An 83685-nucleotide genomic window follows, 5' to 3' on the forward strand; every position below is an offset into this window, starting at 1 on the left:
TCGCTGGGGGGGGGGGGGCGCGCGGGGGGGCGGGTTGTTGTGTTGGGGGGTCGGGCGCCGGGCGGGGGGGGGCTTCCTCAAGGCTCCCGGGGCTCCCGGGCAACCTTGAGGAAGCCGCCCTCCTCGCGTGTCACATCCCCCGGCGCGGGCCGGGCGGCAGAGCGGCCGGGATGTGGTGCATGCCGGTGTGACCGGTGGGCATGCGTCCGACCGGCTGCCACACCGAGGGCACCGGGGCCGAGGCGCCCGCTTGTGTCTCCTGTCGGGTGCCGTGCGGCGGAGCGAAGTGGCCGGTCGCGTGGGCGGCCGCGCTGTGCCGGCCGGTGTACGTGCCCGACTGGTACGCACCGTACGAGCCGGCGCTGTGCGGGGAACTGGCGAAGAAGGCCTGGAAACCCAGGTCCTCCTCGCCGTGACGGTCGCCGGGCAGCGCCCGGTAGGACTTGACCCACTCCGCGTAGAGCGCGTCGTAGATCGGCGTGGCCGAGGGGTCCTGGGCCGGCCGCAAGGACGGACTCGGCTGGTAGGCGTGGCGGCGGGGAACGTCGTATGCGTGCACGTCTGTGCCAACGACCCCGCCGCCCATGAGATGCGGTCGATACGGCCGAAAGGGGCGCTGTGCGCCGCCCCGTCAGGGGCGCCGGAAACGGCGCGGGCAACCAAGGACGACCCGCACTGTTCCGACGAGCGGGGCGCCCCGAAAGGGGCGCGGGGAACGGCGCGAGCAACCACAACAGACCCGCACCCACTCCACGACCGAACCGGTCACGGCGCCCGGACAGGGGTGCGGGGAACTGCGCGAGCAACCCAGGACAACCCGCACCCACCCACTTGGCGCACCCCTTCGCGGCGCCCAAAGCGGAGCGCTCAGGTTCCAGCGAGCGGCAGCGTCGCCGCCACCAGCTTCCCGCTCGCCGCGGCCTTGTCGAGTGCCTCGCGCAGCAGGTCCTCGCGGGGCTGGCGGCCGATCGAGCCGACGGGAGCCGCGAACAGCAGCACCTGCTGGTGCTTGTTGGCGGCCGCGCGCCAGCTGTCGGCGACCTGCAGCGCCTGGTGGGCCTGCCACCAGGCGACCGGCTGGCCGCCCGCGGTACCCGGCTGGAGGATGGCGTGCAGCTGGCCCATGGCGAGCAGCACGGACCAGCCGTGCAGCACCGACGGCACGGAGTCGATCTCGGTCAGCGGCATGAAGCCCTGCTCGATGAGGAGCGGCAGGAAGTCGTCGCCCGCGGTGGTCGTGCCCGGGCGGGCGATGGGCGCGGTCGGCTCGACGACGAGCGCCGGGTGCAACTCGCCGTTGATCAGGATGAGTCCGCTGGTGACGCCGAGCACCGCCTGCTCCGGCACGGCCTGCTCGGGCACGGCCCTGGCGGGCCCGCCGTCGGCCGCGATGGACCGGACGGCGCCCTGCAACTGCTCCTCGGTGACCTGGACGACCTGCGAGGGCAGGCAGGTGGCGTGGGCGAAGGCGAGCACGGCGGTCTCGTCACCGATGAACAGGACGGTGCTGGTGCGCTCCTGCTCGGAGTCGCCCGGGGTGCGGCAGGACGTGCAGTCGTAACTGCCGGGGGCGTTCTCTCCGGCGAGCAGCCGGTCTGCTTCTTCGTCGCCGATCTCGGCGCGTACGTCGTCGCTGACGTCGAGCATGCGCGGCACGGGTGGCTCCTCGGGATGTGATGCGGGGCGACAGCCGGGTGGCTCCCGGCCCATGAGCCCGGGTGGTTCCCGGCCCATGAAGAAGACAACGGGCGATCTGTGGCCGGAGTCACGCCCGGGAGCGAACGGAATCGAACCATCCGAAGCGCAGCGTGAATCCGTGGGCGGAACCGGTTACTCCACGGCAAGTTCCTTGATTTCCAAGGAAGTTACGGCGGTGAAGTGGGTCACAGATCACTCGTGTCCCTGGTCGACAAATCCTGAAATCGCGCAATGAAGTGGGTGGCCGAAAATGGATGATACCTGCGGTAACGTCGAACTGGCCTCGTATGACAAGGAGTTGGTTGATTGCGGGCCGCTCGGCTCTCTACATTCCTCCGCCGAGTGCATCGAGCACCGCTCGGGTCGTCCGCCGACCGCAGCACAGCCAGCTCCACAGCACCACCGTCGGCGGACGGGGCGGAGTACGACGACCGCGCCCGTGCGCCGGAAGTCGTGGGCCGCCTTGGGGGACCCCGGGTCCTGCGAGAGGGAAATACATGTCCGCATGTGCCGACAACACCCACGACACCACCCGTAAGACGCGTACGACATGTACAGCGCGTACGACGGCGGTCCTCGCCGGGGCGGCCCTGCTCGCCCCGCTGGGCCTCCTGGCCGCAGGCGGCAACGCCGCCGCGGCGGACAGCGGAGTGTGGGACCGCATCGCCCAGTGCGAGAGCGGCGGGAACTGGCACATCAACACCGGCAACGGCTACTACGGCGGACTGCAGTTCTCCGCCTCCACCTGGCGCGCGTACGGCGGCACGGCCTACGCGGCCACCGCCGACCAGGCGTCCAAGGGTCAGCAGATCGCCGTCGCCACGAAGGTCCAGCGCGCCCAGGGGTGGGGCGCCTGGCCCACCTGTTCGGCCCGCGCCGGGGCGTCCGGCGGCGCGCCCGCCGCGCCGTCCACCGGTTCGGCGCCCGCCGAGCGGTCCACCAGGTCGGCCCCGGCCGCGAAGAAGGCGTCGAAGACTCCGGCCCGCTCGTCCGGCCACACCGGCCGCGGCACGTCCCGCGGCGGCGACTACACGGTGCGCGGCGGTGACACGCTGAGCGGTATCGCCGCCCGGCACGGGACCACCTGGGAGCGGATCTACGCCGCCAACAAGGCCGTCATCGGCGGTGATCCCGACGTGATCGTGCCCGGGCAGCGGCTCGACGTCTGAGCCGGCTCCCCCGTTCCGGGGCACGGGGTCCCGCCCGGCACGCCGACCGGGCGGGACCCTCGGTCCAGGTGGAGTCCGTCAGGCCGGTTCGGCCGCCTCGCCGCCGAACACGAGGGAACCGCGCCGCAGTTCGTGCACCAGCGCCGTCGCCCCGCGCAGTCCCGGCGGCAGACGCTGTTCTGCCACCACCACGCAGGCGTCCAGACCGCCGAGCACCTCGTACGTGCGGGGCCGTCGGTTCGAGGTTCTCGCGGACCGTGAGCGAGCCGAAGACGGCCCGCCGCTCCGGGACCAGGCACAGCCCTCGCCGGGCGCGTTCCTGGGCGGGCACCCTCGTCACGCCGGCCCCGTCCCGGACGACGGCGCCCCCGGACAGCGGGACCGTTCCGGCGAGGGCCCGCAACACGGTCGTACGGCCTGAGCCGTTGCGGCCGAGCAGCACCGTCGGTCCGGGGCCGGGCGCGGCGAGGGCCACTCCGCGCAGGGCCTCCGCGTGGCGCAGGGAGATGACGGTCACCGGCCCACCCCCGCGTGGTCCAGCACGTCGCGCTCCCGGGCGGCGGGGCCGGAGGCGACGATCCGCCCGGCCGCCATGACGTGCACCACGTCGGCGGGGTCCGCGACGAGATCCAGGTCGTGCTCGACGACGAGCAGGGCCGTGCCGTCCGCGGCGAGAGCGCGCAACACTCGTGCCGGGGCGGCCACCTCGCCGGTGCCGAGCCCGGTCCGCGGCGGGCAGCGCGCCCACCGGCCCGTCGAGCCCCAGCAGCCGCGAGACGCGCGCGACGGCCCCCGGATCGGCGACACGGCCCTGTTCAGGCCCGCGACCGCGGTGACACGGCCGGGTGGACGTCGAGGTCGACACCGTCCAGGGCGGTGAACCCGCCGTAGCCGACGTGGCGCCCACGGGCGCGCAGGAGGGGCACGGAGCCGCGCGGGGACGCCCGTCCCGTGGCGGGCCCCCTGGAGAACCGGCGCCCCGCTCCGCCCGCCCCGCACGACGGCCCCGGCCCTGGCCCCGGTCCCAGTTCTGGCCCTGGTCCCGGTCTCGGTCCCGGTCCCGGTCCTGGCCCCCGTCCCGGCCGTACGGGCTCGGCGGCTGCCGGTCGCGTTCGTGTGGGCTTGCGGGCCGGTCGTTCGGGTCGTGCGGGTCTGTCCGCCGGTGGTGCGGAGCGCGACGGCTTCTCCGTCGTCCGGCCGGTTCCCCGCGTTGACCGTTCCGCCGTTGAGCCGGGCATCGAGGCTTCCGCCGCTGCGATGTCTTGCACTATGCCCCCTGGAAGCTGACCCTGAAAGCACCGGGCGCGACCGGCCCGGACCGACACCCGGTGGTGAGCCAGATGGTTCTCGGGAGCGATCTCAGGCGGGGGAGCGGACGGCTGGGGGCACTGATCGCGGCGGCGGTTCTCGCCCTCGCCCTCTCGGCGTGCGGCAATGACAGCGGGGGCGGGGGCACCGCGCCCACCAGCACGAGTGCCGAGGCCACGCCCAGCGAGACCCCCAGCGCGACCGAGCCGTCCGACCCGGCGGCGGCCGAGAAGGAGATCAGGGAGAACTGGGCGACGTTCTTCGACCCGGGCACGTCCAAGCAGGACCGGCAGGCCGTCCTGGAGAACGGCAGCCTGCTGGGCCCGCTCCTCGACGCCTTCAGCGGTGACCAGCGCGGACAGGACGTCGAGGCGAAGGTCACGAAGGTGGAGTTCACCTCGGCGACCGAGGCGGACGTGACGTACTCGCTGCTGTTGAAGGGGGTCACCGTCCTGCCGGACTCGAAGGGCACGTCGGTCGAGCAGGACGGCACCTGGAAGGTGTCCGTCAAGACGCTGTGCGGGCTCGTCGGGCTGAGCGGCAACGCGTCGGCCCCGGGCTGCTGAGTGCCGGGCTTCATGAACCGCGACGAGCCGTACACCGCCGGCGGACTGGTGAGCCAGGGCGACATGAACGACAACTGCTTCGCCGTACCGCAGTTGGCCTACGCACCGTGAGCCACCTGTCCTACGCACCGTGAACCCGCACGTGCCGCACGGAAACCTCTTACAGGCCCCGATGCACGACACGACCGAAAGGTTCCCCATATCGGCTACCAATCGGGCAACTGTTGCGGAACAAGTCGGTGATGACGCCCAACCAAATCCGGGGAACCGCAGTCCAACCCATCAGGTAGGCGGACGAGACCGGGGATACAGGGGGTTCGGGGGACGTATGCACATCTCTTTCCTGATACACAACGCGTACGGCATCGGGGGGACGATCCGCACCACGTACAACCTCGCCGGCGCGCTCGCCGAGCAGCACGACGTCGAGATCGTCTCGGTCTTCCGCCACCGTGACGAGCCGGTCTTCACACCCGACCCCCGGGTCCGCGTGCGCCATCTCGTCGACGTCCGCCCGGACGGAGCCGACGCCGGGGATCCGGATCTGGGGCGCCCGGCGCGGGTCTTCCCGCGCGGCGAGGTCCGGTACGAGCAGTACAGCGCCCTGACCGACCGGCGCATCGCCGAGCATCTCGCCGCGGTCGAGGCGGACGTGGTCGTCGGCACGCGGCCGGGCCTGAACGTGCACCTGGCCCGGGAGACCCGCCGCGGCCCGGCCCTGGTCGGCCAGGAGCACCTCACGCTCGACACGCATTCCGGGGCCCTGCGCGCGACGTTGCGCCGCCTCTACCCGCGTCTCGACGCCCTCACCACGACCACGGAGGCCGACGCGCGCGCGTACCGCGACAAGATGCGGCTGCCCGGCGTCCAGGTGCGGTCGGTGCCCAACCCCGTGCCCCAGCCGGGCATCGATCCCGCGGACGGCTCCGGCAAGTGGGTCGTCGCGGCCGGACGGCTGGCGCCCGTCAAACGGTACGACCTGCTCATCAAGGCCTTCGAGACGGTGCGCGCGCAGCGGCCCGACTGGCGTCTGCGGATCTACGGCGGCGGCAAGCAGAAGGACAAACTCCGTCAGCTGATCGACGACCGGGGCCTCTACAACCACGTCTACCTCATGGGTCCGGCCAACCCCATCGAGCCCGAGTGGGCCAAGGGCTCCGTCGCCGCCGTCACCTCCAGCATGGAGTCGTTCGGCATGACGATCGTCGAGGCCATGCGCTGCGGCCTGCCCGTCGTCTCCACCGACTGCCCGCACGGACCCGGCGAGATCATCGACGACGGCGTCGACGGGCGGCTCGTCGAGGTCGGCAACGTCGAGGCCATCGCCGGGGGCCTGCTCGAACTGATCAACAACGACGCGCTGCGGCAGGAGATGGCGCACGCGGCGCTCAAGGACTCCGAGCGCTTCGACCCGTCCCGTATCGCCGAGCGCCACGAGACGCTCTTCTCCGGGCTGCTGGCCCGTGGCGGGGCCTCGCTCGGCGGGCGGATGCGCGGCTCGCTGCACCGCACCCGGGGAGCGCTGCTCGGTGGCGCGTACGCCGTCCGGGACGCCGGACGCACCGCTTTCAGAAAGGGACACACCGCATGATGACGCTGGCCCCGCCCGTGGCGAACCAGCAAGCCGACGAGGAACCCGTCGCGGGTCCGCGCGCCGACTGTGTCGCCGACTCCGCGGGCGGCCTCACCTTCGACGTCGTCGACCGGGGCGAGCCCGGGCCCGCCCATCTCCTGCTGAGGCTGCGCGACAGCGAGCAGGAGATGGGCCTGCCGCTCACCCCGGCCGCCGACGGCCGCCTCAGGGCCGCCCTGCCCAGCAGCGTCGAGCTCCCCGAGGGCCGCTGGGACGTGTACGTCCAGGTCGCCGACGACGAGCCGCACCGTCTGGTGCCCGGCGTCAACGACCTGCGTGCCCTCGTCGACCGCGTCCCCGGCGGCTCCCTCGGCCATGTCGCCGCCCGCATCCCGTACGCGACCAGGCTCGGCAACCTCACCGTCCGCAGCTGGCTGCGCGCCCCGCACGCCGAGGCGGGTGAGCTCCACGTCGGCAAGGGCGACGTGAGCGTCCGGGCGCAGGTGTACGGCACCGGGCTGGCTCCGGACGCGTACGTCGAACTGGTGGCCCGCAAGGCGCAGGCTCCCGTGGTCCGTGCCGACCTCACCACCGGCCGTTCCGAGTTCCGCTTCACGGTGCCGTACGAGGCCCTCCGCCCCGGTCTGTGGGACCTGTGGCTCCGGCCGGAAGGGGAGAAGGGGTCCCGGGTGCGGATCGCTCGCCTCCTCGACGACATCGCCGACAAGAAGCAGATCTTCACCTACCCGAAGGTGACCCTGGAGACCGAGTACGGCCCGGTCACGGCCAAGCCGTACTACACGAAGGACAACGACCTCGCGGTGAAGGTGGCCGCGGTCGAGTGAGGTCCACCGGGAGCGGTTCGGTGCAGGTCGAACGGGGGGCGCCCGTCCCTTCGCCGTCGTGGTCCGGGCCCGTCGCGAACCGTGTATTGCCTGTGCGCCACCGTTTTCCCGGAAACGCGGGTCATCGGAATGAAATGCGACATCCGCGCGACAGGTGCCCCGCTTTCCCGGGGGGTATTCGGGACGATGTCGAGCCCGTCGGGAATTCCGTACGAGAGCGGGCATCACACGTACGGAACCGCTCGTACGTGTGACGGCGTTCGGCCGAAACGCGTGTCGTGATCTTGTGACACAAGCGTGACCGCCGCAGGACAGTGACCCTCTGCCACACGCCGCCCGGCGAGAAGCGCGGGCCCCCTCGTCGGGCCCGGGCTTCCGCGGGCGCGGGGCGCCGCCTAACGTGGCCGTCATGGCACCCATTCCCACTCCGCCACCGGAGCCCCAGGACAGTCCGGACACCTACGTCGGCCTCGAGGCGAGCAGCGCCGAGCGCCGCGCCCGGGAGCACGGCTGGTCCGCGGTCCGGTCGCTGCCGCCGGGCGCGATCATCACCATGGAGTACCGCGTGGGCCGGCTGAACTTCGAGGTCAGGGACGGCCGTGTGACGCGCTGCTGGAAGGGCTGAGGCGGCGACGGACCACAGGCGGACCATGAACGGGCGAAGGCCCGGCTCCCGAGGGGAGCCGGGCCTTCGCCCGTGCGGGGTGTGGTGGTGCGTACCGGCCCCGCTGTCTCGTGTCAGCCGCCGGCGACCGGGCGTGCCGTCGTGCCCCGTGGCATCCGGTCGGAGTGCGGTGGCCGGCGGCTGCCGACCGGGGTGACCGGGATGCGTTCGGCACGTGTGGTGTGCGGGCCCGACGCCAGGTGCAGCGGCGGCCGGGCGGACCGGGCCGCGATGGACCTGTCGCGGGCCGTGGTGGGCTCCTGGGCGGGTGCCCGCAGCGAGGTGGCGCCCACCGGTGCCGCGGTCCGTGCGCCGGCCGGAGCGCCACGTGTCCGCCAGGCGTCCCGCGCCGCGAAGATCCAGGCCTCCGCACGGGCGATGAGCGGCTCGAACCAGGGCAGCGCCAGCAGGATCAGCAGACCGGCGGCCCAGCCCAGCACGACGTCGCTCAGCCAGTGCGTGCCCAGGTAGACGGTGGTCAGGCCCACGCCGAGCGAGGTCACGGCGGACAGGGCGGACAGCCAGCGCCGGGCTCTCGGCGTGGAGGCCAGATAGGCGAGGATGCCCCAGGTCACGACGGCGTTGGCGGTGTGGCCCGAAGGAAATATGTCGCCGCCGAGACCCATCTCGTTCGAGCCGATCGTGGTCGCGTAGTGCGGCCCGAGGCGGCCCATGCCGATCTTGGCGGCGCCGACGGTGATGTTCAGCAGCAGCAGCGACACGCCCAGCGCGAGCAGCGGGCGCAGGGTGTGCTGCCGCCAGGAGCGCCAGCCCAGCCAGGCCGCCACCATCACCGCGGTGGGGCCGCGCTGCCCGAGGACCACGTAGTAGTCCAGGAACGCGTGGATCTCCGGCCACTGCTGGTACGGGCGGAAGAACATGACCTGCCAGTCGAGGCGGACCAGCCACGAGGTGATGACCACGGCCCACACGATGGCCGCGTAGAAGGCCAGGGTGGCGGAGAAGAGCACCACCCTGTGCCGGCTCATCACCGGCACATCGATGTGGGCCGGTCGTTCCGGCTCACGGTCCAGCCGCTCGAAGACCCGCTCCAGACGGGTCAGCAATCGTTCGGTACGCACTCAATCGACGTTACAGCGAGTGAGCTCTCATCCGGTGCGAATCCCTCGCTTTGTGATGACGATGTGATGTGGGATTGCTCTCAGGAGAGGTTTATTTTCATGGAATCCGTAATCGGCGAGGCGTGCTGCCTTCAATTCCACTGATCATTCCCTGTCCTGGTTTTATGGTCCTTTTGGGATTCGTTCACCGACTGCTGGCGTGGACTTCTCCGCCCGCTCACGGACCGTTGGCCACGGTGACCCGGGTCGTCAGGGCGGACCGGAGCCATTGAGCCAGAACGCACCGTAGAGCGCGGACGCCACCGCGACCGCCCCGAGGATCGGGGCCGACCTGGCCGTACGCAGCGCGGCCAGGGCCCTGGCCAGTGGCAGCAGCAGGGAGAAGGCGGGCATCAGCAGGCGCGGTTTCGAGCCGAAGTAGCTGGACGCGCACAGGGCGAGCGCGACCACGACCCCCGTGTACACCAGCAGCGGCAGCGGCTGCCCCTGCCGGACACCCACCACGTACAGCCAGAGCACCAGCCCGACCCCGACGACCAGGCCCACCCCGGCGAGAGCCGACGGGAACGACGTGAACTTGTCGGCGACGAACCGGGCGAAGGCGTACCCCCCGTCGAAACCGTTGCGCCAGCCCGCCTGCACGTCCAGGTAGCCGAGCGGGCCCCCGCCCGTGCGGTGGCCCACCCACAGCACGTACCCGGCGGCGCCGGCCGGCGCGAGCAGCATGCCGAGGGCGCGCCGCCACACGGGGGCGCCGCTCGGTCGCGGCACACTCCTCGGCTCCGGCGCGCTCCGGTCCCGTACGGGCGCGCTCCGGTTCCCTGCGAACGAGGGGGCGAGCGCCGCCACCCACACCGCCGCGACCACCGCGAGACCCACCGGGCGCGTCAGCCCGGCGAGCGCGGCGAACGTTCCCGCGGTGACCCATCGGCCGGTCAGGACCGCGTACAGCGCCCACGCGGCGAGCGCGGTGAACAGCGACTCGGTGTACGCCATCGACTGGACGACCCCGACCGGCAGCACGGCCCACACCAGCACCGCGCACACTCCCACCCGAGGGCCGTACACGTGGTCCGCCACGGCGAAGATCCCCCAGGCCGCGGCCAGCGAGGCCAGCGTGCTCACGACGAGGCCCGCGTCCGCGTACGACAGCGGGGTCACCGCCGACACGGCGCGCTCCAGCCAGGGCAGCAGCGGGAAGAAGGCCAGGTTCGAGTGGACGTCGCCGTTCGGCAGGCGGACCTCGTAGCCGTAGCCCAGGTCGGCGACCCTGACGTACCAGAGCGAGTCCCAGCGGGCCGTCAGCAGGGTGTGCGCGCTCTTGTCGCGCGCCGCGCTCCACACGGCGAGGGCGACGAGGCCCAGGGCGCGCACGGCGGCGTACCCGAGGAGCGCGGGGGCGGCCCTTGCGAGGAGGAGCGGCGCCGGGCGCGTAGCAAGATCGGTCACGCGCTCGATTATCGAGGTCGCCCGGAACCGGGGGGTCTTTTCGCACGTGGTGGACCGTGACGGGGGAGGGGAAGGTGGCGCATACCACACGCCGCTGAACGCTCCATGAGAGGTCCACCACGCGCCACTGGCGAGATCTCACGTACGCTAGCGGCTCACTCGCCTTCGTTGCGTGGACTCGGGACACCGCTCCTCCCGGGTCGTAGCCGCCGGGGAGTCCCCACCCCGCGGTCCCGCCGAAGGCGAGGGATCATCTGGGAGGTACGTACATGTCCGGGACGACCACGGCCGCTGCGCGGTGCCGTCGGGCGGCCGGGGACGGTGCCAACCGCTGGGTCGTCCTCGTCGTCCTCTGCACCAGCCTGCTGCTCGTCGCTGTCGACGCCACCGTGCTGCACGTCGCGGTGCCGGCCGTCACGGAGGACCTCAAGCCCAGCGGTGTCGAGCTGCTCTGGATCGTCGACGTCTACCCGCTGGTCTGTGCCTCGCTGCTGATCCTCTTCGGCACGCTGGGCGACCGGATCGGCCGCAGACGGGTCCTGCTCCTCGGTTACGGCCTCTTCGGTGTCGCCTCGGGCGTGGCGGCCCTCGCCGAGAACGCCCCGATGCTGATCGCGGCCCGCGCGCTGCTCGGTGTCGGCGGCGCCATGATCATGCCAGCGACCCTGTCGATCCTCAGGCAGGTGTTCCCCGACCGGCGCGAGCGGGCGCTGGCGATCGGCATCTGGACCGGGGTGGCGGCGGTCGGCGCCGCCGTCGGACCCCTGCTCGGCGGCTTCCTGCTGGAGCACTTCTGGTGGGGCGCGGTCTTCCTCGTCAACATCCCGCTGATGCTCGTCAGCCTGCCGGTCGGGCGTCTCCTGCTGCCCGAGTCGACCGGCGACCGCGACGGACCCTGGGACGTGGTGGGCGCGCTGATGGCCGCCGCCGGTCTCTTCGGCGTCGTCCTCGGCGTGAAGCGGCTCGGCAGCGGGGACAGCCCGTTCGACCTGGCCACGCTGCTTCCCCTGGTGCTCGGCGCCGGGCTGCTGCCCGCGTTCGTACGGCGGCAGCGGCGGCGCGCGCACCCCCTGGTGGACCTGGGGATGTTCGCGCGCCCCGCGTTCAGCACGTCCGTCGGCTGCATCGTGCTCGCCATGCTGGCGCTGGTGGGCCTGGAGCTGATCGCGGCGCAGTACCTGCAACTCGTGCTGGGACTGTCCCCGCTGGAGACGGGCCTCAGACTGCTGCCGCTCACGATCGCGGCCATGGCGGCCGGGCTGGTCGGGTCGCACATGCTGCGCCGCTTCGGGCCCCGGCGCATGGTCTCCGCGGGCTTCGGCCTCACGGCGGGCTCGGTCGTCCTGCTGACCGTGATGGGCGACCATGACAACCCCGTGCTGCTGCTCGTCGGCTTCATCCTGCTCGGGTTCGGCCTGGAGACGACGCTCTTCGGGGCGTACGAGTCGATGCTCAGCGAGGCGCCCCAGGCCCAGGCGGGTGGGGCCGCGGCCATCGGTGAGACGTCGTACCAGCTCGGCGCGGGCATCGGGATCGCCCTGCTCGGCAGCGTGATGAACGCGGCGTACACGCCCGGACTCTCCGGCGTGCCCGGGGTCCCGGAGTCGGCCTCGGCGGCCGCCGGGCACTCGCTGGGCGAGGCGTACGAGGTCGCCGGACGGCTTGGCGGTTCGTCGGGCGAGGCGCTGCGGGCCGCCGCGCGGGACTCCTTCGTGCACGGGCTGCATGTGACGTTGCTGGTCAGCGCGGTGCTGTTGCTGCTGGGAGCGGTCATGGCGCTGCGCCTGCCCCGGACCATGGAGTGCGGTGAGCCCGCGGCGGGCTCGGCGGATGTCGCTCCGGTGCCCTCTCCTCGGACGGCGAACGAGAAGGTGCGGGCCGAGTCGTCCGTGAGTTGAGGCGGGCGGCGCGTCAGCCCGGGGCCGGGTCGTCGGCCGAGGAGGATTCGGCACCGCCGAACTGCGTCGTCGTGGCTGATCGCCGTTGCGGCGGACACACGATGTGGGCAGCCTGAACAGCGCTCGCCGGTCGATGTGTACGGGTGCGCCGGGCCTGCCGGACGAGCCACTGCGAATCCCGAAACGATCACCGTGACCGGCAGGTGCCTGGACTCGCGGGACACCGCGTCGTAACGTCGGTCCCGACCTTGACTAGCACCGCTAGTTTTACCGAGCCGGAGGCCGCCCGTCATGTCCGCTTCCTCTTCCCCGAAGCCGCCGCCCTTCGACCCCGCCGATCCGCTGGGCATCGACGATTTTCTGGACGCGGAGGACCTCGCCATCCGTGACACCGTGCGCGGCTGGGCCGCGCGGCGGGTGCTGCCCGAGGTCGCCGAGTGGTACGAGAAGGGCGAGCTGCCCGCGATCCGCGAGCTGGCACGGGAACTGGGGGAGATCGGCGCCCTGGGGATGTCCCTCAGCGGGTACGGGTGCGCCGGGGCCAGCGCCGTGCAGTACGGGCTCGCGTGTCTGGAGCTGGAGGCGGCCGACTCGGGGATCCGGTCCCTGGTCTCCGTGCAGGGCTCCCTCGCCATGTACGCGATCCACCGGTTCGGCAGCGAGGAGCAGAAGCGGACGTGGCTGCCGCGCATGGCCTCCGGTGAGGTGATCGGGTGCTTCGGGCTGACCGAGCCCGATCACGGGTCCGACCCCGCGTCGATGCGGACGTACGCGAAGCGCGACGGCGGGGACTGGGTGCTGAGCGGCCGGAAGATGTGGATCACCAACGGGTCCGTCGCCGGGGTGGCCGTCGTCTGGGCGCAGACCGAGGAGGGGATCCGCGGGTTCGTCGTGCCGACGGACCGTCCCGGGTTCTCGGCGCCCGAGATCAAGCACAAGTGGTCCCTGCGGGCGTCCGTCACCAGTGAGCTGGTCATGGACGACGTGCGGCTGCCCGCCGATGCCGTACTGCCGGAGGTCGTCGGACTCAAGGGGCCGCTCAGCTGTCTGTCCCACGCCCGGTACGGGATCGTGTGGGGTGCGATGGGGGCGGCGCGGGCCTGTTTCGAGGCCGCGGTGGAGTACGCGAGGACGCGGGAGCAGTTCGGGAAGCCGATCGGTGGGTTCCAGCTCACCCAGGCGAAGCTCGCCGACATGGCGGTCGAGCTGCACAAGGGGATCCTGCTCGCCCATCATCTGGGGCGGCGGATGGACGCGGGACGGCTCCGTCCCGAGCAGGTCAGCTTCGGCAAGCTGAACAACGTGCGCGAGGCGATCGAGATCTGCCGTACCGCCCGCACGATCCTCGGCGCCAACGGGATCTCCCTCGAGTATCCCGTCATGCGGCACGCCACCAACCTGGAGTCCGTGCTCACCTACGAGGGCACCGTCGAGATGCACCAGCTGGTGCTGGGCAAGGCGCTCACCGGCCTGGACGCGTTCCGGTGATCCCCTCACCGGGCTGCGGGTCAGGGGCAGGTGAGCCGCCTTGCCTCAGCTCTGGTTGAAGAAGCCGCCCGCCTGACGGCCCACGGGCTCGCCGCTGACGATCTCCGTGTCGGCCGGGGTCAGCAGGAACACCCGGTTCGAGACCCGCTCGATCGAACCGCGCAGACCGAAGATCAGGCCGGCCGCGAAGTCGACGACACGCTTGGCGTCGGTGGACTCCATGTTCGTGAGGTTCATGATGACCGGGACCCCGTCCCGGAAGAGCTCGCCGATGTTGCGGGCGTCCCGGAAGCTGTCCGGGGTGACCGTGCCGATCCGGCGGCCCTTCTCCTGGGCGGACTCGGACGCGACCTTCACGCGCGGGTCGGTGACCCAGGCATCGCCGGTCTCCTGCCCCTCGGCGTAGTCGTCGTCGTAGTAACGCTCGTCATCGTTGTCGTCGACGAGGCCAAGCCAGGCACTCGCCTTGCGCACCGATCCCATGGACGCCTCCTCTCACAGCGGTCATTCTTGCTTTCCGCACCCCTATCGTCGTCCATGATGCGGATGGCGCGCCAAGTGGTTAGACGCCTCTCGGGGGTTTCGTGACGGTACTGGCACAGAACCCGTTCGTCGAGAGCCCGTGTGCCCCAAGGGCTTCGCTGTACACGGCTGCTGACTGTGAGTGAAATAATATTTGTTTCGGCGCATGGGTGACGAGCAGCGCGTACGGGTGAACGCCGTGGTCGGTACCATGCGGCGACTGAACGGCACACAAGACACGGGGGAGTGTCGTGTTCGGAATCGTCAGGCCCTGCCGCCATCGGCTCAGCGAGGGGCTACGGACCCAGTGGATGGCACATCTGTGCGGGCTCTGTCTCGCGCTGCGCAAGGACCACGGGCAGTTCGCCCGGGTCGTCACCAACTACGACGGGCTCCTCATCTCCGTTCTGACGGAGGCTCAGGCGCTCAGCGACCGGTCGGCCGGCGGGCGGCGGACCGCCGGGCCCTGTCCGCTGCGCGGGATGCGCACCGCCTCGGTCGCCCAGGGTGAGGGGGCACGGCTCGCCGCCGCCGTCTCGCTGGTGCTCGCCTCGGCCAAGGTCCGCGACCACATGGCCGACGGGGACGGCCTGTTGGCGCGCAGGCCGGTGGCGCTCGCCGCGCGCCGGGTGGCCGACGGCTGGGGCCGGGCGGGCGCGCGGACGGGATCCGACGTCGGGTTCGACACGGCGGTGCTCGTCGACGCCGTGGACCGGCAGGTCGGGATCGAGACGCTCGCCGGGCCGGGGACACCGCTCCTGACGGTCACAGAACCCACCGAGACCGCGACCGCGGCGGCCTTCGCGCACACCGCCGTCCTGGCCGGGCGGCCCGGCAACGCCGAACCCCTCGCGGAGGCCGGCCGGCTCTTCGGGCGGCTCGCGCATCTGCTGGACGCCGTGGAGGACAGGGAAGCCGACGCGGCCTCGGGTGCGTGGAACCCGCTCACGGCGACCGGCACGCCCCTCGCCGAGGCCCGGCGGCTCGCCGACGACGCGCTGCACGGGATACGGCTCGCGCTGCGCGAGGCCGAGTTCACGGACGCCCGGCTGGCGCACGTGCTGCTCGTGCACGAACTGCGGAACTCGGTGGACCGGGCGTTCGGCACGGCCTCGTGCGGACACGGCGCGCGGGCCGCGGCCCAGCCGGCCGGCGCGGAGCCCGAGGCGTCCATGCCTCCACCGGGCAACCCGTTCGCACCGTCCGGTCCCGGCGGCCCGCCGCTGCCGCCGGAGCCGCCGCGCGGCAACCGTCGCGGGCTCGTGGCCGGCTGCCTGGTGTGGGCGGGACTCGCCTGCACCTGCCAGATGTGCTGCGGCGAGTACGACAGCCCGTGGACGGGGGAACGCAAGGAAGGCCTCTGTCACCGGTGCGACTGCGACAACTGTTCCGACTGCTGCGATTGCTGTGACTGTTGCGGCAATTGCTGCGACGGCTGCGATTGCTGCGACTGCGGGTGCGACTGCTGAGAGGCGAGGGCGCCCGAAGGAAGAGTGAAAGGGAGAGCGAGGGGAGGGGCGTGCGTGTGTGAAGGCGTGCGTCCGGGCGTCGGGAAGAACTGAGGGACGCTGGGAGGTCCCGCCGAGAGCGGGACCGCAGGGGGTCGGCTCAACAGGACGAGGACCACACTCGACCGAAGTCGATGTGGGAGCGCGTGACCAGCCACTGCTGCGGATGCATGGGCACAAGTGGAACAGGCATCCGATTCCGCGTCAACCGGCCCGAGATGGACCGCTCACATCATGGACAGCCTTGACAGTGAGCGGAAAGCCCCCCGTACTCTCCAGGGACGGCTTTGCTGAGGGGCTGGGCCGTGCGGCGTCACGACATTCACGTGACGCCTCCGCGTGAAGGCACACCGTGTTCGGCTCGACGCCACTCGGAGCCCTCGCATGCCCTCCTCCCGCACCGTCATTCCCTCCGTGCCCGGACCGCGGAAACCGGCGCCCTCGCTCGTCATCGTCGGCGCCGGGCCGCGGGGGACCGGCGTCCTGGAGCGGATCGCCGCCAACGCCCCCGAGCTCTACGCCGGTTCCGAACTCGACGTGCACCTCGTGGACCCGTATCCGCCGGGCGGCGGCCGCATCTGGCGGCTGGCCCAGCCGCCGCTGCTGTGGATGAACTCCGAGGCCCAGGACGTCACCATGTTCACCGACGACACGGTGGACATGGCCGGACCGGTACGCCCGGGACCCACCCTGCACGAGTGGGCGGCCGTGGACGGGCGCACCTTCGCCGACCGGCAGCTCCAGGGCGCGTACCTGGCCTGGGTGTACGAACAGACGGTCGCCGCCCTGCCGCCGGGCATCCGCGTCCACCGCCACACCCGGCGCGCCCTGCGGGTGACCGGACCGCGCGAGGGGCACCAGCAGGTGTGGCTGGAGGGCCGGCCCAGGCCGCTGTCCGCCGACCTCGTGGTGCTCACGCTGGGCCACCTCGACGCCGAACTCGACGACGAGCAGCGCGCGCTGGCCGCGTACGCCCGGGAGCACGGCCTGGTCCACCTGCCGCCCGACTTCACCGCCGACAGCGACCTGTCGGCGCTGTCGCCCGGTGAACCCGTCCTGGTGCGCGGTTTCGGGCTCGCCTTCGTCGACCTGATGGTGCTGCTGACCGAGGGCCGGGGCGGGCGCTACGAGGACGACGGCCGGGGGGACCTGACGTACGTGCCGTCGGGGCGGGAGCCGGTCCTGTACGTGGGCTCCCGGCGCGGCGTGCCGTACCACTCCAAGATCGGCTACGACTGGGAGGGCGAACGGCCCCCGCTGCCACGGTTCTTCGGGCCCGCCGAGGTGGACGCGCTGCTCTCGCGCCCCGCCGGGTTCGACTTCCGGCGGGACGTGTGGCCGCTGGTGGAGAAAGAACTGGGGTTCGCGCACTACCACCGGCTGTTCACCGCGCATCCCGAGCGGACGACCGTGGCGTGGTCCGACTTCGAGGAGAAGTACGCGGCCGCCGCGAGCGGTGCCGAGGTGGGGGCGCTCGTCGCGTCCGCCGTGCCCGACCCGGCCGACCGGCTCGACCTCACCGCGCTCGACCGTCCTCTGGAGGGGCTGCGCTGCGGATCGTACGACGAGCTCCAGGACGAGCTGAGGACGTACATCCGTGACGACCTGACCCGCCGCCACAACCCGCTGCGCAGCCAGGACCAGGCCGTCTTCCTGGCGCTGCTGTCCGTCTACGGGCAGCTGGTGCGGCTCGGGGACATCGGCTCCTGGTGGCACGGGTTCTTCAGCTACCTCGCCTCCGGTCCGCCCGGGCCCCGGCTGCGGCAGATGCTCGCGCTGTCCCGGGCCGGAGTGCTGCGCTTCCTCGGCGCGGAGATGACCGTCACCGCCGAGGACGGGGTGTTCCGGGCGCGCGGTGCCACCGTGCGCGGGGCCGCCGTCCAGGCCCGGGCCCTCGTCGAGGCGCGGTTGCCGCATCCCACGGTCGAGCGCACCCGGGACACGCTGCTGCGCGAGTTGTACGCCGACGGGGCCGCCGCCACCGCCGAGGGACTGCTCGCCGTGGACCCCGCCGACGGACGGGTGCTCGACCGCTCCGGCACCCCACACCCACGGCGCTTCGCGCTCGGCCCGCACACCGACGCCCGGGGCTCGGGCGCGTTCACCCGGCCGCGCACGGGCGGGCCCGCGTTCCGCCAGAACGACGCGACGGCACGGGCCGCGCTCGCCTTCCTGAGCGCACTGCCCTGCCGCGCCGCCGCGTGATTCCCGCGAAGGGTTCCGCTCTCCGAACGGATCGACACGGATCGGCACGGGTCGACACGGGGCGACCCGGATCGGCGTGGATCGGCGTGGATCGGTGCGGATCGACTCCGGGGCGCGGTGTACGCCACCGGCGCGTGCGGGGAGCCCGCACGACTCGCTGAGCGCGGCGCGCCGGACTTCGCGACGCTCGACGACTCGTGAGTGCGCCCGGCCGGACGGGTGGCCGGCTCGGGGTGCCGCCGTAACGCCCGGTGCGAGAAGGAGACGTACCCGCCGATGCGCAGGTGGAACTGATGCACGGCCAAGCATCTCCACAGAATCCTCACATGAAGGTTGAGAGATCGAGTACCGCTGGTAACAGGCGGAGTTGAGTGCCCGTGCGACCGAAAGGCCCTCTTGCGTCGCTCGGTCGCGCAGCCGAATACTCCCCCCAGCGCCTTGTCAGGGGCACAACGTGTTCGGAAACCGGACGCTCCCTCTGGCCCGCGCCTCACGGGCCCCAACCCCACAGCGGGCCCCCGACTTCCCCCAGGAGGGAACGAACAGTGAGGATCACGCGCACCACCCCCCGCAGCAGCATCGCGAGACGCACCCGGCTGATCGCCGTCACCACCGGGCTCGTCGCCGCGGCTGCCGTCACTGTCCCCACCGCGCAAGCGAGCGACGCGCAGACCTTCAGCACCGCCCAGCTCAAGAGCGCCAGCTCCTCCATCCTCGACGCCGACGTACCGGGCACGGCCTGGGCGATAGACCCGAAGACCGACAAGATCCTCCTCACGGTCGACAGCACCGTCTCCCAGGCGGAGCTCGCGAAGATCCAGGAGGCGGCGGGCAGCAACGCCGGCGCCCTGACGGTCAAGCGCACCCCGGGCAAGATGAACAAGCTGATCAAGGGCGGCGACGCCATCTATGCGAGTAGCTGGCGCTGCTCCCTCGGCTTCAACGTGAAGAACAGCAGCGGAGCCGACTACTTCGTGACCGCCGGTCACTGCACCGACGGCGCCGGCACCTGGTGGTCGAACTCGGGGCACACCACGACGCTCGGGACCACCTCGGGTTCCAGCTTCCCGACGAACGACTACGGCATCGTCCGGTACACCAACACGTCCGTCACCAAGTCCGGCACCGCGGGCAGTGTGGACATCACCCGTGCGGCCACCCCGGCCGTGAACACCAGCGTCATCCGCACCGGCTCCACCACCGGTACCCACACCGGGCGGGTCACCGCGCTCAACGCGACCGTCAACTACGGCGGCGGTGACATCGTCTACGGCATGATCCAGACCACGGTCTGCGCCGAGCCCGGCGACTCCGGCGGTCCGCTCTACGGCAGCAACGGCACCGCCTACGGTCTGACCTCCGGCGGCAGCGGCGACTGCACCTCCGGCGGCACCACGTTCTTCCAGCCGGTCACCGAGGCCCTGAGCGCCTACGGGGTCAGCGTCTTCTGACCGGTGTGCGGGCCGGAGTCGCTCCGGCGTCCGTACGACCGAACCTGCGTCCGGCAGCAGGCAGGCCCCCGCACGGCAAGTGCCGTGCGGGGGCTCCCCCTTGTCCGCTCGGCGGAGTTACCGTCAAAGGGCATGCGAGGTGCGCGCACGTACTCCGAAGCGCTCCTGGGCACAGGCACTCCGGCGCGCGCGTACTCCGCTCACACTCCGACTGCGGACCTTGGGGGCCGACATGGTCGAGGAGCTGGTTCTCGCGGGGGCGTCCCTCGCGTCCGTCGGCGCGGTGTACGTGATGTCGGCCGCCCGGGTGGTGAAGCAGTACGAACGAGGGGTGGTGTTCCGGCTCGGGCGGCTGCGCGAGCAGGTACGGGGCCCCGGATTCACGATGGTCGTCCCCTTCGTCGACCGGCTGTAGAAGGTCAACATGCAGATCGTGACGATGCCGGTGCCCGCCCAGGAGGGGATCACGCGGGACAACGTGACCGTGCGGGTGGACGCCGTCGTCTACTTCAGGGTGACCTCGCCGGCCGAGGCGGTCGTCCGCGTCGAGGACTACCGGTTCGCGGTCTCACAGATGGCGCAGACCTCGCTCAGGTCCATCATCGGCAAGAGCGAGCTGGACGATCTGCTCTCCAACCGCGAGAAGCTCAACCAGGGGCTGGAGCTGATGATCGACAGCCCGGCCGTGGAGTGGGGCGTCACCATCGACCGCGTCGAGATCAAGGACGTCTCGCTGCCCGAGACCATGAAGCGGTCCATGGCCCGGCAGGCCGAGGCCGACCGTGAGCGAAGGGCCCGGGTCATCAACGCCGACGCCGAGTTGCAGGCGTCCAAGAAGCTCGCGGAGGCGGCCCAGCAGATGGAGGACACCCCCTCCGCGCTCCAACTGAGGCTGCTCCAGACCGTGGTGGCGGTCGCGGCGGAGAAGAACTCCACGCTCGTCCTGCCCTTCCCGGTGGAGCTGCTGCGGTTCCTGGAGCGGGCCCAGGGGCCGGACCCGGCGCAGCAGCGGCCCGTGCGGCGGGCGCCGCGGGAGGCGCCTCAGGGGGTGCCGCAGGAGGATCCTCGGACGGGCCCGGCGGACGGTCTGGCCGAGGGGTCGGTTGGCGGAATGCCAGACGGTCTGGCAGAGGGACCGGCACGCAGGCTGGCAGACGGGCTGGCAGACGGGCTGGCGGGAGGGTCGGCAAAGGGTTCTGAGGTCCGCGAGCAACCGGTGCGGAAGCAACCGCCGCCCCTTGAGCTCCGACTGGATCGGGAGTCCGACGGGTTGAAATCCGGACAGGAGTAGACCTTGCCGACCGCACAGGGATAACCCTCGATTTCCGCGTTTGCAGTGGGGACCTACCTGGCGTGGCCATGGCAGGTTTACGCGCGTCAAGCTGCGAGGAGCGCGGGTGAGTTGAACCGCGCTCGTCCTGAAGTCGACCTTGTGTGCCCCCTGGGGGCCTGGGAATAGTGGTCGTCGTCCGTTGGCATGGACGCGCCTTTTTCGGGCAGCAGACCCGTGCCCACCTTCCGGTTCCGGGGTCCCCACAACTTCCGGAAACCGAACCCCCCACAGGAGGACGTGAGTTGAAGCACCGACGCATACCCAAGCGGCGTGCCGCTGTGGCAGGTGCGGGTATCGCCGCACTGGTCGCCGCGGGAGTCACCTTCCAGACTGCGAACGCGAGCGAGACCGCGAACACCCCCGACCTCAAGACCCTCTCGGTCGGCGCGGCCGGAAACCTCGCCACGACGCTGGTCAAGGACCTCGGCGGTGACGCGGCGGGAACGTATTACGACGCGAAGGCCAAGAACCTCGTGGTGAACGTGCTCGACAAGACGGCGGCCCAGGCCGTCGAGTCGGCCGGAGCCAAGGCGCGCGTCGTCGAGAACTCCCTCGCCGAGCTGAAGGGCGCCCGTACGACGCTCAAGAAGGACGCCACCATCCCCGGCACGTCGTGGGCGACCGACCCGAAGACCAACAGAGTCGTCGTCACCGCGGACCGCACGGTGTCCAAGGCCGAGTGGGCCAAGCTCACCAAGGTGGTGGACAGTCTCGGCGCGAAGGCCGAACTGCAGCGCACCAAGGGGGAGTTCAAGCCCTTCATCGCCGGCGGTGACGCCATCACCGGCGGCGGCAGCCGCTGCTCCCTCGGCTTCAACGTGGTCAAGGGCGGGGAGCCGTTCTTCCTGACCGCGGGCCACTGCACCGAGGCGATCTCCACCTGGTCGGACTCCAGCGGCAAGGAGATCGGCACCAACGCCGACTCCAGCTTCCCCGACAACGACTACGGCCTGGTCAAGTACTCGGCCGACGTCGACCACCCGAGCGAGGTGAACCTCTACAACGGCTCCGCCCAGGAGATCACGGGTGCGGCCGAGGCCACCGTCGGTATGAAGGTCACGCGCAGCGGGTCGACGACCCAGGTGCACGACGGTTCGGTCACCGGGCTGGACGCCACCGTCAACTACGGCAGCGGTGACATCGTCAACGGCCTCATCCAGACCGACGTCTGCGCCGAGCCCGGGGACAGTGGTGGCTCGCTCTTCTCGGGCGACAAGGCCGTCGGTCTGACCTCCGGCGGCAGTGGTGACTGCACGTCCGGTGGTGAGACGTTCTTCCAGCCGGTCACGGAGGCGCTCTCCGCGACCGGTACCGAGATCGGCTGACGCCTTTCGCGTCGCTTCTGCGTCGCTTCCGCGTCGCTTCGGACCCGCAGGCTGTTTGGTGCCTGCGGGTCCGAGTGCGTTTGGGGGGTGCGGGGTTGTTTTCGCCCCCGCCGCCCCTAAGGGGCTCCGCCCCTTCGACCCCGTTCGGGGGCCAGCCCCCGGACCCCCGCTCCTCAAACTCCCCCAGCTACCGCTGGGAGGTGCCCCCAAGGGGCTGAATCGTGCGGGTAGGGCCAGGCCGGCTGAAGGGCAGGGGCTGGGAGGGAGGTGGTGTCCGGTATCGGGCGGCGGTCGTCGGTGTGGACGTGGGGCCGGTGTAATTCGCTTGCCCTGGCCGCGGGGCAGCAGCGCTGCACTGTGGCCAGAGACCACGAGTCGTGGTGCCGGTATTCCGAGGAGGCAGCAGCAGCGATGGAGATCCGTCCCGCGACCGACGAGGAACTCGACGTCTTCGTCGATACAATGCATGCCGCGTTCGGGCTCTTCCCGGAAACCCCGGTCGAGGGTGGCGGGCTCTGGTGGTCGGCGCTCGAGACGGACCGCTGCCTGCTCGCCCTGACGGTGGACGGGCGACCCGTCGGTACCGCGGCCACGTACCCCTTCGAACTGACCCTGCCCGGTGAGACCCTCGTCCCGGCCGCCGGGGTGACCGGCGTCGGCGTCCTGCCCTCGCACCGGCGCCAGGGCGTGCTCAGCGCGATGATGCGGCATCAGCTCGCCGAGTCACGGGCCCGCGGCGAGTTCCTCTCCGTGCTGCTGGCCTCCGAGGCCTTGATCTACGGCAGGTTCGGCTACGGACCGGCGACCTACACGGCGCGGCTGACGGTGCAGCGCCACCGGGCTGCCCTCGCCGTTCCCCGGGCGCGCGGAGTGGCCGACGCACCAGCGACCGGCTCGGACAACGGCTCGGAGAGCGGCTCGGTCGAGGTGCTGCGGCGTAGCGAGTGCGGCGAGATTCTCGAAGAGGTCTACGACCGGTATCGCCGCGCCCAGCCCGGCGCGCTGTCCAGGCCGCACCGCTGGTGGGCCTTGCGCGCGGGGCAGCCCCCGATCTCGCCTGCGCCGCGCTACGTCGCTGTCCACCGGGACGCCGACGGCGCCCCGGACGGGTACGCCAGCTACTCGATCGAGTCCGGCACCCTGACGGTCGACGAGACCATCGCCACCGACAAAGACAGCGCCACCATCAGCGACAGCAAGGGAGACCACTCACCGTGACAGATGTCAGAGTCACCTACGACAAGACCGTCAACGCAGCGTACGTATACCTCACCGAACCGCAGGCCCGCGTGAAGTCCGCGCGCATGTATCCCTGCGATCCAGTGGACGTCGACGGCATGATCAACCTCGACTTCGACGAGCAGGGCCGCCTCATCGGCCTCGAGGTGTTGGCGGCCAGTTCGAAACTGCCCGAGTACCTGCTCCAGTCCGCGGAGCGACTTGACACCGAAGGTGCATGACCAGCCGAGCACCACGCTCGCGGCGAACAGGTTGGAAAAGGCTCAATCAGACCACCGGACTCCACGAGTTCAACCTGAGTACCTGCTCCAGTCCGCGGAGCGACTTGACACCGAAGGTGCATGACCAGCCGAGCACCACGCTCGCGGCGAACAGGTTGGAAAAGGCTCACGGACTCCACGCTCCGAGGGGAGGGACAGGGGTGGGGGCGCAGAGGTCGCAGCTCAGGTGCGTTGTCCACCAGCATGACCACGTCATGTCTAGCTGGCGAGACAGGAGCCGGCCCTGTCCCGCGGTGGAATAGATAACTCTCCTTTGATGTCTGCGGCCAAATGGCTAGGCTTTCCCGGGTCGGGATGGGATGTCGCCTGGTGGGTGCGGTTGATGGGGCCGCACAGGGTATGCACGTGCAAGCAGGAGAGCAAGTCCCTGTTTCCCCTTGAAGCTACGATCGATTGGTTGGCGGACTTCTATGTCTCAGATGCATCACGCGAAGGGGCAGGACGACCATCATTCGCGTGTGGTTCGCGCCTCATCCGCACAGCGGAGAATGTATTTCTCCTCAATTGTGCGGCCAGCCAGTTCGGCTGATACCTGGGGAACCGCCCTCACAGTCGACGGGGATCTCGACATAAGCAGGCTTGAGCGCGCCCTACAAGTGCTGCGCGGCAGACACGAAACACTGCGCACCACATTCCTGGAACGCGACGGTGAAGTTCTCCAGGTGGTGCACGATGCGAACGGGGACGTTACCCAGTCTTCGTTGCTCGACATCGTAGAGGCCGAGGGGGACTCGCCCAGCAAGCGCTGCGACTGGGCGGAGGATGAGGCCGGAAGGCTGCTTGACATTTCCTTCGATATTTCATCAGGGCCACTCTGGAAAGCAAGCGCGATACGGGTGTCATCCCGACTACATCTGATAATCTTCGTGTTCCATCACATCATTATCGACGAGATTTCCGCACAGGTATTCGCCGAAGAACTACGCCTCGCTTACGCTGACGCAAACGCGCTTGCCGTCGCGACGCTGGCCGTTCAGTACGCGGATTTCTCCCTGGCGGAGAATGCCTCCGGGGTGGATCCTGCCGGCCTGGACTACTGGCGTGGCCAACTGGAGGGTATCCAGTCGCCCCAGCTGCCCGAGGACAGCAGGGAAGACTCGGGCGTGATCGTCGGGTCCCGGATCCCGGTCACTGTTCCAGGGAATATGGTAGCGGAATTCGAAGAATTCTGCAAGGATCGCTCGATCACTCCGTTCGTGGGCATGCTCGCAGCGTATTTCATTCTGTTGCACCGCTGGGCGGGATCGAGCGATATAGCAGTTGGCACGCCGGTACTCAGCCGACCGGACTCGGACTTCTTCAGAACGATCGGATTCTTCGCCAATACAGTGGTGCTGCGCTGCCCGATAGCACCGACACTGACCTTCGATCAGTTTCTCGACCACGTGAGTGAAACGGTTCTGGACGCGCTCGACTACCAAGACGTGCCGTTCGAAGCGGTCGTAGAGGACATTGCCCCCCACCGGGACGCCGATCGCAATCCCCTCTTCCAGGCCGCTATCGGCTATGGCACTCTAGACCCGAGCGATACCTGGGCACTTGACGGCCTCCAGGTGACGCCCATGCCAGACCCCATGGAGTTGTCGCGCATCGAGTTCGACCTGCGTCTGGACATACAACGGCTGGCACACGAAACCTCACTCACTATCGAATACAATCGTCAGCGGTTTTCCGAGGCGGCCATGCAGAGGTTTGCCGATACCTACGGAAAGCTGCTGCAGTCACTCAGTCGGGCACCCGATGTCCCGCTCGGGAACATCCCACTCCTCGACCAAGTCGCCCTGGACGAAACGCTGGTGCTCGGCGCGAGTGGTGATACGCAGGACGTCCGTGCCCCCGCGGAATGCACATCCGCATGGGACCTCTTCGAATTGACGGCCGCGACTGTTCCTGAACGGGAAGCAGTCGTTGCGGCTGGGGAGCGGCTCACCTTCGCCGAACTGGCCGGTCGGGCCCGGACGATGGCCACGGCATTGCGCGCACGCGGCGTACGGTCCGGCATCATGGTGGGGATCTGCCTGGCCAGGCGCAGCGATCTGATCGTCGCGATGCTCGCCACCTGGGGTGCGGGCGGTGCCTTTCTCCTGCTGGATCCGCAGCAGGACGAGGCCCGCCGCCAGCTCCTTGAGGAGGCCGGCATCGCCCTGGTCGTCTCGGACGAACGCTTCGCCGAGGTGGAGACGGTCTCAGCGGCCGCGCTCCTGGCGGACTCGGCGACGGCGGTTGGGGGCGATTCCACGCACGGGGTCGATGCCGCTCGTCGCCCGGCAACTGCTCCGGCCTGCATGCCTTTCACAGGAGGTTCCACGGGACAGCCTAAGGGCGTGGTCATCGATCAGGCGAGCCTCGTCGCTCTCGCCACCACCCAACTGGCGCCTATGTACGCACGGCTGCCCGAAGGGCGCCAAGTGAATGTCGGCGCGCTGAGTTCCGTGACGTTCGACGTGTTCATCAACCAGTGCCTCGGCATGATCGCCTTCGGGCACCGGCTGCTGTTGATCGACGAAGAGGAGAGGACGGATCCGGTCCGGCTCCTTGCCCGAGGGGCGGATCCTGAATCATCGATTGACGTGTTCAACTGCAACAGCAGCCAGATGGAGAGCTTGGTCGACGCTGGTCTCCTGACCCTTCCGTACCCGCCGAAGATGGTCATCATCGGTGGCGAGAGCGTGTCGCACCGGCTGTGGCGGCGTCTGCACGACCAGCCTGGACTCCTCTCGTTCAACACGTACGGCCTGACCGAGTGCACTGCCGATTCGGCCAGGGCAGAGATCGGCGAACACGCACACCAGGTGGCCGGGCGCGCGGTGGGCGCGGCTCAGATCTACATCGTCAACGACGAACTGCAGTTGCTGCCGCCCACGTTCGTCGGCGAAATCTGCATCGGTGGGCTCGGTGTGGCCCAGGGCTACGCTGGAGAGCCCGCGTACACGAGTGAACGGTTCATAGCCGACCCGTTCAGCCGTGTCCCCGGACAGCGAATGTACCTCACCGGCGACAAGGGCCGGCTGCGTCCTGATGGGCAGTTGGAGTTCTGGGGCCGTCTCGCCGACCAGGTGACGGTCCGAGGTTTGCGCGTCGAGCCGAGTGAGCTGGAGGCTCTGCTCGACAGCCATCCCGCCATCGCCCGCGCCGCCGTCATCGCGACCGACCCAGGCACGGACATGGCTCAACTGGTGGCGTATGTCGTGCCGGGCGACGGAGGCCGGGACTGGCTGACGTACTCCGCCGTACGGGAGTTCCTTCGTGGCAAGCTCCCCTCCGCACTGTTGCCCGACCGGGTAGAGGTCCTTGAAGAGTTCCCGGTCGCCTTCAACGGCAAGCTGGATCGCAGGGCACTGTCGGGAATCGAGTCGTCGGGCACCCTGCTGGAGGCCGGCCAGGGCACGACGTTGCTCGACATCTTCCGGGAACAGCGTCTGTGCGAGATCGTGGCTGAGGTGGTCGAAGCACCGCAGGCCGGCCCTGACGACAACTTCTGGGTACTCGGCGGAAATTCGCTGCTCGCCATGCAGGTCATCGGTCGAGTGCGCACCGCCATGGGCTGCGAGCTGAGCGTCCGAGCGATTTTTGAAGCCGATTCGCTCGGGGAGATGGCGTTTCAGCTGGTTGCCGTCGACGACAGCACAGAGAAAGGTGACGGCCGATGACCGCCACCGTGGAGAACTTGCTGCGCTGCCGTTCCCCTCATCCGGACCCTGACATGCGGCTGTTCTGTCTTCCGTGGGCCGGGGCCGGGGCGCTCGGATATAGCTCCTGGAAGTTGCCCACTGACATGGCTGCCGAAGTGTGGGCCGTCCAGCTCCCCGGACGCGAGGACCGGGCCGGGGAGCCTCCGCTGCCGTCCATCACCTCGATGGTCGACGCCCTGCGGGGTGTTGTGGAACCGCTGCTGGACCGACCGTTCGCGTTCTTCGGCCACAGCATGGGGGCTCTGCTGGCCTTCGAACTGGCCCGCGCGCTTCGAGACACGGGCGGACCGGCCCCTGCCCAGCTGTTCCTTTCCGGGATGCGTTCACCCGACCTCACACCCTGGCGCCCGGCCGCGAGCGTTCTGGGCGACGAGGCCCTGCTGCACCGGCTGAACGAGATCGCCGGTCCCTCGGTCTCAGCTGTGCGCGACCGCGATGTGCTGCTGTGGCTGGCTCCCGCGATGCGTGCCGACTTCGCGGCGTGCGAGAACTACCAGTACCGCGACGAACTGCCGTTGGACATACCGACCTGCCTGCTCGCCGCCGTCGACGACGCCGAGGTCCGGGTGGACGAGGTGTCCGCATGGCGGCGGCACTGCGGTGCCGCCGGCCCTGTACGCGTCTTCGAGGGAGGCCATCTCTACCTGCTCGACCAGGGGGCGGATGTGCTCTCCCTCATCGCCGAAGTACTCCAGGACTCCTCGGCTTCCCGGCCGACAACCTGAAGGCCCGAACGCCACCGTCGCACCTGTCCGAGCCGCCACCGAAGCCGTCGTTGCGGGCGTACCCAGGATCAGCCGCCGGTGCCCCCACCAGCTTGGACTACGAAAAGTCGCGCGTCGAAGTAGTGGTCATTCGGTGATGGCACCTCGGGTCCGTAGGGCACCCACGCCTCTCGGCCTTCGACGGTGGGAACAAGCGCCCGCCCGACCAGACAGACAATGGCCGCTCGTGGGACACGGCTGATGGAGCGCTCGATGTTTTCCAGGACCCGCTCCGCCACAGCTGGACTGAAGGGCTCGTAGAAGTAGAAAACTCCCACACCGTCCGGGATCTCGAACTCAGCGGCGTCCTGGTGACATACCTCGATGGCACTGCACTTCTTGGACTTGGAGTCGTACCGCTGCACATTTTGCGCGGCAATCTCGCAGAGATGCCCGGAGTACTCGACTCCGATGATCCTCTTGAATGGAAACTCCGAAGCGACCAGCAGTGCGCGACCTTTTCCGGAGCCGAAATCGATGAACGTCGCCTCCTCGTACTTGACTGGAAAGCGCGATATCACCTCCCTTATGGTCCCGGCAGGTGACGGGGAGTACCGGTAGTTGTGAAGCAGGTCGACCTCGTCGGCCTCGTCGATGTCCCAGGTCTCGGAGGGAGCGCTCGTTTCGACTCCGAATGCGGTGTCGAATTTTTCGGCCTGATCGACCTCGGCAACCTTGGCGTCGAAGGTTTCCTTTTCGTCCAGATAATCGAGGAAGTTCTGCCGCTTGTCGTAGGCCACTATACCCTCCTGAAAAGTCCAGATATTCACGTACTGCTGCTGCCGACGACATCGCGCAGGCGCTGGAGGTGCGTCAAGCCCGACATCACCTCGTCCGTCGAAAGCCCGAAGTCAACGAGACAGGCGATCTCGTCCACGCCGATCTCCGCGAGTCGCGCGACGACTTCCTTTGCTTTTTCGACCGCGCCGAGAAGGCCGATGTTGTCGAAGTAGTGCTCGAACGATCGCTCGACCAGAAAATCGACCTCGTCCTCTTCGAGGTTTTCGGGATCCTCCGAGCTGGAGCCGGGGTCCGAGGCCAGGATGAGATTGAGCGCGCTGCGCATGTAGGCCGACAGTGCCGGCCTGACCATCTCACGGACCGCCTCGTTGTCCTCACCCAGGAAGGTGTGCACCATGACCACGACGTGGCCCGTAAACGCACCCTGACTCGCCTCGGCCGCGGCCTTCCGGTACTCGGAGATCTTCTCCGCCAACAGCTCGGGGCTTTGGCCGAGCAGGTGAGTCAGCAGCCCAGCGCCTATACGGCCCGCGCTCCGGAAGGTCTCGGCGTCGCCGACGCTGGTGATCCAGACGGGCAATTCCTCCTGCACCGGCGGGGGAAAGGACCGCACCTTCGCCGGGTTTCCCATCCCGTCAGGGAGATCGACAGTCTCGCCGCGCCACAGGGCCCGTACTTGCTCGACCCGCTCGTACATCTCGGTCCGGCGGTCCGCGTAGGCCGACGGGTTCAGCACAAAGTCAGTGGCGTGCCACCCCGAGGCAAAGGACACACCGACGCGGCCGTGCGAGATGTTGTCCACCACCGACCATTCCTCGGCGACCCGCAACGGGTGATGGAGGGGTGCGACAACGCTACCTGCCCGAATTTTGATGCGTCTGGTGATCGCGGCAATCGCCGCACTGGTCACCGACGGATTCGGATAAGTTCCTCCGTAGTGATGGAAATGACGTTCCGGCGTCCATACGGCTTGGAAGCCGTGCTCGTCCGCGAAACGAGCGCCCTCGATCAGTAGCTGGTACCGATCGCCCTCGGCGTTTCCACTGTCATTGGCGAAGTAGAAAAGGCTGAAATCCATCACACTCACACCCCTCAGCTGCCGGCATGGAATCGGGGTCAGAATGTGCCGACATCATTGCCACGCACAGGCGCCACGCTATGCAGCGGCATCGAAGACGAGTCCAGCGTTGACTTAATCGGTGGCACGACCATGCGCCACCGCTTGTCTCGCCGGCGGGACAGGCTCGGCACACTGCTTCACGGCAGGCCCGCGCGTATATCGGCCGGCAATGACTGGGCGAGTGAAGATCGCCGTATCGCCGGACCGGACGAAACGCAGGTAGTCTCCGTGATCAGTCCGCACGTAGGCAGTAGATATGCGATATGTCCGATCAGCCGGAGGGTTTCTTCTCGTTGGCTCCAGCTTCTTCGAGTTCGCTGGGAATTGCCCGCCGACTATAAGGGTCGTCGGTCGAGTGCGCGCTGTCCCGGGGCACGGTTTCCCTGGCCCGCCCGCGGTACTGAGTCGAGCCGCGATGTCACCGACCCGCCGCGGTGTCACCGGTCTGCCGTGACGCGGAGATCGCCCGAACGCCCGGCTCACCACACGATCGTGCTCCGGAGGTTGGAAGCAAGCACATGACGATTAGGGGAGGCGCGATGGATTGGCTGTTGTCGCACATTCGGGGTCGAGCCGACGCCGAAGCCATGGTCGGACACGGCGGCAGGGTCACGTACGCCGACCTCGCGGAGCGGGCCACCGGCTGGCTGGCCGAGCTGGATCGGCTCGACGTGACGGCCGGCGAGATCGTGGCGGTGGTCGGGAACATCTCACCGAACACGGTCGCGCTCTTCACGGCGCTCGCCGTCAGAGGCGCCGTCGTGGTGCCCTTCGCTCCCGCCGATCCGCCGAGGGACCAGCGGGAGCGCCGGATCGCGACGGCACACGCGACCCGCGTCGTCGAGTTCAGCGGTCCTGACGAGTGGACGGTCCGGACCATCGCGGCACCGGACACGCCACGGCCACACCTCCTGACCGAACTCGCCACCCGCGGAGAGGCCGGGCTGCTGCTGTTCTCCTCGGGCTCGACGGGCGAGAGCAAGGCCGCGCTGCTCTCGCTCCCCCGGCTGCTCGGCGGCTTCGGTGCGTCGTCGCGCCCCCGGCGAACGCTGCAGTTCATGGCCCTCGACCACATCGGTGGAGTCAACACGCTGTTCCGTACGCTCATCAGCGGCGGCACGGTGGTCACCGAGCCGCAACGCACCCCCAAGCACGCGTGCGAGGCCATCGAGCGTCACCGCGTCCAGGTGCTACCGACCACGCCGACCTTCCTCAACATGCTGCTGGTCTCCGGCGCCTACCGGGACTACGACCTGTCCTCACTCGAACTGATCACCTACGGCACGGAGCCCATGCGCGAGGTCACCCTCGCGCACGCGGCCACCGAGTTTCCCCGTGTGCGGTTCAAGCAGACCTACGGCCTCACCGAGACCGGCATCCTGCCCACGCGATCGATCTCGTCGGACTCGTTGCGGATGGACGTCGGAGGGCGGGGATTCGGGACGAAGGTGCGCGACGGGGTGCTCTGGATCAAGTCACCGAGCGCCATGCTCGGGTATCTCAACGCGCCCAGCCCGTTCGACGAGGACGGCTGGCTCAACACCGGAGACGCGGTCGAGGTGGCCGAGGACGGCACCCTCCGCGTACTCGGGCGGCTCTCGACGCTGATCAACGTAGGCGGAGAGAAGGTGTCACCGGCCGAGGTCGAGAACGTGCTGCTCCGGGCCGGCAACGTCTGCGACGTCGTCGTGACCGGACGCCCGAACGCCGTCACCGGTCACATCGTCACTGCCACGGTCGAACTGGTCGAGCCGGAGGAGCAGCGGGCACTGAACAGGCGGCTGCGCCAGTTCTGTACGGACCACCTGCCGCCCCACAAGGTTCCGGCCGTCGTCACCGTCTCGGACGTGCCGTTGCACGGCGAGCGTTTCAAGCGCATGGGGGGTGCGGTGTGAACGGCACCGTGGATCAGCGTCCGGTGGCGGTCGTCAGCGGAGGCAGCCGAGGTCTGGGACTGGCGCTGGTGACCGACTTCCTGGAGCGCGGTTACCGAGTGGAGACCTTCAGCCGGTCCGAGTCCACCGAGCTCATCGCGCTGCGCAAGTCGACCGCTGCGGACACCCTGTTCTGGTCCTCGATCGACGGAACGAACGCCGAAGCCGTCGAGGAGTTCGCCCGAGCGGCCATGCGTCGCCATCGCCGTATCGACGCGCTCGTGAACAACGCGGCGATCGGGCTGGAGGGCCTGCTGACGCTGACCGCCCCGACGGCCATCGACACCGCGCTGCGGACCAACGTGACACTGCCGGTTCTGCTCACCCGGGCCTGTCTGAAGCCCATGCTGGCCCGTCGGGCGGGTGTGGTGATCAACCTGTCCTCCATCAACGCGCTGCGCGGGCAGACCGGCGTCGCCGTGTACGGCGCGGCGAAAGCGGCGCTCGACGGGCTGACGCGAGGTCTCGCCCGTGAGGTCGGCCCTGCCGGGGTCCGCGTGGTCAGTGTCGCTCCCGGCTACTTCGACAGCGACATGACCGCGGGTATCGATGAGGCCCAGCGCCGCCGCATCGTGCGCCGGACGCCGTTGGGCCGGCTCGGCTCGATCGAGGACGTGCTCGGCGTCATCCGGTTCCTCACCTCGCCCGCGGCGAGCTTCATCACCGGCCAGACCATCACCGTCGACGGTGGCTACACCTGCTGAACCCCTACCGCGGGGCCGGGTGCATATGAACGGAGTGTGATTCCAATGAACAAGCGGGACACGGTCAAAGCCGCACTGCTCGAGATCGTGAACGAGGTGGCCGGACCGGTCGAGCAGGTGGACGAGGACCAGCTGCTCGTCGATCAGCTCGGCCTTGAGTCGCTGCACCTGGCGCGGCTCGTCGCCGTACTGGAGATGGAACTGGACACCGACCCGTTCTCCGACGACGTTCCCTTCACCAGTGTGCGCACGGTCGGTGACCTGCTGCAGGCGTACGACCCGGTCGTGCTGCCCCGACTCGGTGCCGGCGAGCCCTCATGACGCTGCGCGAACCGGGCGGGGAACCGATCGCGATCGTCGGCATGGCCGCCCGTTTCCCCGGAGCCGCGGACCTGGACCGGTTCTGGGACGCGATCCTGGCCGGACGCGAGGCGATACGCGACCTCGGTGACGAGGAGTTGCTGCGCGCTGGTGTGAACCCGGAGTGGCTGACGAACCCTGATTACGTGAAGGCGACCGCGTCGATGGACGACGTCGACCTGTTCGACGCGGCCTTCTTCGACATCTCCGGCCGCGAGGCCGCCGTGATGGACCCTCAGCAGCGGATCTTCCTGGAGACGTGCTGGCACGCTCTCGAGAACGCGGGCCTGCGCACCGAGGCCGGGACGGGGACCTCGGTCGGTGTGTTCGCCGGCAGCGGCGGTGTTCTCACCAGCTACCTTCCCGAGGTGTTGAACAGCGGCGGGACGCTGGAAGATCCCACGGCCTCACTCGAACAGCTCGGGACCGACAAGGACTTTCTCGCCACGCGGGTGTCGTACAAGCTCAATCTGACCGGGCCCGGTCTGACGGTGCAGACGGCGTGCTCCACTTCGCTGGTCGCGGTGCACCTCGCCGTCCAGAGCCTGTTGCGCGGCGAGTGTGACGCGGCACTGGCCGGAGGCGTGAACATCCGGCTCCCCCAGGCCACCGGGTACTGGCACCGCCGGGGCGGCATCCTGTCGCCGGACGGCCGGTGCCGCCCCTTCGATGTCGGCTCGCAGGGAACGATCTTCGGCAGCGGCGTGGGCGCCGTCGTGCTCAAGCCCCTCGCCGACGCGCTGCGCGACGGTGACACCGTCTACGCCACCATCCTCGGAACCGCGATCAACAACGACGGAGGCGGCAAGTCGAGCTACGGCGCCGCGAGCCTGCCGGGCCAGCTGGCCGCGATGCGTCAGGCGCTCCACGTCTCCGGCGTCGATCCCGCCACGATCGGCTACATCGAGGCGCACGGCACCGGGGTACCGCTCGGCGACCCCACCGAGATCGGCGCGCTGAAGCAGCTCTTCGGACAGGACGCTCCCTGCGCCATCGGCTCGGTGAAGGCGTTGATCGGGCACATGGAGGCGGCATCGGGCATAGCGGGCCTGATCAAGGCCGCACTGTCCCTGTACCGGGGGCAGATCCCGCCCAGCCCGTACTTCACGGAGCCGAACCCCAGGCTGAAACTGGACGACACAAGCCTGTTCGTCAACCCGGCGCCGCTGCCCCTGCCCGGAACTCCCCGCCGGGCAGCGGTCAACTCCCTTGGCATCGGCGGCACCAACGCCTTCGCCGTGCTCGAACAGGCGCCGGCACGCACGCGGGCGGGCCGACGTCCGGGGCACGACCTCATCACGATCAGCGCCAGGAGCGCGGACGCGCTGCGGGAACTCGCGGACCGGTGGGCGAACCGCCTGCGCGAGCCGGACGCGGCCCTGACAGACCTGGCCCATACGAGTCATGTCGGTCGCCGCGCGCTGCGCCACCGGCTCAGCGTCGTCGCGGACACCGAGCACGCGGCAGCCGAGCGCATCGAGTCGTGGCTGCGCGACGGAACCGGGCCGGCGGACACGGGTGAATCCGGCCGCGCCAATCCGAGGGTCGGGTTCCTCTTCCCCGGTCAGAGCTCCGAGTACGCCGGCATGGCGGTCGAACTCTACCGAGAGCATCCGGCCTTCCGCGTGGCACTGGACCGGTACGCGGACACCTTCCGCCGCCTCACCGGGGTCGGCCCTCTCGACGTGTTCGCCGACCCCGCGGCCCAGACGCGGGCCGAGCTGCTCCAGCCGGCGGTCTTCCTCCTACAGGTCACGCTGGCGGAGTTCTGGGCCGCGTGCGGAGTGCGGCCGGACGCGGTGGTCGGTCACAGCCTCGGCGAGTACGCGGCCGCCTGCGTGGCCGGCGTGTTCGACGTCGAGGAAGGGCTCGAACTGGTCTGCGCGCGCGGCCGCGCCTTCGCGGCTGTTCCCGGCAGCGGCCGGATGGTCGCCGTCGGCTGTACCGACGTGGCCGAGCTGGAAAGGCTGGTCGAGGCCAAGGGCGGTTCGGCGGCGGTCGCCGCGTACAACGCGCCGGAACGGATCACGGTCTCCGGCTCGGACACCGAGATGAGCGAACTGGAAGCGGAGTTCCGACAGCGGGGCTGGGCCACGATCCCTCTGGAGACGACGCACGCCTTCCACTCGCCGTTGGTCGCCCCGGCCGTCCCCGCACTCGTCCAGGCCGCGAGCCGGATCCCCCACCGGCGGCCTGTCGTACCGATGACGCTGAACCTCACCGGCACCTGGGCGGGCCGTGCCGAGCTCGGTGCGGAGTACTGGGGACGGCAGCTCACCTCACCGGTCAGATTCGCGCCCGGCATCGGCGAACTGCTCGGCGGGGGATGCACGGTTTTCCTCGAAGTGGGCCCGGGCCGGACCCTCACCACCTCCGGGCGCGTCCAATCCGACGACGGTGCCGTCTGGTTGCCCGGCCTCGCCCCCAGGACCCCGGACCCGGTCACCGTGCTCACCCACCTGGCACGCCTGGACAGGGCGGGGACACCGGTCGACTGGGCGGCGTACTACGCCCCGTTGAAGGCGGGCAAGGCTTCCGCTCCTCTCTATCCCTTCGCCCGGACCCGGCACTGGACCACACCGGTACTCCCGCACGTCGCCACGGCGTCTTCCGGCGCCGAGCTGTCCGCTCAACCGGCCGGGAATCTGCCCGAACTGAGCCGGCTGGCGCTGCCGCAGTCCACGCAGCGGCGTTACGAGACCACGGTGGCCGCGACGGCTCCGCGGGCGCTCGCCGATCACGAGATTTCCGGCCGCCTCGTCGTGCCGGGGGCCTACCACACTGCCTGCCTGGTGGAGGCTGTGGCCGGCGACGACTCCGCTGTGGTCATCGAGGATCTGGTCTTCCCACGAGCGCTGGAGGTCGACACGGCGCAACGCCGACTCCAGCTTGTGCTCACCCCGACCGGGGACCACCGGTTCGTCGCGCAGTCGCTCAGCCTGACCAACGCGGACGACCCGCTGGCCGACGAGTCCTGGCAGGTGCACGCGGAGGGGCGGATCCAACGGACTGACGTCCTCGCACAACCAACGGATCCGTCGGCGCACCTCGCCGGCCGGCCGGTTTCCCCGGCTGAGCTCTACCCGCTGTTCGAGGCGGCGGGCTTCCGGTTCGGCCCGGCGTTCCAGTGGATCGAAGAGCTGCGTCTGGACGGTGAGGACAGCTCCGGCGACCTCGGCTTCGCGGCGGACTCACCGCGAGAGCGGACCATGGCACTGCTTGACTCCTGCGTTCAGCTGGCGATCGCGGCACGGATCGTCCGCGCGGCCCCCGAGGACGACGTGCTGTTGCCGTTCCGGATCGAGCGGGCCGTGTTCCACCCCTCCGACCACGCTGCGGCATCAGGTGTCGCGCTCGTCCGGCACCGCGAGGCCGATGCCTGCGGAGCACTGGCCGACGTCTCACTGACCGACCGCGAAGGCAACCCGCTGGTCGAGCTCGTCGGCCTCCAGCTGAGAACGGTCTCCTTCCGTTCGCCCGAGGCCGCGATCTACTCCGACACCTGGGAGTTGACCGAGGCGACCGGTGACACGTCGCCCACGACCGGCACGTGGATCGTGCTCGCCGACCGTCAGGGGCGCTGGCGGCACGCGGTCACAGCTATGGAGGCACGGGGCAGCCGGTGTGTGATCGCCGAGGTGGGCACGGCCTTCGCCCGCCTCGACGATCATCGATTCGCGCTGGATCCCACCGACGCGGATCAACTGGTCCAGCTGTTCCGCGAGACCGGGCCGGCGAGCGTGCTGAACTGCCTCGGCCTGGACGCCCAGAACACCCGCACCGCCTGCGGCAGTGTGCCCGCGCTCGTGCAGAGCACCGAGCGCACGGACTGGACGCCCGATTCCGTGGTGCTGCTGACCCGCGGTGCGGTGGCCGTACGCGAGCCCGCCGAGGTCGGCGACCCCTACGGGTCGATGTTGTGGGGCCTTGGCCGGAGTGCGGCACTGGAAACACCACAGCTGAACGTGCGGCTGCTCGACGTGGACCCACGGGACGTCACCGGCGCGCTGAACCTGCCGTCCGCATGGCCCGGCGCTGAAGCCGCGATCCGCAACGGGCTGCTCTACCGGCCCACGCTGCACCGCGAGTCGGGGCTGCCGACACGTCCTGGCCGACTGAGCGGCCACGGGTGCTACCTGATCACCGGGGGGACCGGAGCGCTCGGTCTGCGTACCGCGGCGTGGCTGGGCAGACGCGGGGTGCGTCACGTCGTACTCGCGTCACGGCGTGCCGAAGAGGCGCGGGTCGAGGAGCAGGTCCGCGAGCTGGAGCAGTCCGGGCTGAAGGTCACTTTGGCCGGCCTGGACGTCACGGACGAGGCCGCGGTCAACCAGCTGGTCGAGCGGGCGCAGCGGGAGTGGGGAGGCCTCAAGGGCGTCGTCCACGCGGCCGGCGTACTCGATGACGCGGTGCTGTCGCAGCTGAGCTGGGACCGCTTCCAGTCGGTCCTGGACCCGAAGGTCGCCGGTGGTTGGCACCTGCACCGCGCCACCCTGGATCTCGACCTTGAGCACTTCATCCTGTTCTCCTCCACGGCCGCCCTGCTCGGGGCCCCGGGACAGGCCCATTACGCGGCCGCCAACGCCTTCCTCGACGGGCTCGCCCACTACCGGCGCGGGTTGGGACTCCCCGCCCTCAGTGTCGGCTGGGGGCCGTGGGAGGCGGGCATGGTGGCACAACTGAGCGAACGGCTCCAGGCTCGGCTCCTGGAGGGTGGGTTCACCCCACTGGAGACCGAGCCGGCATACGCCGCGCTCGACCGGCTCCTGGCCGGGCCCGGTGCTCAGTACGGGGTCTTCTCCATGGACTGGTCCCGCTACCTGGACCGGTTCCCCACTGGGCGCGCGGTCGCCATGGGTGAGGGAACGCCTGCCGGGGACGGGGCGAAGGCGGTCAGGCGGCTGCGGCGGGACTGGCTCGGCGCCACGCCGGAACGTCGCCGCGAGCTGGTGCTCGCCTACCTGCGCGTCATGCTGGCCACGCGACTTGGCCTGGCTGAGGCAGCCATCGACGAGGACCTCTCCCTCCACGAAGCCGGGCTCGACTCGCTGGTGGCGGTCGAAGTACGCGGCCAGATCTTCCGCGACCTGGACGTCGACCTGCCGCTCACCGGTCTCCTCCAAGGCAAGGCCCTGCGTCTGCTCGTCAATGAGCTGTCGGAGCGCCTGATGCTCGACGCCCCGGCCCAAGCCGCCGCGTCCACGGCCGCGCCGACCGCCGTGGAGCCCTTCTCACCGGAGGAGGCCGAACGCCTCCTGGCCAACCTCGACTCACTGACTGAGGACCAGATCCAGGCGCTGCTGCCCTGGCTGGCCGACCAGGACGGAACCTCATGACCGCCGACGACATTCAAAAAGACGACATTCAGCAATGGGCGATACGGAAGAAGCTGGAGGCGGCACTCCGGGCACGCGCCGGCCAGGCGCGGACCGAGTACCCGCTCTCGTACGCCCAGCGCCCGCTTCTGTTGCTGCATCGGATGAATCCGGACAGCGCGTCCTACAACGTCGGGTTCACCGCCCGGTTCACCGGCGGATTCGACTCTGCCGCGTTCCGCAGCGCGGTGTCGTCGCTCCTCGGACGGCACGCGGCCCTGCGTACGACCTTCCACGGCACCGACGGCCAGACAGTGCACGGGTGGCTCGAACCCGACTTCGCCGAAGTGGACGCGAGCCAGTGGGACGAGCAGCAGACCGAGGACGCGGTGCGCCGCGCCTATCGCGAACCGTTCGCCTTCTCGACCGGGCCACTGGTCCGCGTACGGACGTATTCGGTGGCGCCGGGAGAGGCTGTGGTGCTGCTGGCCGTGCACCATGTGGTGTGCGACTTCTGGTCGCTCAGTGTCATCCTGGCGGAGCTCGAACAGCTCTACCTCGCGGAGACCGAACGGCGTCCGCCGCAGCTGCTCGGACGCAACATCCCCTACAGCGACTTCGTCGCCCACCAGCGGGAGCTGATCCAGGGGGAGAAGGGCAGCGAGGCTCGCGCCTACTGGCACGCTCAGCTCTCCGGCCGACTTGAGCCGGCCGAATGGCCCCGCTTCGAACTCGACCCGGGTGCCGACGGGGGCGGTTCGATCCTGTTCCCCATCTCCGCGGAGCTCGCCGACCGAGTGTTCGCGCTGGCCAAGGAGGAAGGGGTCACTCCTTACGCCGTGTTGCTGACTGCCTTTCAAGTCCTCGTCAGTCGCTACACCGGTCAGCGTGACGTCCTGGTGGGGTCCCCCTTCGCCGGCCGGACCAGTCCGACGATGGCCGAGTGCGTCGGAAACTTCGTCAACCCCGTCGTGCTGCGCGCCGATCTGAGCGACGCGGTGTCGTTCCGGGAGCAGCTGGGGCGCACTCGCCGTACCGTCATCGAGGCGCTGGAGCACCAGGACTACCCGTTCGAGCTGCTGGTCGGCGAGCTGGCGCCGCGCCGGGTGGACGACCGTAACCCGATCTTCCAGGCCATGTTCAGCTACCAGAAACCCAGCCGGTACCCGGCGCTGGCGGGCCTGTACGTGGCTGACGACGGCGCGGCGCCGGCCGGCTGGGCCGGGCTGACCGCGGTGCCGTTCCGCCTGGACCAGCAGGACGACCAGCTTGAGCTCGTGCTGGAGGTCGTGCACGACGGCGACCGGCTTGTCGGGCTGCTCAAGTACCGCACGTCCGTCTTCTCGGCCCAGGCGGCTCGTCAGGTGACCGAGAACTATCTGGCGCTGCTGCGGGCCGCGCTCGCGAACGCCGGTCGTGGTGTGGCGGAGCTGCCGATGGCGTCCGAAGTCACCCCCGGCATCAGCCGGCGCACCGCCGCGGTGCGCGAGTCCGTCGGGGCGGCTGCGCAGAGCGGCACCGCTCCGCGGGGTGTCGAGCAGCGTGTCACGGCCGTCTGGCGGCAGGTGCTGGGGCGCGAGGGTGTGGGGCCGGATGACAACTTCTTCGATCTCGGTGGCAACTCGATGCTGCTGATGCAGGTGCACGAGATGCTCGCCGACGAAGCCGCGGAGACGCCGCTGAAGGTCAACGAGATGTTCCGCTATCCGACCGTGGCCGGTCTGGCCCGGCGCCTCGGCCAGACCGGCCTCGGGGCCGTCACGGACCCTGGCCGGGGCCGGGCGTCCAGCAGACGCGCCCAGTTGGCGGGCGGAACGGCCCGCAGCGCTCGCCTGCGCGCGCGGGAGCGTCGTGTCCAGGACACCGATGGGGGCAACGATGTCTGACGGTGGCATGGCCGATCCGACGGCTCGGCAGAATGACGTGGCCGTGATCGGCATGTGCGGCCGGTTCCCCGGCGCCGGGGATCTGGCTCAGTTCTGGAACCGGTTGCGTGCCGGGGACGACCTGCTGACCACCTTCACGGACGCCGAACTCGCGGCTGCCGGGGCGCCGGAGCGAGTGCTGCGTGATCCCGCCTATGTCAGACGGGCCGCGGTCCTGCCGGACGCGTTCGACTTCGACCACGAGTTCTTCGGCTTCACCAAGCGTGAGGCGAAACTGCTCGATCCGCAGCAACGCGTCCTGCTTGAGGTCGCGTGGGAGCTGCTGGAGACAATCGGCTACTCGGGTGGAGCGGACGCCCAGGCCGTCGGCGTGTTCGCCGGCGCGTCGATGAACACGTACCTGACGAATGTCGTGGCTCGTTCCTGTGACCCGCTGGGTTACGCCGGCACCGAGCTGATGATCGCCAACGACAAGGACTACCTGACCACCAGGATCTCGTACAAGCTGGATCTCAACGGGCCGAGCATCAACGTGCAGACCGCCTGTTCGACGTCGCTGGTCGCTGTGCATCTGGCCGTGCAGAGCCTGCTCACAGGTGAGTGCGACATCGCCTTGGCGGGCGGGGTGTCGGTCATCGCCAACAGCTATCCGGGCTACGTCTTCAGCGAGGGGATGATCCTCTCCCCGGACGGGCGGTGCCGGCCGTTCGACGCCGACGGAGCGGGGACGACCTTCGGTGACGGGGTGGGGCTTGTCGCCCTGAAACGGCTGGCCGAGGCCATCGAGGACGGCGATCAGATCCTCGCGGTGGTGAAGGGCTCGGCGATCAACAACGACGGCTCCGACAAGATCGGCTACACCGCTCCGAGCATCGGCGGGCAACGGGCCGTGATCACCGAGGCGCAGGCGGTGGCGGAGGTGGACGCCGACACCATCACGTACGTGGAGGCGCACGGCACCGCCACGGTGCTGGGCGACCCCATCGAGTTCGCCGCGCTGAGCGAGGCCTTCGCCGACGGCGGTGCCCGGCCGGGCCAGTGCGCCCTGGGCTCGGTCAAGGCGAATGTCGGGCACCTCGCCGCAGCGGCGGGAATCGCCGGCTTCATCAAGGCGGTGCTGGCGCTGCGGCACCGGGAGATCCCGGGTCACCCGGCATTCGAACGGCCCAACCCCCAGATCGATCTGGTGGGCAGCCCGTTCCACATCAACACCCTGCCGATGGCCTGGCCGTCGGGCGAGACCCCCCGCCGGGCCGGAGTGAGTTCGTTCGGTATCGGCGGCACGAACGCTCATGTCGTCCTGGAGGAGGCACCCCCGCTCCCCGGCCGGCCGGCGACGACCGGCGGCCCGCAGACGCTTGCGGTGAGTGCCCCGAGCGACCTGGCGCTGCGAGAGCTGGCCGGTCGGCTGGCCGATGTACTGGAGGGGCCGGAGGCACCCGAGCTCGCCGACGTGGCGTTCACGCTGCGGCAGGGCCGTCGCGGCCATGCACATCGTTACGCCGTCACCGCGGCGGACCGCGCTACCGCCGCGGCCGGATTGCGTGCGCTCACCGAAGGCGGGAGCGCGGGCGGGCGGGTGGCGGAGACCACCCCGGCCGTGTCGTTCCTCTTCGGCGACGTCCCGGCCGAGGAGTTCCGTGCGCTGGTCGCACAGTTGCCCGCGGTCGCCGACATCGCGGAGCGGTCTTCCGGGGGTGCCGTCCCGAGTGCGGACGACTCGTTGGCGGCTCTGGTGAACGCGAGCCAGGTGCTCGCGACGCTGTGGACGGAGTCCGGTGTCCGGCCGGCGGCGGTCGGAGGGGCTGGGGTGGGCGAACTCCTCGCGGCCTGTTACGCCGGCGTCCTCGAACCGTCCGAGGCACTGGCACTGCTGTCCTGGCGAGCGGGACTGACCGACCAGGCCCCCGAGGTGCGCCCGAGAGTTCCGGACATTCACCTCCTGTCGGCCGTCGTGGGCGGTGAACTGCCGCAGGAGCGGGTGCTGGACCCGCTGCACTGGACCCGGGACGTCTGGGAGGGCGACCGGCTGGCCGAGGCGTTCACCGGCCGCGCGGCGGACGGCGCGACCGTCGTGGCTGTCGGCAACCCTTCCGTACTCCCGGCAGGCTCCGGCCTCGACGACGAACAGGCCCTGCCGCCCGTCGCCAGGCTTCTGACCGTCGCGGCACGACTGTGGACCGAAGGCGTGCCGGTGGACTGGACCGGCTGGTACGGCGGACAGCGGCGCCGCGTCCCCCTGCCGGTGCACCCGCTGCGGCGCACCTTCCTCCGTCTCGAACCGCCTCCCGCCTCCGGCCACAAAGAGCCGCGCCGTAGTCAGAATCCGGCCGGGTGGCTGTACACACCGTCATGGCAGCGCCTCGGCCAAGGACCGGGCGCGCCCGCGGAAGGCACGGTGCCCGCCGGCCCATGGCTGCTGTTCGGGGACTCCGGTGGGGTCGGCGACTCGCTCGCAGGGTCCCTGCGCGAACGAGGCGCCGCCGTGGTCGTCGTACGTCAGGGTGGTGCTTTCGGCCGAGTCGACGCCGCTTCCTTCGTCGTCGATCCCACGAATTCCGGCGACTACGAGAAGTTGTTCGACGCGCTCGCGGTGGATGGGCTGGCCCCCGAGCGGGTCGTGCATCTCTGGTCTCTCGACATCGCTCCGGGGCACCTCGCGACCGACAGTCTGGACCAGGCCTGCGACCTCGGGCTGTTCTCCGTTCTTGACGTCGCCAGGCGGCTCGCCCGTGGTCCGGGCCACGAAGGCGCGCACATCGGGGTGGTAGTCCGCGACGTGCACGACATCACGGGCGGTGAAACCCTCGCGCCCGCCGCCGCGATGACCGAAGCCGCGCTGAACCGTATATCCCATGAATTCGCCGGGCTCCGTTGTCGAAGCATCGACATCGGCGGGAGCACCCTCACACCGGAAGCCCTCCTCGCGGAGATCGTCGCCCCGACCGGGGCCCCGGTCGCGTTCCGGCACGGGCACCGTTGGACGCGGCATCTCGTTCCCGCAGCGGCCGGCCCCGGCCCGTCGGTCCCGACCAGTCGGCTGCGCCCCGGCGGTGTGTACCTCATCACCGGCGGTCTCGGGCAGATGGGTCTGACCCTCGCCGGCCACCTGGCCCGCGTCGCCGGGGCCAAGTTGGTGCTCACCGGGCAGTCCCCGCTGCCGCGACCCGACGCGTTCGACAGGTGGATCGCCGAGCACGGAGCAGCCGATCCGGTCAGCCGGAAGATCGAGGCCGTCCGCGGCGTCGAACGCCTCGGCGCCACCGTCATGGCGGCGTCCGTCGACGTCACCGACGCGGGGGCGATGCGGGAGCTGGTCGGCACCGCCCATCAGCGGTTCGGCCGGATCGACGGATGGTTCCACTGTGCCGGCGCGCCACACGACCAGGCCGACCGCGGGGTCGACCCCACCGACCGGGCGGCCTGGCGGCAGGCCCTCGCCCCGAGGGTCCGCGGAGCGCTGGTGCTGGCCGAGATCTTCGCCGACACGCCCGTCGATTTCGGCGTCACGATGGGCTCCCTCAACTCCGTGCCGGGCGGCGGCGACCCGTGGCAAGCGGCGGCCGACCGTTTCCTCCATGCCCAGGCATCGGGCATGGACGGAGTGATCGACATCGACTGGGACGACTCCCTGCCACCAGGACAGCGTGAGAACGTCCTTGACCTTGTTCTGCGTTCCGACATGCCGTCCCTGCTCTCGGTCTCCACGACCGACCCGAACCGCCGCATCCAGCAGCCGTCGGCCCTCACGGAGCCGGTGCGCCCCGCCCTCGCCTCCCCCAGGCCCAAGCAGCAGCTGAGTGGCGACGAGCTGAAGGGGGCGCTGGCGAAACTGTGGTCCGAAGTGCTGCGGACCGAGATCAACCGGTACGACTTGAGCATTTTCGACGTGGGTGGCGACGAGCTGCTCGCGGTCAGGCTCGCCCGGCGCATCGAGGAAGGGCTCGGCGTGCCGCTGACGGCAGTCGAACTCCTCGCAAACCCGACGATCGACCGCCTCGCGGCAAGCCTGGCCGCGGGACGAACGGCAGCGCCGTCCCACCGCCGCGTCGGCCGCCGAAGGGAAACAGCCTGATGTTCGACCACGAGGAGAGCACAGTGGAACCCCTGCTCCAGGAACTCGCCACCGTCGTCGGCGACTATTTCGACATCCAGCCCGAACAGTTGGACCCCAACCTCCCGCTCACGGAACTCGGGGACTCGATGTCGCTGCTCGGCATGTTGCAGCGCCTGGAGGACCGCTACAGTTGCAAAGTGCCGCTCCGGCAGCTTTTCGGTGACGTCCAGACCCTGCCCGACCTCGCCGCGTACCTTCTCGCGCACGCACCGGCGGAGAAGCTGCCGGGAGCGCGGACGGTACCGCCCTCGCCCGCTGTTGTGTCCACCACCGATGCCATGGCTGCCGTAAGTTCCGTAGCCGCCGTAGCTGACACGGCATCGGTACCGGCACTCTCGCCGGTGGCGCCGATCGACAGCGCACCAACAGTCGCAGCATCATCGACCGCGTTGCCGACGCCAGGTGGTGCCTCGGTGCCGGGCGTCTCGACGGCCGTGCAGGACCTGATCAAGGAACAGCTCCTGGTCATGCAGCGCCAGCTCCAGCTGCTGGCGGGCAACGAACCGGCCCCCACGGCCGGCCCGGCCACCGGGCCCGCGTCCGGAGCAGGCGCGTCGGCGCCCGCGGCGCTCTCCCCTGTGCGGCCGGCACCGGCGAGGTCGGTGGTGCCGCTCGCACCCGGCGCACGGAGCAGCGCGATCAGCCCCGTGGAGACGCCGGAGCGCGCCCGCTACCTGAAGGAGCTCGCCGACCGTCTCGGCGCTCGGACCAAGGGCTCCAAGGAATTCGCCCAGCGGTTCCGGACGCTGGTCGCCGACAGTCGGTCCACTGTCGGCTTTCGGCCCTCGACCAAGGAGATGCTGTACCCGATCGTCGCCGAGCGCGGGCAGGGCTCACGGCTGTGGGACATCGACGGGAACGAGTACGTCGACCTCACCCTGGGATACGGCGTCCACCTCCTCGGCCACAATCCACCCGTCGTCATGTCGGCCATCCGCGAGCGGCTGGACGTCGGTTTCAGCCTCGGGCCGCGCACCCAGCTGGTCGAGGAAGTCGCCGCCGGAATACTCGAACTCACCGGCATGGAGCGCGTCGCCTTCCTCAACAGCGGCACGGAAGCAGTCATGACCGCGGTCCGGCTCGCACGGGCGGCGACCGGCCGCGACAAGATCGTGGTCTTTTCCACCGCGTACCACGGCCACTTCGACAGCGTGCTCGCCGTGCCCTCCCATGAGAACGGCGTGTTCGGCACCCGACCGCTCACACCGGGCGTCTCGCCGCATGCCGTGGAGAACGTGTCCGTGCTCGAGTTCGGCTCCGACGACGCTCTCGACTTCATCAACAAGCACGGAGCGGAACTCGCCGCGGTTCTGACCGAGCCGGTGACGCTGCGCACTCCTGGCGTGCAGAAGCCCGATTTCCTGCGCGCGGTCCGGGAGATCACCAGGAGGCACGGTACGAAGCTCATCTTCGACGAGATGGTCACGGGTTTCCGTTGTCATCCGGCGGGTGTCCAGGGGCTGTACGGCATCGAGGCCGACCTGGCCACCTACGGCAAGATCGTCGGAGGCGGCATGCCGCTCGGCGTGATCGCCGGACGCGGTGGGGTCATGGACTCCATCGACGGCGGCGTCTGGAACTTCGGCGACGACTCGGGCCCGCGGGTGGAATCCACCTTCTTCGGCGGCACGTTCAACCAGCATCCGCTGACCATGGCGACGGCCAAGGCGGTCCTCGAACACCTCCGCGCAGAGGGACCGGAACTGCAACGGAACCTCGACCGCACGACGGCGACGTTCGCGGACCAGTTGAACGCCGACTTCCGCGAGCTCGACGTGCCGATCGAGGTCCACAGGTTCTCCTCGCTCTTCAAGTTCGAGCACCAGGCGAACATGGACCCGTTCTACTTCAACCTGCTCGACCGTGGCGTGTTCGTCTGGGAGCTGCGCAACTTCTTCCTGTCCACCGCCCACGAGCAGGCCGACCTCGACCACATCCGTACCGCGGTACGTGAATCGGTCGAGGAGCTGCGGGCCCACGGTCTGCTCGGCAGCAGCCGTACGAATCCGGCCGGTGCCGTGCCTCATGCGGTGGCGCCACGCGGTACCCGCGCGCAGCGGCAGCTGCGGGCCCTCGACGAGGGCGCCGTGCCCGCCTTCGAGATGTCCGTCGGGTTCTGGCTCGACGGCCCGCTCGACCATGACGCGCTGCGCCTCGCGGTGCGGGACCTGGTCGCCCGCCACGAGACGCTGCGGACCACGTTCGGTTCGGACGGTGACACGCTGGTCGTCCGTCCCGCCTCGAAGACCCCTCCGAGCGAGGTGCTGACCGAGCACACCTGCGGGGACGAGGACGAACTCAGGCGCTTCCAGCGGAGCTGGGCCGAACGGCCGCTCGACCCGGTCGACGGGGAGGTGTTCCGCGCCGCTGTGGTGGAGGTCGGCCCGCAACGGCATCTGCTGCTGCTGACGGTGCATCACGCGATCGTGGACGGCTGGTCCTACGGCGTTCTGCTCGGCGACCTCGCCGCCATGTACAACGCCAGGTGCCGTGGCACGAGCCCCCAACTGCCGCCGGCCGCGCAGTTCCGGGACTACCTCACCTGGCACCAGCGGGTCGCCGCCGGCCCCACCGCCGTCGAGCACCGCGACTTCTGGCGGTCCCTCCTGAAGGACGCTCCCGCGCTGGAACTGCCGTCGTCGGGGCAGCCGAGCGCGTTCCCTTACCGCGCGGTACGGCACAGTCTTCTCCTCGACCCCGAGTTCTGCGGTGAGATGCGCGATGCCGCCCGCAACGAGGGCGTCACGGTCTTCGCCTACCTGGTGGCGGCCTGGGGGGCCTTGCTGCAGCGGCTGACGGGGCAGGACGACGTCCTGGTGCCGGTCGCGGCCGCCCGGCGTCCGCCGGAGCTGGACCAGGTGGTCGGATACTGCTCGAACCTGCTGCCGCTGCGCCTGCGCCGACCGGAGGACATGATCGTCGGGGACTACGTGGCAGAGGTGCTCACGCAACTGGTCACCGGACTCGAGCACCAGGACTACCCGTTCGCGGACCTGATCACGGACTTCTCCCCGCCCGGGGCGGGTCTGCGCAGCGCCTTGTTCACCACGTCGATGTCGTTCTACCGCCAGGTCGTGGTGCCCCCCATGGACGGGCTCACCGTCTCGGAAGCCGACCCTCTGCCGATCATCCACACCGGCAATCCCCTGGCCCTGAACATCGTGGACAGCACGGACGGATTCCGGTGCGAGTTCGAGGCCGCGGCCGACCTGGTCGACTCCGACCTCGTCGAGCGCCTCCCGCAGTACTACCGGAACCTGCTCAGTGCCATGGTCGCGGGCAGCGAGCGTCCGTTGGACGAACTCGACCACGAAGGCCAGGAAGCGGTGACCGCGAGCTAGGTACGAAGACAGGTATCTGCCTCGCCGTGAGGCAGATACCTGAGCTTCGCCTTCTCCGCCGGTGCGTGGCCGGGTCCCTACTCCGAATGCCTTCTCTCCTGCTGCCGACGGTTCTGTCGGCGCCGCGCGGCTGTGGCGTTGCGCGCCCGGGGGCTCGTGGACTGTCCGTCGAAGGAACGGCGATCCACTTCCGGTTGGAGGGTTTCCGCGAGCGCGGAGATCGTCGGGTAGGTGAAGAAGGACGTCAGCGGGACATCGATGCCGTGCCGGTCACGCAGTTCCTGGCGTATCCGCACCACGAGAAGTGATGTGGTGCCGGCGTCGAAGATGTTCTCCGTGACGCTGACCCGGGATACGTCCAGCACTTCGCTCCAGATCTCGTGCAGAAGATTCTGAACGGGTCCGCTGGGCAGGACATGGTCCGTGCTGGAGACCTGTTGCCGGGCGAGGGCCTTCAAGGCGATCCGGTCGGTCTTCCCGTTCGGGGTCAGCGGCAGTGTCGGCAAGGTCAGAACCCGGTTCGGCACCATGTACTCGGGCAGGCTCTGACGTAGAAACGCCCGCGCGCTGTGCTTCAGCACCCGCAGCAGAGCGCCCTGCCTGGGGTCGTTGCTGACGGGCCCGTCGACCCTCGGCCGCTCGTGGAGGAAGCCCCCGCCCCACTGGCCGCGGCGAGTGAAGACCGTCCGAATGCGTCCTTGCTCCGGGAGGCGAGAGGACCAGGCATGGTGAGTCTCCCAGCCGTGCCGGGCCGCGACCTCGTCGAGTTCCTCCGGCGAACACGTGGGGTGGGGCGTCGCGTCACCCGCCACGTGCTGGGCGAACCGGGCGACGCGGGCGTTCGGGATGCCGTCGACGACGACCGCGACCGAGCTCGACGCGCCGAGCAACCCCTCCAGGCCCGCGTAGTCGGAGACCTCCTCCCAGTCGCGGTACTCGCAGGGCTGCGGCTGGTCCGGTACCTCCCCGCCGACCTTCAGGAGGACGTCGTAGCGAAAGCGCGTCATTTCGTTGTCGAACCCGGAGGCCTTGAGCGAGACCTGAATTCCGGTCACCGCCGGAAGCGCGTCCTGCAGTTCCGCGAAATAGCCGGGGTCGATGAGAAGTTCGTCTTCCTCCAGTGCGTGCCGTGCGGCGAGGGCGCGCAGTTCCTCGGCGCCTATCCGGTCGTCCGTTTGCAGCACGCCGGCGTGGAACGCCTCTGCCAGCTTCAGGCTCCGGAGGTCGCCGACGAAGATGTGACCGCCAGGAACAACGATCTTGCTCGCTTCGGTCAGGACCTCCGTGAGGTAGTCCCGGCCGGGGAAATACTGGGCTACGGAGTTGATCACCACGCAGTCGAAGAGCTCTCCGCCGGCCACGTCCCCGATCTCCGTGGCAGCGGTCGTGGCCAGCCGCACCCGGTCGGCAAGCCCCCTTCGGGCAACCGCGTCCCGCACATGACCGATGGCTTCCGTGGAGAAGTCGATCCCCAGACAGCGGTCGGCCCCAGGGGCCAGGCGCAGCAGCAGCAATCCGGTGCCGCAGCCGATCTCCGCGAAGGAGCGGGCGCCCGTTTCGGCGATCCGGTCGACGGTCCGCGTCACCCAGTCCCGCATGTCCGTCTTCGGCAGTGGCTGCTTCGAGTAGCTGCTCTGCCAGCCCTTCAGGTTGAAGTCGTCCTCGGCGACGGGTTCGCCTTCGGCATAGGTGGTCTCCCAGATGGTGCACCAGTCCTCTGTGGTGCCGTCGGCCTGCTCCGCCACGCTCTCCGGCGTCACGAAGGTGACCATCTGGTCCTCCCCTGCGGAGGTCGTCACGGCCAGCGTGCAGGCGTCGCGGACGCCGGGGCAGACTCGGGCCGCGGCATCGACTTCCCCGGGTTCCACACGGTGCCCACGGATCTTCACCTGGTCGTCGAGACGTCCGAGGTACTCAAGGTTCCCGTCGGACCGCCATCTGACGAGGTCTCCCGTGCGGTAGACGGGCAGCCCTTCGACGTCGACGAACCGCTGCGCGGTCAGTTCGGGGCGGCCGAGGTAGCCCAGTGCCAGCCCCGCACCGCCGATGCACAGCTCTCCAGGTACCCCCATGGGCGTCTGGCGGCCGGCGGCGTCGAGGACGAACAGGCGGGTGTTCGCAATGGGCCGCCCGATCCCGGTGACGGTGTCGGACCGCCCCAGCACCGCACGCGTCGACCATATGGTCGTTTCCGTCGGCCCGTAGAGGTTGTGCACGTCGGGCCCCATCGCGGTCAGCGCTCGGGCGAGCGAGTGCGGCAGGTGCTCGCCGCCGCTCCATATCTGCCGTAGCGCGGGCGGCGTGAGGCGCTGGGACGAGGCGTAGAGCTTCCAGGTCGCCGGGGTGGCCTGCACCACCGTGACCTCCTCGTCGGAGAGCAGCTTGTGCAGGCCTTCCGGGTCGCCCCCGACACCTGGAGGCCCGATCACCAGCGTCCCGCCGGTCAGCAGTGGGAGCCAGAGCTCCAGTCCCGCGATGTCGAAGGACAGGGAGGTCAGTGCGAGCAACCGGTCGCGCGTGCCGAACCCGGTCTCGGACACGAAGTCGTCCAGAAGGTTCCCGAGGCTCTTGTGGTTGACCATCACGCCCTTGGGGCGGCCGGTCGAGCCGGAGGTGTAGATCACGTAAGCCACGTCGTCGCCCAACGGCACGCGGGCCGGCTGTTCGGCCGGGCTCGGGAAGGCGGGCAGGTCCAGCAGCAGCACTTCGGTACCCGCAGGCACGGGGATGCGGTCGGCGAGGTCGCTCATGCTCAGCAGCACCTTGATGCCGGCGTCCTGCGTCATGTGTTCCAGCCGGGCGCCGGGGTACGCCGGGTCGAGTGGTACGTAGGCTCCTCCCGCGGCCCAGACGCCGAGCAGGCCCGCCGGCAGGTCGCGGCCGCGGGGTAGAGCCACACCGACCAGATCGCCCGGCCGCAGCCCACGTGCCGTCAGCGCCGCACCGATCGCCTCCGCTCGTTCGACGAGCTCCGCGTAGGTGTAGGTGCCGTCCGACGCCTTCACCGCGACGGCGTCCGGTCGGCTGCGCGCGGTCGCGGACAGCCTGACGGGGAGGGCGCGAGCGTCGACCGGACGCGTGGGGCCCGTGCCCAGTGCGGCGAGCAGGGCCCGCTCCTCCGCGCCCGCCAGGTCGATGTTCTCGACGCGGACGTCCGGGTTGACGGCGACGACCTCCCACAGCCGCCGCAGGTGCCGGACGAATCGCTCCGCCGTGCCCCGGTCGAAGAGGTCGGTCGCATACCGGAGTCGGCAGTCGAGACCGTCGCTGAGCGGAGTGACATCGAGTACCAGGTCGAACTGTGAGGTTCCCGTCTGGTTGTCGATCAGTTCCAGTTCCGCGTCCGGCAGTTCCGTCTGACCGACAAAACCGTCGTGGAATGCGACCATCACCTGGACCAGCGGGTTGTGGGACAGGCTGCGCTCGGGCGCGATGCCGTCGACGACTTCCTCGAAGGGGACGTTCCGCGACTCGACGCTCCGGTACACGTCACGAACACGCTCGAGGTACGCGGCGAACGTCGGACCGCCGGTCATGTCCGTCGGGATCACGAGGGTGTTGGCGAAGGAACCGATCAGCTCTGGGGTGTCGACCGACGAACGGTTGGCCACCGGGGCTGCCACCAGCAGCCGTGACTGCCGCGACCAGAGACCCAGTACTGCCGAGAACGAGGCCAGAACCGTCGTCTGTAGGGCCGTGCCGTGCTCTCGTGCCGCCTTCTCCAGCTCGCGGACCAGCGACGGCGGGACGCGCCAGGGCAAGGACGCCCCCGCGAAGGTCTGCACGGCCGGCCGAGGGCGGTCGGCCGGCAGATCGACCACCGTCGGGAAGCCCGTGAGCTCGCTCACCTGCGCGGCCCGTCGTTCCATGGCCTCCGGCGTGTTCGCCCACTCACGCTGCCGTCTCGCGAAGTCGACGTAACGCGTGGGCGGCAACTCGGGCAGGTCCGGGACACCGCCCGCCCTGTCCTTTCGGTAGAACTCGGCGACGTCGCGCAGAAAAATGTCCAGAGACCGGGCGTCGGCCACGACGTGATGCAGCACGAACACCAGAACCCTGGTGCCACTGCTGCCCTGCACCAGGCCTACCCGCACCAAGGGAGCGTCGGTCAGGTCGAACGGTTCGCGGGCGAGTTCATCCGCTGTGGCGAAGACCGACGGTTCATCGGACGCGTCGAGCTTCTGCACGGTGACGCGTGCCTCGTCCAGCACCTCCTGGACGAGGGCGTCCTCCAGGATGCCGAAGCGAGTCCGCAGGACCTCATGCCGTTCGATCACGCCGTTGACCGCACGTTCGAGAGCCGGTACGTCCAGTTCGCCGCGTACGAGGAACCTCGCGCACAGGTTGTTCCGGGAGGTCCCGGGCAGCAGCTGTTCAGTGAACCAGAGCCGCTGCTGCGACAGCGAGGCCGGGTTTGCGCTTGCGTCGAGCGTCATCGGCTGACCTGCTTTCCCGACAGTTGCGCCGGGTCGATCCCGGGGCAGTGCTCCAGCAGTGACGGATGCAGAAACGGGGTCCGCTCGAAAGTCCGCGGTGCCATGTCGATCCGGAGCGCGTGATCACGCTCGGCGTAGGCCTGCCAGTCGATCCGCACCCCACGCTCCCAAAGGGCTCCGACCGCCAGGAGCAGCGAACGTTGGCTGTCCGAGGCTTCTCCGTCGGACACCAGGGCCAGGACGGCGTCTTCACGGAGCTGGTCCGTCCGCAGCAGACTCGTCCCGCCGTTCAGCCGGAGGTACACCGCCTCGGGGTGCTCGGACACCACGGCGCGCAGGGCCTCGTCGAACGGGACGTGCTCGCGCAGTTGCGCTCCCCAGTACCCGGGATCACAGGCCTCCTCGCCGGTCAGCCATGTCCCGGTGACGCAGGAGACCGTTGGCGTCGTGGGAGGGTTCAGCCGCACGTCGCGCATCCGACGGGTGAAGCGGACGGCGGCTTCGGCGCGTTCCGCGGTATCCGACATGGCCTGACTGCGCCAGCACACCGCCCGCGCCGCGTCCTCGAACGAGAGGACACCGCTCAGCTGGGCGGCGGTCAGCTCGCCGACGCCGTGCCCCACCAGCAGGTCCGGTCCGACTCCCAGGTCGCTGAGGAATGCGTGCTGTCCGACGCCGAGCAGGTGCAGCACCGGTTGAGAGACCTGCGTCGCGGTCGGGCACCTGCCGTGCAGGAACGCATCGCGCACGGCCGCGAACGTCTGGGGAGGCAGCACCTGTTCCATGGCTGCGAGGCCGTCGTCCACGGTCGACCGGAAGACCGGCTCGGCCTCGTGGAGAGCGAGCGCCGCGTCCGACGCGCCGGCCTCCTCGCCGGGGAGCATGAAGACGAGTGTCGGCGGCCCTTCGGGAACCGTACGGAACCGCACCGGCTGCGGCCACCTCACGCCGGTCGAGCTGTTGTCGACCGGGATCAGCGCGGCCGCGCGCGCGGTGAGTTCCGGGCGACCGGTGCGCAGCGTGTGGCCGATGTCCTGTCGCACCTCGGCCGATGCTCCGTCCACGGACGCACGCACGGTGTCGACGGCTTCGGTGAGGCGTTCCGGGTCGTCCGCGGACAGCGGAAGCAGTTGCCAGGACCGCCCCTTGCGGGCGGCGACGCGCGACTCCGGCTCGGCGTCGCCGATGATGACATGCGCGTTCGTCCCGCCCAGCCCGAACGAACTGACCGCCGCATAGCGGCCCTGGTCCGACCGTTGCCAAGAGGCAGGCTTGTCCGCCAGCTTGAACGGTGTGCCTCGCAGGTCGATGGGCGGGGCCCCGTCCACCAGGGGTGCGTTGGGAGGAATCTGGCCATGGCGCAGGGCCAGAAGGCAAGCGATGATGCCTGCCGCGCCGGCCGCCGCGGTGAGGTTGCCGATGTTCGCCTTGACGGAGTGGAGTCGGCACTCGCCGGCACCGGCTCCGCTGGACCGAAAGGCCTGGGTCGCGGCGTCGATCTCCAGCGCGTCCCCGATGCTCGTGCCCGCGCCGTGCCCCTCCAGCAGGCCGATGGCGGCGGAGTTCAACTCGGCTACGTCGAGGGCTTCTTCGATCAACTCGGTCTGACCGGCGACTCCTGGTGCCGTGAAACCGGCGCGCTCTCGGCCGTCGTTGTTCACCGCGGTACCGGCGATGACTCCGAGGATCGGGTTGCCCGCGGCCAACGCCGCATCCAACCGGCGTAGGAACAGGACGGCAACGCCATTGCCGTCCACCGTGCCGTCCGCTGACGCCATGTATGGCTCGCACCGGCCCCGCCGTGAGTAGATGCCGCCCTCGGTGAACGTATATCCCGCGTCCCGTACGTCCAGGGCGACGCCGCCCGCCAGTGCCGAGTCACACTCACCGGCGAGAATCGCCTGACAGGCGAGATGCACTGCCACACTTGAGGACGAGCAGGCGGTCAGGACGGTCATCGAGGGACCGGTGAGACCATAGGTGTAGGAAACTCTGCTCGACATGTAATCGGGATCGTTTCCAATGGCCAGACCGGCGAGATCCACATCGCTGTCGGCTCCGGCCGAGCAGTTTTCGATCTGCGCACCGTAGCCACTCGTCCGTGATCCGACGAAAACTCCGACGCGATCCGGCAGCGAACCGATGAAGCATCCCGAGCTTTCCACTGCCCGATAACAAGCTTCCACCATTGCCCGATGCTGCGGGTCTGTCAGCTCCGCCTCGGACCGGCCGAATCCGAATGCCTTGAGATCGAACCCGAGGTGATCTTCCATGGAATACGCAACGGGCACGTATGCCGGGTCCTTGTATCTGCGGCCCGGAATCCTACGTCGCACCAGTTCCGCATTGTCGATTTCACGCCGCCCGGAACGTCCCGTACTCAGGAGTCGCCAGAAGTCCGCCGCACTCCGCACACCGGCCGCACGAATCGACATTCCTATCACGGCAACACGATCAGACATTGCCCGCCCACCTCACCCATAGCGTCGACCAGGTCGCCCATGCGGACGACCAGGCGTCCGGCTCGCGATCAAGCTTGTCTCGCCAGCGAGACAAGCACAATAATCAGCCTGGTGAGGCGTGCCGGGCACAGCGGGCATACCTGCGCCCCATTTCGACACTTTGTCGCCCTTGCGCTGCAAGGTCGTAGATGATTCTGAAGGGGGAGCCCGTGGCGAATCCACTCGAAGACGACGAGGGCGTTTATCTGGTACTGGTCAACGACGAGAACCAGCACTCTCTGTGGCCTGCGTTCAGATCGGTGCCGGCGGGCTGGAAGGTGGTACACGGAGAGGACACTCGAAAGAGCTGTCTCGAGTATGTTTCCGCGCACTGGACTGATATGAGGCCGGCCAGCCTGGTCAGGGCGATGGACGACGAACCGCGCAGAGAGGTCTCGGGAACATGACGAACGACAGCGAGTTCCGCAACTCCATGGACGCATTGATAGTCGACAAGGTGCGGAAACTGACGGGTAACGCCGACATCGGCCTCGACGACGACTTCTTCGACGTGGGCGGCAACTCCATCATCGCCATCCGACTCGCACAGGCCCTGAGCGAGGAACTCGGGATACGCCGAAATGTCCGCATCGTTTTCAAGAATCCCGTACTCAGGGACCTCAGTGATGCCCTGGGAGCTCTTGACCCGATCTCGTGAAGGTGTCCTGATCGCGTCCCGAGCCATCGACCGGCGCCGAGTTGAGCTTCTGCACCGGTCGTAATCCATGGGAAAGGTTTGGTGTGTCATGCGGCCGACACTGAGCGTCGTCATTCCGATGTTTGACGTCGAGCCCTACATCTCCGCCTGCCTCGAGTCGTTGCTCGACCAACACGTCGCGGACGTCGAGATCATCGTGGTCGATGACGGATCCACGGATCGCAGCCACAGCGTCGCCGAACAGTGGGCGCGCAAGAGCTCCCGCGTTCAGGTGATCCGACAGCCGCATTCCGGAGTGAGCGCTGCCCGAAATGCCGGCGCTCGGGCGGCCCGCGGACGCTATCTCGCTTTCTGCGACGGTGACGACATCGTGCCGACCACCGGGTACGCCTCGCTCATCAGGTCGCTGGAACACACCGGATCCGACCTCGCAACCGGAGGCGTACGTCGACTGCACAGCTCCGGTGCGGAACCGTATTCCGGATACCAGGACGTGTTCGAGCAGGACCGGCGACGCACACACATCCGGAGCCACACCGCGCTGGTACGCGACCGTATGGTCTGGAACAAGGTGTTCCGGCGCTCGTTCTGGAATGCGCGAGATTTCGTGTTCACCTTGCCCGAGTACGAGGACGCGCCGGTGATGATACGCGCGCACATCGAGGCGTCGTCCGTCGATGTGCGGTCGGAGGTCGTCTATTTCTGGCGTATCCGCGAAGAAGGCGTGCCGTCGATCACTCAGCGGGGCGAAGAACCGGAGAACATCGCGGCCTGTATGCGGATGGTGCTCGACACATTCGAGGTGATCACGGATCTCGCCCCGGAACTTGTCCCCCCGTACGCGGACGACATGTGCCGCGGCAACGTTCGGCGGGCGCTCCGCAACCTGCATCTGCACAGTGACGCCACACTGCGCGACGCGCTGTCGCCCGCCCGCTCGTTCGTCAGGAGTCTTCCCGCCGCCCTTCTCGACGCGTTGCCGGCCACGGACCGGCACCTGATGGATCTGCTGGTCCGCGGTGAACTGTCAGAGATCCGTCGCGTGGTGGAGGAACCGGAATAAATCATGGCCGAAGCGAGAGGCGGGGCATTGTCAGAGATCGTTGAGAACGCGGCGGGGGAACGAGAAGGCCGTCTGAACTGGCCCCAGGCCGACTGGTTCGCCGGGCGCCCCACTGACCCCGAGGAGCTCAAGAAGCACAACGAGGACGCTCACGAGGACAACCTGTACACCGTGGTCGACGGCCAGGGGGCCACGGTCCCTCAGGTGCTTCAGTCACTGACCCAGTTGGTCGCCCGGCACGAGTCCCTGCGCACCCTGCTGTCGTTGGGCGGAAACAGCAGTGACAGGCAGCGGGTCACCGCGGTGTCCGCCGCGGCGGTGGAGGCCGCCGTCTCGGTGAGCAGCGTCCAGGCAGCCGAGGAGCTCTTCACCCGGGTTCGGCATTCGTCCTTCGAGCTGTCGTCGAAGTGGCCGTTCCACGCGGTGGTGTCGACCACGGGCGGGCGCGTCGAGGAGATCGGCCTGGTGACCGACCACAGCGCCGTCGACGGGTGGGGCATGAACGTGCTGCGGCGGGATCTTGACGGATTACTGCGGGGGGTGCCACCCGCCGATCCGGACGTCACGCAGCCGTTGGACGTCGTCCGCTGGGAGGACTCGGAGGCGGGGGAGCACCATCGCCGGCAGGCTCTCGAGTACTGGACCGGTCAGTTCCAGGAGCTGCGGAAGGCTGTGGGGCCACAGGGCGGCGTCGATGCCGGCTCGTCGGTCGTCTCCACGGACGCGGACCGGTACGCCGGCTGCATGCTGCGTTCCGCCTCCCTGCTCAAGGCGGCCGAGGTCGCCTCGGCCAGGCTCCGGGTGCCGGTGGCCACGGTGCTGCTGATGGCGTACGGTGCGGCGCTGTGCCGTCTCACCGGCACTCCGTCGATCGGCGTGCTGGCCCTCTCCCACAACAGGTGGCTGGAGAACGTCCGGTCCAGTGCGAGCAAGATGTTCCTGCAGGCTCCGGTGCTCGTGTCCAGTCCGTCTCCGGAGGACCTCCCCCGCGCCGCGAGAGACACCTTCCGCCGGCACACCCAGGCCAACCTGTTCGCCCACATCGATCGTGCCGAGGCCGAGACCGTCAGGGATGAGCTGCTGCCCGGCGCGCACTCGATCCGGGTCGCCGGCGCCCTGTTCAACTTCATCGACACATCGATTTTCGACTTCCACGCCGATCCACAGGGGCCTCTCGCGTCCTCCCTCGCGCCGCGGCTCCTCCCCGACGAGGAGATCGCCTTCGAGGCGGAACGGAAGCACGGTCCGCCGCTGATGCTGTTCGCTTGGCAGGAGTCCGGCAGCATCGCCATGCGGCTCGCCTGGCGGCTGAACGGAGAACTCACCCGCCCGGGCGACCTCTTCCTGCGTGACATCGGCGACGCGGTCACGGCGCTGGCACGCGGCCTCGATCCCCAGGCCGGCGCGTCGTGAGGTCGTCCAGGATGAGGCCCTGGCCACGCCCCGGACACGGATCACGTCCTCGTGGCGAGGGCTGACAGCGGCGTGTCAGGCCCTACTCGTTCGCGAGCGTCCGCGGTACGGCGACACCTACGCCCACCTCTCGGCCTGGTTCGGCATGGGGATCGCCACCGTGTGCCGCTACGTCCACGAGGCCGTCGCCATCCCGGACGACGCCCAGGGGGCGTGCGGGCCGCGGACCTGCGCCTCGGTGCCGTCGGACCGCAGGGGCACGTCTGCCGTGCCCGCGTGGGCGAAGGCCGGGGTGCCCAGGCGCGGGCAGCAGCACGTCCGGCCTGGTGCGAGGCCTGGCTCCCGTTGACTGGCACGCCGCCCAGCCCCGACGATCAAGCGCATGTCTGCCGCCCTGGCGCCGCTGCGCCACCGCCCGTTCCGTCACCTCTTCATCGGTACGACGGCCAATCTGCTCGGCGACGGAGTGGCGCCGATCGCCTTGGCATTCGCCGTACTCGACGCCACTGGCTCGGTCGGCTCGCTCGGTTTGGTGGTCGGCGCCCACTCCCTCACCAGCATCCTCTTCCTGCTGTTCGGCGGGGTGTTGGCGGACCGCCTGCCGCGCGGCCCGCTGCTGGTCGGCAGCAGCCTGATCAGCGCCGCGAGCCAGGCGATGGCCGCCACCCTGGTCCTCACCCACAACGCCGCCATTCCCCTCCTCATGGCCCTCGCCGCGGTCAACGGGGCGTCGAGTTCCTGCTACCAGCCCGCGGCCCAGGCCCTGTTACCCCAGGTCGTGCCGGCCGAGTTCCGCCGCGCCGCCCTCGCGCTCTCCCGGATCGCGGGCAGCAGCGCCACGATCGTGGGCGCCTCGCTGGGCGGCGTGCTGGTCGCGGCGATCGGTCCCGGCTGGGGCCTGGCCGTCGACGCGCTCAGCTTCGCGTCAGCCGCCGCGGCCTTCGCCCTGGTCCGCGTCCAGGCCGCGCCGCCCGCGCCCAGCCCCGGCGTGCTGCACGAACTGCGCGTCGGCTGGCAGGAGTTCACCTCCCGCAGCTGGGTGTGGGTGATCGTGGTGGCCTTCTGCTTCCTCAACGCCGGCGTCACCGCCTCGTTCACCGTCCTCGGCCCGGCCGTGGCGGACACCACCGGGATCGGCCGCACCGGCTGGGGTCTCGCCGTCGCCGCGGCCTCGCTCGGCGCGGTCGCCGGCGGTCTGCTGTCGCTGCGCTGGCGGCCCCGGCGCGCGATCCTGGTCGGCTGCGCGCTGATGAGCCTGACGGCGCTGACGCCGCTGCTGCTCGCGCTCGCGCCGTACACCTGGGTGCTGGTGGTGGCCAACTTCGTGTCGGGTGTGGGCGTCGAGCAGGCCGGCGTCGCCTGGTACTCGACCCTCAACGACCAGATCCCCGAGGACCGTCTCGCCCGCGTCTACGCCTACGACGATCTCGGCTCCTGTCTCGCGCTCCCTCTCGCCCAGTTCGCCGCCGGTCCCGCCGTACTCCTCATCGGCCTCCACGCCACCCTCTACGCGGCCGCAGCGCTCATCCTCCTCGCCACCCTGGCCATGGTTGCCACCCCCTCCGTCCGAGCGCTGGCCCCGAAGTCCTCGGAACCGCTGCCCGCCGCCGAAGCGGTGTGACACGGGGCCCGGCACGCCCCCCTTCCGGAACACACAAGGAGACGAGTTGCCGACCAACGTGTTGACGGTCGATTACCTGGTCATCGGCGCTGGTGCCATGGGAATGGCTTTCGCCGACGTCCTGGTCGGCGAAAGCACGTCCACGATCGCCGTCGTGGACCGCAATGACGCCCCGGGCGGTCATTGGACCGTTTCCTATCCATTCGTCAAGCTGCACGGGCCCTCGAACTTCTACGGCGTCGTTTCCCGGCCGATGCCCAGTGACGAGGGAACGCGAAGCCTCGCGTCACGCGATGAGATCCTGCACTACTACGACCGTGTGATGCGCGAGACGTTGCTCGCCTCGGGGCGCGTCACCTATCTGCCCAAGCACCACGTCGACGTGGTGGAGCCCGGCCGCCGGGCCAGAGCCCGCTCACTGGTGACAGGGGAGACGACGGAGATCGTCGTGCGCAAGCGCGTCGTCGACGCCTCGTACATGAACATCACTGTCCCCGCGATGCGGCCCGCCGGTTTCGACGTCGACGACGCGGCGACCGTGGTCCCGATCAACCAGCTCGCCGAACTGGACCGCGCACCCGAGCGGTTCACCGTCATCGGCGCCGGCAAGACCGGGATCGACGCCTGCCTGTGGCTGCTGGAGCGGGGCATCGACCCTGATCGCCTCACCTGGATCGTGCCCCGTGACGCATGGCTGATCAACCGTGAACTCGAATGGCAGAGCGACGGCTTCCAGCCGCTGATGAAGCTGCTGGTGTGCCGCTCGGCCGACGACGTGATCAGCGTCCTGGAGGAGAAAGGCGTCGTCATACGGCGTGACCCCGACGTCGAACCGGCTGCCTTCCGGTGCGCCACAGTGGACACCGAGGAACTGGTCCAGCTCCGCCGGATCAAGAACGTGGTACGTCTGGGGCGGGTGCGTGCCGTCGGTGCCTCGATCGTGACGCTCGACGAGGGAACGATCCCGACCACGCCGGAGACGGTGCACGTCGACTGCACCGCGGACGGCCTGACGCAGAAGCCGCTGAAGCCGGTGTTCGAGGACGGCGCCATCACGCTCCAGCCGCTGCTGCCGTGTCTCCTTGCGCCCAGCGCGGCCATCGCCGCCCGCCTGGAGTGCATGGACGGTGACGACGAGTGGCGCAACGGCCTGTGCCCACCGGTCGTCAACCCCGACTCCTCGCGCGACCTGCTGTCCTTCTACTCCCTCAGGCTGGAGCGGATGGCGCGGTGGGCGCGCTCGCCCGAACTGTTCGAGTGGCTCGTCACGTCCCGCTTCGTGACCGGGACCGGACTGGAGAGGATGGCCGAACCGGACGCGCAGGCCACCGTCTCCTTCTTCGCCTCGCGCATGGAGGACCTCCTCAAGGCCGACGCCGCCGTGTCCGCCGCCGGGTGACCCGGAGCCCCACATCACAGCCGACCATCTGGAAAAGGTGCAAAGGGACCGAGAATGACATCGACCGCTGAATCGGTGCACGCGGCTTTCGAGCGGCGGGCGGCCACCTTCCCGGACGCAGTAGCGCTATCCATGAGCGGCCGATGTGTCACCTATGCGGAGCTCAACGCGCGGGCCAACCAGCTCGCCCGGCACCTGCGCGGCAAGGGAGTGGACGTGGAGACCCCGGTCGGGGTCTGCACGGAGCGATCCGTCGACACCGTCGTCGCCCTGATCGCGGTCCTGAAGGCCGGCGGGCACTACGTCGCGCTCGACCCACGCCAGCCGCGCGAGCGTCACGAACTTCTGACGGCGGAGGCAGGCATCCGCCTGATCCTCACTCAGGAGCTGCTGCTCGCACGGGTTTCCGGGCTGACCGACGTCCTGGTGCTCGACTCCGACGCCCTCGAACTCACCGGTCTGTCCACCACCGACCTCGCGCTACCCGTACTGCCGGACCATGCGGCCTACGTGGCTTACACCTCCGGGTCGACCGGCAGGCCCAAGGGCGCGTGCATCACGCACCGCGCCGTGCTTCGTCTCGTCCGGAGCAGCAACTTCCTGGCGGTCGAACCCGACGACGCCTTCCTGATGTTCGCTCCGCTCGCCTTCGACGCCTCGACGCTGGAGATCTGGGCCCCTCTGCTGGGCGGCGCCCGGCTGGCCGTCGCGCCGCCCGGCGCGCCGTCCTTGGCGGAGCTGGCCGAGACGGTCGTACGGGAGCGAGTGACCGTGCTGTGGCTGACCGCGGGTCTCTTCCACCAGATGGCCGAGGGCCCGATGGCCCGGATGACCACGCTGCGTCAGCTGCTGGCCGGCGGGGACGTGCTCTCCCCGCACCACGTTGACCGCACGTTCGCCGCCCTTCCCGGAATCCGTCTGGTCAACGGCTACGGCCCGACGGAGAACACCACGTTCACCTGCTGCCACGTCATGGAGGCACCGGCCGAGGGCGACACCGTCCCGATCGGCAGGCCCGTCACCGGTACCGAGGTGTACGTGCTCGACGACCGTCTGCGGCCGGTGCCGGACGGCGAGAGCGGCGAACTCTATGCCGGAGGAGCCGGCGTGGCCCGCGGCTACGTGGGGCGCCCGGACCTGACCGCGGACCGATTCCTGCCCGATCCGTTCGGCTCCGAACCCGGCGCACGGATGTACCGCACCGGCGACCTCGTCAGGCGCCGGACCGACGGGGTCGTCGAGTACCTCGGGCGCCTCGACCACCAGGTCAAGGTCCGCGGCTTCCGCATCGAGCCCGGTGAGATCGAGACGGTGCTGCTGGCCCACCCCGGCGTCAAGGACGCCTGCGTCGTGGTCCAAACCCCCACGGTGGCGGAAAAGCGCCTGACCGCCTTCTACGTCTGCGCCGAGAACGTCGCGGCCGTGGACCTGCGCGAGCTCCTTCGCCGTTCACTGCCGCCCTACATGGTTCCGGCGGTCTTCGCCCGGCTCGAAGCCCTGCCCCTGACGAGGAACGGCAAAGTCGACCGGGCCGCGCTCGCGGCACGCCAGATCCGCGAGCGCCCCGAGACGAACGCCGACTTCCGGGCCGCGCGGACGCCGGTCGAACGGCAAGTCGCCGACTTGTGGGCCGATTTGATGGGGCTGGACGAGGTCGGCGTGGACGACGACTTCTTCGAGCTGGGCGGCGACTCCCTGCTGGTGACTCGGATCGTCACCGACATCGCCGAGCGCTACGGCGTAGAACTCCGCCCGCGCGACCTCTACTTGAGCTCGACCGTCGCCGAACTGGCCGAGATCATCGACAAAGCGCTGTCGCCTGGAGCCCCGGCGCCGGCCCCGTCAGGAGCGGACGCGGCGACGACGGACTAACGACGTCCGCCCCGCCCCGCCGCGAGCTGCTTTCGTCACCACTCGCCCCCGCTCCCCGTTCCGACGTTCCACATGAGGAGAAGGATGACTTCCGCCCAGCGTCCCTCGAAGTGGCTGCTGCGCCGCCCCAAGAACGACAGCCCCGCGCGCGTCTTTCTGTTCCCCTACGCAGGGGTGGGAGCGTCGATGTATTCAAGATGGCCGCGGTACATCGGCGGCGCCGAGGTCTGCCTCGTGCAGCTGCCCGCGCGCGAGAACCGGCTGCGGGAACCGCACTTCGGCACCTACGACGCCCTGGCCGGCCCCCTGTTGGAGGGGCTGGAGCCCTACCTCGACCGCCCCTTCACCTTCTTCGGCCACTGCAGCGGGGTCCTGCCCGCGTTCGCCGTCACGGTGGAACTGGCCCGGCAGGAGCGGCGGCTGCCGGACCGGCTCTTCGTCTCCTCCCAGGTGGCCCCGCACGACGGCCCGTACGGGCGCCTGCTGGAGCTCACCGAGGACGAACTCCCCCAGGAGATCGAGGCCATGACCCGGGCCATGGGCGGCGAGGTGCATCCCGACCTCGTCGAGCTCGGCGTGCAGCTCCTCGCCGCCGACATCGAGGCCAACCGCCGGTACCGGCCCACCGAGCCGGTGCGGCTCGCGACCGCCATCACCACCGTCGGCTGGCGGGAGGACACGGTCATCCCCGCCGGGCTCATGGGCGGTTGGCACCAGTACGCCGATGAGGGGCGCGTCCGCGAGGTACTCCTGGACGGCGCCCACTACGATTTCCTGGGCGCCCCGGACGCGTTGCTCACCGAGCTGGCCCACGACATGGAGAACAAGTAGGCCGGCTGGACGGCGGGATCGTACAGGTGACCTTCGGCGCGGGTTGGGTGGCCAGAGCCTTCTTGGCCTGGTCCACCCAACCGCGTACGCTCTCAGAACGGATGTGCTCAGGAACAGGCGATGGCGCGCCGTACGATCTTCGCCGCCCAGGTCTCGATCGGCTCGCCGTCCCTCCTGGCGGCTCTCTCCAGACCCTCCAGGTCCTCGGCCGAGAACTGGAGTTTCAGCGGGCGCGCTTCGGGCTCGGAGGTGGTGTCGAGCAGGGCCGGCGTCGACGTGGACCCGGCCGCTGTGCGGTCGATGCCGCTTGCCTCGTCGTCGCTGTCGGCATCTGACGGCGTCAGGTTGCCTTGCCGCATGAGCAGACTGCTGCGAACCTCACGGCGCAGCTTGTTTCTGCTCCAGCCCAGTTCTTCCGCCTTCCGCAGCCAGTAGTCCTGCTCCGGCTGTTCAAGGGCCACGACTTCGAGATGGTGGCTGAAGCTCAGGGCTTGATACCTGCGGGACAACGAAAACGCGCGCGCAACCCAGCTGTAGTTGCGCAGGGTCTGGTAACTGAGCGACGTACGCCTGATGGCTTCCTCGTAGCGGTCGTGGAACACGGACTCGCCGTAGACCAGCCAATCGGCGATCCACCAGGTGGAGGAGTCGGCGAAGGAGAACAGTTCGGTACCCAGATCTTCCCAGGTGCTGAAGCTCTGCTTGGTCGTGAACAGCAAGCCAGATTTGTGGAGCTGGACACCCGAGCCCCGCGGTCGCCGCGCAACACCTGCCGCTGCTGTGTGCCGTGCGGCTTGGTTTGGGGAGCTGACAACCTTACGCACCGTTACCCCCTGGACACGTTCCGCGCATCGTCTGACCTTCAGTGATCGTATCGATCACCGAAGGCCGTACGCACGTAACTTTCACGCCGTGATCATTCTTGATTGGCACTCTTCCCCAAAGCCTGGCGTTTAAAGCCAATTGGCTTACGTAAGGATGTGACGGTACTGCCGAATAGCTTCGAATTAACTCTCGGATGGGCGGCGGAGACTTACGCTCGCAGCCGCTATCCGGATGTGTCAACGGTGTGTAACGCGAGGGAAGTTGCTCACCGCGACGCAAACCACGAGGTCGCATGCGCTCACGGATGCCATGCAGCGCAACGCCGTGACATGGATCACTATTCCTTGCTCTGGCGCGGCCCCGACCTGCGCGTATGATCCCGAAGGTGAGTGACGCCAGCGGAATTGAAATAGCCACCGATGTGCCACGACAGGTTCCGCTACGGCGCAACAGGGGCTTTCGAATGCTGTGGATCGGGCAGTTGCTGTCCGATACCGGCACACAGATCAGTGGGATCGCCTACCCGCTGCTCATCCTGGCCTGACCCATTCGGCGGTGCTCGCCGGGGTCGTCGGCACGGTGCGGGCCATTACCGTGCTGTGCGTGAAACTGCCCGCTGGGGCACTTTCGGACCGGTTCGACCGGCGACTGACGATGATCATCTGCGACATCACGCGAGCGGTGCTGCTGGCTCTGCTCGGCATTCTGATCGCACTGGATGCCGCGTCCTGGCAGGTGGTCCTGGCCGTGAGCCTGATCGAGGGAGCTGCCGGTGCCGTCTTCGATCCGTCCGCCGCCGCCGCGCTGCCGGGAATCGTGCCGGACGAGCAGCTGGAGCAGGCGTGGGCCGCTAGCCCGTCGCGGGTCTTCATGGCGGTTTTCCGGTCACCTGACGCTTGACGACAGGCAGTCAGGGGCTCGAAGACCCGCCGGGCCCTTGACGAACTCTCGGAGCTCGAAGCAAGATCGACGGCGCAATGCAATCGGTCGCCGGAAGGTCACTCGACGCGATCCACCCTTGTTCGATATATCAAACACGAGGCACAGGGGCGCGCTTATCCCCTTGCATTTCGCCCGTTCTCGGGGGCATCGTCGCGAATCGGAAGGAAGGCAATTCCATCAGCGAACGCATATTCCTGTACGGCCCGCCGTCCTCTGCAGCCGACCTTCGCATGTTCTGCCTGCCGTACGCGGGCAAGGGCGCCAGCCTCTATCGGCAGTGGTGGGAGGGCTCGGACCAACGGATCGAGTTCGTGCCGGTCCAGTTACCGGGCAGGGAGAACCGTTTCCGGGACAGCCTTGTCCACGACATGCACGAGCTGGTGGACTTCCTTGCCGCCGATCTTGCGCCGCATACGGATCGGCCCTACGCGCTGTTCGGCTACTGCATGGGAGCAGGCGTCGCGTTCGAGCTGGCGTACAAACTGTCCGACCTCACCGGGAACCGGGCCCAGCACCTGGTCGTCGCGGGGGGCGCCCCGCCGCACCGGCTGCAGGCCGTGCCGTCGGCGCAACCGCGCACGGACGAGGAGTTGATGACCGAACTGCGGGGACTGGGCGGCACACCCCAGGAGGTACTGGACGACGAGCGGCTCCTCTCGTTCGCCCTGCCCGTGCTCCGCGCGGACTGGCGCGTCGTAGACGGGTACGGCTACCAGCCCAGACCGGCACTGGACATCCCGATCACGGTACTCGGCTCCACCGACGACCCCGGTCTCCCCACGGACGAGCTCCAGCACTGGGACCACCACACCCATGCCGGCACCAAGGTCCACGTCTTCCCCGGCGACCACTTCTTCGTGGACCGCTGTCGTGAGGAAGTCCGAAGCCTCCTGGTCAGCGAGCTGACTGTCGACACGAACGCGTCGCGCGCGGCACCGCACGACCTCGATGCCGCCGACGAAACGACGTGCTCGTCGTGACGGACGATACGGACAAGACTGGTCCGGACCCGGCCGACGACGACCGGATATCGAAAGCGTGCGCAACGCTTGGCCACGGCGACGACCTGCGCGACAGGGCCGGAACCGCGCCCGCCCGGATTCTGGAACTCGGGGCCGGCATCGTCGCTACCACGGATGACTTACTGCCGCAGCTGGCCGCCACTGGGATCAAGCTGCGTTACGTTTACAACGATATCTCACCAGAGTTCCTCAAGGCGGGGGGCGAACGCTTCCCCGCCCACCCGTTCGTCGAGTTCGAGTTGCTCGATATCAAGAGGAGGAGTGGGCTGGCCGCACCGCCGGCGGACGTGTTGCTGTCGGCGAATGTGCTCCACAACGCCCACGATGTCGGGGCGACGCTGACGCAACTACGGCGGATGACCGCGGACCGGCGCTGTTCATGCTGTCGGCCCCCGAGGAGAAACCCCGGCCTGGCTCGGCCGACTTCCGGTCCGCCGAGAACTGCGTTTTGCTCACCCCCGCAGAGTGGCACGAGCAATTGCGTCTGGCCGGCTTCACCTCAAAAGCCACAGTTCCGGACGGAAGGGGGGCCTGCGGCGGTGCTGAAACAGCATCTCTACGTGGCCACCCCCGGCACGGCAGCATGACATGGGATTGCAGAGAATCTAGTGGGTCAGGAGACCGCATTGTCCTCTCACAGCAGCACTCGGGATGTCATGTCCCAGATGTGGCTCCAGAGCCTTGGCCGTTCGACCGATGGCCAGGTTGAGGATCACGAGAAGTTCTTCGAATGCGGAGGTGACTCGATCGGCGCCATCAAGCTGTACATGGAAACGGAAGAGCGGCTTGCCCAGCTCGTCGATGCCGCCGAATTTCTGGGGACCCTTGCGGAAGGCGATTTCGGGGACATCGTGCGGCTGGCGGAGGGCGCCGGGGGTGAAAAGGTTTCCGCGTAGGCCTTCGAGGTCACGGAGGGTCGCCTCGTCACGAGAATCCGGCGAGACCCACTATTCAGGTTCAATCGGCGATGTCCGGCTGTCGTGACGAGTGGTGATCCCTGCGGTACGTCGGCCTTATTACTCCAGTTGCAGTTCGCTATCGCCGCTGGTCAGGAGCCTGTTTCCGACTGTAGCGAGCTGACGGTCCGTCACGTGGCGGGAGTTCGTGACCGGCGGTGCGCCGCTTGTAGTGGCAGCGTCTGGCAGTCGCCTGGTGACGGCGCCACCACCGGGACCATCTCAGTACCTGATCAGTGTGCCGGTGGTGTCCTGCGGAAGGCGTGGGCGAGCATGGCCAGGGTGATGTGCCGGTACCAGCCGATGTACCGGCGGACCTCGTACTGGTCCAGGCCGCACTCGTTCTTCGCTGTCTGGAAGCACTCCTCGATCGCCCATCTGGAGCCGGCCACGCGGACCAGTTCGGAGACGTCCGTCTCCGTGGGGGCGAAGGCGAGGTAGTAGGCGATCTCCTCGGGGCGGGCCAGGCTACGACGGGCCAGCACCCAGCGGTGATGCATGGGTGTCCCGCCGTTTGTGTCGTCGGTCGCGGGGAGCCTGGCTGCGGCCCAGTCGTAGACCCGAGGCCCCTTCGCGCCGTCGCCGCACGAGATTCGCTCTCAGGCGTCGTCGGGGGCACCGGTGAGAACATGGTCGATGCGCCAACTCCCCGCAGGCGACTTGACTTGCTGCGACTTGGGAACCGCCAGGACGTAACCCACCCCGGCCTCCTCCAGCATCCGCCTAAAGCCCCGCTCCTGGCCGTAGGCCGCATCCGCGGTCACCCAGGCGATCGGCAGCGCGGATTTGAGTGCCCTCGATACCATCGCGCGCCAGTTCGGGCTTCGTCGCCAAGGACCTGTCCTCAGGAATTCTCGCCGTGCGGCACCGATCCGGGTCATCGCTCCAGGACTTGGGCAGATACAGCTCCCGGTCCACCAGGGCCCGCCCCTTCACCGAGGCATAGGCGGCGAACACGCCGATCTGGCAGTTCTCGGTGCGGCCGGCCGTCCCCGAATATTGGCGCTGCACCCCGGCTGAGACGGTGCCTTTCTTCAGGAAGCCGGTGTCATCCACGATCAGCACACCGTCAGGTCGGCCGAGCCGCTCGGCGACGTATTCCTGCAGGTCACCACGGATCTCGTCTGCATCCCACTGGCACCAGGACAGCAGCCGCTGCAGGCCGTAGGGGGTGGCATGGCCGACGTGCTCGGCCAGCTGCCAGCTGTTCTTCCGGCCGACCGGGCCGAGCAGCCCGCGCACGTAGTCCTGCATCCGACGCCGCGGCTCGATGCGCCCGAACCGCTGCCCCACCCGCAGCAGCAACGACTCCAACTCGGTCGCCCACAGCCCTGCTTCGATATCCGGCTCCATGGCAGGCTCAACGCGCCCCAATCGGGCGGGTCACGAACCACCATCTGCCCTGATGCAGCGTCAGCTCACCAGACTCGAAACTGGCACGCTGACCAGGGCAAATGAAGAAGCGCAACTGGAGTACTAAGAGATTGTCTCACGTGGTGCGAGCTCGTTGCGGCATGATGTCGGGCTGTGGGTGTTGATCTGTCGCGCCGGCTGGTGCCGGATGGGTTGTGGGAGCTGACTGCTCCGTTGTTGCCGGGGTTCAAGTCCCGTCCGCAGGGCGGGGGTACAGCCCCGGTGGACTCACGGCCTGGACGAAAGTGAGGGTGTGGCGGAGGTTGCACCAGGCGGTGCTGGATGAACTCGGCGCGAGAGGCGAGATCGACTGGACTGCGGCGATCGTGGACGCGGCGAGCGTGCGCGCGAAAAGGGGGGCTCGCTGACCGGGCCGAACCCGGTCGATCGCGGCAAGAAGGGCAGCGAGCTGCATGTCCTGTCCGACACCCAGGGCATCCCGCTTACCGTCGGTGTCTCCGGTGCGAACGTTCATGACACCCACGCGCTGCGGCCGTTGGTGGGCGTGATACCGGCGATCCGCTCCCGGCGCGGACCGCGTCGCAGGAAACCGGGCCGGTTCCGGGCGGACAAGGCGTACCACTCCGCCGCTCACCTGGCCTGGCTGCGGGAACGCGGCATCGTCCCGCGTGTCGCCAGGCCCGGCATCGAGTCCGGTGAACGCCTCGGCCGCCACCGCTGGAAGATCGAGCGGTCGATCGCCTGGCTCTTCGGCTATCGCCGCCTCACCGCCCGATACGAACGAAAAGGAGAACACTTCCTCGCCTTCCTCGGCCTCGCAGCCGCCCTGACTTGCTACAAGAAACTCGTGAAACTCACCACGTGAGACATTCTCTAAACTGAAGAAGTATCTTCTTGCTGTCAAATGGGGAATGCGGTCGCAGTTTGTATGCGCCGCGAGCCGCATGAAGCCGCATGCCGCCACTTGTCCCGCCGGCGAGACAAGCGGCGGCACGTATCCGTGTCACCAGTTGGGTCAACGCTGGGCTTGACTTCGACACTGCTGCATAGCATAGCGCCAATGCGCATCAATGATGCTGGTACATCCTGGACCCGGCTCTGCATTGATCGATGAGGGGTGCAAGTGTGGTGGATTTCAGTCTTTTCTACTTTGCCAATGACAGTGGATGTGCCGAGGGGGATCGGTACCGACTACTGATCGATGGCGCTCGTTTCTCGGACGAGCATGGATTCCATTCCATATGGACACCGGAACGCCATTTTCATAATTTCAGAGGAACTTACCCGAATCCGTCGGTAACCAGTGCAGCGATTGCCTCGATCACTAGTCGCGTTAAAATTCGGGCAGGCAGCGTTGCAGCACCCCTGCATTACCCATTGCGGATAGCCGAGGAATGGTCGGTAGTCGACAATATATCGCATGGTCGCGTCGGCGTGTCCTTTGCCTGACGGGATGGGAAACCCTGCGAAGGTGCGGTCATTTCCTCCCCCGGCGCAGGCCGAGTTGCCTGTTTGGATCACTAGCGTTGGCGACGTCGAGACTTTCCGAAGCGCGGGCCGCATAGGTGCTGGGCTGCTTACTCACCTGCCCGGTCAAAGCCCAGATCAATTGACCGAGAAGATCTTCGAGTACCGTAAGGCCGCGTCTGAGGCGAGCCAGGATGGATGGTCGGACCACGTCGTGGTCGTGGTGCACACCTTCCTGGGTGAGGACAATGAGACCGTCCGTGAGCTTGTCAGGCCAGCACTGTCGGCCTACATGCGCAGCTCTCTCTGTCTCATAACCCGGGAGGTGCCGGGGAGGGTGAGAGCGGCCCCGACAACGCCGGGACGGACCAGTACTGCCAGATGGTTTGGGTCCGGCAAGCGTGACGGAGAGGAGTACGAGAGGAATCAGTGGTTACGTCTCTTAAGGACTCACCGGCTCAAATCTGGTGGATACGGGCCGGGTGCGGCGCATCCCCGGACCGGGCGACCGGATGGGGAACTCCTGGGCGTTCATATGGATGTGCGTCGGGAGGCCACGGTGAAGAGCTGCGGGGTAGCCGTGGCGATGCCGCAGGGACAGAGCTGGGCTCCTACTTCATCGAACGAGTCGCAGTGAACACGGGATCCGTCCCGGTCCTGCCCCGTTTCCGGGCTGCCAGCCCGGACGGCGGGCTGGGTCCACTCGGCAGTTCTGCACTTATGCTGGGGATAGTTTATTGCTCGAGAAGGCGCACTGTGTCTTTGCCAGACTCAAGTGGAACCAGCTGAGCGTCCGCAGGTTCTTTGGGCACCATGATCTGGCCTACATAGACTGATTCTATGCCACATGTTCAATTGTTCTCAATAATTACTATGTGGTGCATCAGCGGAATTGTCCACTGAACAGATCCGTCGCGACGAAATTGGGACCGGTGGTATTTATGCTTACTGAAAACGCAATCGAGGCCTTCTCTTCTCGACCGGTGAGGCAGGGACCTCTAATGCAAGGGCAGGAATATTACTGGTTCTTCAGTCATGCAGCTCCTCAGTATGGCGGCATCATCACGACAACCACCTGGTCCCTCCCCAGTGGGGCCACCGTTTCAGTGATCGGAGAAATACTCGACGAGTTGGTACGTCGACACGAAGTGCTACGAAGTACATTTCCCATCTGTGACAATGGCCACCCTGTCCAGCGAATTCATGAGCCTTATCACGTGCAGATTCATCTGGGGGCCGAAGGCGAGGACGCCCAGTGCCTGGCTACACACCTGATGAGTCTATCGATGGACGTCTCTGTCGACTGGCCGGTCAGGGTGGGACTCATAATGAAGGAAAATGAGCCGCATGAACTCGTCCTGGTTGCAAACCACATTGCGATTGACGGGCACACGATCATGCTCCTGCAGCGGGAGTACGAAACTCTGGCAGGTAGGGGAAACTCCCCAGTGCCATTGGGTACGCCTACACAACCTCTTGAGCGCGCCCGCGCGGAGCGGATCAGCAAGCGCACTGACCAGTACTTCCGCGATTTCTTTGACCGAATGCCCAGCAGGATGTTCCATACATATCACCCAGGGGCGCGAAACGGCGGTTCTGGTTTCGATGCCGCAACTCTTTGCATGCCTGGAATTTCCCATTCTGCGGAGCGCATTGCAAAAAGGCATCACGTTACACCTTCGACGGTTTTCGCAACTGCCTACACTATCGTTGTTTCCGCGCTCTCGGGGCAGCGAAGTTGCGCATTCGATTCCGCCTCGATCAACAGGCATGAAGAGGCCACACAGAACGTCGTGGGCTGCCTCTTCCAGCCCGCACTCTCATTTGTGGACGTCCATCCCAGGGCCACTCTCAAGGCGACCCTTCGAGAGGTGTTTCGAGCGACACTTTTGGGTCTCCGGCACGGACAGTATTCCTACTGGCGGATGCGCGAGCTTATGTCCCGTGCATCCAGTACTCGCGGCACAAATCTCCGTTTGGCTGTGCACTATAATTACTTGCCAGTCGATAAGACTCCCAAGCAGGCAATCGCCAGCCGGCCGGAAATATTGCCCTGGCGGTCGTATCCGCTGGAATGGGAGCGGAACGTGGATTGGGAAGACTATGATACCGACCTATATTTCAGGGTTGGAGGGGTCGGTAGTAAACTGGACGCCTTGTTCCTGTTGGCGCACGAGTCGGTGCTCAACCCGTCTCAATTGGAGAATTCCCTAAGGGCTATCGCCGGTATTATAGCGGAGTGGGCTGATCGTGTAGAACTTGAGAATCAGACCATCTCCGACATAGTCGAGCAATTCAATGTTCCAGTCATCAACCCAGGCGCTGACTGGGTTTATGTAGACCATAGCTGGATAAATACCTCTGAGCTGACTGATATCCTAATGGAGTTGCCAGGAGTCGAGTTTGTCGAGGTGCAGGTGACAGCGCCCGGTGTATGTGGCGTGGAAGAGATTGACCACGATGTAGTTGGCAAGTTGATTGCCCATGTTGTGTCGCAACAGCGTGACGTTACCCCGGGCAGACTGCGGCAGCACGTGCTGGCTGCGCTGCCGGATAATCCAGCAATTATCACGCCTCATTGGTTCGCTGTGTTCGATGAGCAGCCCTCTGCGAGCGAGGGGTTGATGAATTGGGGCCGAGTCCGGCTGGAAGGCACCGGTGTCGCCCCCGATCTTGAGGTGTCGACCAGCAGTACAGAGCAGGTGCTCTGCGCGGTCTTCGCTCATTACCACGGATTTCCAGTCGGTAGCCTCGCCGACTCATACGTGCTCGCTGGTGGTGATCCGAGCTTGACACCAGCGCTGGTTCGCCACCTCGCTGACAAGGGGTTTCCTGGATTGCTTCCCGATGACCTTCTCAGCCCACGGCCGTTGAGGGCCATCGCGAAAATAATGGGTGGATTCAGTAACCGTATCCCAACCGAACACGACTTGTGAGTTTTCGCTGGTCAGGCATGGTCTCAGGAGCCATCCGCTTTCCGAAAGATTTGAACACCGATCATGGGTGCGCGATTGGCCGGTCTCACAAGGGATCGGCACGCACCTGGACGCTCCCAGCGATGGTGTCCCGCCGAGTGGTGTATCCGGTCGTGCGAGGCGAACGCGCGGGTGTCTGCAACCGGGGAGTGCACCTTCTGTCTGTGACTGCTCCCTGAGCAGAGGGAGGCTGCGACCAGACATCACCGCGTTCGCGGACTCCCACGGGGTGGCTGGGAAGAAGATCTGGTCGACCAACCCGCTGGAGCTGCTGAACCGGGAGATCAAACGCAGGGGCCGACCTCGTACAGGTCTTCCCCTAACCCACAGCCCTGGACCGGTTCGCCGCCGCGGTCCTGGCCGAGCTTCACGACGAGTGGCAGGTCTTCGACCGCCGCTACCTTTCCGAAAGCTCCACGCCGAACTCTTCACCGCCAAACCGTCCGAGGACGACCGGCAGCATCCCCCGCCAGAACCGAAGCAACTCGGCCAATGACTAAACCACTTCGCGGGACACGATCCTCCCGGCTCGGACGCACCGCTTGGTTGCCCCAGGCGAGGTTTGCATGCGAGCGATGACGAGGTGGTTCTTGGCACAAGCGGTCAGTCTGCCAGGGCTGCTGGACGTACAGCTTCCGTCCCGAATCGTCGGCGGGCGCGGTCGGCGGCGGCTTCGGCTGCACAGGCGCGGACGTCACTGGGATCCAGAGAGAGCTGGTGGTAGGCCCTGTCGGCTGGCAGCAGGTCGTCGGCACGGATCACGAAGGCGCGGACGCGCGCCCGCTGCAGTTCGAGTCTGCTCAGCAGGCCCAGGGCAGTTGCCACGAGGGCGGGTGAGTGGTTGGTGGGTTCAGGCAGTGTGCGCGTACGCGTGGTGGAACTGTGGTCGGCATATCTCACGGTGAGGGTCAGCCGACTGCTGATCTGACGTTCGCCGCGCAGGCGTTGGCCGATCTGGTCGGCCAGTCCCAGGACCGCTTGGTGGTGCTGCGTCGGGTCGAGGCAGTCCCGCTCCAGCACCAGGTCGGCGATCAGGTGCTCCGCCGGTTCCGCGGGGGTGACCGGGCGGGGGTCGTGGCCGCGGGCGCGTTCGGCGAGCAGCCGTGCTTGGCCGACGCCGAGGAGCCGTTGCAGGGTCGCCGAGGGGAGGTCGGTGATCTGGCCGATGGTGTGCAGACCGTATCTGCCGAGCGTCAACGCCGTGGCGCGGCCGATACCGGGCAGCGCGGTGACCGGGCGGGGGTGGAGCCAGTCGGCGGCCCGCTCGGCGGAGACCCAGGTGGTCTCGCCCGGCGCGGACGCGTCGGCCGCCATCGCCGCCAGCATCCGGTTGCCCGCGAGCCCGGCACTGCTGTCGATGCCGTACAGGCCCTTCAGTCTCATCATCGTCATCTGGACCATGTCGTAGGGAGAGAGGTCGAAGTACCTGAGCGCCGAGGTCAGGTCGAGCTGGACGGCGTCGGGCGGCACAGCCTGCACGTGAGGCGTGACGCCGCACATTAGTTCGATTATGTCACCGTACTGGTCCTCGGTGAGCGAGGCGTGCAGGTGGAGGTGGGCGATGTGCCGCTGACGTGTGGTCATCCTGCGCTCCCCGGACTGCGGTGGCCGAACTTCTTCAGGTCGGCGGAGCGGGTGCCGGCGGGCTGGAGATCGGCGTAGGGGTGCAGGCGCGCGCCAGCGGTGCCGTTGACCAGGGTGCGCTGCGGCTGGGCGGGAGTCGGGTGCGGGCGGCTCTCGCCGAGGAGGGCGAGTGCGGCCTCGGGGCCGTTGTCGCGGCGGGCGGCGGCGATCTCGTCCAGGTCCCAGGCCATGGTGCCGACGACGGTACGGCGGGTGCCGCGCACCTGGACCGTACCGCGTACCAACAGCAGCCCGCTGTGGAAGACGGTGTGCGCGCAGGCCGGGTGGGAGTCCTCAAAGAACACCAGGTCGACCAGGCCGAAGCCGTCCTCCAGGGTCACGAAGATGATCCGCTTGCCGCTCGCGATCGGCGGGGTCTGGGTGGAGGCCCGAACACCGGCGACGAGCACCTGCTGACCGGCGCGCATCCCGGCTAGGTGCGCCGCGTCGGTCGCGCCGATCTCCCGCAGCAGCCGGTGGTGGTGCTCCATCAGATGCTTGGAGACATCGATGCCAAGGGTGCTCAGCTCGGCGCTCAGCGCCTCCCGCCCGGTCATCTCCGGCAGCCCGCTCGACTCCGCCCCGCCGACGGCGCCCGCGACGATGGGCAGCTGACCCTCGTACGCGGACCGGGTCCGGGACTGGCGGTGCAACTCGACGATCTGGAGCAGCAGATCACGCCGGGTGAGCCGGCCGTCGTGCAGACGGTTCAGGGCGCCGATCTCCGCGAGGCGATCGGCGACCGGCCTGCTGGGACGGGCCCGCTGCCAGAAGTCCGACAGCGATCCGTACGGCTGCCCCTCCTCGATCCGCGCGCACTCGTCCTCGCTGATGCCGTGCACCGCGGAAAGGGCGAGGCGTACACCCCACTGGTCTCCGTCGGTCTTCTCCACGGTGTGCTTGACCTGGGAGCGGTTGACGTCGACGGGCAGTAGCTGCACGCCGCCTCGGCGGGCGTCGGCGACCAGGACGCGCTTGGGCCACATGCCGGGGTCGTGTTCGAGGAGGCCGGCCAGCAGGAACGCCGGGTAGTGCGCCTTGAGCCAGGCGCTCTGCAACGCCGGTACGGCGAAGGCGACCGCGTGGGCGCGGCAGAAGCCGTACGCGCCGAAGGCCTCGACGGTCTTCCAGACCTCGTCCCGGACGGCCGCGCTGTAGCCACGCGCGCGTGCCCGCTCGTGGAACCAGTCCTTGATCCTGGGCAGTTGCTGCTTGTCGCCGAGGGCCCGCCGGGTGATCTCCGCGAAGGCCCGGTCGCAGCTGGTCATGACTGACAAGGTCTCGATGATCTGCTCGTGCCAGATGGTCACGCCGTAGGTGTCGGCGAGCACCGGCTCTAGGTCCGGATGGGCGTAGGAGGGGGTGCCGCCGTGGCGGGCGGCGACGTAGCGCTCAGGCATGCCCCCGGCGACCGGGCCGGGTCGGAAGAGGCTGATGTCCGCGATGACATCCTGCGGATTGCGAGGCTGCAGCCTGGACAGCAAATCCTGTTGACCGGCTGATTCCAGTTGAAATACACCCAAGGTTTGACTTTCCTGGATGAGTTTGAATGCGAAGACGTCGTCGAGTGGCACCTGCTTGGGGTCGTCGAGGTCGATGCGGTTGCCGGTGGTGCGTTCGATCTCGGCGACGGCGTGGGCCATCGCGGACTGCATGCGCACGCCCAGAACATCCAGTTTGATGTTGCCCAGCGCCTCGATCTCCTCCTTCGCGGCCATCGCCATCGGGTACTCGCCCTGCGGGGTAGGCTGCACCGGCAGCCGGTCCAGGAGCGTCGCATCGCTGATGACCACGCCGCAGGGGTGCATGGCCATGCCGTGAACGAGGGAGTCGAGCCCTTCGGCGAGCTCCCACAGCGGCCCGTACCGGTCCGCCTCACCCGCCAACTGCTGCAACTCGGGCAGCTCGGTGAGCGCGGCGGTGATGTCCGATGCTCGGAAGTGCGGGAAGCTCTTGGCGATCCGGTCCACGTCGGCTGGTGGGATCCCCAATGCGAGGCCGGTGTCTCGAAGAGCTCTGCGGGCGCGGTAGGTCTCGGGCATGGCGGTGACCGCCACGCGTTCCTTGCCGAAGCGATCGAAGATCGTGTCGTAGCACTCGAGCCGTCGGGCGGACTCCACGTCGATGTCGATGTCGGGCAGCGAGGCCCGGCGCACGCTCAGGAAACGTTCGAACAGCAGGCGGTGGTCGAGCGGGTTGGCGGTGGCGATGCGCAGAGCATGGCAGACCATCGACCCGGCGCCCGAGCCGCGAGCCGCGACCCGGATGCCCTTGGCTCGTATGTCGGCCACGACCTGGCCGACGGCGAGGAAGTACGAGTCGTAGTTGAGTGCGGAGATCACATTGAGTTCTTCGTCCAGCCGGTCAAGCGCCACTTGGTCACGGTCAAGGCCGCGTCGGGCCAGGCCCGCCTCGCACTGCCGGCGCAGCAACTGTGCGGCTCCGCCCGCTCGGGGCTCGGCGCCGAACAGGGACGGTTCTGGGAAGTGCCGGGCGCCGAGCCCGAGGTCCGCCAGCGGGTCGACGGTGCACGCGGCCGCCGTGGCGGCGGTGTCCGCCGTCAGACGGCGGGCTCGACGGATGCCCCCTCCAGCACATTCGGCGATCATTCGCGCGACGGTCTCCATCCCTCGTTCGTCCTTGAGCCAGCGCTGTCCGCTGTCCAGGTGCCGCCAGTCGATGGGGCGCAGCAGCCGGGCGGCGTCCAGGACGTCGGCGAGCCGGTGCTGGTCCGGGTCGGCATAGCGGACGGCGTTGGAGAGCACGGCGGTGGTGCCGGTGCGATCGGCCAGGGCGAGGGTGCGGGCGGCCAGGCGCAGGGATCCCGGACCGGTGCCAAAACGTTTCTGTGCAACGGCTTCCAGCCGGACCTCCCGCCCGAAGATCTCCTTCCAGGGCGCCAGCAGCTTCATCGCGACGTCCTCGCGACCCACCGACAGCGCCCGCACCGGCTCCGAGAGCGGCCCGAGCAACACCGTCAGCCCGGGACCGCCGTACTCGCGCAGCGCCTCCCACGGCACCACCGGCGGCGTACCGGACAGGGCGCCGATATGGGCGGCCGACGTGATGCGGCACAGCCGCGCCCAGCCCGCACGGTTCTGCGCGAGCAGCACGAACCGCAGCGGCGGCTCGATCACGTGCGCACCTCCACGCGCCGGGGTACGACGGCGCTGGGCTGGCGGCGGAGGCGCGAGGGCCTTCACCGCCAGGTCGACACCGAAGAGCGGCCGGACCCCTTCCTTCGCGCAAGCCTGCGCGAACCGAACGGCACCGGTGACCGTGTCCCGGTCGGTGAGCGCGAGCGTCGCCATGTGTCGCTCTGCGGCCCGCCGGGCGAGCTGCTCGGGATGGGAGGCGCCGTAGCGGGCGGAGTAACCGGACGCGACGTGCACGTGGGCGAAACCCTCCATGCCGCACCTCCATCACTCCACCCCTTTTGAACCATTCGCCCGATACATTCACCGTACTCTCGTTCGATTACTCTAACCCCATCAACCCCGGTCAGCGACCTACATTCGAACAGATCATCGATTCCTTGGGGGGTGGGCAGCCCCGAAACCAGCACGCCCCGTCAGCTCCCCAGCTGGGTGGGGCGGTTGGAAGAAATCGCCTCGCCATGCGGAATTCGAGGCGGGTGTACGTAACGGCCTGCAAGTTGAACGTTACTTTTGGTAACGGATGAGTCCTCTGTCGATCACCGGCTCTCGGGCTCGCTAATGCCGTCAAGTCGGCCGACCGCCCGCTGTCGCCGATCGCCCTTCGTCAGCAGTTCCCAGTAAAGATCTCCGGAGGAGAGGCCACGCTCCAGGAGGAGAGGAACGCCGGCAACCGATCGAGCTCGGAGGGCAGGGCAGCAGGGCCAAGCCCACATTCACGGGCGATCCGGTCCACCTCGACACACCCATGCCCAGTCGACGAATCCGCGTGTGCTGCAAGGCAGAGAGCGACCAGTCGCAGACTCGGGTCGTCGGCGTCTACGCAGCCGCCTCCTGCCGTACGCAGCGCCCAATCAGCAGCGCGCCTGCGGTCTGGACGTGCGGGTGCCAGCAGAACGTCGTCAAGGATCTGGGCGACCACCGCCCTGCCCCTGGAGTCTGGGACGGTCGGCATTCTATGGAGCCACCGCCCCTGCTCCAGCTCCTTCCACGGGCGTGGATCACGATCGAGGCGAAGACTGCGCAGGACCCCAACCGGCAACCGCACCCGCCCTTCGGAGTCCATTCGCAGCACGCACTGCACGGCAAGGAGCCTGGCCGCAGCCCCGCAGTGGCTCGGCAGGGCCGCGGCCAAATAGCTGAGCATTTCTCGCACACGAATCTGGTCTCCCGGCCCCTTGGGCCGTCGGTCACGACGGCGCGAGGCGCCCTCCGGCGACATTGTGGCCGCACGCAGGAGGGTTTCCGGGACCACGGCCGCCTGCTCCGTCATCGACGCACAGGCCGTACACGCGTCCGCAAGGCGCCAGAGCCGTCCGCCCCGCTCTCGCGCAAGAAGCAGACGGATGGGGCCGGCGCAGCCGCGGTGACGGGGGTGCCAGCGGCAGCCTCGTTCATGACACTGGCAGGTGCGCATGTACGGCGGCAGGACGTCGCGCCTGGCATGCGCAGCCAGATGCTCGATCGCCGCGGAACGTGCGGATACGGCAGCGAGCAGCACGCCCCGGTGGCCACACTGCTGACACACGAGCTGTGGCCCGTCAGCGCCAGGTCGCAGCTCCACAATCCAGGCACGCCTCATCGCTGGGCGTGTTGCGCAGAGCCTCATGGGCGCGCGCTCCTCCCGATTCCGTCCCGCGCCGCCGTCCACCAAGAAGTGCGGCGGGCGCACACGGTAGTGCAGACCCCTGCCCTTTCGCCCTGTGTCGCCACCTGCGGAAATAGGGCAGAGGTCTGCACTGACAGGGCAGGTGCCTGCCCCGTCGGATGGTCAGGTGACGATCTTTCCGCCCGATCCGGACTTCGAGGCACTCCGCCTGGAGCTCGCACGCCTGAGGGCGGCCAAGGGATGGACCTACGACGAACTCGCCGCAAGAAGCGGCCTCGCCCGACGGACTCTGATCGAGATCGAGCAGGGTCGCACGATCGGGACCTTGGAAACCTGGCACGCCCTCGCACATGCCCTGAGCACCCCGCTCGATGAGCTCTTCGCCACCTTGTGCAACGGTCACGAGCCCCCGAGAAGACCGACAGCTGACAGCCCCGGGACGGCCATAACCAACCGCCCGAATCGGTGACTCGGTACGAATGGGCGATCGCATGATCGAAAGTCAGTCCCACCCGATGCGGCAGTCCGGGGGACATCTGCGGTAGCGCCCCCGATGGAGCGGCGTGTTGGCTGGCAGGTTCGCCCCATGCGCTCCACACCCCCGTTTCCACGTCATTGGGATGGCAGCCTCGTCCATGTCCGCACGAGGCGGTCCCTACGCGTAAGCAACGACAGCGTCAGTCGCCTGCTGCGATGCGGTCAGAGCGACCGCTGCCGGGAGTGCGGCAACCGAATCGAGTGGTACCACTGCACCAACGAGCGGCTCATCCGTCTGCATCCTCGCGAGCTGCCCGCCGAGAAGGTGCCCGCCTCATGTCACTGGCACGTCAGTTCCGGTGTTGCTCATCCGGCGCGCGACGGCAGCGGATGGTGTCGCTTGCCGCACAGCATGCTGTGCCCTGCTCTCGAAGGTCAGCCGGCAGTGCCTGAACTGGTAGGACTGCGCCGTGCCCTGGCGGTCAACACCCGACGCCTGATCGTCACTGGTGCCTTCAATCCCAGCTCCGCTCCACCTAACGTCGACGCCTCGCCACGGAATGCCTGTCGGCCAGCGCGGCCCGTCGTACAACTCCTTCACATCCGCTACCTCGCCAACCGGCCGGTGGACGAAATCCAGTGCGTCGCCCAGACCCGACGCCGCCACCGCTGCACAAACTCCCTGCTCACACCGGAAACCCGGGCAGGCACCTGGACACTTGTGCCCGTCACCACAGCACACGGCCAGCTTTCCTTGCCCGGCGAAGTCATGGCCGTCTACGCGCTCACCGGTCTGCCTTATGCCGAGCAACTTCGTTGGAGGGCTCAACGCTGCCCCGAACACGCCGCGATTCCCACAGCCACCGACGTAGCCGTAAACGAGTGGGAGCCTTTCGACCCGCTCATCCACTACGAACACGTGCACGCCCGAATCCCAACGCTGGCCAGGTTTCATGGACCGGCCGGCCGGAGCAGGAAGGCAGCACAGCCGTGACCGCGCACCACGCGATCGAGATCACCCTGACCCGGTCGGCCACTCCTTGTGAGCTGCGTCACGCACGCAGTGTCGTGTCCCTGGGGGCCAACACCGACCGCACCCGGCTGATGGCCCTGCAGCGCGTCAAGACACCTGGACGCGCGCTGCGAGTTCTTCGGCATCGACTCGATGCGCTGCTGCCCATCGCTGTCCTGACTACCCATTACCCGGACCGACAGGGCTGTGTTCTGCTGAACGTCGCTCTCAGCCGCGCCGCCCACACCGCCGTCCGGCAGGCCGCTGCAGCCCGCGGCCAGCAGCCCCGCGACTTCCTCAGGAAGACCGTGACCGCTGCTGTCACCCAACACCAGGAAGAGCGCGTCCGCCATTTGACGCACCAGTTGGAAGGCCTGCTGCCCCATCACAGCCCAGATGAACTACTGCTCTGCGCAGCCAGCACTCTCCTCAAGCACAGCCGGCTGCCAAGCAGCGAAACTTCCTTCACTCCCTCCTGAGGAGCCGTTGTGCCCACCCCGACCGACGAACAGGCCCAAGCCGCAGACGCCTTCCGAGGAGGAGACCACCTCGTCCTGCAAGCAGGAGCCGGTACCGGCAAGGCCACCACCCTCGCGATGCTTGCCGCCAATACCCAACGGCGCGGTCGTTACCTCGCTTTCAACAAGGACATCGCTCGCGACGCCGCCACGCGTCTTCCCCGTACGGTGATGTGCAAGACCGCTCACGCAACCGCGTATGCGGCCCTCGGGCACCGCTACGCCGACCGGCTCAACCGCCCCCGACAGCCTGCCTGGAAGACGGGGCAGGCCCTCGGCATCACTCGATCCATCCGTATCGGTGATCACGAGATCAGCCACAAGACGCTCTCCCACACGGCGCTTCGTACTGTCACGCGCTTCTGCCAATCCGCCGACCGCACTCCGGCTCACCATCACGTACCGCACCTGCGCAACCTCGGAACACGCACCGAACATGCCGAACTCGCTGACGTCATCCTGCCGTTCGCGGTCAAAGCCTGGACCGACCTACAGAGTCCCGACCAAGGCGTGGTCCGCTTCGAACACGACCACTACCTGAAGATGTGGGCCCTGACCGAACCCAAGATCGAAGCCGACTTCCTCTTCCTCGACGAAGCCCAGGACACCAACCCAGTCCTCGGTGTCACCGGGTCAAGGACTGCTCCCGCACCACCTCCGAAGGGATGATCGGCGGGTCACGGGCGATCCTGGACCGTACTGCTCAGTCGCAACAGCCCAGGCGGGAAACCGAATGAACGTGGACGGGACTCTCGCGGGCCGACTTACTGGCCGACTGGGGGCCGGGGTTCGCTCTCGAAGCGCGCCCACGACGGGGCCTTTGGCTTCGGCCCGGAATGGGACGGCAGCTTCCTGCGCCGGTATCCGACAGCAGGCGGTACTGAGCCGGCGATGGCCGCGATGGTGGCCGCGGTCCAGCCAGCGAGTGGTATCGCCTTTCGGCTCGTCTCCCGCGTCGTGCGGTCCGCATGCGTGATGGCGCGCTGCCCGGCGAGTACTTCCTCGACCATCAACACGGTCGCGTCATGAGCAGCCATGACCCCCACCCCGGTCGGACCCGGCTGCGGCTACATACGCGTCATTCAGCAGGCGGCGCAGGCGCTCGGGAAGTTTGACGTCCGCTTCGGCCGGGAGGTCGAACCGAAGATGGAGCAAGTGGCGGCCGCTCATCACACTCACTCGGCACTCCCCTGGCTCCGGTGGCCGCGCTTGCGATGGTCCGCCTAGCAAGTTCCAGCGGGCTGCAGGTTGGAGTAGGGGTGGAGCCGGGCCTCAGCGGTGCCGTCGGTGATAGGGCGATCTCGGTGGTGTGCCGGCCTGGCCAGGCGTTTCAGCTTGGTGCGGGTGCCTTCGATGTCACGAACTGCCCTCTCGCCGCTATGCAGAGGAGGGCGGGCAGGAAGGTCGCATCATGGGGATCGGCAGGATGGGCCTGTGTGGGCTAGGTCACATGACAGAGGTGCATAGTGGGGCAGGGGCCAGTGTCTTTTTGAAGGTACAGGGGCGTGCAAGGGTAAGGGGCGACGCTTATGGGGGAGTTGCGGGCCGATGCATTCGACCGGTTCGTGACGGCTCGGTGGTCGGCGTTGCTTCATCTGGCGCGGCTGCTCACTGGCGGTGACCGGCACCGGGCCGAGGATCTGCTGCAGGAGGCGCTTGTCAAGCTGTGGTTTGCCTGGCCGAAGGTGGGCGAGCAGGCGCCAGAGGCGTATGTGCGCAGGGTCCTTGTCCGTGCCGCGGCTCGCTCGGCACGGCGTCGCTGGTGGGGCGAGCACCCCGTGGACCAGTTGCCCGACCCGCCCGAGGTGGGGGATGAGACCGCCGCCGTGGATGAACGGTCCCGGTTGGAGGCCATGTTGGCGTTGCTGCCGGCGCGGCAGCGGGCTGCGGTGGTGCTGCGCTACTACCAGGACCTGCCCGAACGGCACGTCGCGGAGGTGCTGGGGTGTCCGGTGGGTACCGCCCGTTCGCTCACGGCACGCGGCGTCGCACGGTTGCGGCTGCTTCTGGCTGAGGCAGTCAAGCCAGTGGAGTGAAGAAGGAGCCATGGATCACTTCGAGCAGGACCTGGCACGGATGATGCGTGACAGCCAGGAGGACACGCCCTATGAGGACCGGCACCGCCGCCGACTGCAAGCCGGCGTTCGCGCCCGACGGCGGACCTGGACGACCTGGACGTTCACCTCCGTGCTGACCGCTGCCGGAGTTGGCGTGGGGCTGATGGTCCTGCCGAGTTCTTTCGCTCAGGGCGGGCCTGCTGGCCCTCAGCCCCGCCCTGTCACCTCTGCTGAGTCGGTCCCGATGCCGTCGACGGCCCGCCCCGCATCCACTGCCAAGGGGGCGCCGGTGCCGACCTGC

55 protein-coding genes and 9 pseudogenes are annotated in these 83685 nt (G+C 68.5%); 48 read left to right on the forward strand and 16 right to left on the reverse strand.

The window, feature by feature from the left end; genetic code table 11:
• Positions 1 to 130: 130 nt before the first annotated feature.
• Positions 131 to 559 carry a hypothetical protein gene (locus AB0959_RS16395; RefSeq protein WP_366827076.1) on the reverse strand — a complete coding sequence of 143 codons (429 nt, stop codon included), beginning with the start codon at positions 557 to 559 and terminating at the stop codon, positions 131 to 133.
• Between the two features lie 308 nt (positions 560 to 867).
• Positions 868 to 1656 carry a hypothetical protein gene (locus AB0959_RS16400; RefSeq protein ID WP_366827077.1) on the reverse strand — a complete coding sequence of 263 codons (789 nt, stop codon included), beginning with the start codon at positions 1654 to 1656 and terminating at the stop codon, positions 868 to 870.
• A gap of 539 nt (positions 1657 to 2195) precedes the next feature.
• Here AB0959_RS16400 and AB0959_RS16405 point away from each other — a divergent pair.
• On the forward strand, positions 2196 to 2867 hold the full coding sequence (locus tag AB0959_RS16405; RefSeq protein ID WP_366827078.1) for a transglycosylase family protein: 672 nt from the start codon (positions 2196 to 2198) through the stop codon (positions 2865 to 2867).
• A 78-nt stretch (positions 2868 to 2945) separates the two neighbouring features.
• On the opposite strand, the pseudogene AB0959_RS16410 reads toward AB0959_RS16405, so the two are convergent.
• A pseudogene (locus AB0959_RS16410) lies at positions 2946 to 3384 on the reverse strand (ATP-binding cassette domain-containing protein).
• Positions 3381 to 3784 (reverse strand): annotated as a pseudogene (locus AB0959_RS16415) (ABC transporter); the annotation flags it as partial. The pseudogenes AB0959_RS16415 and AB0959_RS16410, both read right to left, overlap by 4 nt.
• Before the next feature lie 423 nt (positions 3785 to 4207).
• Here AB0959_RS16415 and AB0959_RS16420 point away from each other — a divergent pair.
• The 4 genes from AB0959_RS16420 (at position 4208) to AB0959_RS16435 (ending at position 7784) form a co-directional block, all read left to right on the forward strand.
• A complete protein-coding gene (locus AB0959_RS16420) occupies positions 4208 to 4741 on the forward strand; it encodes a hypothetical protein (protein WP_366827079.1) in 534 nt (177 codons plus the stop codon).
• Between the two features lie 328 nt (positions 4742 to 5069).
• Complete coding sequence (locus AB0959_RS16425) at positions 5070 to 6332, forward strand: glycosyltransferase family 4 protein (protein WP_366827080.1); 1263 nt, start codon at positions 5070 to 5072, stop codon at positions 6330 to 6332.
• Entirely contained in the window at positions 6332 to 7159 is an 828-nt protein-coding gene (locus AB0959_RS16430) for a hypothetical protein (RefSeq protein ID WP_366827242.1), read from the forward strand. Before AB0959_RS16425 ends, AB0959_RS16430 begins: the two co-directional genes overlap by 1 nt.
• A 409-nt stretch (positions 7160 to 7568) precedes the next feature.
• Complete coding sequence (locus AB0959_RS16435) at positions 7569 to 7784, forward strand: I78 family peptidase inhibitor (protein ID WP_366827081.1); 216 nt, start codon at positions 7569 to 7571, stop codon at positions 7782 to 7784.
• A gap of 113 nt (positions 7785 to 7897) precedes the next feature.
• Here the strand turns inward: AB0959_RS16435 and AB0959_RS16440 are convergent, their stop codons facing one another.
• Together AB0959_RS16440 and AB0959_RS16445 are read right to left on the reverse strand one after the other, a co-directional pair.
• A complete protein-coding gene (locus AB0959_RS16440) occupies positions 7898 to 8905 on the reverse strand; it encodes a phosphatase PAP2 family protein (RefSeq protein ID WP_366827082.1) in 1008 nt (335 codons plus the stop codon).
• Between the two features lie 249 nt (positions 8906 to 9154).
• Entirely contained in the window at positions 9155 to 10354 is a 1200-nt protein-coding gene (locus AB0959_RS16445; RefSeq protein ID WP_366827083.1) for a glycosyltransferase family 39 protein, read from the reverse strand.
• Between the two features lie 269 nt (positions 10355 to 10623).
• On the opposite strand from AB0959_RS16445, the gene AB0959_RS16450 reads away from it, so the two are divergent.
• Together AB0959_RS16450 and AB0959_RS16455 are read left to right on the forward strand one after the other, a co-directional pair.
• Positions 10624 to 12252 carry an MFS transporter gene (locus AB0959_RS16450; RefSeq protein ID WP_366827084.1) on the forward strand — a complete coding sequence of 543 codons (1629 nt, stop codon included), beginning with the start codon at positions 10624 to 10626 and terminating at the stop codon, positions 12250 to 12252.
• A 291-nt stretch (positions 12253 to 12543) separates the two neighbouring features.
• Positions 12544 to 13740, forward strand: coding sequence for an acyl-CoA dehydrogenase family protein (locus tag AB0959_RS16455; protein WP_366827085.1), 1197 nt, complete (start codon positions 12544 to 12546; stop codon positions 13738 to 13740).
• Between the two features lie 45 nt (positions 13741 to 13785).
• Here the strand turns inward: AB0959_RS16455 and AB0959_RS16460 are convergent, their stop codons facing one another.
• On the reverse strand, positions 13786 to 14223 hold the full coding sequence (locus AB0959_RS16460) for a cell division protein SepF (protein WP_366827086.1): 438 nt from the start codon (positions 14221 to 14223) through the stop codon (positions 13786 to 13788).
• A 290-nt stretch (positions 14224 to 14513) separates the two neighbouring features.
• On the opposite strand from AB0959_RS16460, the gene AB0959_RS16465 reads away from it, so the two are divergent.
• The 9 genes and pseudogenes from AB0959_RS16465 to AB0959_RS16505 all read left to right on the forward strand — a co-directional run bounded on the left by AB0959_RS16465 (position 14514) and on the right by AB0959_RS16505 (position 28021).
• Positions 14514 to 15731 (forward strand): DUF5685 family protein, encoded by a 1218-nt coding sequence (locus AB0959_RS16465; RefSeq protein WP_366827087.1) that lies wholly within the window; start codon positions 14514 to 14516, stop codon positions 15729 to 15731.
• Positions 15732 to 16154: 423 nt separating this feature from the next.
• Entirely contained in the window at positions 16155 to 17975 is a 1821-nt protein-coding gene (locus AB0959_RS16470; RefSeq protein WP_366827088.1) for an FAD/NAD(P)-binding protein, read from the forward strand.
• Positions 17976 to 18520: 545 nt separating this feature from the next.
• Positions 18521 to 19426, forward strand: a complete 906-nt coding sequence (locus AB0959_RS16475) for a S1 family peptidase (protein WP_366827089.1) — start codon at positions 18521 to 18523, stop codon at positions 19424 to 19426.
• Positions 19427 to 19658: 232 nt separating this feature from the next.
• Positions 19659 to 20717: pseudogene (locus AB0959_RS16480) on the forward strand (slipin family protein).
• Between the two features lie 284 nt (positions 20718 to 21001).
• A complete protein-coding gene (locus AB0959_RS16485; protein WP_366827090.1) occupies positions 21002 to 22084 on the forward strand; it encodes a S1 family peptidase in 1083 nt (360 codons plus the stop codon).
• 411 nt (positions 22085 to 22495) lie between these two features.
• Positions 22496 to 23254, forward strand: a pseudogene (locus AB0959_RS16490) (GNAT family N-acetyltransferase); the annotation flags it as partial.
• 44 nt (positions 23255 to 23298) lie between these two features.
• A complete protein-coding gene (locus AB0959_RS16495; protein ID WP_366827091.1) occupies positions 23299 to 23544 on the forward strand; it encodes a DUF2283 domain-containing protein in 246 nt (81 codons plus the stop codon).
• Between the two features lie 479 nt (positions 23545 to 24023).
• Positions 24024 to 27254, forward strand: coding sequence for a condensation domain-containing protein (locus tag AB0959_RS16500; protein WP_366827092.1), 3231 nt, complete (start codon positions 24024 to 24026; stop codon positions 27252 to 27254).
• 53 nt (positions 27255 to 27307) lie between these two features.
• On the forward strand, positions 27308 to 28021 hold the full coding sequence (locus AB0959_RS16505; RefSeq protein ID WP_366827243.1) for an alpha/beta fold hydrolase: 714 nt from the start codon (positions 27308 to 27310) through the stop codon (positions 28019 to 28021).
• A gap of 68 nt (positions 28022 to 28089) precedes the next feature.
• Here AB0959_RS16505 and AB0959_RS16510 read toward each other — a convergent pair whose 3' ends face one another.
• Both AB0959_RS16510 and AB0959_RS16515 read right to left on the reverse strand, forming a co-directional pair.
• Positions 28090 to 28800: a class I SAM-dependent methyltransferase gene (locus AB0959_RS16510; RefSeq protein ID WP_366827093.1), complete on the reverse strand. Its 711-nt coding sequence runs from the start codon at positions 28798 to 28800 to the stop codon at positions 28090 to 28092.
• Between the two features lie 26 nt (positions 28801 to 28826).
• Entirely contained in the window at positions 28827 to 29879 is a 1053-nt protein-coding gene (locus tag AB0959_RS16515; RefSeq protein WP_366827244.1) for a MupA/Atu3671 family FMN-dependent luciferase-like monooxygenase, read from the reverse strand.
• A gap of 581 nt (positions 29880 to 30460) precedes the next feature.
• Between AB0959_RS16515 and AB0959_RS16520 the strand changes: the two genes are divergently transcribed.
• The 7 genes from AB0959_RS16520 to AB0959_RS16550 are packed head-to-tail and all read left to right on the forward strand — an operon-like array spanning position 30461 to position 47578.
• Positions 30461 to 31816, forward strand: coding sequence for a long-chain fatty acid--CoA ligase (locus tag AB0959_RS16520; protein ID WP_366827094.1), 1356 nt, complete (start codon positions 30461 to 30463; stop codon positions 31814 to 31816).
• Complete coding sequence (locus AB0959_RS16525) at positions 31813 to 32559, forward strand: SDR family oxidoreductase (RefSeq protein WP_366827095.1); 747 nt, start codon at positions 31813 to 31815, stop codon at positions 32557 to 32559. Before AB0959_RS16520 ends, AB0959_RS16525 begins: the two co-directional genes overlap by 4 nt.
• 45 nt (positions 32560 to 32604) lie before the next feature.
• A complete protein-coding gene (locus tag AB0959_RS16530; protein ID WP_366827096.1) occupies positions 32605 to 32880 on the forward strand; it encodes a phosphopantetheine-binding protein in 276 nt (91 codons plus the stop codon).
• The gene (locus AB0959_RS16535) at positions 32877 to 38255 is read left to right on the forward strand and encodes a type I polyketide synthase (RefSeq protein ID WP_366827097.1); all 5379 of its coding nucleotides are present in this window, start codon (positions 32877 to 32879) and stop codon (positions 38253 to 38255) included. Before AB0959_RS16530 ends, AB0959_RS16535 begins: the two co-directional genes overlap by 4 nt.
• Positions 38252 to 40120: a condensation domain-containing protein gene (locus AB0959_RS16540; protein ID WP_366827098.1), complete on the forward strand. Its 1869-nt coding sequence runs from the start codon at positions 38252 to 38254 to the stop codon at positions 40118 to 40120. Before AB0959_RS16535 ends, AB0959_RS16540 begins: the two co-directional genes overlap by 4 nt.
• Positions 40113 to 44195, forward strand: coding sequence for an SDR family oxidoreductase (locus AB0959_RS16545; protein ID WP_366827099.1), 4083 nt, complete (start codon positions 40113 to 40115; stop codon positions 44193 to 44195). Before AB0959_RS16540 ends, AB0959_RS16545 begins: the two co-directional genes overlap by 8 nt.
• Positions 44195 to 47578, forward strand: a complete 3384-nt coding sequence (locus tag AB0959_RS16550; RefSeq protein WP_366827100.1) for an aminotransferase class III-fold pyridoxal phosphate-dependent enzyme — start codon at positions 44195 to 44197, stop codon at positions 47576 to 47578. Before AB0959_RS16545 ends, AB0959_RS16550 begins: the two co-directional genes overlap by 1 nt.
• A 77-nt stretch (positions 47579 to 47655) precedes the next feature.
• On the opposite strand, the gene AB0959_RS16555 is transcribed toward AB0959_RS16550, so the two are convergent.
• Both AB0959_RS16555 and AB0959_RS16560 read right to left on the reverse strand, forming a co-directional pair.
• Positions 47656 to 52014 (reverse strand): amino acid adenylation domain-containing protein, encoded by a 4359-nt coding sequence (locus tag AB0959_RS16555; protein WP_366827101.1) that lies wholly within the window; start codon positions 52012 to 52014, stop codon positions 47656 to 47658.
• Positions 52011 to 54476: a type I polyketide synthase gene (locus AB0959_RS16560; protein WP_366827102.1), complete on the reverse strand. Its 2466-nt coding sequence runs from the start codon at positions 54474 to 54476 to the stop codon at positions 52011 to 52013. The genes AB0959_RS16555 and AB0959_RS16560 overlap by 4 nt, the downstream gene beginning before the upstream one ends.
• 209 nt (positions 54477 to 54685) lie before the next feature.
• Here AB0959_RS16560 and AB0959_RS16565 point away from each other — a divergent pair, with 209 nt between their 5' ends.
• The 9 genes from AB0959_RS16565 (at position 54686) to AB0959_RS16605 (ending at position 63372) form a co-directional block, all read left to right on the forward strand.
• A complete protein-coding gene (locus AB0959_RS16565; protein WP_366827103.1) occupies positions 54686 to 54922 on the forward strand; it encodes an MbtH family protein in 237 nt (78 codons plus the stop codon).
• A complete protein-coding gene (locus tag AB0959_RS16570) occupies positions 54919 to 55173 on the forward strand; it encodes a phosphopantetheine-binding protein (RefSeq protein ID WP_366827104.1) in 255 nt (84 codons plus the stop codon). The genes AB0959_RS16565 and AB0959_RS16570 overlap by 4 nt, the downstream gene beginning before the upstream one ends.
• Positions 55174 to 55261: 88 nt before the next feature.
• Positions 55262 to 56236, forward strand: coding sequence for a glycosyltransferase (locus tag AB0959_RS16575; RefSeq protein WP_366827105.1), 975 nt, complete (start codon positions 55262 to 55264; stop codon positions 56234 to 56236).
• A gap of 27 nt (positions 56237 to 56263) precedes the next feature.
• Entirely contained in the window at positions 56264 to 57649 is a 1386-nt protein-coding gene (locus AB0959_RS16580) for a condensation domain-containing protein (RefSeq protein ID WP_366827106.1), read from the forward strand.
• Positions 57585 to 57998, forward strand: coding sequence for a transposase family protein (locus AB0959_RS16585; RefSeq protein WP_366827107.1), 414 nt, complete (start codon positions 57585 to 57587; stop codon positions 57996 to 57998). Before AB0959_RS16580 ends, AB0959_RS16585 begins: the two co-directional genes overlap by 65 nt.
• Before the next feature lie 33 nt (positions 57999 to 58031).
• Positions 58032 to 59270 carry an MFS transporter gene (locus AB0959_RS16590; RefSeq protein ID WP_366827108.1) on the forward strand — a complete coding sequence of 413 codons (1239 nt, stop codon included), beginning with the start codon at positions 58032 to 58034 and terminating at the stop codon, positions 59268 to 59270.
• Positions 59271 to 59316: 46 nt separating this feature from the next.
• Positions 59317 to 60669 (forward strand): NAD(P)/FAD-dependent oxidoreductase, encoded by a 1353-nt coding sequence (locus tag AB0959_RS16595; protein WP_366827109.1) that lies wholly within the window; start codon positions 59317 to 59319, stop codon positions 60667 to 60669.
• A 54-nt stretch (positions 60670 to 60723) separates the two neighbouring features.
• Positions 60724 to 62541 carry a non-ribosomal peptide synthetase gene (locus tag AB0959_RS16600; protein ID WP_366827110.1) on the forward strand — a complete coding sequence of 606 codons (1818 nt, stop codon included), beginning with the start codon at positions 60724 to 60726 and terminating at the stop codon, positions 62539 to 62541.
• Between the two features lie 84 nt (positions 62542 to 62625).
• The gene (locus AB0959_RS16605; protein WP_366827111.1) at positions 62626 to 63372 is read left to right on the forward strand and encodes a thioesterase domain-containing protein; all 747 of its coding nucleotides are present in this window, start codon (positions 62626 to 62628) and stop codon (positions 63370 to 63372) included.
• A 107-nt stretch (positions 63373 to 63479) separates the two neighbouring features.
• Here AB0959_RS16605 and AB0959_RS16610 read toward each other — a convergent pair whose 3' ends face one another.
• Complete coding sequence (locus AB0959_RS16610; protein ID WP_366827112.1) at positions 63480 to 64091, reverse strand: LmbU family transcriptional regulator; 612 nt, start codon at positions 64089 to 64091, stop codon at positions 63480 to 63482.
• A gap of 491 nt (positions 64092 to 64582) precedes the next feature.
• Here AB0959_RS16610 and AB0959_RS16615 point away from each other — a divergent pair, with 491 nt between their 5' ends.
• The 5 genes from AB0959_RS16615 to AB0959_RS16635 all read left to right on the forward strand — a co-directional run bounded on the left by AB0959_RS16615 (position 64583) and on the right by AB0959_RS16635 (position 67057).
• On the forward strand, positions 64583 to 64741 hold the full coding sequence (locus tag AB0959_RS16615) for a hypothetical protein (RefSeq protein ID WP_366827113.1): 159 nt from the start codon (positions 64583 to 64585) through the stop codon (positions 64739 to 64741).
• An 11-nt stretch (positions 64742 to 64752) separates the two neighbouring features.
• Entirely contained in the window at positions 64753 to 65097 is a 345-nt protein-coding gene (locus AB0959_RS16620; RefSeq protein WP_366827115.1) for an MFS transporter, read from the forward strand.
• 272 nt (positions 65098 to 65369) lie between these two features.
• Complete coding sequence (locus tag AB0959_RS16625) at positions 65370 to 66119, forward strand: thioesterase domain-containing protein (RefSeq protein WP_366827116.1); 750 nt, start codon at positions 65370 to 65372, stop codon at positions 66117 to 66119.
• Positions 66107 to 66748, forward strand: a complete 642-nt coding sequence (locus AB0959_RS16630) for a class I SAM-dependent methyltransferase (protein ID WP_366827117.1) — start codon at positions 66107 to 66109, stop codon at positions 66746 to 66748. The genes AB0959_RS16625 and AB0959_RS16630 overlap by 13 nt, the downstream gene beginning before the upstream one ends.
• 69 nt (positions 66749 to 66817) lie before the next feature.
• The gene (locus AB0959_RS16635) at positions 66818 to 67057 is read left to right on the forward strand and encodes an acyl carrier protein (RefSeq protein ID WP_366827118.1); all 240 of its coding nucleotides are present in this window, start codon (positions 66818 to 66820) and stop codon (positions 67055 to 67057) included.
• A 293-nt stretch (positions 67058 to 67350) separates the two neighbouring features.
• Here the strand turns inward: AB0959_RS16635 and AB0959_RS16640 are convergent, their stop codons facing one another.
• Both AB0959_RS16640 and AB0959_RS16645 read right to left on the reverse strand, forming a co-directional pair.
• Positions 67351 to 67617 (reverse strand): hypothetical protein, encoded by a 267-nt coding sequence (locus AB0959_RS16640; RefSeq protein WP_366827119.1) that lies wholly within the window; start codon positions 67615 to 67617, stop codon positions 67351 to 67353.
• A gap of 99 nt (positions 67618 to 67716) precedes the next feature.
• A pseudogene (locus AB0959_RS16645) lies at positions 67717 to 68470 on the reverse strand (IS701 family transposase).
• A 186-nt stretch (positions 68471 to 68656) separates the two neighbouring features.
• Here AB0959_RS16645 and AB0959_RS16650 point away from each other — a divergent pair.
• From AB0959_RS16650 to AB0959_RS16670, 5 genes and pseudogenes are all read left to right on the forward strand, one after another.
• Positions 68657 to 69356: pseudogene (locus AB0959_RS16650) on the forward strand (IS5 family transposase).
• Between the two features lie 245 nt (positions 69357 to 69601).
• Positions 69602 to 69940, forward strand: a complete 339-nt coding sequence (locus AB0959_RS16655; RefSeq protein ID WP_366827120.1) for an LLM class flavin-dependent oxidoreductase — start codon at positions 69602 to 69604, stop codon at positions 69938 to 69940.
• Between the two features lie 4 nt (positions 69941 to 69944).
• Positions 69945 to 70595 (forward strand): LLM class flavin-dependent oxidoreductase, encoded by a 651-nt coding sequence (locus AB0959_RS16660; protein ID WP_366827245.1) that lies wholly within the window; start codon positions 69945 to 69947, stop codon positions 70593 to 70595.
• A gap of 364 nt (positions 70596 to 70959) precedes the next feature.
• On the forward strand, positions 70960 to 72894 hold the full coding sequence (locus AB0959_RS16665) for a condensation domain-containing protein (protein WP_366827121.1): 1935 nt from the start codon (positions 70960 to 70962) through the stop codon (positions 72892 to 72894).
• Between the two features lie 238 nt (positions 72895 to 73132).
• Positions 73133 to 73429, forward strand: a pseudogene (locus tag AB0959_RS16670) (transposase); the annotation flags it as partial.
• A gap of 107 nt (positions 73430 to 73536) precedes the next feature.
• Here the strand turns inward: AB0959_RS16670 and AB0959_RS16675 are convergent.
• Positions 73537 to 74517 (reverse strand): ImpB/MucB/SamB family protein, encoded by a 981-nt coding sequence (locus AB0959_RS16675; RefSeq protein WP_366827122.1) that lies wholly within the window; start codon positions 74515 to 74517, stop codon positions 73537 to 73539.
• The gene (gene dnaE, locus AB0959_RS16680) at positions 74514 to 77966 is read right to left on the reverse strand and encodes a DNA polymerase III subunit alpha (RefSeq protein WP_366827123.1); all 3453 of its coding nucleotides are present in this window, start codon (positions 77964 to 77966) and stop codon (positions 74514 to 74516) included. The genes AB0959_RS16675 and dnaE overlap by 4 nt, the downstream gene beginning before the upstream one ends.
• A 1520-nt stretch (positions 77967 to 79486) precedes the next feature.
• On the opposite strand from dnaE, the gene AB0959_RS16685 reads away from it, so the two are divergent.
• From AB0959_RS16685 to AB0959_RS16710, 6 genes and pseudogenes are all read left to right on the forward strand, one after another.
• Positions 79487 to 79789 (forward strand): helix-turn-helix transcriptional regulator, encoded by a 303-nt coding sequence (locus tag AB0959_RS16685; protein ID WP_366827124.1) that lies wholly within the window; start codon positions 79487 to 79489, stop codon positions 79787 to 79789.
• Between the two features lie 117 nt (positions 79790 to 79906).
• Positions 79907 to 80791: a DUF6083 domain-containing protein gene (locus AB0959_RS16690; RefSeq protein ID WP_366827125.1), complete on the forward strand. Its 885-nt coding sequence runs from the start codon at positions 79907 to 79909 to the stop codon at positions 80789 to 80791.
• Positions 80788 to 81288 carry a hypothetical protein gene (locus AB0959_RS16695; protein ID WP_366827126.1) on the forward strand — a complete coding sequence of 167 codons (501 nt, stop codon included), beginning with the start codon at positions 80788 to 80790 and terminating at the stop codon, positions 81286 to 81288. Before AB0959_RS16690 ends, AB0959_RS16695 begins: the two co-directional genes overlap by 4 nt.
• 9 nt (positions 81289 to 81297) lie before the next feature.
• Positions 81298 to 81948, forward strand: a pseudogene (locus tag AB0959_RS16700) (DNA helicase); the annotation flags it as partial.
• Positions 81949 to 82856: 908 nt separating this feature from the next.
• Positions 82857 to 83363, forward strand: a complete 507-nt coding sequence (locus AB0959_RS16705; RefSeq protein ID WP_366827127.1) for a SigE family RNA polymerase sigma factor — start codon at positions 82857 to 82859, stop codon at positions 83361 to 83363.
• Positions 83364 to 83373: 10 nt separating this feature from the next.
• Positions 83374 to 83685, forward strand: a pseudogene (locus AB0959_RS16710) (hypothetical protein); the annotation flags it as partial.

This window comes from Streptomyces sp. NPDC046862, from assembly GCF_040704615.1.
GTDB lineage: Bacteria > Actinomycetota > Actinomycetes > Streptomycetales > Streptomycetaceae > Streptomyces.

Excerpts from the sequence above, each read along its gene's own strand:
- AB0959_RS16405 (WP_366827078.1), top strand. The coding sequence starts at position 2,196 with ATGTCCGCATGTGCCGACAACACCCACGACACCACCCGTAAGACGCGT.
- AB0959_RS16420 (WP_366827079.1), top strand. The coding sequence starts at position 4,208 with ATGGTTCTCGGGAGCGATCTCAGGCGGGGGAGCGGACGGCTGGGGGCA.
- AB0959_RS16425 (WP_366827080.1), top strand. The coding sequence starts at position 5,070 with ATGCACATCTCTTTCCTGATACACAACGCGTACGGCATCGGGGGGACG.
- AB0959_RS16430 (WP_366827242.1), top strand. The coding sequence starts at position 6,332 with ATGACGCTGGCCCCGCCCGTGGCGAACCAGCAAGCCGACGAGGAACCC.
- AB0959_RS16435 (WP_366827081.1), top strand. The coding sequence starts at position 7,569 with ATGGCACCCATTCCCACTCCGCCACCGGAGCCCCAGGACAGTCCGGAC.
- AB0959_RS16450 (WP_366827084.1), top strand. The coding sequence starts at position 10,624 with ATGTCCGGGACGACCACGGCCGCTGCGCGGTGCCGTCGGGCGGCCGGG.
- AB0959_RS16455 (WP_366827085.1), top strand. The coding sequence starts at position 12,544 with ATGTCCGCTTCCTCTTCCCCGAAGCCGCCGCCCTTCGACCCCGCCGAT.
- AB0959_RS16460 (WP_366827086.1), bottom strand. The coding sequence starts at position 14,223 with ATGGGATCGGTGCGCAAGGCGAGTGCCTGGCTTGGCCTCGTCGACGAC.
- AB0959_RS16470 (WP_366827088.1), top strand. The coding sequence starts at position 16,155 with ATGCCCTCCTCCCGCACCGTCATTCCCTCCGTGCCCGGACCGCGGAAA.
- AB0959_RS16500 (WP_366827092.1), top strand. The coding sequence starts at position 24,024 with ATGCATCACGCGAAGGGGCAGGACGACCATCATTCGCGTGTGGTTCGC.
- AB0959_RS16505 (WP_366827243.1), top strand. The coding sequence starts at position 27,308 with ATGCGGCTGTTCTGTCTTCCGTGGGCCGGGGCCGGGGCGCTCGGATAT.
- AB0959_RS16515 (WP_366827244.1), bottom strand. The coding sequence starts at position 29,879 with ATGGATTTCAGCCTTTTCTACTTCGCCAATGACAGTGGAAACGCCGAG.
- AB0959_RS16520 (WP_366827094.1), top strand. The coding sequence starts at position 30,461 with ATGGATTGGCTGTTGTCGCACATTCGGGGTCGAGCCGACGCCGAAGCC.
- AB0959_RS16530 (WP_366827096.1), top strand. The coding sequence starts at position 32,605 with ATGAACAAGCGGGACACGGTCAAAGCCGCACTGCTCGAGATCGTGAAC.
- AB0959_RS16535 (WP_366827097.1), top strand. The coding sequence starts at position 32,877 with ATGACGCTGCGCGAACCGGGCGGGGAACCGATCGCGATCGTCGGCATG.
- AB0959_RS16540 (WP_366827098.1), top strand. The coding sequence starts at position 38,252 with ATGACCGCCGACGACATTCAAAAAGACGACATTCAGCAATGGGCGATA.
- AB0959_RS16545 (WP_366827099.1), top strand. The coding sequence starts at position 40,113 with ATGTCTGACGGTGGCATGGCCGATCCGACGGCTCGGCAGAATGACGTG.
- AB0959_RS16550 (WP_366827100.1), top strand. The coding sequence starts at position 44,195 with ATGTTCGACCACGAGGAGAGCACAGTGGAACCCCTGCTCCAGGAACTC.
- AB0959_RS16555 (WP_366827101.1), bottom strand. The coding sequence starts at position 52,014 with ATGACGCTCGACGCAAGCGCAAACCCGGCCTCGCTGTCGCAGCAGCGG.
- AB0959_RS16560 (WP_366827102.1), bottom strand. The coding sequence starts at position 54,476 with ATGTCTGATCGTGTTGCCGTGATAGGAATGTCGATTCGTGCGGCCGGT.
- AB0959_RS16570 (WP_366827104.1), top strand. The coding sequence starts at position 54,919 with ATGACGAACGACAGCGAGTTCCGCAACTCCATGGACGCATTGATAGTC.
- AB0959_RS16575 (WP_366827105.1), top strand. The coding sequence starts at position 55,262 with ATGCGGCCGACACTGAGCGTCGTCATTCCGATGTTTGACGTCGAGCCC.
- AB0959_RS16590 (WP_366827108.1), top strand. The coding sequence starts at position 58,032 with ATGTCTGCCGCCCTGGCGCCGCTGCGCCACCGCCCGTTCCGTCACCTC.
- AB0959_RS16600 (WP_366827110.1), top strand. The coding sequence starts at position 60,724 with ATGACATCGACCGCTGAATCGGTGCACGCGGCTTTCGAGCGGCGGGCG.
- AB0959_RS16605 (WP_366827111.1), top strand. The coding sequence starts at position 62,626 with ATGACTTCCGCCCAGCGTCCCTCGAAGTGGCTGCTGCGCCGCCCCAAG.
- AB0959_RS16625 (WP_366827116.1), top strand. The coding sequence starts at position 65,370 with ATGTTCTGCCTGCCGTACGCGGGCAAGGGCGCCAGCCTCTATCGGCAG.
- AB0959_RS16635 (WP_366827118.1), top strand. The coding sequence starts at position 66,818 with ATGTCCCAGATGTGGCTCCAGAGCCTTGGCCGTTCGACCGATGGCCAG.
- AB0959_RS16640 (WP_366827119.1), bottom strand. The coding sequence starts at position 67,617 with ATGCATCACCGCTGGGTGCTGGCCCGTCGTAGCCTGGCCCGCCCCGAG.
- AB0959_RS16655 (WP_366827120.1), top strand. The coding sequence starts at position 69,602 with ATGAGGGGTGCAAGTGTGGTGGATTTCAGTCTTTTCTACTTTGCCAAT.
- AB0959_RS16660 (WP_366827245.1), top strand. The coding sequence starts at position 69,945 with ATGGGAAACCCTGCGAAGGTGCGGTCATTTCCTCCCCCGGCGCAGGCC.
- AB0959_RS16665 (WP_366827121.1), top strand. The coding sequence starts at position 70,960 with ATGCAAGGGCAGGAATATTACTGGTTCTTCAGTCATGCAGCTCCTCAG.
- AB0959_RS16675 (WP_366827122.1), bottom strand. The coding sequence starts at position 74,517 with ATGACCACACGTCAGCGGCACATCGCCCACCTCCACCTGCACGCCTCG.
- dnaE (WP_366827123.1), bottom strand. The coding sequence starts at position 77,966 with ATGGAGGGTTTCGCCCACGTGCACGTCGCGTCCGGTTACTCCGCCCGC.
- AB0959_RS16690 (WP_366827125.1), top strand. The coding sequence starts at position 79,907 with ATGCGCTCCACACCCCCGTTTCCACGTCATTGGGATGGCAGCCTCGTC.
- AB0959_RS16705 (WP_366827127.1), top strand. The coding sequence starts at position 82,857 with ATGGGGGAGTTGCGGGCCGATGCATTCGACCGGTTCGTGACGGCTCGG.